104 protein-coding genes (1 of these 104 running past the window's edge) are annotated in these 115,343 nt (G+C 33.8%); 55 read left to right on the forward strand and 49 right to left on the reverse strand.

The genetic code is table 11. The annotated features are described in order from the left end of the window. The 5 genes from KWG70_RS16400 to KWG70_RS16420 all read left to right on the forward strand — a co-directional run. The coding region (locus tag KWG70_RS16400) for a T9SS type A sorting domain-containing protein (protein ID WP_230937127.1) at nt 1-800 on the forward strand (800 nt) is incomplete at its 5' end. A gap of 250 nt (nt 801-1,050) precedes the next feature. Continuing rightward, complete coding sequence (locus KWG70_RS16405; protein ID WP_230937128.1) at nt 1,051-5,709, forward strand: LamG-like jellyroll fold domain-containing protein; 4,659 nt, start codon at nt 1,051-1,053, stop codon at nt 5,707-5,709. A gap of 347 nt (nt 5,710-6,056) precedes the next feature. Next, nucleotides 6,057-7,295, forward strand: a complete 1,239-nt coding sequence (locus tag KWG70_RS16410; protein ID WP_230937129.1) for an ABC transporter permease — start codon at nt 6,057-6,059, stop codon at nt 7,293-7,295. Next, entirely contained in the window at nt 7,288-7,731 is a 444-nt protein-coding gene (locus tag KWG70_RS16415; protein ID WP_230937130.1) for a hypothetical protein, read from the forward strand. Before KWG70_RS16410 ends, KWG70_RS16415 begins: the two co-directional genes overlap by 8 nt. A 93-nt stretch (nt 7,732-7,824) precedes the next feature. Next, nucleotides 7,825-8,730, forward strand: coding sequence for an AraC family transcriptional regulator (locus KWG70_RS16420; RefSeq protein ID WP_230937131.1), 906 nt, complete (start codon nt 7,825-7,827; stop codon nt 8,728-8,730). A gap of 2 nt (nt 8,731-8,732) precedes the next feature. Here the strand turns inward: KWG70_RS16420 and KWG70_RS16425 are convergent, their stop codons facing one another. The 5 genes from KWG70_RS16425 to rpsF form a co-directional block, all read right to left on the reverse strand. Beyond that, nucleotides 8,733-9,206 carry a DUF6495 family protein gene (locus tag KWG70_RS16425; protein WP_230937132.1) on the reverse strand — a complete coding sequence of 158 codons (474 nt, stop codon included), beginning with the start codon at nt 9,204-9,206 and terminating at the stop codon, nt 8,733-8,735. Nucleotides 9,207-9,271: 65 nt separating this feature from the next. Further along, nucleotides 9,272-12,391 carry a TonB-dependent receptor gene (locus KWG70_RS16430; RefSeq protein WP_230937133.1) on the reverse strand — a complete coding sequence of 1,040 codons (3,120 nt, stop codon included), beginning with the start codon at nt 12,389-12,391 and terminating at the stop codon, nt 9,272-9,274. A 102-nt stretch (nt 12,392-12,493) separates the two neighbouring features. Further along, nucleotides 12,494-12,943: a 50S ribosomal protein L9 gene (rplI, locus tag KWG70_RS16435; RefSeq protein WP_230937134.1), complete on the reverse strand. Its 450-nt coding sequence runs from the start codon at nt 12,941-12,943 to the stop codon at nt 12,494-12,496. Between the two features lie 13 nt (nt 12,944-12,956). Next, nucleotides 12,957-13,253 (reverse strand): 30S ribosomal protein S18, encoded by a 297-nt coding sequence (gene rpsR, locus KWG70_RS16440; RefSeq protein WP_028873640.1) that lies wholly within the window; start codon nt 13,251-13,253, stop codon nt 12,957-12,959. Between the two features lie 2 nt (nt 13,254-13,255). Continuing rightward, nucleotides 13,256-13,594 (reverse strand): 30S ribosomal protein S6, encoded by a 339-nt coding sequence (gene rpsF / locus KWG70_RS16445; RefSeq protein WP_230937135.1) that lies wholly within the window; start codon nt 13,592-13,594, stop codon nt 13,256-13,258. Nucleotides 13,595-13,795: 201 nt separating this feature from the next. Here rpsF and KWG70_RS16450 point away from each other — a divergent pair, with 201 nt between their 5' ends. Further along, nucleotides 13,796-14,491, forward strand: a complete 696-nt coding sequence (locus KWG70_RS16450; protein ID WP_230937136.1) for a LytR/AlgR family response regulator transcription factor — start codon at nt 13,796-13,798, stop codon at nt 14,489-14,491. 64 nt (nt 14,492-14,555) lie between these two features. On the opposite strand, the gene priA is transcribed toward KWG70_RS16450, so the two are convergent. Genes priA through nadC form a run of 5 tightly spaced genes read right to left on the reverse strand, consistent with a single transcriptional unit; the run spans nt 14,556 to nt 20,053 of the window. Next, nucleotides 14,556-17,009 carry a replication restart helicase PriA gene (priA, locus tag KWG70_RS16455; protein ID WP_230937283.1) on the reverse strand — a complete coding sequence of 818 codons (2,454 nt, stop codon included), beginning with the start codon at nt 17,007-17,009 and terminating at the stop codon, nt 14,556-14,558. A 1-nt stretch (nt 17,010) separates the two neighbouring features. Further along, complete coding sequence (locus KWG70_RS16460) at nt 17,011-17,814, reverse strand: hypothetical protein (RefSeq protein ID WP_230937137.1); 804 nt, start codon at nt 17,812-17,814, stop codon at nt 17,011-17,013. Between the two features lie 4 nt (nt 17,815-17,818). Next, nucleotides 17,819-18,256: a DUF2147 domain-containing protein gene (locus tag KWG70_RS16465; RefSeq protein WP_317206768.1), complete on the reverse strand. Its 438-nt coding sequence runs from the start codon at nt 18,254-18,256 to the stop codon at nt 17,819-17,821. After that, entirely contained in the window at nt 18,240-19,196 is a 957-nt protein-coding gene (locus KWG70_RS16470) for a YihY/virulence factor BrkB family protein (protein WP_230937138.1), read from the reverse strand. The genes KWG70_RS16465 and KWG70_RS16470 overlap by 17 nt, the downstream gene beginning before the upstream one ends. Further along, the gene (nadC, locus tag KWG70_RS16475) at nt 19,196-20,053 is read right to left on the reverse strand and encodes a carboxylating nicotinate-nucleotide diphosphorylase (protein WP_230937139.1); all 858 of its coding nucleotides are present in this window, start codon (nt 20,051-20,053) and stop codon (nt 19,196-19,198) included. The genes KWG70_RS16470 and nadC overlap by 1 nt, the downstream gene beginning before the upstream one ends. A 69-nt stretch (nt 20,054-20,122) precedes the next feature. Between nadC and rlmH the strand changes: the two genes are divergently transcribed. After that, a complete protein-coding gene (gene rlmH, locus KWG70_RS16480; RefSeq protein ID WP_230937140.1) occupies nt 20,123-20,596 on the forward strand; it encodes a 23S rRNA (pseudouridine(1915)-N(3))-methyltransferase RlmH in 474 nt (157 codons plus the stop codon). Here rlmH and KWG70_RS16485 read toward each other — a convergent pair. From KWG70_RS16485 to KWG70_RS16495, 3 genes are all read right to left on the reverse strand, one after another. Further along, entirely contained in the window at nt 20,559-20,984 is a 426-nt protein-coding gene (locus tag KWG70_RS16485) for an HXXEE domain-containing protein (RefSeq protein WP_230937141.1), read from the reverse strand. The genes rlmH and KWG70_RS16485 overlap by 38 nt on opposite strands. Before the next feature lie 23 nt (nt 20,985-21,007). Next, nucleotides 21,008-21,307 (reverse strand): HPF/RaiA family ribosome-associated protein, encoded by a 300-nt coding sequence (locus tag KWG70_RS16490; protein WP_230937142.1) that lies wholly within the window; start codon nt 21,305-21,307, stop codon nt 21,008-21,010. Between the two features lie 112 nt (nt 21,308-21,419). Next, complete coding sequence (locus KWG70_RS16495) at nt 21,420-21,776, reverse strand: lipocalin-like domain-containing protein (protein ID WP_230937143.1); 357 nt, start codon at nt 21,774-21,776, stop codon at nt 21,420-21,422. 134 nt (nt 21,777-21,910) lie between these two features. Here KWG70_RS16495 and KWG70_RS16500 point away from each other — a divergent pair, with 134 nt between their 5' ends. After that, nucleotides 21,911-22,297: a thiol-disulfide oxidoreductase DCC family protein gene (locus tag KWG70_RS16500; protein ID WP_230937144.1), complete on the forward strand. Its 387-nt coding sequence runs from the start codon at nt 21,911-21,913 to the stop codon at nt 22,295-22,297. A 32-nt stretch (nt 22,298-22,329) separates the two neighbouring features. Here the strand turns inward: KWG70_RS16500 and KWG70_RS16505 are convergent, their stop codons facing one another. Next, nucleotides 22,330-23,727 (reverse strand): short-chain fatty acid transporter, encoded by a 1,398-nt coding sequence (locus tag KWG70_RS16505; protein ID WP_230937145.1) that lies wholly within the window; start codon nt 23,725-23,727, stop codon nt 22,330-22,332. 71 nt (nt 23,728-23,798) lie between these two features. Between KWG70_RS16505 and KWG70_RS16510 the strand changes: the two genes are divergently transcribed. The 4 genes from KWG70_RS16510 (at nt 23,799) to KWG70_RS16525 (ending at nt 28,391) form a co-directional block, all read left to right on the forward strand. After that, entirely contained in the window at nt 23,799-24,374 is a 576-nt protein-coding gene (locus tag KWG70_RS16510) for a non-canonical purine NTP diphosphatase (protein ID WP_230937146.1), read from the forward strand. Between the two features lie 5 nt (nt 24,375-24,379). Further along, complete coding sequence (locus KWG70_RS16515; protein WP_230937147.1) at nt 24,380-25,210, forward strand: alpha/beta hydrolase; 831 nt, start codon at nt 24,380-24,382, stop codon at nt 25,208-25,210. Between the two features lie 306 nt (nt 25,211-25,516). Beyond that, the gene (locus tag KWG70_RS16520) at nt 25,517-27,415 is read left to right on the forward strand and encodes a DEAD/DEAH box helicase (RefSeq protein WP_230937148.1); all 1,899 of its coding nucleotides are present in this window, start codon (nt 25,517-25,519) and stop codon (nt 27,413-27,415) included. 133 nt (nt 27,416-27,548) lie between these two features. Then, nucleotides 27,549-28,391, forward strand: a complete 843-nt coding sequence (locus KWG70_RS16525) for a carboxypeptidase-like regulatory domain-containing protein (RefSeq protein ID WP_230937149.1) — start codon at nt 27,549-27,551, stop codon at nt 28,389-28,391. On the opposite strand, the gene KWG70_RS16530 is transcribed toward KWG70_RS16525, so the two are convergent. From KWG70_RS16530 to KWG70_RS16545, 4 genes are all read right to left on the reverse strand, one after another. Further along, nucleotides 28,362-29,012, reverse strand: a complete 651-nt coding sequence (locus KWG70_RS16530; RefSeq protein ID WP_230937150.1) for a hypothetical protein — start codon at nt 29,010-29,012, stop codon at nt 28,362-28,364. The two genes, KWG70_RS16525 and KWG70_RS16530, sit on opposite strands and share 30 nt — an antisense overlap. A 104-nt stretch (nt 29,013-29,116) precedes the next feature. Beyond that, nucleotides 29,117-29,491 carry a VOC family protein gene (locus KWG70_RS16535; protein ID WP_230937151.1) on the reverse strand — a complete coding sequence of 125 codons (375 nt, stop codon included), beginning with the start codon at nt 29,489-29,491 and terminating at the stop codon, nt 29,117-29,119. 5 nt (nt 29,492-29,496) lie between these two features. Beyond that, a complete protein-coding gene (locus tag KWG70_RS16540; RefSeq protein WP_230937152.1) occupies nt 29,497-30,021 on the reverse strand; it encodes an SRPBCC family protein in 525 nt (174 codons plus the stop codon). 41 nt (nt 30,022-30,062) lie between these two features. After that, nucleotides 30,063-30,716, reverse strand: a complete 654-nt coding sequence (locus KWG70_RS16545) for a TrmH family RNA methyltransferase (RefSeq protein WP_230937153.1) — start codon at nt 30,714-30,716, stop codon at nt 30,063-30,065. A gap of 36 nt (nt 30,717-30,752) precedes the next feature. On the opposite strand from KWG70_RS16545, the gene KWG70_RS16550 reads away from it, so the two are divergent. Both KWG70_RS16550 and KWG70_RS16555 read left to right on the forward strand, forming a co-directional pair. After that, nucleotides 30,753-31,970: a tetratricopeptide repeat protein gene (locus KWG70_RS16550; RefSeq protein WP_230937154.1), complete on the forward strand. Its 1,218-nt coding sequence runs from the start codon at nt 30,753-30,755 to the stop codon at nt 31,968-31,970. 6 nt (nt 31,971-31,976) lie between these two features. Beyond that, nucleotides 31,977-32,660 carry an SIR2 family NAD-dependent protein deacylase gene (locus KWG70_RS16555; RefSeq protein WP_230937155.1) on the forward strand — a complete coding sequence of 228 codons (684 nt, stop codon included), beginning with the start codon at nt 31,977-31,979 and terminating at the stop codon, nt 32,658-32,660. A gap of 26 nt (nt 32,661-32,686) precedes the next feature. Here the strand turns inward: KWG70_RS16555 and KWG70_RS16560 are convergent, their stop codons facing one another. The 6 genes from KWG70_RS16560 to ruvX form a co-directional block, all read right to left on the reverse strand. Next, entirely contained in the window at nt 32,687-32,887 is a 201-nt protein-coding gene (locus KWG70_RS16560; protein ID WP_230937156.1) for a helix-turn-helix transcriptional regulator, read from the reverse strand. Further along, the gene (locus KWG70_RS16565) at nt 32,887-33,336 is read right to left on the reverse strand and encodes a hypothetical protein (protein ID WP_230937157.1); all 450 of its coding nucleotides are present in this window, start codon (nt 33,334-33,336) and stop codon (nt 32,887-32,889) included. The genes KWG70_RS16560 and KWG70_RS16565 overlap by 1 nt, the downstream gene beginning before the upstream one ends. Before the next feature lie 329 nt (nt 33,337-33,665). After that, nucleotides 33,666-34,439, reverse strand: coding sequence for a nucleoside triphosphate pyrophosphohydrolase (mazG, locus tag KWG70_RS16570; protein ID WP_230937158.1), 774 nt, complete (start codon nt 34,437-34,439; stop codon nt 33,666-33,668). 89 nt (nt 34,440-34,528) lie between these two features. Next, a complete protein-coding gene (locus KWG70_RS16575) occupies nt 34,529-34,954 on the reverse strand; it encodes a DUF5606 family protein (RefSeq protein WP_230937159.1) in 426 nt (141 codons plus the stop codon). 17 nt (nt 34,955-34,971) lie between these two features. After that, nucleotides 34,972-35,562: a peptide deformylase gene (gene def / locus KWG70_RS16580; RefSeq protein ID WP_230937160.1), complete on the reverse strand. Its 591-nt coding sequence runs from the start codon at nt 35,560-35,562 to the stop codon at nt 34,972-34,974. Between the two features lie 65 nt (nt 35,563-35,627). Further along, complete coding sequence (ruvX, locus tag KWG70_RS16585; protein ID WP_230937161.1) at nt 35,628-36,041, reverse strand: Holliday junction resolvase RuvX; 414 nt, start codon at nt 36,039-36,041, stop codon at nt 35,628-35,630. A 688-nt stretch (nt 36,042-36,729) separates the two neighbouring features. Between ruvX and KWG70_RS16590 the strand changes: the two genes are divergently transcribed. From KWG70_RS16590 to KWG70_RS16600, 3 genes are read left to right on the forward strand one after another with little or no spacing between them, the layout of a single operon-like run. Further along, nucleotides 36,730-37,545, forward strand: a complete 816-nt coding sequence (locus tag KWG70_RS16590; protein ID WP_230937162.1) for a 2,3,4,5-tetrahydropyridine-2,6-dicarboxylate N-succinyltransferase — start codon at nt 36,730-36,732, stop codon at nt 37,543-37,545. A gap of 14 nt (nt 37,546-37,559) precedes the next feature. Continuing rightward, a complete protein-coding gene (locus KWG70_RS16595; protein WP_230937163.1) occupies nt 37,560-37,955 on the forward strand; it encodes a hypothetical protein in 396 nt (131 codons plus the stop codon). A gap of 10 nt (nt 37,956-37,965) precedes the next feature. Beyond that, nucleotides 37,966-39,024 (forward strand): glycosyltransferase family 9 protein, encoded by a 1,059-nt coding sequence (locus KWG70_RS16600; protein ID WP_230937164.1) that lies wholly within the window; start codon nt 37,966-37,968, stop codon nt 39,022-39,024. On the opposite strand, the gene KWG70_RS16605 is transcribed toward KWG70_RS16600, so the two are convergent. Beyond that, nucleotides 39,021-39,842: a glycosyltransferase family 2 protein gene (locus KWG70_RS16605; protein WP_230937165.1), complete on the reverse strand. Its 822-nt coding sequence runs from the start codon at nt 39,840-39,842 to the stop codon at nt 39,021-39,023. The genes KWG70_RS16600 and KWG70_RS16605 overlap by 4 nt on opposite strands. Nucleotides 39,843-39,884: 42 nt before the next feature. On the opposite strand from KWG70_RS16605, the gene KWG70_RS16610 reads away from it, so the two are divergent. Beyond that, the gene (locus KWG70_RS16610; RefSeq protein WP_230937166.1) at nt 39,885-40,643 is read left to right on the forward strand and encodes a glycosyltransferase family 2 protein; all 759 of its coding nucleotides are present in this window, start codon (nt 39,885-39,887) and stop codon (nt 40,641-40,643) included. Here the strand turns inward: KWG70_RS16610 and KWG70_RS16615 are convergent. Then, a complete protein-coding gene (locus tag KWG70_RS16615) occupies nt 40,640-41,389 on the reverse strand; it encodes a Kdo domain containing protein (RefSeq protein WP_230937167.1) in 750 nt (249 codons plus the stop codon). The two genes, KWG70_RS16610 and KWG70_RS16615, sit on opposite strands and share 4 nt — an antisense overlap. A 78-nt stretch (nt 41,390-41,467) precedes the next feature. Here KWG70_RS16615 and KWG70_RS16620 point away from each other — a divergent pair, with 78 nt between their 5' ends. The 25 genes from KWG70_RS16620 to uvrB all read left to right on the forward strand — a co-directional run bounded on the left by KWG70_RS16620 (nt 41,468) and on the right by uvrB (nt 81,825). After that, on the forward strand, nt 41,468-42,520 hold the full coding sequence (locus KWG70_RS16620; protein WP_230937168.1) for a glycosyltransferase family 4 protein: 1,053 nt from the start codon (nt 41,468-41,470) through the stop codon (nt 42,518-42,520). A 1-nt stretch (nt 42,521) separates the two neighbouring features. Further along, nucleotides 42,522-43,454 (forward strand): glycosyltransferase family 2 protein, encoded by a 933-nt coding sequence (locus KWG70_RS16625; protein ID WP_230937169.1) that lies wholly within the window; start codon nt 42,522-42,524, stop codon nt 43,452-43,454. Nucleotides 43,455-43,512: 58 nt separating this feature from the next. After that, complete coding sequence (locus tag KWG70_RS16630) at nt 43,513-44,157, forward strand: class I SAM-dependent methyltransferase (protein WP_230937170.1); 645 nt, start codon at nt 43,513-43,515, stop codon at nt 44,155-44,157. Nucleotides 44,158-44,168: 11 nt separating this feature from the next. Next, nucleotides 44,169-44,897 (forward strand): glycosyltransferase family 2 protein, encoded by a 729-nt coding sequence (locus tag KWG70_RS16635; protein WP_230937171.1) that lies wholly within the window; start codon nt 44,169-44,171, stop codon nt 44,895-44,897. Nucleotides 44,898-44,942: 45 nt separating this feature from the next. Continuing rightward, on the forward strand, nt 44,943-45,512 hold the full coding sequence (locus KWG70_RS16640) for an L-threonylcarbamoyladenylate synthase (protein ID WP_230937172.1): 570 nt from the start codon (nt 44,943-44,945) through the stop codon (nt 45,510-45,512). A 24-nt stretch (nt 45,513-45,536) separates the two neighbouring features. Further along, nucleotides 45,537-46,961 carry a CCA tRNA nucleotidyltransferase gene (locus KWG70_RS16645; protein ID WP_230937173.1) on the forward strand — a complete coding sequence of 475 codons (1,425 nt, stop codon included), beginning with the start codon at nt 45,537-45,539 and terminating at the stop codon, nt 46,959-46,961. Continuing rightward, the gene (locus tag KWG70_RS16650; protein ID WP_230937174.1) at nt 46,958-47,410 is read left to right on the forward strand and encodes a GNAT family N-acetyltransferase; all 453 of its coding nucleotides are present in this window, start codon (nt 46,958-46,960) and stop codon (nt 47,408-47,410) included. The genes KWG70_RS16645 and KWG70_RS16650 overlap by 4 nt, the downstream gene beginning before the upstream one ends. Next, entirely contained in the window at nt 47,411-48,427 is a 1,017-nt protein-coding gene (locus KWG70_RS16655) for a COX15/CtaA family protein (RefSeq protein WP_230937175.1), read from the forward strand. Between the two features lie 38 nt (nt 48,428-48,465). Then, nucleotides 48,466-48,984 (forward strand): plasmid pRiA4b ORF-3 family protein, encoded by a 519-nt coding sequence (locus tag KWG70_RS16660; RefSeq protein WP_230937176.1) that lies wholly within the window; start codon nt 48,466-48,468, stop codon nt 48,982-48,984. 12 nt (nt 48,985-48,996) lie between these two features. Next, complete coding sequence (locus KWG70_RS16665) at nt 48,997-49,575, forward strand: HupE/UreJ family protein (protein WP_230937177.1); 579 nt, start codon at nt 48,997-48,999, stop codon at nt 49,573-49,575. 114 nt (nt 49,576-49,689) lie between these two features. Further along, nucleotides 49,690-50,586, forward strand: a complete 897-nt coding sequence (locus KWG70_RS16670) for an ABC transporter ATP-binding protein (protein WP_230937178.1) — start codon at nt 49,690-49,692, stop codon at nt 50,584-50,586. A 55-nt stretch (nt 50,587-50,641) separates the two neighbouring features. Beyond that, a complete protein-coding gene (locus KWG70_RS16675) occupies nt 50,642-51,466 on the forward strand; it encodes an ABC transporter permease (protein ID WP_230937179.1) in 825 nt (274 codons plus the stop codon). 129 nt (nt 51,467-51,595) lie between these two features. Continuing rightward, nucleotides 51,596-55,024 carry a T9SS type B sorting domain-containing protein gene (locus KWG70_RS16680; RefSeq protein WP_230937180.1) on the forward strand — a complete coding sequence of 1,143 codons (3,429 nt, stop codon included), beginning with the start codon at nt 51,596-51,598 and terminating at the stop codon, nt 55,022-55,024. A 7-nt stretch (nt 55,025-55,031) separates the two neighbouring features. Further along, nucleotides 55,032-57,860: a T9SS type B sorting domain-containing protein gene (locus KWG70_RS16685; protein ID WP_230937181.1), complete on the forward strand. Its 2,829-nt coding sequence runs from the start codon at nt 55,032-55,034 to the stop codon at nt 57,858-57,860. A 7-nt stretch (nt 57,861-57,867) separates the two neighbouring features. Next, nucleotides 57,868-60,306, forward strand: coding sequence for a T9SS type B sorting domain-containing protein (locus KWG70_RS16690; RefSeq protein WP_230937182.1), 2,439 nt, complete (start codon nt 57,868-57,870; stop codon nt 60,304-60,306). 38 nt (nt 60,307-60,344) lie between these two features. Then, a complete protein-coding gene (locus KWG70_RS16695) occupies nt 60,345-62,186 on the forward strand; it encodes a T9SS type B sorting domain-containing protein (RefSeq protein ID WP_230937183.1) in 1,842 nt (613 codons plus the stop codon). Nucleotides 62,187-62,886: 700 nt separating this feature from the next. Next, nucleotides 62,887-67,728, forward strand: coding sequence for a T9SS type B sorting domain-containing protein (locus tag KWG70_RS16700; RefSeq protein ID WP_230937184.1), 4,842 nt, complete (start codon nt 62,887-62,889; stop codon nt 67,726-67,728). 73 nt (nt 67,729-67,801) lie between these two features. Then, entirely contained in the window at nt 67,802-70,129 is a 2,328-nt protein-coding gene (locus KWG70_RS16705; RefSeq protein WP_230937185.1) for a T9SS type B sorting domain-containing protein, read from the forward strand. A gap of 114 nt (nt 70,130-70,243) precedes the next feature. Next, a complete protein-coding gene (locus KWG70_RS16710) occupies nt 70,244-74,119 on the forward strand; it encodes a two-component regulator propeller domain-containing protein (RefSeq protein WP_230937186.1) in 3,876 nt (1,291 codons plus the stop codon). 373 nt (nt 74,120-74,492) lie between these two features. Further along, nucleotides 74,493-75,470, forward strand: coding sequence for a hypothetical protein (locus KWG70_RS16715; protein ID WP_230937187.1), 978 nt, complete (start codon nt 74,493-74,495; stop codon nt 75,468-75,470). Between the two features lie 32 nt (nt 75,471-75,502). Continuing rightward, on the forward strand, nt 75,503-76,483 hold the full coding sequence (locus tag KWG70_RS16720; protein ID WP_230937188.1) for a hemagglutinin protein: 981 nt from the start codon (nt 75,503-75,505) through the stop codon (nt 76,481-76,483). 5 nt (nt 76,484-76,488) lie between these two features. Then, entirely contained in the window at nt 76,489-77,283 is a 795-nt protein-coding gene (locus tag KWG70_RS16725; protein ID WP_230937189.1) for a T9SS type A sorting domain-containing protein, read from the forward strand. Between the two features lie 5 nt (nt 77,284-77,288). Continuing rightward, nucleotides 77,289-77,702 (forward strand): lipocalin-like domain-containing protein, encoded by a 414-nt coding sequence (locus tag KWG70_RS16730; protein ID WP_230937190.1) that lies wholly within the window; start codon nt 77,289-77,291, stop codon nt 77,700-77,702. Nucleotides 77,703-77,714: 12 nt separating this feature from the next. Continuing rightward, the gene (locus tag KWG70_RS16735; protein WP_230937191.1) at nt 77,715-79,766 is read left to right on the forward strand and encodes a tail fiber domain-containing protein; all 2,052 of its coding nucleotides are present in this window, start codon (nt 77,715-77,717) and stop codon (nt 79,764-79,766) included. Nucleotides 79,767-79,818: 52 nt separating this feature from the next. Further along, nucleotides 79,819-81,825, forward strand: coding sequence for an excinuclease ABC subunit UvrB (gene uvrB, locus KWG70_RS16740; RefSeq protein WP_230937192.1), 2,007 nt, complete (start codon nt 79,819-79,821; stop codon nt 81,823-81,825). On the opposite strand, the gene KWG70_RS16745 is transcribed toward uvrB, so the two are convergent. Next, entirely contained in the window at nt 81,822-82,223 is a 402-nt protein-coding gene (locus KWG70_RS16745) for a TerB family tellurite resistance protein (RefSeq protein ID WP_230937285.1), read from the reverse strand. The two genes, uvrB and KWG70_RS16745, sit on opposite strands and share 4 nt — an antisense overlap. 270 nt (nt 82,224-82,493) lie before the next feature. On the opposite strand from KWG70_RS16745, the gene KWG70_RS16750 reads away from it, so the two are divergent. The 4 genes from KWG70_RS16750 (at nt 82,494) to KWG70_RS16765 (ending at nt 85,009) form a co-directional block, all read left to right on the forward strand. Continuing rightward, a complete protein-coding gene (locus tag KWG70_RS16750) occupies nt 82,494-83,300 on the forward strand; it encodes an alpha/beta hydrolase (RefSeq protein ID WP_230937193.1) in 807 nt (268 codons plus the stop codon). A gap of 11 nt (nt 83,301-83,311) precedes the next feature. Then, complete coding sequence (locus tag KWG70_RS16755; protein WP_230937194.1) at nt 83,312-83,554, forward strand: DUF1456 family protein; 243 nt, start codon at nt 83,312-83,314, stop codon at nt 83,552-83,554. An 81-nt stretch (nt 83,555-83,635) separates the two neighbouring features. Then, nucleotides 83,636-84,337, forward strand: coding sequence for a phosphoadenylyl-sulfate reductase (locus KWG70_RS16760; RefSeq protein ID WP_230937195.1), 702 nt, complete (start codon nt 83,636-83,638; stop codon nt 84,335-84,337). Between the two features lie 6 nt (nt 84,338-84,343). Next, nucleotides 84,344-85,009, forward strand: a complete 666-nt coding sequence (locus KWG70_RS16765; protein WP_230937196.1) for a hypothetical protein — start codon at nt 84,344-84,346, stop codon at nt 85,007-85,009. Nucleotides 85,010-85,058: 49 nt separating this feature from the next. On the opposite strand, the gene KWG70_RS16770 is transcribed toward KWG70_RS16765, so the two are convergent. The 5 genes from KWG70_RS16770 to KWG70_RS16790 form a co-directional block, all read right to left on the reverse strand. Beyond that, nucleotides 85,059-85,400, reverse strand: coding sequence for a hypothetical protein (locus KWG70_RS16770; RefSeq protein ID WP_230937197.1), 342 nt, complete (start codon nt 85,398-85,400; stop codon nt 85,059-85,061). Between the two features lie 168 nt (nt 85,401-85,568). After that, a complete protein-coding gene (locus KWG70_RS16775; protein ID WP_230937198.1) occupies nt 85,569-86,372 on the reverse strand; it encodes a hypothetical protein in 804 nt (267 codons plus the stop codon). Nucleotides 86,373-86,495: 123 nt separating this feature from the next. Continuing rightward, nucleotides 86,496-87,263: a hypothetical protein gene (locus KWG70_RS16780; protein WP_230937199.1), complete on the reverse strand. Its 768-nt coding sequence runs from the start codon at nt 87,261-87,263 to the stop codon at nt 86,496-86,498. Nucleotides 87,264-87,481: 218 nt separating this feature from the next. After that, nucleotides 87,482-88,672, reverse strand: coding sequence for an ADP-forming succinate--CoA ligase subunit beta (gene sucC / locus KWG70_RS16785; protein WP_230937200.1), 1,191 nt, complete (start codon nt 88,670-88,672; stop codon nt 87,482-87,484). A gap of 171 nt (nt 88,673-88,843) precedes the next feature. Then, nucleotides 88,844-89,500, reverse strand: a complete 657-nt coding sequence (locus KWG70_RS16790; protein ID WP_230937201.1) for a hypothetical protein — start codon at nt 89,498-89,500, stop codon at nt 88,844-88,846. Nucleotides 89,501-89,619: 119 nt separating this feature from the next. On the opposite strand from KWG70_RS16790, the gene lysA reads away from it, so the two are divergent. After that, entirely contained in the window at nt 89,620-90,825 is a 1,206-nt protein-coding gene (gene lysA / locus KWG70_RS16795; protein ID WP_230937202.1) for a diaminopimelate decarboxylase, read from the forward strand. A gap of 37 nt (nt 90,826-90,862) precedes the next feature. Here lysA and KWG70_RS16800 read toward each other — a convergent pair whose 3' ends face one another. The 13 genes from KWG70_RS16800 to KWG70_RS16860 form a co-directional block, all read right to left on the reverse strand. Next, entirely contained in the window at nt 90,863-93,244 is a 2,382-nt protein-coding gene (locus KWG70_RS16800; protein WP_230937203.1) for a hypothetical protein, read from the reverse strand. A 4-nt stretch (nt 93,245-93,248) separates the two neighbouring features. Further along, nucleotides 93,249-94,832 (reverse strand): carboxypeptidase-like regulatory domain-containing protein, encoded by a 1,584-nt coding sequence (locus tag KWG70_RS16805; protein ID WP_230937204.1) that lies wholly within the window; start codon nt 94,830-94,832, stop codon nt 93,249-93,251. Further along, a complete protein-coding gene (locus KWG70_RS16810; protein ID WP_230937205.1) occupies nt 94,789-95,166 on the reverse strand; it encodes a VOC family protein in 378 nt (125 codons plus the stop codon). The genes KWG70_RS16805 and KWG70_RS16810 overlap by 44 nt, the downstream gene beginning before the upstream one ends. After that, nucleotides 95,159-95,743 carry a hypothetical protein gene (locus KWG70_RS16815; protein WP_230937206.1) on the reverse strand — a complete coding sequence of 195 codons (585 nt, stop codon included), beginning with the start codon at nt 95,741-95,743 and terminating at the stop codon, nt 95,159-95,161. The genes KWG70_RS16810 and KWG70_RS16815 overlap by 8 nt, the downstream gene beginning before the upstream one ends. 70 nt (nt 95,744-95,813) lie before the next feature. Further along, nucleotides 95,814-97,217: a M20/M25/M40 family metallo-hydrolase gene (locus KWG70_RS16820; RefSeq protein WP_230937207.1), complete on the reverse strand. Its 1,404-nt coding sequence runs from the start codon at nt 97,215-97,217 to the stop codon at nt 95,814-95,816. A 73-nt stretch (nt 97,218-97,290) separates the two neighbouring features. Then, the gene (locus tag KWG70_RS16825) at nt 97,291-98,169 is read right to left on the reverse strand and encodes a PPK2 family polyphosphate kinase (RefSeq protein WP_230937208.1); all 879 of its coding nucleotides are present in this window, start codon (nt 98,167-98,169) and stop codon (nt 97,291-97,293) included. Between the two features lie 7 nt (nt 98,170-98,176). Beyond that, entirely contained in the window at nt 98,177-99,340 is a 1,164-nt protein-coding gene (locus KWG70_RS16830; RefSeq protein ID WP_230937209.1) for a sigma-54-dependent transcriptional regulator, read from the reverse strand. A 2-nt stretch (nt 99,341-99,342) separates the two neighbouring features. Continuing rightward, nucleotides 99,343-100,167 (reverse strand): DUF6268 family outer membrane beta-barrel protein, encoded by an 825-nt coding sequence (locus KWG70_RS16835; protein WP_230937210.1) that lies wholly within the window; start codon nt 100,165-100,167, stop codon nt 99,343-99,345. A 99-nt stretch (nt 100,168-100,266) separates the two neighbouring features. Further along, the gene (locus KWG70_RS16840; protein ID WP_230937211.1) at nt 100,267-101,148 is read right to left on the reverse strand and encodes a mechanosensitive ion channel family protein; all 882 of its coding nucleotides are present in this window, start codon (nt 101,146-101,148) and stop codon (nt 100,267-100,269) included. A gap of 2 nt (nt 101,149-101,150) precedes the next feature. Beyond that, a complete protein-coding gene (locus tag KWG70_RS16845; protein ID WP_230937212.1) occupies nt 101,151-102,467 on the reverse strand; it encodes an ABC transporter permease in 1,317 nt (438 codons plus the stop codon). A 1-nt stretch (nt 102,468) separates the two neighbouring features. Continuing rightward, entirely contained in the window at nt 102,469-103,395 is a 927-nt protein-coding gene (locus KWG70_RS16850; protein ID WP_230937213.1) for an ABC transporter ATP-binding protein, read from the reverse strand. A gap of 240 nt (nt 103,396-103,635) precedes the next feature. After that, entirely contained in the window at nt 103,636-104,763 is a 1,128-nt protein-coding gene (gene dnaJ / locus KWG70_RS16855) for a molecular chaperone DnaJ (protein ID WP_230937214.1), read from the reverse strand. Nucleotides 104,764-104,768: 5 nt separating this feature from the next. Then, nucleotides 104,769-105,314, reverse strand: a complete 546-nt coding sequence (locus KWG70_RS16860) for a nucleotide exchange factor GrpE (protein WP_230937215.1) — start codon at nt 105,312-105,314, stop codon at nt 104,769-104,771. Between the two features lie 155 nt (nt 105,315-105,469). Between KWG70_RS16860 and KWG70_RS16865 the strand changes: the two genes are divergently transcribed. Next, nucleotides 105,470-106,144: a YceI family protein gene (locus KWG70_RS16865; RefSeq protein ID WP_230937216.1), complete on the forward strand. Its 675-nt coding sequence runs from the start codon at nt 105,470-105,472 to the stop codon at nt 106,142-106,144. 81 nt (nt 106,145-106,225) lie between these two features. Here the strand turns inward: KWG70_RS16865 and KWG70_RS16870 are convergent, their stop codons facing one another. Continuing rightward, a complete protein-coding gene (locus KWG70_RS16870) occupies nt 106,226-106,738 on the reverse strand; it encodes a fasciclin domain-containing protein (RefSeq protein ID WP_230937217.1) in 513 nt (170 codons plus the stop codon). A gap of 130 nt (nt 106,739-106,868) precedes the next feature. Here KWG70_RS16870 and KWG70_RS16875 point away from each other — a divergent pair, with 130 nt between their 5' ends. Genes KWG70_RS16875 through KWG70_RS16885 form a run of 3 tightly spaced genes read left to right on the forward strand, consistent with a single transcriptional unit; the run spans nt 106,869 to nt 109,200 of the window. Then, entirely contained in the window at nt 106,869-107,426 is a 558-nt protein-coding gene (locus tag KWG70_RS16875) for an RNA polymerase sigma factor (RefSeq protein WP_230937218.1), read from the forward strand. Continuing rightward, the gene (locus tag KWG70_RS16880; RefSeq protein WP_230937219.1) at nt 107,426-108,202 is read left to right on the forward strand and encodes an anti-sigma factor; all 777 of its coding nucleotides are present in this window, start codon (nt 107,426-107,428) and stop codon (nt 108,200-108,202) included. Before KWG70_RS16875 ends, KWG70_RS16880 begins: the two co-directional genes overlap by 1 nt. A 32-nt stretch (nt 108,203-108,234) precedes the next feature. Beyond that, nucleotides 108,235-109,200 carry a gliding motility protein GldB-related protein gene (locus KWG70_RS16885; protein ID WP_230937220.1) on the forward strand — a complete coding sequence of 322 codons (966 nt, stop codon included), beginning with the start codon at nt 108,235-108,237 and terminating at the stop codon, nt 109,198-109,200. 46 nt (nt 109,201-109,246) lie between these two features. On the opposite strand, the gene KWG70_RS16890 is transcribed toward KWG70_RS16885, so the two are convergent. Both KWG70_RS16890 and KWG70_RS16895 read right to left on the reverse strand, forming a co-directional pair. Beyond that, complete coding sequence (locus tag KWG70_RS16890) at nt 109,247-109,975, reverse strand: energy transducer TonB (RefSeq protein WP_230937221.1); 729 nt, start codon at nt 109,973-109,975, stop codon at nt 109,247-109,249. Nucleotides 109,976-110,061: 86 nt separating this feature from the next. Further along, nucleotides 110,062-112,212, reverse strand: a complete 2,151-nt coding sequence (locus KWG70_RS16895; RefSeq protein WP_230937222.1) for a TonB-dependent receptor — start codon at nt 112,210-112,212, stop codon at nt 110,062-110,064. Nucleotides 112,213-112,353: 141 nt separating this feature from the next. Between KWG70_RS16895 and KWG70_RS16900 the strand changes: the two genes are divergently transcribed. Beyond that, nucleotides 112,354-113,040: a lysoplasmalogenase gene (locus tag KWG70_RS16900; protein WP_230937223.1), complete on the forward strand. Its 687-nt coding sequence runs from the start codon at nt 112,354-112,356 to the stop codon at nt 113,038-113,040. A 90-nt stretch (nt 113,041-113,130) separates the two neighbouring features. Here the strand turns inward: KWG70_RS16900 and KWG70_RS16905 are convergent, their stop codons facing one another. Then, nucleotides 113,131-114,402, reverse strand: coding sequence for an NAD(P)/FAD-dependent oxidoreductase (locus tag KWG70_RS16905; RefSeq protein ID WP_230937224.1), 1,272 nt, complete (start codon nt 114,400-114,402; stop codon nt 113,131-113,133). 136 nt (nt 114,403-114,538) lie between these two features. Between KWG70_RS16905 and KWG70_RS16910 the strand changes: the two genes are divergently transcribed. Beyond that, nucleotides 114,539-115,033 (forward strand): RNA polymerase sigma factor, encoded by a 495-nt coding sequence (locus KWG70_RS16910; protein WP_230937225.1) that lies wholly within the window; start codon nt 114,539-114,541, stop codon nt 115,031-115,033. A gap of 4 nt (nt 115,034-115,037) precedes the next feature. Next, nucleotides 115,038-115,343, forward strand: partial view of a hypothetical protein gene (locus tag KWG70_RS16915; protein ID WP_230937226.1) — the 5' end (the start) only. Its footprint extends 336 nt past the window's final position; 306 of the gene's 642 nt are visible here — the first part of the coding sequence; the start codon lies at nt 115,038-115,040; its stop codon lies beyond the right edge, outside the window.

Raw genomic sequence — 115,343 nt, forward strand, 5'->3', positions numbered from 1 at the left:
CTGCTCCTGTGGTGACTGATGTGACGATTTGTTCTGATGAGTCGTATACGTGGGCTGAGAATGGTATCACTTATGATGGTTCTGGAGGATCTACTTCGGTAACTATTGAAGGTGTAAACTGTGCAGCTGATCAAACACTTAACTTAACAGTAACGCCGGAGCCTGCTCCTGTAGTGACTGATGTAACGATTTGCTCTGATGAGTCGTATACTTGGACTGAGAATGGTATCACTTATGATGGTTCTGGTGGTTCGACCTCTGTAACTATTGAAGGTGTGAACTGTGCTGCCGATCAAATATTAAACTTAACTGTGACTCCAGCAACGGACGTATTCTACGCGGATACTGATGGTGACGGTTTTGGAGATCCAGACAATTCAATCCTTACATGCTCGCAACCAGCTGGATATGTAACTGACAATACAGATTGTGATGACACCAATGATCAGATTTATCCGGGAGCAACCGAAATACCAGATAATGGAATTGATGAAGATTGTGATGGTATGGATGATAATACTCTAGATACTGAAGAGTTTAACAGTAGAGATATTTCGATTAGACCAAACCCATTCACGACAACCATAACTATTAGTTTGCCATTGAGTTTAAATGGAAGTGAATTTGAAATAAACATCTATGACCTAAACGGTAGAGTTGTTTATAAAAAGAGAAAATCTAGTATAGACGGATCTATAATTATCGATGAACTTGACAGGTTGGAGCAAGCTCCATACTTCATCAAGATATCTAATAGAGATAATGGTATAATTGTCACCAAGAAACTAATTAAATATTAGTGATAAATCAATTAAACAAAAAAGCTGAATTGTAATAATTCAGCTTTTTTTTGTAACACACTAAAGCACAGACAATAACACTTAAGACCTAATTAAACCAAAACCCAAAAAATATTAAATTTATAAGTAACTGATAATCAGGTATTAAAAAATTATATATGCATTTCGTCGATTAAATTTGCATTTCACAGAGTATACACATACATTTGTATTATAAATTTATTAGTCCCAAACTAAAATTTAACCGCTTATGAAAATTTCTACTTTTTTTCAGAAAAAGTATGCTCTAATGGTTTTTACAATAATAACCATGAGCATATGTAACGCTCAAACGACTACGACTCTAGGTTTTTATGATTTTGAATCAGGAACTCAAGGATGGACAGGAGGTTCTCTAGCCTATAGAAATAATAGTGCTCCTTTTGCCTATGATGGAACACATTCATTCTGGCTCCGTAATGGTTCAACACCTGCAAACTCTACAATGACCTCTCCTACGTTTAGTCTTTCTGCCTATAACAAGGTTGATGTAAAATTCTTTTTCTCTTCTTATAGTATGGAATGGGGCGAAGATTTTATTATTGAATATTATGATGGATCTACTTGGCAAACCATAGCAACTTATGTTTCAGGTAGTGTAGCCAGTAAAAATGCTGACTTTGAGAGTTCTACTGCTATATATTTTTACAGTAAAACGGCGACTATATTTTCAACAAATTATACTTTTCCTGCGGGATCAACAGCCCAATTTAGGGTTGTTGTAAGAGCAAACAATAATGGAGATTATGTCATGATTGATGCCATAACGGTAACAGGAACAACATTTCAAACACCAACAAATGCGCCTGGTGGTATTACGTCTGACCTTGACCTCTGGTTAAAGGCCGATCAGTTAGATGGATCTGCTGTAGGTTCAGATGGATCATTAGTATCGCAATGGATAGATAATGGAAAAGGAAATCACGCGGAAACCGTAGTTACTGGTCAAGAACCCGTATATAGAAATAACCTTACAAATAATTTTAATTTCAACCCTGTTATAGAGTTTGAAAATGATAATAACACTGCTAATCGAGATATGTCATATATCATTAGTGATGGTAGTAGAGATGTATTAAAAGGTACAGGTGGCTTTAATACTAATGATATGTTCATTGTATTAATGCCAGATCCTACTATTACAACATCTATGATTCCTTTGGATACATTTACGAGTACTGACCCTACAGGTCAAACCTATGATGAAGATGTTACAGGCTTTGGATATGGAGCTTATTCGGCTAGATTTGATAACGAACGACTCACTTACTGTATTGGAGTTACCAATGAAAGCTCTGCTTCTAACCCTGCACCAAGTTATGATGATGGTTATGGACGTGGTGATCTAGGTACAGGAACCGATTATAATCAAATACATATTGTCAATATTAGACAAAACGCAGCGGATACTGATATGGAATTATACTTTAATGCCAATCAAGTAGGTACGCTTACTAATGATATAGCTGCTTATGCTCAAGTAAACAATACGAGATACTGGATTGGTCGTAGTCAATATTGGTCTGGAAGTTATGATGGTCGTATCGCCGAAGTCATTACTTACGATTCTAGAAAAACAGATACCGATCTCACACAAGAACGAAATAGAATTCAATCATATCTCGCTGTTAAATACGGAATCACATTAGGTGTTAATGGAACATCTCAGGATTATGTAAATAGTGATGGTACTGTTATTTGGGATCAATCTAAAGATGCTGGTGCCTATAATTATGATATTGCAGGAATAGGAAGAGATGATGTTTCCGAATTAAATCAAAAACAATCTAGAAGTGTTAATGACGCAGTAGACGGAACTGGAAGAATTGAAGGTATCCTTACGATGGGATTGACTGAAATTTACGATACCAACAGTGATAATATTACTTCTAATGCTACTACTTTTGGAGATAAAGAGTATTTAGTATGGGGAAATAATGGTGCCGACTTAAATTTAGCAGCATCTACAATTTCTGTTAATATGAGTGCTGGTATTTCGCCTGCGCTTACGACTAATGTATCTTTTACTGCGATGCAACGTGTTTGGCGTGTAGAAGAAACTGGTGGTGATATTCCTTCAGTAAAAGTTAGAATACCTCAAGCTGCCATCAGAAATATTACACCTCCTGGTAGTTACTATATGTTTATCTCTAGTACTGGAGTTTTTGACCCTACTGCAGATTATAGAGTAATGACACCAGATGGTAGTGGTAATCTTGAAACTAATTATGATTTTGATGGTACGAAATATATCACCTTTGGTTATGCACCAATGGTTATTGTAGAACGTTCTGTATATTTTGATGGTTCGGTTGATTATGTTGATATGGAAGATGCTTTAGATCTAAACTCATCTGAATATACTATTTCGGCATGGATAAAAAGAGATGCTGCCGATACAGGAACGAAGTCAATTGTATCTAAAAGAGACAATCCGTTTACTACAGGATATGATTTAAGAATTCTTAATGATAACAGAATTCAAATGTGGATAAAAAATGGAACCAATCAAATGCTGACAACTTCAGCAAGCATACCTGATGACGAATGGCACCATGTTGCTGTTATTTATAATGGTACAAGACTCTATATATACATTGATGGTGTTGTAGCCAATCAAGCCAATAGAACGGCTCCTATTGACACCAATGAATCCTTCTATATTGCTGCTGCTGGTAAGAATACACCAACACAACACTTTAGAGGTAATATTGATGAAGTACGCGTCTGGGATGTTGAATTGAGTGTAGATGAATTACGATTTATAATGAATCAGGAAATAGAAGAGAATGCAACATTTGTAGGTGGTAAAGTATTACCAACAACTATTACTAAAAATGATGTAGCTACGATTCCATGGTCTGATCTGGCAGGATATTATCCTATGTCTGTATATACCTATACAAATACTGAAGATGCTTCAGGTAACAGTAATCAAGGTGCTTTAAGAAACTTGGATACTGTAGATAGACAAACCGCACCTTTACCTTTTGAATCTCAAGGAAATGGTGACTGGACAACCGAAGCAACATGGTTAAATAATGCAGAACAACCATTACCAAATGAACTATCTGTAGTTGATGGAACGACACCTATCGATTGGAATATTGTTAGAATTGGTCACAATGTAACTATTGATACTGAAGTTGTCTTAGGAAGAGATCGTCAAGTATTAGGATTATATGTAGACGCTGGAGAATTAACTGTTGATGGTAACAATGCAGATGCTGCTGCTGGAAACGGTTTAACTGTATCACATTATTTAAAAATTGATGGAAAAATCGATCTAGAAGGTCAGTCGCAATTAGTACAAACTGAAGATAGTGATCTTGACCCTACGTCGTCAGGTTCTCTGGAAAAAGATCAACAAGGTACTGCCGATGTACATACGTATAACTATTGGTCGTCTCCTGTTGGTGAAATTAATTCAACAACAAATAACAACTCATATACCGTAACCGATGTTATGTATGACGGTGTTAACCCAATTAACTTTATTAATACAGGATATGACGGGTCAGATGGTGCTACAATTAGCATTGCCGATTACTGGATATGGAAATTTGCCAACCAATTAGACGATGACTATTCTGCATGGCAACATGTGAGACGTAATGGTACATTATTAACTGGTGAAGGATTCACGATGAAAGGTCCTGGATCTGGAACAATAGTAGATCAACAAAACTATGTGTTCCTTGGAAAACCAAATAATGGTGATGTTAACTTAACACTTAACGCTGGAAACGATTACTTAGTAGGTAACCCATACCCTTCTGCAATTGATGCCAATCAATTTATTACAGATAACGGACCAAATATTACTGGTGCTGGTGCCGACCCATTAATTAGTGGTACGCTTTACTTCTGGGAACATTGGGGAGGTGGCACTCACAACCTATTAGATTACCAAGGTGGTTATGCAACGTATAACTTCTCTGGTGGTACGGGAGCACCTTCGTTAGGAACTAATGATCCAGATGTTGGAACAGGCGGAACTCCAACAAAACTTCCAGCACGTTACATCCCAGTAAGTCAAGGATTCTTTGTTGTTGGTGAAAGCACTGGTACAATCAATTTCAATAATGGTCAACGTATTTACCAAAAAGAAGGTACTGGAACATCAGTATTTGTTAGAAATGCTAATCCGAACACCATTGCTGGTGCTGATACTCAAACCGAAGCGGCAGATAATCGTATGAAATTTAGAATTGGTTTCAATTCTATAAATACGATTCACAGACAGTTATTGTTAACTATTGATGAGTCGACTACAACTGGATATGATTGGGGATATGACGCCAAGACTTATGACAATCAAATGGATGATCTATTCTGGATGATAGCTGATGAAAAGTATACGATACAAGGAAGTAATTTAGCTGAATCTGATACGGTATATCCATTAGGTATCAAAACAAATGATGATGGATTAAATACCATTACTATTGATAATCTAGAAAATGTACCTAGTACGATTGATATATTTATCCACGATATAGAAAATGATACGTATCATAATCTTAGAGAAGGGGATTTCCAATTTTTCCTTCCTGCAGGTGAATATTTAAACAGATTTGAATTAACATTTAGTGAAGGAGATTCATTAAGCGTTGACGACAATGAATTGAAAACAGTAGATGTTTTCTATAACAATGAAACAGAAAGCATTGTATTATTGAATCCAAACGCTATTGATGTGAAGTCTATAGAATTATACAACATCATAGGACAAAATATTACAACCATTGAAAATATTTCAGAACTGGACTATTCTGAATACAAAGTTAAGAGCCTAAGCACTGGAACTTACATCATTAAGATAGATACTTTAAGCGGTTTGTTATCTAAGAAAGTTTTGGTGAAATAAAATAGACCCAAATCTACCGTGATCTTAACTTATAAATGGCCTCTCTCCTACTGGATTGAGGCTTTTTTAATCTATCAACTCTCATAGCAGGTTTAACAGCAAAGCTATAGTGAGAGTTTTACTGAATTACTAGATCTCATTTTTTAGAGTCTCATGTACCTTTTGGAATGCCAGGTTTTTATGGCATATTCATTTTCTGAAGAATCGAAAATCGTTTTAGTACACTTAAATCTTTCACAAAAAAATTATAAATTTCAGATGCATTCGAAAGTTATTTCAATTTTATAGTAACTTTATGGGTGTTTAGTAGTCTTACTATAAAATACAACCAACTTTTAACGTATACTATGTTTTCATTAGTTAGAGAAAATATCCGAATTGCATTTGATTCTATTAGAAGTCAATTGCTGCGAACTATTCTTACCGTTTTAATCATAGCCATAGGTATCACTGCTCTTGTAGGGATTTTAAGCGCTGTTTCTGCATTAGAAAACACGATCTCTAGTGATTTTTCATCAATGGGAGCCAACACGTTTAACATCCAACGTTATGAGTTCAACACGCAACGACGTGGCGATGAAGCTCAAAAGATAAATCCGGTTATTAATTACCGACAAGTAAAAGCGTTTGAAGAGGAATACAACTATCCCTATACAAAAACGTCTATAGCCTTTTTAGGTACACGAACTGCTGAAGTCAAGTATGAAAATGAAAAAACTGATCCCGAAGTACAGGTATATGGTGTTAATGAACATTTCATTCAAAATACAGGACTAGAAGTTGAAACTGGACGTGCTTTAAATTATTTTGATGTTGAAAACAGTAATACCGTTTGTGTTATTGGTAGTGATCTCAAAAAAGCACTATTGGATGATGTTAATCCTTTAGGTAAAACCATTAGTATTAGAGGTGCTAAATTTAAAGTTGTTGGCGTACTAAAAGAAAAGGGCGCAACCTTTGGTAATAATCAAGATCTACGTGTGCTTATGCCACTGCAAAAAGCACGTACTATTTTCACTAATGCAAATATCAACTATAATTTGAGCATCAAAGCCGATAAAAAAGACATGCTTGAAGGTGCTCAGGATGAGGCTATTTTATTATTCCGAAATATTAGAGGGTTGAACCCTGTTGAAGAAAACAATTTTGGCATCGAAAAAAGTGATGACCTTATTAATCGTATTGGTTCTATTACAGGTGTACTGTCTACTGCTGCGTGGATTATTAGTATCATTACCATCTTTGGATCTACCATTGCATTGTTAAACATGATGTTGGTGTCTGTAACCGAACGTACTCGTGAAATTGGTGTGCGTAAATCTTTAGGTGCCAAACGTCGCACTATTGCCTTTCAGTTTTTTATTGAAACGATTATTATTGGGCAATTAGGCGGATTGTTAGGTATTTTATTAGGTATCCTGATTGGTTACATTTTTGCAGCCGCAGTCGATTTTAACTTTGTTATTCCTTGGGGAGCGATGATATGGGCAAGTGTCATCACGTTTATAGTTGCTGTAATTTCTGGCTCATATCCTGCAAATAAAGCAGCTAAACTTGACCCTGTGGAGTCGTTGCGTTATGAATAATTCTAGAGCTCAATTACTTTCTGAAATTGAACCTTACAAATCTTTATTAGTTGGCAAAAAGCTAAAAAACGTATTTTTCACTCACCAAGGTGAAGGTACTGTACATCTTGAAGGATTAGGAAGTGCTTACTATTTTTCTACTATTTTAGAAACTGAAGACAAAAAAAAGTATTGTTTTGGTAACGATTGGATTACCAAATGGGATGCTAATGAACATCTTTATGAAGTGACACATGAAAACTGGAGGATACCAAGAAATATCAAGTATAGAAACATTGCAATAATTGATATACTAATAGACGATGATGACGAAATTTATATAAGATTAGAAAATGATGTATTAATCTATCACACTATGGATTATGGAGATAAATTATTTTTTGATGAGTATTCAACATTGTTTGATAAAAATGGAAAATTGCTAAATGAAGAATAACCTAGACAAGACAGAGGTTTAAATCTATCATAAAGGGCAAATTTTTTCACAAAGCTTTTACGTAAATTGTTTTAGTTTATTTTTGTGAATTCAATGACACTTTCCAAAGATCACATCAAAAGCATTAACAAAGCGTTCAATTATATTGAACAGCATCTCGAAAGTGATTTATCCTTAGAGCAAATTTCAAGAGTTGCACATTACTCACCTTATCACTTTCATCGCATATTTAAAACATTCACAAAAGAAACACTTAACAATTATATAGCGAGAAAACGTGTTGAGAAAGCTTCGGCAGATTTACTGCATCGTGAACATATCACCATTTCAGAATTATCGACGCAGTACGGATTTACAAGCAACTCATCTTTTACCAGAGCTTTTAAAAAGTTCTATGGTGTGAGTCCGTCCAATTTCCGAAGACATAGTAAAGGAAAATATAGCAAGATTAGTCAAATGAAAAGCAAGAATGGGCAACCCATTACTACATTTGAAAACTATGTTTGTCATACAAATCAAAACAACGACACAGTTATGACAACAAACATTAAGGTAGAAACAATTGACAACATTCACACGCTAGGTATTACATGTATTGGAAAGCATCAGTTAACACTAACTTTTAACCGATTATTAGATTGGGCTGGTCAACAAGGCTTGTTACGTCATCCTGATTTTAAAATGGGAACACTGTATTACGATAGCTTTAAAATCACTGCACCAGATAAGGTACGAATGACTGCTTGCTTAGTTGTTGATGCACCTATAAAAACTGATGGTGAAGTAATTTCAACTACAATTAATGGTGGACTACACATCACAGCTCATTATGAAATTGGTATTGCCGAATTTCCTACAACTTGGATGAATTTATTTAAATGGATGAATGATAATGGTTATAAAAAGCGTTCGGAACCACCTTTTGAGATTTATCATAATGATTTTAATAAGCATCCTGAAAAGAAGTGCATTGTAGATCTCTACATTCCCGTTGACTAAATTTATTTACTTACTAAATTTTCAAAATATTGATATAAGGCTCCTTTGGTAATGTTGGCTCCTTCTTGTATTAATTTGAACTTATCCTGACCTTTATCATCAGAATAATCCTTTTTTGCTGTGAAGAATTCGATATCATCAGACATCAAATTATCTCTAAACCAAGCATAACCTTCTTTTGTGGTGATATCAACAGCGTCTTTCTTAACTTTTAATGCAATAAGCCGCATGTGCTTGTCTGCACAATGAAACAAATGCATCTGCTGCGGAGACATATGCTCTAGATACTTCACTTTAGAAAGCACACCTTCCCATATAAGATCACTAAAGACGTCTAGTTCTTGTTCGGCTACTTCAGGTCTATTCGTTTTAATAGCTGTCCACTCTTCGGCAGTAATAGATTGTGTCGCTAAAAAGTTGATGAATTCTTGGTGTAATTCTTCAAATTGTTCCTTTGTGAGTCTAGAATATTTCATATACAATGGTAAAAAAAATGCGCTCTTAAAATTAAGAGCGCAAATTTAATGAATTTATCTAGTATTTAGAAGATATATCGTACTCCAAATTGCGCTTGCCATCTTGAAGCTAAACTTGTATCATAACTAAACGTTTCTTGTAAGTCTGCATTGAATGTATAGGTTGGTACATTAGTACCAGGATCTACAACAACACCTAAAGGTTGCACACTAATTGGCTGTTGAATAACACCCCAATCACTATTAATTAAGTTTCCGACATTTAATACATCTACACTTAATTGAATCGTGTTCACCTTATCACCTGAAACTTTAAAGTTAAAGTCTTGAAGCAACTTAAGATCCCAGCGACCTCTCCATGGTGCTAATGCACCATAACGCTCGGCATATTGACCTCTTCTATCATTTAAGTAATCATCTTGTTGTATATAAGACTCGAAAGCTTCTGCTTGTCCAGCTCCAGAGAACTGCATTTGTGATATTTCACTCGCAGTAGGAATGTATAGTAAGTCATTTAAATTTGACCCGTCACCATTAAGATCTCCTCCATACGTATAGTTGAAACGACCACCACGAGCATATTCGAAAAACGTTGAAATAGTCGTTGCCCATTTATCACTACCATAGGTCCATTTCTTACTAGCAACACCAATAATTCGGTGTGTATCTCCATATCTAGAATAACTTAATACATCGTCATTAACATTTCCTAAGGCAGGATTGAAAGCAAAGGCATCTCCAGTAATTTCAGCTTCAATAGAATTCACATCTTTAGCATTTAAATAGCTATAACCTAACATGGTGTATAATCCATTATCAAATGATTTTTGCGCTTTAAATGAAGCATTCCAAATTCTACCTTTATCTGAGTTTGTAAATACGTATGCGTTATTAATAATATCGTTAGACGTATAAATTGCTCTATTATCAACTCCAGCCAAAGTTCCTGAAGGAGGTAATAGTCCCCAGTTTTGTACATGAGCACCATTAATATCTTTTGTATAAGACACATCTCCAGTTAATATCAAACCATTTTCAAACCTATAATCTGTTCCTAAATTAGTACGCCATACCTGCGGAAATTTATAATCTGGATCAACAGCTTGGTAAAAGAATACATTAGGATTACCTATTTGGTTTCCTAACCATACAAATGGGAAACGGCCAGTAAACAATCCTGAACCACCTCTCAACTGCAAGCTTCTATCTCCTTTTACATCATAGTTAAATCCTACTCTTGGTGAGATTAACCAATCATTATTTGGCATTTGTGTATTATCTAGGAAAACAGTTTCTCCAGTATTTGGATTTACATATGGAATATCTGGTGCATAGCAGCAAGCAACATCAATCACATCCTGTGCTTTTTCTGCACTATCAAAAAACAGTGGCTTATCGAAACGTACACCATAAGTTAGTTTAAACTTCTCGGAAACATTCCATTCATCTTGAAGATAAAATGACATCTGACCAACATTAGTTTCAGCTAAAGCAAAACCTCCTGCTTCTCCAACTGGATTAGCTGACAATGATGCGTGTGCTGCAAGTGCTTGATTGTATAAATCTTGTAACTGTCCAGAATCAACTAGATCTTGGAAACCGTCCATAGTCGTGGTTGGAAAGAATACGCCTTGTGCTCCATAGACACCTAAGTTAAATGAGTTATCAAACTGAAACTTCTCAAAAGCAAAACCAATTGTATATGTGTGATCTCCATCAAAGTAATTCATGTTATTTGAAAACTGAAGTACTTTTTGGTCTAATCTATTATTTATTGAGAACGGCTCGTGTCCAGCGATAATATAGTTAGAACCATCTTGGGTTATAGTGATGGTTGGTGCTGGCGTAGACAATGGATCTCTAAAATCATCAAAATGAGTAAATCCAAATTGAAATTTATTAGATACTTGATCAGAGAATGTTGAATTCAATTCTAACTGAACAGATCTGATATTATTATTGATCTCATAACCTGCATTTTCAAACTGTAGTGTATTAGCATTTGGCCCTCTAAACCCTAAAGCAGTAGGATGTGCTGGCTTTTCTTTAGAAGCGTTTAAAAAGTTATAAATTATTGCTAATCGGTTATTATCATTGATATTCCAATCTAATTTTACAATACCTTTATTAGACTCAGCTGCATAAGTAAATCCTTGGTAAGCACCAGGATTATAACCTAAATCTAATAGTGCATTTTGAACTGCAATTAAATCAGACTCCAGTACTCTAGATTCGTTAATAGCACCACTTCCAGTATTTGGAACCCAACCATTACTTCCTAGATCTGTTCGCTCATCCTTTTCGAAATTAGCGAAGAAAAATAGTTTGTTTTTTATGATTGGTCCGCCAATACTAAATCCATACTGATTTTGTTCTAATTTCGGTTTTACAACATCTTCGCCTCTAACCGTTCCACCAGTAAGGTCTTCATTTCTAAAAAACCCATATACAGTACCATGAAATTCATTAGTACCACTCTTTGTTACGGCGTTAACAGCAGCACCAGTAAATCCGGCTTGAGTCACGTCGTAAGGAGCAGTACTTACAGTAATTTGATCTATCGCATCAATTGATATTGGTGTTGATTCTGTTTGCCCACCAGGCTGAGCTGCATCCAAACCAAAAGGATTATTGAAGATAGCACCATCTAGAGAGAAGTTATTAAATTGATCATTACGTCCGCCAAACGATCCAGCACTAGCAGTTGGTTCTAATCTTGTAAAATCGTTAGTCGATCTTGTAATTGTTGGCAATCTTGTTAATTCACGTCTACCAACTGATGTCTCGGCACCTGTTCTATCTGTACTAAATGTTCCTGTGGTTGATCCTGTAATAATCACAGCATCAAGTTGTTCACTATCAGGTGTCATTTGTAAATCAATATTCTCAGTTTTACCTAAAGTTAAGAATACATCATTAAAGACTTGTTCTTTATAGCCTACGTAAGATATGGTAATTGTATAAGGACCACCAACTCTCATATTAATGATATTGTAACGTCCGTCAAAATTTGTAGCGGCTCCATACTTTGTACCAGTTGGTGTATGTACTGCAACTACGTTAGCTCCAGGTAAGGGTTGAGAGCTTTCGTCTAAAATAACACCTTTTAAACTAGAGGTTGTTACCTGAGCAAAAGTCATAGTAACAAATAGTAGCATAAAAGCTGTAAAAAGGTTTTTCTTCATTTGTATTTAGTTTTTGGTTGTTATAGATTAGCCTAAAGTTAATAAAAAAAGGCTGTTCAAATGAACAGCCTTATTATATTTATTAACCTTTGTTGTAAACTACTAAGCCTCAGCAACTACTTCAAATGGTAAATCTACTGATACTTCTCTGTGTAATCTTACTACAGCATCGTATTTTCCTAAACGCTTTACGGTTCCACCAGCAACAGAGATGAATTTTTTGTCAATCTCATGACCAGCTTTTTGTAATTCATTAGCTAAATCAATATTATTTACAGATCCAAATAATTTGTCTCCAGTACCTACTTTAGATGAAATCTTGATTTCTAAATCTTTAATAGCGTCTGCAGTTTTCTGAGCTGCTTCAATAATTGATTTTTCTTTATAAGCTCTTTGCTTTAAAGTTTCTTCTAGGACTTTCTTAGCAGATGATGTTGCCATTACTGCTTGTCCTTGAGGAATTAAAAAGTTTCTACCATAACCGTTCTTAACTGTTACAATATCGTCTTTAAATCCTAAATTTTCAACGTCTTGTTTTAATATAAGTTCCATAGTTATTGGTATTTTATTTTAATAAATCTGCTACGTAAGGCATTAACGCTAAGTGACGCGCTCGTTTTACTGCAACAGATACTTTTCTTTGGTATTTTAAAGATGTTCCTGTTAAACGTCTTGGTAAGATTTTACCTTGCTCGTTAACAAAACCTAACAACCAATCTGCATCTTTGTAATCTACATACTTGATACCAGATTTCTTAAAACGACAATATTTCTTCGTTTTGCTTGTGTCGATGTTTAATGGAGTAAGATATCTGATCTCTCCATCTTTCTTTCCTTTTGCTTGTTGTTCAATTGAAGACATAATTACGCTTTTTGTTTATCTCTGTTTCTTCTCTTTTCTGCCCAAGCAATCGCATGCTTGTCTAATTTTACTGTTAAGTAACGCATAAAACGCTCATCACGTCTAAACTCTACTTCTAATGGATTAATAACTTCTCCATCAACAGTGTACTCAAATAAGTGATAAAAACCACTCTTTTTGTTTTGGATTGGATATGCTAATTTTTTTAAGCCCCAATCTTCTTTGGCTACCATCTTCGCTCCTCTAGAAACAAGAAAATCTTCATATTTCTTTACTGTTTCCTTTATCTGGTCATCAGATAAAACGGGATTTAAGATGAAAACAGTTTCATAATGATTCATAAAAATCTTTTTTATTGTGTTAAAAATGAGTGCAAAAATAACTATAATTTATGTTTCTGGCAACGTTTTTGTATATAAAATTTTAGACATCAAAATAATGTTAATATTTTGTTAAAAACCACACTTTACCGATGTTTTTTGGTTTTTATCCGAATTTTTCGTACTATTGTCGATATCTTAACCTAAAATATAAATAATGTTATGACTTTAAACTGTGTAGTAGTTGATGATTCTGCGATTCAACGTTTATCGATTGTAAAGTTAATAGAGAATCATTCCTCTCTTAACCTTATTGCAGAATATAGTAGCGCATTAGAGACCAAGAACGGACTTAACACTCATAAAGTAGATTTAATCTTCTTAGATATTGAGATGCCTGTATTGAACGGTTTCGAGCTACTTGATGTACTCAACAACAAACCCCAAATTATTTTCGTTACAGGTAAAACTGAATACGCATTTAAAGCTTTTAATTATGATGCAACCGATTATCTTCAAAAACCTATAACTAGGGAACGATTTAATCAATCTGTTGAAAAAGCATTAGAGCAACATAAATTAAAGCTAGATTTCAATGAAACTGATGGCGAACACATCTTTGTCAAAAGTAATCTAAAAAAACGAAAAGTTTACATTAAAGATATCAAATGGATTGAAGCTCTTGGTGATTATGTAAAACTAGTTACCGAAGAAAACAGCTTAGTCGTTTTATCTACTATGAAAGCTTTTGAACATGAATTACCAGAAGGTAAATTTTTAAGAATCCATAAATCATATATCGTAAACCTTGATAAGGTCGATAGATTTAACAGTAAAAATGTTGAAGTTGGTGCTTATGAGATTCCATTAAGTAGAAACAAGAAAACCCAACTTGTTGATGCCTTAAACAATATCTAAAGGCCTTAAGACTAATAATAGTTTGAAGATATAACTTATAACTAACTAACCTAACTAATTAGCTTTAATAATTATCGACATTTAAGATTACTCTTATTGCCCTAAAATCTTTCACGCTTAAGAAGCTGTTATTAATTTTAATGATAGCTTCTTTTGTTTTTGCTAACGATTGTTTCTGAGGAATTTTTACTAAAATATGTTTTAAATATTGGTTTCTAATCCTTGCCACAGGTGGAAACTCTGGACCTAGCACATACTGACTAAAAACGGTTCGAAGCGATTTAGAATACCAATCGGCACCAATATTGACACGATTATAATCTTTATGTTTTAATGTGATTTTAATCATCCTATATATTGGAGGATATTTATAAATGTGACGCTCATCTAATTGTTCTTCAAACATCTGAACATAATTATTCGTAGACACTTGCTGTAATATCTTATGATACGGATTATACGTTTGAATTAACACTTTTCCGCGTTCTTCTGTACGCCCTGCTCTACCAGATACTTGAGCCATTAATTGATAACTTCTTTCGTGAGCTCTAAAATCTGGAAAATTAAGCATATTATCAGCATTCATAATGCCTACAAGTTTCACATTTCTAAAATCCAATCCTTTAGTTAGCATTTGGGTTCCAACCAAGATGTCTATTTCACCTTGCTCTAGCGCTGTTATAATTTTCTCATAACCATATTTACCTCGCGTTGTATCCAAGTCCATACGCGCTACATTATGCTCTGGAAACAATAATTTTGCCTCCTGCTCTACCTGTTCTGTACCAAAACCTTTACTGTCTAATTCTACACTTCCGCAAGCATCACAGGTTTTTGGCATCACAGTATTATAGCCACAATAGTGGCAACGCAGCTGATTTTTATATTGATGAAAAGTTAAACTCACATCACAGTTTGGGCATTGAGGCGAATGACCACAAGTATGACATTCTACAATTGGCGAAAAACCACGTCTGTTCTGAAACAAAATAATTTGATGACCATTCTTCAAGGTTTCGGTCATTTCTTCAATTAATCGGTCACTAAAATGACCTCGCATACGCTTTCGTTTGTGTTTATCCTTAATATCTACCAATTCTATATCTGGCATCAACACATTGTTATAGCGATGATTTAATTCTACCAATCCGTATTTTGATTGCTTTGCATTATAATAACTCTCGAGGCTTGGTGTAGCAGAGCCTAATACTGTTTTACATTGAAAAATACTTGCCAATACAATAGCAGTATCACGTGCATGGTATCGTGGTGCTGGATCAAACTGTTTATACGACGATTCGTGTTCTTCATCTACAATGATTAACCCTAAGTTCTGAAATGGTAATAACACCGAAGAACGGGCTCCTAACACCACCTGAGCTGTTGACGAATTGGAGAGCACATTGTTCCAAACCTCAACGCGCTCATGTGAAGAATACTTACTATGAAATACAGCAACCTTTTCGCCAAAATAATTTTGAAGACGTTCTACCAACTGAGTAGTTAACGCAATTTCTGGCAACAAATACAAGACCTGCTTTTTAACTTTAAGCTGGTCTTCAATAAGCTTAACATAGATTTCCGTTTTTCCAGAAGACGTCACACCATGTAGCAATGTAATATTTTGATTATCAAATGATTCATTGATTTTATTTAAAGCTTTTTCTTGATACTCATTTAATCGCTTTGAGTCTTCATTATCATCTCCTTCATAAGTCACTCGATCGGTTTGTATATGGTATTCTTCGAGAATTCCTTTATTGATCAATGCTTTTACAATGGCACTAGACGTTCCACTTTCCGAAGTAAGATCAGATACCTTTACTGGTTTTTTGGTTTGCGCAGAAATTGAAAACAAAGTCATCACTACATCTCTTTGCTTTGGTGCTCGACTGAGATCTGACAGTAAAACTTGTAAGGCGTCTTCTGAAGTATAAGAGGTACCTAATTTCACATAACGCACTAATTTGGGCTTATACTTTTCATAGATTTCCTCTTGAACCGAAATAGCATTTTTATCAAGTAATCGCTTGATAACTGGCAAAACATTTTTTTTGTCGAGAATAGACATTAAATCCTGAACCTTCAATGACGACTGATGATGCAAAGCTTCATAGATCACAAATTCATCATCTCTAAGATCTGCATCGCTAATTATAGTCGCATCATTTTTAGAAATAATAGTTTCACTCTCCAAAATAAAAGCACTTGGTAAAGCCGCACGCATTACATCTCCTAATGTACACATGTAATAGCTTGCTATCCATTTCCAGTGCTCTAACTGCTTTTGTGTCACAATAGGAACCTCATCTAGTATTTGATGAATGTCTTTAGCCTCATAGGTTAAAGGCGCATTGTTATGAATATCAATAACTAAAGCTGTGTAGATTTTAGTTTTCCCAAATGGAACAGAAACACGTATACCTGGCTTTAGAAAGTTAGCTTCTGCTTTGGTAATTGCATAGGTGAAGCTCTTTTCTAGAGGAATTGGTAATATGACGTTAATGAAATAGTTCAGCTTAATGGAATGGTTTGATGTCTCGATATAAGATTGATAATATCTTTTCAAAGGTAAGGACATCTTCTTTGTTTATCAACCTAAGTGTTTTAATAAATAGATTATCGTTATGAATTTCTATTTCTAACCCATTAAAAGTAACAAGTTTATCTATTATCTGTTTTATTTGAAGCATCTGTCTTGACGTCTTAAAAGTAAAACACTCATAAGTAGCATACTTTAATTCATCATCATTTCTAACTTTATCAAAAAAAGTTTCTGTTTTTGTTTTTTCTCTGAAATAGTAATGCCCATTAATAGAGTCAATTTTGAGCCACATCATTAATTGAGATTCTGTAACCATGCCTACAGAATTAGTTTCTGGTGCAGGTAAGAATATAAGTCCCTCTTCAAATTGGAACACATTAGAATAAGACCAATCATCGTAGTGAGAGAGTGTAATTGTACGCTCTACCACATCAAATTGCTCATCAGAAAACATGTCTTGACGCAAAAAACGTTTACTTCCAATTAAATGATTTAGGCCTCTTTGAGCAGTTTGTTGATCTTTGTATACTAGGTTTTTAATCTCGGCTTCTGGCATTGCTCTAAATTCATCAGCAGAGCCTTCCCAATGTCCAGATTCTGCCTGCTCCAAAGTTAACTTAGCTCCTGTTTCCGGATCAATAATATATGCGTCTTCTAAACTCCTTTTCATTCGTTCATGCTGTTCCTTTTCTGATTTAGTTTCCCAACTAAAGAAAAGGTAAAATATCCATCCTACTCCAATTGTGACTAAAACACCAAATAGAATTTCTAAAAACATAAAACTAATCTTCAGCTCTTACCCAATACTGTGTACGATAAAAGAAAGCTACATAACCACGCACTTGAAGTTTATTGGCATTGTCTTCGTCTAGTTGTAATCGGCAATCATACTGTTTTCCATCTTCTGGGTTTGTGATGGTTCCTTTTTTATAAACATCACCAGCTTTTTCCATATTCTTGATGATTTTCAATCCTAGCACAGGTTTATTATAATCATCACCTTCACAGAATTTACAGGGCAAATCTCGTTTTTTAGGGTCAAAGATTTCAATGATTTTTCCAAACACCTTCCCATTTTCTTTGTAGATCTCAACAATAGACTTCTCCTCTCCTGTTTTGTCATCAATTGTTTTCCATTTCCCAAGAATGCTTTGTCCAGAGACGCTTATGGTCATTAAAAGTATAACTATAACAAGGCCAATTTTATTCATCTTCTCCATTCTTTTTCTTTTTTAAACGTCTAATTGTTGCATTTAGTTCATAACCTAGCAACAATATATTAGCATTTAACCATAAATACAACAATAAAATCAATAGAGCTCCAATAGAACCATAAAGCTTATTATACTGTGAAAAGTTTTCGATATAAATACCAAATAAATATGATGTTAATATGATCAACAAAGTCGTGAACAAAGCGCCAATGGAGAAAAATCTTGACGTACGTCCTTCCTTTGTACCAAAATAATATAGGGTAGCTGTGGCGATGTATACCATAAATACGAAGAATAAATACTTAGCAAAAACAACCCAAAACACATTAGATTGATTGGTCTTAAAATCGATACTATCAAATTGTTCATATAAAGGCTGGATCACATAAATTTGAAAATATCCGAAGAAAGCCACTGTTAAAACGACTAGCAAAGCTAAAATCAAAGCGACTCCTAAAGCATATAAATACTGTTTAAATATATTTCTTGTGAGCTCCTGATGGTATGAGTTTTCAAATCCAGAAAACACTGCATTTACGCCATTAGCCATTAATAAAATGGATACAATAAACACAGAAGATAGTAATCCGCCACGTTCGGTATTCTCAATATTTTCAAAAATATTGGAAAAGAAAAAATCTGAAGTTTGAGGCGGTAAAAATGATGTCAAAAATTGTTGAAAATCAGTTTGAAACCCTTCAATGGGTATATAAGGCATCAAAATAAGCACAAACAATAAAAACGGAAATATGGCTGTAAAAAAACTAAAAGCTATGGCACTAGCTCTGGCAGTAAGTGCTCCTTTAAAAATGCCTATAGCGTAAAGCACCAGTAAATCGTATAGTGTCAAACCTTCAAGAGCAGGTAGTTTTATCTTCCTAAGTAAATCTACAATTCGATTTACAATAGGAATTTTACTCAATATCTCTTTTAATGATTTAGACATTAAACTGCTTTCAGACTTAAATCCATATTATACACAGAGTGTGTCAAAGCTCCAGAAGAAATATAATCTACACCACACTCGGCATACTTTCGTACGGTTTTTTCATTGATTCCTCCAGAAGATTCTGTTAGGCATTGGTTACCAATTAACCGCACTGCTGTTCGTGTATCTTCATAATTAAAATTGTCGATAAGAATGCGATATACGCCTTCAGTCTCTAAAATTTCTTTAATCTCTTCAAGGTTTCTAGCTTCTACTATAATCTTCAAATCACGTTTAGAATCTTTTAAATACTGTTTTGTTTTATTAATGGCTTTGGTAATTCCTCCCGAAAAATCAATGTGGTTATCTTTCAGCATGATCATATCATACAATGCAAATCGATGGTTTTCACCTCCTCCAATTTTTACAGCCCATTTTTCTAAAGCTCTAATTCCTGGTGTTGTTTTTCTCGTATCCAAAATTTTAGTTCCTGTGCCTTCTAATAAATCTACAAACTGCTTTGTCTTTGTTGCAATAGCACTCATACGTTGCATTGCATTAAGTACTAAGCGTTCGGCTTTTAAAATAGATTGTGAAGCGCCCTCTACGTAAAACACAATATCGCCATACTTGACATGACTTCCATCTTCGATTAGTGTTTCGACTTTCATATTTGCATCAACATAAGCAAAAACCTGCTTAGCAAACTCAACACCAGCAATAACGCCTTCATCTTTTACTAAAAGTTTAGCTTTTCCTTGAGCTGAAGCAGGAATACAAGCTAATGAGCTATGATCACCATCACCTACATCTTCTCTAATAGCATTAATAATAATGCCTTCTATTTCCTTATCAAATTGTTCTTTTGAAATCATGTTTTGGATATTTACCGTAAAAATAGCAATTGCAACTTAAAAAAATTCAAAAAAGCATAACTTTGAAATATGACAATTAAACTTCTTGCCATTGGCAAAACAGACAATAGAGATTTGCAATCGTTAATTGATGATTATCAAAAACGATTAGGGTTTTATATCAAATTTGAATTTGAAATCATACCAGATCTCAAAAAAGCAAAACACTTAAGTGAAGCCCAGCAGAAGCAAAAGGAAGGTGACCTTATTTTAAACAAACTTAACGCAACCGACGTTTTAATTTTGTTAGATGAAAACGGAAAGCACTTGGACTCAGTAGCATTTTCTCAGTATTTACAAAAGCATATGAACTCTGGTATTAAACAATTGGTATTTGTAATTGGTGGTCCTTATGGATTTTCTCCTGAAGTTTATCAAAAAGCACAAGGAAAGCTATCTTTATCAAAAATGACTTTTTCCCATCAAATGATTCGATTATTTGTTATTGAGCAGTTGTACAGGGGATTTACGATCTTGAAGAATGAGCCTTACCACCATAGATAAGCGTTATCAAATAAATTGCTGTAATAAGCAATAAAGGCGCTGTAATAACGCCTGGCGTATAACGCTTTTGCATAATCGTCCATATGGGATGGCCAACACCATTCACTAATTCAATAAACAACCAAAATCCAATAACAATCTTGGCAAGCATACGATCTGGTCTCACCAAATAATACCAAGCTGTTATTCCAAAAATAAAGAGTCCGACATTAATAATTAGAAAACCCAAATGACGATCTTCAGAGACCAAACCAGTTAGCCAAGTTGCTGGAGGAAAGTTTTCCCAGAGCTTGCCAATATATTCTTCTATAGAATGTAATGCTTGAACACAAACCAGTAGCAAAAAAACCGTTGAGATTCTATTCGCTTTATGTGTGCGTTCAAGCATTATCATTTTAAAATTTAAACGTATTAATACGTCTTATAAACTTCTTTGCGTTTTTTTAGCTGTCGCACTAAATCACTAATGGTTTCTCTCACAGCAACTTCATATTGCGCTTCATTAGAAGTCGCAAAAATACGTGGTCCAGGCAAACTTAATTCAATATCACAAATCTTACCTTTAGTGTGGTCATTGTCATCTTGTTTGAAGCGTACAGTTGCACCTACTATAAACTCATATCTGTCTGATAATTTGTTTAATTTTTCTTCGGTAAACTCATTAAGGGTCTCACTTCTATCGACACCTACATATCTAATCATAACATTCATAATCGTTCCTTGTTTTTAGGTTAATTTCGTTACTCTAATTTACGAAAATTTGAACGATTAATGATGATAAATCTCATAAAGAATTGATAATATTTTCTTATAGAAATTATAGTTATTTTTTAATCAAAGTTAAAATCTCTTCATTACCTGAGCGACTCATTGTAAAAGACAATGTATCAGCATTGAGTGTATTAATTTCTACTGCTATTTCTAATTTATCCTTTGGTGTAGAGTACAAAATACCATCAGCTATCTTGTAGGTTCCACTGGTTTCTTGAGCACCTACTTTAGATGTGTAGGTCTTGTCTTCTTTAAAACTGAAATACGCATTACTATTACATTTGTCTTTCGCTGTAGCTGTATCAATCCAACTAGCGCATTCCCATTCACCAACAATAGCTTCGGCATATTTAGCATCATTACAAGACACTAGTAATATAATAGCTAACAACATCAATAATTTTCTCATAGTTTATAGTTTAGGTTCATTAGTAATGATAAAGGTAAATAAAGCAATATCAAAATTTGAATACTAAAAAAAATCGAATGCTATTGTAAGCACCTCAAAAATTACTCGTCTACCTAATTAAATATCAACATATTATGAAAAGAGAGTTTACTAAAGATATTATCATTTTTGATGGTGAATGTAATTTGTGTAATGGCGTTGTAGGTTGGCTTTTAAAGTTTGCACCTAAAGACTTATTCCAATTTGTAGCTTTTCAATCACAATATGGACAACAATTACTAGTTGAACATGGTTTCCCTACTGAACGGTTAGACACTGTTATTTTGATCGATGATCATGGCGTAAAAACACATTCTGATGGCTTTTTAAAAATTATTTCTAAAATTCCTAAATGGAAACGTGTTGCTGCTTTATTAGCTTTTATTCCAAGAATGATACGTGATTTTATTTATAAAACTGCCTCGAAAAATAGAGTAAAATGGTTTGGACAATCCAGTAGCTGCACTATTGATTTTAGATAAAAAAAAAAAAAAAAAGACAATAGCTACAAAGTCTATAACGGTACATAAAGAACCATCAACGCTTGAATAATAAAAAATATAATAAAAGGCACTACCAAATAACCCATAATATCTCTAGCCTGTAACTTTACTCCTGCTCCCATTACTGGCAACACCAATAATATAAAGAATGGCTGTAACATATTACTCAAACTTTCTCCATAAGCGACAGATAATGATGCACGAGACACCATAGCTGTTACTTGATCAGGTGGTAATCCTGTTCCAATATCTTTAACCGCCTCAATCATACTAGGACCAACAACAGCAAATTCACCTCCTGCTGACGGAATCGCAAAGTTAACAACGCCTCCTGTGAGATAGGCATAAAACGGATAGGTATCTATAGTCATAACAGATAACAATGCATCTGTGAGTTGCTCACCAACTCCTGTATACATCATAATTCCCATAATACCAGCATAAAACGGATATTGAAATAACACTCCAGAAATATTATTACTCGCACGTTTCATCGCAATACTATAGCGCATAGGTGTTTTGTGCATTAATAGTCCTAACATTAAAAAAATGAATATCATGATATTTAGATTCACATCAAATCCGTTTTCAACAAAATGGACAACGATATAAGCCAAGCCCATAGCAAAAATGAGAATTGATAATAAAAATGAATTATTTAAAGTATCTGAAATAGCCTTTATAGGAAGTTTGAAACTTTCAGCTTCTTCTTCAATAGATTCCTCTTGAGATTCGTAGCCTGGCTTTAATAAGTCTTTTAGCTCTTTGCCTTTTGTGTTTTTCGGAATTAAAAACAAAAACAATACAGGTGGCACAAGAACAAATACTGCGATCATTAACAAGTTTAATGTAGAGCCCAACGTAAAACTTGTAGAAATTACATTAGACAGTACATTTTTCTCAATCAAAAAATTATCATTGGTATTTAGTAATAATGGAATAGAACTTGACAAACCGCTCACCCATCCACCAAATGTAAAATAGGTACACGCAATTAAAAACGGGTAATTAACACCTTTGACGCGTAAAGCTAATTCTCTTGCTAATAAACAAGTAATAACAATCCATCCAAAACTCACAAATGACAATAAAGTTCCAACCACTAAAACAAACATATATACCTGTTTTGGTGTTTTGATATATACTGTCAATTTTTCAATACCTCGTTTTATTTTTGGAGATAATGCGATACTAAAACCAGTAATAATAATCAACACGATCTGCATCCCAAATTTTAGCAACTCGAAAAAACCATTATACCATGATTTAATAATCTTTACTGGTGAGGCATCAGCCCAAAAATAGGCTCCCAAAGCTGCAACTAAAGTTAACAGGATAGCAAATACAAAGGCACTTGGCATATACTTTTGAAAGATATCTGTGAATTTTTCGCCGAGTTTGGTAAGCATGGTTGATCAAGTTAAAATTTAAGTCACAATTTAAGTAAAAATATATACTTTTGATTTAAACTCTTATCCATATGCAACTCGTTTTCGCTACCAACAATTTAAATAAGCTTAAAGAAGTACAAGCACTCATTCCTGATCATATACAACTGCTTAGTTTAAAAGATATTGGTTGTTTTGAAGATGTACCTGAAACGCAAATGACTATTGAAGGTAATGCGATTCAAAAAGCTGTATATATCAAAGATCATTATGGTTATGACTGTTTTGCAGATGACACTGGTTTAGAGGTTGAAGCGCTTAATGGCGAACCTGGTGTTTTTAGCGCACGCTATGCTGGTGAATCACGTGATGCCAATAACAATATGGATCTTTTGCTTAACAACCTTAAAGAAAAGCCTGATAGAACTGCACAATTTAAAACGGTTATTGCTCTAGATCTTAATGGCAAATTAGAAACGTTTACAGGAATCTGTAAAGGCGCGATTACCACAACCAAACAAGGGAACAAAGGGTTTGGCTATGATCCAATTTTTAAAGCAGAAGGTTATGATAAAACCTTTGCCGAAATCTCTTTGGAAGAAAAAAATAAGATTGGACATCGTGGAAAAGCAGTAAGATTACTTGTTAATTTTTTAAATCAACTCTAGCTTATATGACACTCAAAACATTAATAGCCCTTATTATATCAACAATCGCTTGCCAAATACATGCGCAAACTCCAATTAGCGAAACATCTAAGGCCGTATTATCAATTGGTGAAAAAGTGATCTTGGATTCTAAAATTCTGAATGAAAATAGAACATTAAACATCTATCTACCTCATAGTTATGTTCAAGACTCGTTAAAAACCTATCCTGTAATTTATTTATTAGATGGTTCAATCGATGAAGACTTTTTGCATATTTCTGGACTTGTACAGTTTGGATCATTTTCTTGGATTAAAATGCTTCCTGAATCTATTGTTGTTGGTATTTCTAATGTGGATAGAAAACGAGATTTCACTTATCCAACTTCTAATAAAAAGGATAAAGCAGATTTCCCTACGACAGGTAAGTCTGAAGCATTTATAAACTTCTTAGGCACCGAATTACAGCCCTATATCGATCAAAATTACAGAACTAATACAACCAAGACAATTATAGGTCAGTCATTAGGCGGTTTATTAGCTACAGAAATCTTGTTTAAGAAACCTGACCTCTTTGATAATTATATCATTGTGAGTCCGAGTCTGTGGTGGGACGATAATTCATTATTAAAGTCAAAACCAAAAGCCTATACGACGAAAAAAAGCATTTATGTAGGTGTAGGAAAAGAAGGTCCTATTATGGAGAAAGCTGCTACAGACTTATTCAAAACATTAAAATCAAACAAAAAGGAAAACACACAGGTCTATTTTGGTTTTTTTGAAGATTTAGATCATGGTGATACTTTGCATCTAGCAGTTTATGATGCCTTTGAACTCCTATTTAAAACCAAGAAATAGGCTATAGGTAAGTATTTAATCTCTATTTAAAATTTAGTATCAAATAAAGACAAACGATCAAATCTCGCGTTAACGATGGAGCAATTGTTGGAGCTCTTTTGGAAAAAAGCGACTTGTGAGAGCGTGTTAAAACGCCAAAATATTGATTATCCAAATAATAGTCTATCTTTGCACCTTGAAATTCCCGAAGGATCGGGACGCTAAATTCCTCAGAGTGAGGATGTGTTACCTAGAAGTTTAAGTGTTTAGTATGTCGATTCGCTTCTTTTGTAACACCAAAGAACATAATCGAATACAAACAAAAGAATGAGCACATTCCAAGAACTCGGTCTTAACGAAGACCTGCTTGCTGCTATTAATGATCTAGGATTTGAAACACCTAGTGATGTACAAGCAAAAGCCATCCCAATTTTATTAGAAGAAGAATCAGATCTCGTTGCTTTAGCGCAAACAGGTACTGGTAAAACAGCTGCATTTGGTTTTCCAATGCTACAAAAGATCGATATTGATAGTCGTACGACTCAAGGATTGATCTTATCACCAACACGTGAATTGTGTTTACAAATCACAAACGAATTAAAGCTCTACGGAAAGCACTGTAAAGGCTTGAATGTAGTTGCAATTTATGGTGGAGCCAGCATTACAGATCAAGCACGACAAGTAAAGCGTGGTGCACAAATTATTGTTGCTACTCCTGGTCGAATGAAAGATATGATTAGCCGAAATATGGTAGATATTTCTAAAATTGAATATTCGGTTTTAGATGAAGCTGATGAAATGCTAAACATGGGATTCTATGAAGATATTACTGATATCTTATCACATACTCCTGAAGATAAAAACACATGGTTATTCTCTGCGACAATGCCAAAAGAGGTGGCACGAATCGCTAGAGATTTTATGCACGATCCAATTGAGATCACTGTTGGAAACAGAAATGAAAGCACAAGCCAAGTATCTCACGAATTTTACTTAGTAAATGCCAGAGATCGTTACCAAGCTTTAAAGCGTTTAGCAGATGCCAACCCTGATATCTTTTCGGTGATTTTCTGTCGCACAAAACGCGATACTCAAAAAGTAGCTGAAAACTTAATTGAAGATGGTTATAGTGCTGGCGCATTGCATGGTGATTTAAGTCAAAACCAACGAGACCTTGTAATGAAATCATTTAGAAACAAGCAAATACAAATGCTTGTTGCTACAGATGTTGCTGCTCGTGGAATTGATGTAGACGATATTACCCATGTGATCAATTACCAATTACCAGATGAAATAGAAACCTACACACACCGCTCTGGACGTACAGGTCGTGCCGGAAAAACTGGTGTTTCTATGGTTATTGTTTCGAAAAGTGAGGTACGTAAGATTAAAAGTATCGAGCGTATCATCAAAAAGGAATTTGAGAAAAAGGAAATTCCTGATGGTATGGAAATCTGCCAAGTTCAGTTAATGTCTCTTGCTAATAAAGTTCATAATACAGAAGTCAATCATGAAATTGACAAGTATCTTTCGGCGATAAACGAATTATTTGAAGATACTGATAAGGATGAATTGATTAAAAAATTCTTCTCTGTAGAATTCTCTCGATTCTTTAACTATTACCAAAAATCAAAAGATCTAAATGTAGCAAGTTCTTCCAGAGATTCTGAAGGTGAAGGACGTGGATATGGAGGAAGTGGTAACGAAACACGTTACTTTATTAATGTAGGTCGAAAAGATGGTTACGATTGGATGAAGTTGAAAGATTTCTTAAAAGAAGTCTTAGAGCTAGGTCGTGATGATGTATTCAAGGTAGATGTTAAGGATAGTTTCTCTTTCTTTAATACGGAAAAAACGATTCAAGAGAAAGTATTAGCCTTTTTTACCGATTTTAAGCACAACGGACGTTTTGTAAATGTTGAAGTTAGCGAAGACAGAGGAGGTGGACGAAACCGAGGCGGAAGACGACGTGATGGAGGTGGACGACGCAGACGTGATGACAAACCTAGAGGTGAAAGACGTTCTAGACGCAGTGATTCTGGTTCTGGTAACCGAAGCGATAGACGTTCATCAGAAAACTCAGGAAGACGAAGCGACAGGCGCTCTAGTGAAAACTCTGGAAACAGAAAAGATAGACGACGTTCTGAAAGAGAATCTGGTGAATCTAGACGTTCTGATCGTAAACCGGTTTCTGATAGACCAAGACGATCTCGACGCAGAGATTAAATTTTAATACATAAACCTCATGACAACTTCATGAGGTTTTTTTAAACTATGTTGTTAATATTAAGTCAAATTTACGTCTACTTACTTAGTGGTATGCAATTTGTTTAGTACTTTTAACACATATTATAAGTGTATGAAATATTTATTTACAGTATTTTTATTTGCTTTTGCCCTAACTACAGGATTTTCACAAGACGCTAAAAATCAAAACACTAAAGTCAAAGACTCAACAAGTCAAGACTCAACTAGTGTGAAAGTAGCGACTAGTGTGAGAGGTACTATCATTGATTTAAGTACAGATAAACCTATAGATCGTGTAAATATTGTAAACCTTAATCAGGTAATAGGAACTTCAACTGATGACGATGGTAATTTCGAAATTAAGGCTCAAGTAAATGATACACTTCACTTATCGTATTTAGGATATAAATCCATTAAAGTAAGAGTTACAAACGACTGGTTAAAGTTTGGTGAGACCAAAATAGGTATGACAGAATTAGCGCTGGCTTTAGAAGAAGTAGTTGTTAATCAATTAAAGCTAACAGGCTATCTAGAAATAGATGTTAAGCAAGTCCCTATTAAATCTAATTATAGGTATAGTATTTCTGGGTTATCAAACAAAGGTTATGAAGCCGGAAACAAAAGGCCTAATGCGGTTAGCAAAGTTCTTGGTGCTATTTTTAATCCGGCCGATTTCTTGCATAATATGTTTGGTAAAAAGCCTCGAGAACTAAGAAAACTAAAGAAAATGAAGAAGGACGATGAGATTAGAAATCTTTTAGCTTCTCGTTTTGATCGTGAAATGCTAATGGTATTATTAGAAGTCGATCGTTTTGATCTCGACGAAATTGTTAACCAATGTAACTACTCTAAAGACTTTATTCAATCTGCTAATGATCTTCAAATCCTAGACGCCATAAGTGAATGCTATGAAGAATATAAAATCTTAAACAGAAATAAATCTGGAAGATTTTAAGGTCTGATTCTGAAATATTTGTCTACAAGTTCTCGTAAAATAAAATAACCAACTTACAATACCTATAAATTTAGCGCCATCTTCAAGCAATTTTGTAATGTAAGGCGAAGATTCGTAAAAGAAATTGTCTACGAACAAAGAGGTACCAAACCAAAAAAGCGCACACAATAGCAATAAATAATCTGTGAGCAAAAGCACTTTAAAAAAAGTCAAAGCGTACGCTGATATAATGACAAAATAGCTTAAGTAAACTATTTTTTGTGAAATGCCTAGCGATGGTAAAACAGATTCGTGCAACATAAAGACATCATCAAATCCTAGCAACATAGAAATCAAAGCTGAAGAAACCACAAATGCTTTGAGACGTTTATTTTTTACGAGTTGACTGCAAAATAAACATATAGCTGCAGTAGCAGCCCATAAAAAAATGCCAAACTGAGATAACACACCAATATATGCAGGAAGTTGTGCAATTACAGCCGGATCACCTGTAAGAGTCTCTAGTGCAATATTTTTAGAATAATGAACATATAAAACGATGCCTATAACACTAAGTGAAAAGACAAAAACAGAAATAAATGAGGGCAGTAATGATTTTAATTGATTGGTTAAAATAGTCACTTTAATAATAGCTAATTATTAGGACTAATCTAAAGCTATAGCACAAACAAGCAAATTAAATCACGCAAACTACAGAAATATCAGATTATCAGCAGTTTACAATACTATTTATTAGAATGCAATGCAACCCTATTACCTTCAGTATCAATAAAAACTGCCATAAAACCATGTTCTGGAGAAATTTGTGTTTTAGGCTGATATATTTGTCCGCCTGCAGTTTCAATTCGGTCTAATTCATTTTGCACATTACTACTTACAAAATAGACTAAAGTCCCTTCCTGACTAGGAATATAACTCTCTTGCTTAATTAAAGTACCTGTGGCTCCCGGCTTTTTTTCATCAAAAGGAAACCATCCCATAAGTATGCCTCCAAAATCATGAATAGCAATATCTACTTCAAAAACGGCCTCATAAAATGCTTTGGCTCTATCCATATCATGTACTGGAATTTCGAACCATCCTACCATATTGTGTTCCATAACTATTATGTTTCTAATATCTCTTTTAAACTTGCTAAGCCCTCTTCAAAATCTTTACCTACATGCTTATCAACATTGTATAGCATCATAAAAATGTTAGCAGGCACTTTATTAATTCCTGAAAATCCCCATGTCACTTTTGTTTTTCCATCACCAGCATCATCAACTCTAGTCACAGCATCAGATTCAGATTTCCATGGTTTAAAAAAACGTAACCTCGCTTCTACTCTATCATTTTCAACAATATTCATGATTTCCTGCTCACCTGTTCCAACTTCTTTATTTCCGTCCCATTTGACCGTAAAGCCAACTTGTCCATCGGTTCCAATAAATTCTTGAGTCATATCGGGATCTTTCTTTTTCCAAGGTGACCAATGATCTTGATTTTTTATGTGTTTCAAATAATTGAATACCTCGGGAAGTGGTTTATCAATTATTATACTTCTATCAACTTTGTAATGTTTAGGTGCTATTAAAGCGAGAAGAATAATAAGCGCTACTATTCCTCCTAAAATGTAAAGAACTATCATAATTATAGAGTTTTGGTTGTTGTTTTAAAATTACGAAATTATCAGGTTTGATAAAAACGCTCTATAATTTCTTTATGACTTTTTATCGTTTTTTTACACCAATCTAGTCGTTTTTCTAACTGTTCATCTTCAGTTAATTTCCAATTCACATTAGTTTGTTTAAGTTTTGTAGTAACATGTTGAAGAATTATAGCAGCAGATACTGATATATTTAAACTTTCAGTAAAACCTACCATAGGTATTTTCAAAAAACAATCGGCAGCTTCAATCACTTCAGCTGAGAGTCCGCTCATTTCCCTTCCGAAGAAAAAACAAGACGGTTTTGTAACATCAAAATCTTCAAGTAAGCTATCATCCTCATGTGGTGTCGTTGCTACAATTTGGTACCCTTTTCCCTTGAGGTCATTAATCGCCTCTTTCACGGAATGGTAGCGGTTTAAATCTACCCACTTTTGCGCTCCCATGGCTATTTCCCTATCAATGCGTTTTGTATTTCGTTCTTCAATGATATTTACTTCTTGAATCCCAAAAACATCACAACTACGTATCACAGCACTGGTATTATGTAACTGATAAACATCCTCTGTGGCAACTGTAAAATGTTTGGTACGCTGCGCTAATATGTTCGTAAATTTTTCTTTACGTTGGTCTGTTAAATAACTTTCAAGATGTTGTAAAAGTTTGACGTCTATCATGAAAAATGATTTATATTTATGAAAATATAAAACTCAATGGGATATAAAAAACAATTGTACTTTTTTTCAATTGCAATCTTTAGTTGTTCTATTGTTAGTGCGCAAGAGCTAACTAATGACATACGTAAAGATACCGTTTCATACAGTGAAAAAAATACACAAAAAATATTAGAATTTGGAGAATTCATTGCCGCCACTGTACACAACAATGATTCTGAAGCCTTCATCTCTAAACTTAATGATAAAGTCTTTTTTGAACGCATTTTAAGTGTAAACCCATCAATAGATACAGAAGACAGCTACATTAAAGGGTTTTTAATTGGTATGAAGCGCGCCTTGAACTCATTTCCAAATGAAATCATCATGGAAGTCGAAAATGGCGCATATTACGACTTTATAAGTTATCGTTATGATCAAGAAGCTCAAACTTATTACGCATTATTTAGAATGTATTCTTCTGAGTCTGGAATGAATTATCATGATTTCAGAATCCATAAAGAGAATGACGAGATTCAATTTTCTGATATGTATGTGTATTTATCTGGCGAGCATTTCACCGAAACCTTGGGTAGACTAATGACCTATACGCTTCCAGAAAAAAAATTATTCGGACTCTTAGAATCATCGCCAAACGAAGAATCTAAAGACCTTTTTAAAGCCATTATGCATAATAAAAATGGAAACTTTATAAAAGCCTATGAGATTATGGATGGCCTAAAGTCTGAATTGGCAAAAGAGAAGTTCTTACTCATTTTTAAAAGTCTAATTGCTAGCCAGATTGATGACGAGAAGTATTTAAAATCTTTAGAAGATTTGATTAACACATTTCCAGATGATCCAACAATACTACTAAATAAAATCGATTATCATATTTATAAAAGTGAGTACTTTGAAGCAATTCAAGTTATTAATCAATTACAAAACGCCACAGAAGATGATTTTTTAAACTATATAAAAGCCTCTGTGGCTTTTGAAGATCAAAACTATGATCTCGCGTTGAATTATTTTAAGTATACTGCTGAAAACTATCCTGATTTTTTTGAAGGTCAAGCCGGTTACCTCAATACATTAATTATGATGGATGATTACCCAAAAGCTGTAAATTATCTTGATGAGTTAATTGCAGATGGCTATGATAAACCTGCAATTATAGAATATATAGAAGAGGATGACGAGTATGGAGAAAACATTCTTGAAACGTTTTCAAAATCTAAAGATTTTAAAGATTGGAAAAAGAAAAAAGAAAAAAACTAGTACGCTATGAAACATCTTGTCGTTTTAACAGGTGCTGGAATAAGTGCAGAAAGTGGCATAAAGACCTTTAGAGATGCAGATGGCCTATGGGAAGGCCATGATGTTATGGACGTCGCTACACCACAAGGTTTTGCTAAAAACCCAGAACTCGTTCTAGAGTTTTATAATCAACGTCGTAAACAACTATTTGAAGTACAACCGAATAGCGCTCATAGAGATCTAGCAGCTCTAGAGGAAGATTACAAAACCACTGTAATTACACAAAACGTAGATGACTTGCATGAACGTGCTGGAAGCAGTAATGTAGTTCATCTACATGGTGAACTTCTTAAAGTGAGAAGCACAAAAAATTATAACGACATACAATCTTGGACAACTGATTTAAAGCTTGGTGATCTTTGTGCTCAAGGACATCAATTACGGCCTCATATTGTTTGGTTTGGTGAGGACGTACCAATGATAGATAAAGCTATTACTCTTTGTGAAACAGCAGATGTTTTATTAATCATAGGCACCTCTATGCAAGTTTATCCTGCTGCGGGATTAATGAATTATGTAAAACCATCTACACCAAAATTTTTTATAGACCCAAAACCAGCTATTAATAGTCAAACCAATCTTACAGTTATTGCAGATACTGCTACTAAAGGAATGAAAAAGCTTACATCAATATTAAGACAAGGTATATAATCATAGATACTAAAAACAAGCTTATTCTAATCATCTTGGGATAGTTTAAAAAAATCATTAACAGGTTTACTAAACACTTCAGATAGTTTTAGTGCTAAAACAGTTGAAGGTACATATCTATTGGCTTCTATCGAATTTATTGTCTGTCTAGACACACCAATTTTTTTAGCTAAATCATCTTGAGTTAAACTCAAAATTGCGCGTTCTACTTTAATTGTGTTTTCCATTATCTATAACGCTTTAAGTTATGATAAAACAATAATTGTATCATAAGCATGAACAATAAAACCTGAAAGTCTCCTAAGTCTTTAAAGGCTTGCCCTTCAGAGTTCACAACATTAGACACTCCAAATTCAACATAAGGCATCACCAATGCATAAATAACTCCAATCACAAAAGCAATCGCATAGGATTGAGCTCTTAAGCTTATGGTCATTTCATCTTCCTCTTTATCTTTGGACAACGACATAATTAATAAACCAACGAGCATAGTTTTTTGCAAGATGTGTTTTAGCCATAGCGTATCACCATCTAAAGCAAAAGCACGTACAAACATTGCAGTTATCGACAGAAGCACTACGGCAATTCCAATAGGCATAAATCGATGTGATAATCTAAAATTAATAAACTTTTGAAATCGATTACGTTCGCAATCCATCATTTTCTCTTTATTCATAATTGACAAATATATTTTATATTAAGTAAAAATATTTTTACTATATGACAAATATACTTTACATTTTTGAAATACACAACTATTTTCTAAAATTTGACTTTTAGTGAAACTTGCTTACGAAAAAATTATGGAGAGTGTATAAATAATAAAATCCTGTCTGAGAAAACAGACAGGATTTTACCCCTAACTAAACTAAATTTTAAATCTTAATGTGTCCGCTTAACTACTACATTAAGATTACCTACTTATGATTAAGAAACTTTTATAAGTTCCTATCTGATTTATATACGAGTGGTTTGATTGTTTTGGATTACGAAAATTAAAAAAAATTATATTTTTTTTGCTTCTTCCCAAAAAACGTCCATTTGAGCAAGGGTCATCTCAGATAATGGCTGCTCTAAATCTTTAGATTTTTGTTCCAAATATTGGAAACGTTTCATGAATTTTTTATTAGTACGCTCCAGAGCACTTTCAGGATCTATTTTTAAAAACCGTGCATAATTAATCATAGAAAACAACACATCTCCAAATTCGCTTTCAATGTTATCTTGGTCACCTTTGTTTACCTCGTCCTGAAGTTCACCCAACTCCTCTTTTACCTTTTCAAAAACTTGATGCGGCTCTTCCCAATCAAAGCCAACTCCAGCGACTTTATCCTGAATGCGGTTGGCCTTTACCATAGCAGGCAAACTTTTTGGCACACCTTCTAAAACACTTTTTTTTCCTTCTTTGAGCTTTAATTGTTCCCAATTTCGTTTGACGTCCTCTTCATCATTAACCGTTACATCTCCGTAGATATGAGGATGACGCTCAACCAATTTATCACAAATGCTATGACACACATCTGCAATATCAAAAGCATTGGTTTCACTACCAATTTTTGAATAAAACACGATATGAAGCAACACGTCTCCTAATTCTTTCTTGACCTCATCAAGATCATTATCTAGAATGGCATCACCAAGTTCATAAACTTCTTCAATCGTTAAATGACGAAGTGTTTGTAGGGTTTGCTTTTTGTCCCATGGACATTGCTCACGCAACTCATCCATAATGATGAGTAAGCGTTCAAAAGCTTTTAACTGTTGGGTTTTTTTGGACATTTTTTTGACATTAGATTTCAAAAATACGACGCTTTCCCTCAGATAGAAATTCTAAGTATAGTTTAATATGAACAATCTATCAACGACGCCTATTCTTCTTCGTCTGCTGTAACTTCTTCGTCCTCTTCTAAGGCATCCAGCATATCATGTTTTTGAAGTAAATTATACCATTGTACAATTTTTTTGATATCGCTAGCATAAACACGGTCTTCATCATAATCTGGTAATACACCAAAGAAATATTCTTCTAAAGTGTCTTTAGAATCTTTATGACTAATAGATGTCGTCTGTGCATTTTCTTTATCTCTAATTTTTTTAAAAACCTCTCTTAAAGGTAATTCTTCTGTTAAGGTATAAACAGCAATCTCACTTAGCACACTAATGTTATTGTGAATGTTAACTGCCATTTTCTTCTTATCAATTAAAGATTCTGCAACAAAGCCACTACGTGTTTGTGCTACTATTTTATATAATCCTGGTTTTCCTGAAATGGAAAGTATTTTGTCTAAACTCATGGTATTATGTTTCAGTATTAACGCTTCTTTTTCATTAATGGGAAGCGCATTCTGTAATCTACTTTTATTTTTCCTTTGGAAATATTAGTTAATTTCCCTTTAATCAAACGTTTTTTTAGTGATGATAGTTTATCAGTAAATAAAATACCCTCTATATGATCATACTCATGTTGCACTACTCTAGCGATTAACCCATCAAATACTTCGGTGTGCTCCTTAAAATTTTCATCCTGATACTTTATGGTAACTTTAGGCTTTCTAAATACATCTTCTCTAACATCAGGAATACTTAAACATCCTTCATTAAATGCCCACTCATCACCTTCTTCTTCTAAAATTTCGGCATTAATAAATGTACGTTGAAAGTTTTTAAGCTGTTCTTGTTCCTCTTCTGTATAGGTCTCATCTTCAGCAAAAGGCTCAGTATCTACTAAAAACAAACGGATGGGTAAACCAATTTGAGGCGCAGCTAATCCAACACCATAAGCACCATACATAGTATCTTTCATATTCTCGATTAGTGCATCAAGATTAGGATAATCTTTAGTAATAGTCTTCGCTTTTTTTCTTAAGACTGGGTCGCCATAAGCAACAACTGGTAATATCATTATATTGTAATTTTCGGATGCAAAAATACGATTCTTATTATTATTTGAGAACTTTTAAGACGGTTTTAAGACTGGTTATACAAATAACTTTGAAGAATAATCGTCGCGCTAATTTCATCAACCAAGGCCTTATCTTGACGTTGCTTTTTTTTGAGTCCACTATCAATCATTGTTTGAAATGCCATCTTAGAGGTAAATCGCTCATCTACACGCTTAACTGGTAAATGAGGTATTTCTTTTGTAAGTGTCTCTAAAAATTTTGCTATAAAAACCTCACTTTCCGAAGCTTCAAAATTCATTTGCTTAGGTTCTCCTACAATTATCAACTCAACATTCTCTTTAGATATATAAGTCTTTAAAAATGGAATTAATGCTTTAGTCTCTACAGTTGTAAGACCAGAAGCTATAATTTGCAACTCATCTGTAACTGCTATTCCTGTTCGTTTTGTTCCGTAATCTAAAGCTAAAATTCTCGCCATTTTGCAAAGTTAATCTTATAATCTTGTTTATCAATCTTAATGCCATAAAAAAACTCTTCTTTATAAATCAAAGAAGAGTTTTAAAATAATCAACTATTAATAAATCCATGAAACTATTCACCCTCTACCTTAAACAGTTCATGTTTATATAATTAAGACACACCTATTTAAAAAAAGTCACACACCTCTATAAAAAAACCTTTCTTATGTTTAAGAAAGGTTTTTAGTAGCTATTAGTTAGATAGGGTATAGATTAGGGATTATCTATAGTTTTTTCATAAAATTCCACTTCATCAAATCACAACTCTAACGTTTCGCATAAAAAACCTTTCTTGGGGCGAAGAAAGGTTTTTAGTCTTGCTATTATATTAAAAGGGTATATAGGGCTATTGCTATTATTAACTCAAAACCAATTATTTAGACACATCATTTTTTAATAGGTCACATGATTTCAAAAAAAATAGAAAACTCTCCTAAGGGAGAAGGAGAGTTTTCACAAAAATTAGCTATTAATTATTAAAATGTCTAGGCATTAGTTTTAGGGAAAATGCCCGACTAATAATAATTCACATTAATTAAGACACAACACTTTTTAAAAGGTCACATATATTTTATTTTTTTATTAATTCAGAATTTATTCTAATCAATTATACCATTATCTTTGTGCAAATAGCAGATAAATTTCAATATGAAACAACTACAGGATACTATAGAAAAAGCTTGGGATGATCGTTCATTATTGACTAGTGATGATACGATTAAAAGTATACGACAGGTCATTAACTTATTAGATGAAGGAACGCTTAGAGTTGCCGAGCCCACTCCAAATGGATGGCAAGTAAATGAATGGGTAAAAAAAGCAGTTGTGCTTTATTTTCCAATTCAGAAAATGGAAACACTTGAAGCTGGAATTTTTGAATACCATGATAAAATCCCTTTAAAACGTGATTATGAAAAGAAAGGTATTCGTGTTGTCCCCAATGCAGTGGCACGTCATGGTGCTTATATTTCCCCAGGAACTATTTTAATGCCTAGTTATGTAAATATTGGTGCTTATGTTGATGAAGGCACTATGGTAGATACTTGGGCAACAGTTGGTAGTTGTGCTCAAATAGGAAAAAATGTACACTTATCTGGTGGCGTTGGTATTGGTGGTGTATTAGAACCATTGCAAGCAGCACCTGTAATTATAGAAGATGGTGCCTTTATTGGCTCGCGTTGTATTGTGGTTGAAGGCGTTCGTGTTGAGAAAGAAGCTGTTTTAGGTGCTAATGTTGTGCTAACCATGAGCACTAAAATTATTGATGTTACTGGAGATACACCAGTAGAAATGAAAGGTGTTGTTCCAGAACGCTCTGTGGTTATACCTGGCAGTTATACAAAAACGTTTTCGGCAGGAAATTACAATGTACCATGTGCATTAATTATTGGAAAACGTAAAGAAAGCACCAACAAAAAAACATCGCTTAATGATGCATTACGTGAATACGATGTTGCTGTGTAATTAACTCGAACTATATGTTAAAGAGAATCACCGTTTCCTTTTTATTAATTGCAGTCCTATCTTGTCAAAAAAATAGGGTATTAACGTTTCGTGACTTTGTCGCTGTAGATAAAATAGAAAGCGTCCAAATGATTAATAATTCGGGTACTTTCAGTTTAACAGAGGAACAACTTATTCGATTCAAAAAAGAGGTTTCTTCTATGACTTACGAACCAAATATCACAGCAAAGGTTGGTGCTATTAATATGAGTCTAATCATAGAAGGAAAATCGTATGATATGACAACAGCAACTCATGGAGATTTTATTGAAATTGATGCTGCCTTAGTGGTCAAAAACAAATCTAAATTTAAAAATCCTTTTTTTAAGACTAACAACATTAACTTTGATAATTATAAAGAAGACAAATAACTAACTGGATTTGAAAATCTTAATCATACAACAAAAAATGATTGGTGATGTACTCACTACTAGCATTTTGTTTGAAGCGCTTAAAAATGAGCATCCAAATGCAGAATTGCATTATGTGATCAATTCGCATACATTTCCTGTGGTTGAGAACAATCCATTTATTGATAAATTTTTGTTCTATACTCCTGAAATGGAAGAAAGCAAATCAACATTTCTTTCGTTTTTAAAATCGTTAAAAAAAGAAAAGTATGATGCCGTTATAGATGTCTACTCTAAGCTATCTAGTAATTTAATGACAAAATTTTCGGGAGCAAAAATTAAGATTTCAAAACAAAAATGGTACACTTCACATTTCTACACACATACATTTAAAGAGCCCAAAACACCAAAAACAAAAGCTAGTATTGCTATTGAACACCGATTGCAATTACTAAAACCACTTTGCAATTCGATTCCTGAATGTATTAAACCAAAAGTGTATCTCACACCTGAAGAAGCTGAACGATCAAAACAATTTTTGTTAGATTCGAATATCGATTTATCAAAACCAATATTTATGATAAGTGTCTTGGGAAGTGGTGAGAATAAGACCTATCCCCTTCCACACATGGCAGATTTGATTGATACGATTGTTGAGGACACTGGCGGACAAATTTTATTCAATTATATTCCAAAGCAAATAGATGAGGCAAAAACAATCTACAACTTTTGTAAAACCGACACTAAAAAGCACATCTTTTTTGAAGTCTTTGGAAAGAGTTTACGCGAATTTCTTGCCATTACTCATCATTGCACTGCTCTAATTGGTAACGAAGGTGGCGCTGTAAATATGGCTAAAGCTTTGAATATTCCTACGTTTACAGTATTTTCTCCATGGATATCTAAAGACTCTTGGAATATGTTTGAAAATGATTCCTCAAATGTATCGGTTCACTTAAAAGATTTTAAGCCAGAGCTGTATGAAGGTAAAACACTGAAAGAAGCAAAAAACAATGTATTTTCCCTGTACAAAAGCTTCCCACCAGAACTCATCATTCCGAAGTTAAAAAGCTACCTTAAGCAATTTTAAATTGTATCAATTCCAAAGTCCGTTTTAATTATTTTGTCTCGCTTAGTTATTGCACGTATTTGATTATTTTTCTCGATCATATCTGGAGTCACATAACTTCTTTCATGAAATAAGTGCAAACAGATAGCACTATAACGTATTTGCTTAAACCTGATACCGTAATTCATAAGGCGTTCACCAAGTTCACGATCTTCTCCTCCATATTGCATACGCTCATCAAAGCCATTTACAGCTAATATATCGGCTTTCCATGCTGATGCATTCATACCATCAAAAGTGGCTTTGGTTGGTGTTATAAAATTCAAAAAGGCCGCCTTTAATTTTGATGTTGTGAGTTTATTCATCTTAAAGGATTTTGGTTGCCCATTTTTTAATAACCATTCGGAATCAAAACATAGTTGTGATTTTATTTCCGACTGACCAACAATCCTTGACACTTCTTCTGTTAACTTAAAATATCCAGAAGACAAGGCATAACCTTTAGCGCGAAATTTTAAATGCGTTTCAATAAAATCTTTACGAGCAATACAATCACCATCTGTATAAATTAAATAATCACCAAGACTAGCTACTGTTGCTTTATTCAATATCTTAGTTTTCTGAAATCCGTTGTCCTCCTGCCAAATATGTTGAATCGGATAACTCAATTCCTGCCTCATTCCATCAATTAAAGCTTTTGTTTCATCTGTTGAACCATCATCGGCTATAACAACCTCAAAGCTGTTAATCGTTTGTTGATTAAAGCTCCAAAGCACTTTTTGCAAACTTTCTGGCGTATTGTAAGTACTTATAATTACAGAAACATCAATGGTTTTCATTGTTCCAAAAATAGTTATTTTTACCAAATACTTTAAGTACTTATGATTAAGATTTCTGGTGTTATAATAACTTACAACGAAGAACGGAATATAGAAAACTGTATAACGTCTCTAATTGATGTTGTTGATGAAATTTTAGTAGTAGATTCTTATTCTACAGATCGTACTAAAGCGATTTGTGAGCACCATAATGTGAGATTTATAGAACAGGAGTTTTTAGGTTATATCGAGCAAAAAAACTTTGCTTTGGGTCAAGCAGCTTTTGACTATGTTGTGTCTTTGGATGGTGATGAATCTTTATCAGAACAACTTCAAAAATCAATAATCAATTTAAAGACCAATTGGACATTTGATGGTTACTATTGTAATCGTTTTAATAATTTTTGTGGCCAATGGATCAAACATTCCGATTGGTATCCTAATAAAAAATTACGTGTATTTGATCGCAGAAAAGCAGCATGGAAAGGTATTAATCCTCACGACGAAGTTCAACTGCATGAGGCATCTAAGACAGGGCATTTAAAAGGTGACATCCTACACCTTACCTATCAGAGTTATTCAGAGTTTAACCAAAAGACCGAGCATTTTTCAACAATTGCAGCTAAATCTTATTACGATTTAGGAAAGAAAGCACCTGTTTGGAAAATTATGTTTAATCCATTTTGGGCTTTTTTCAAGTCCTATTTTTTAAGATTAGGTTTTTTAGATGGGTTTAATGGTTATGTAATATGCAAGCAAACAGCTAACATCACATTTTTAAAGTATTCTAAATTAAGAGAACTTTACAAAGGGAAAGTTTAGGCCTTTTTTTTACGCCAGAATAGAATTTTATTCTTAATTCTTCGTTTACGATGGTATCTATTTTGAAATTCTTGAGTGAAATTCCACATCATATTAAAAATAGTGTCATAAGATTCTCCAGTACATTTTGCATATTCATCACTCATCGTTTCTATCATGGACCTGTGAATAGTAAGCTTTGCAAAATTCTTGATGCGAGTTTCAAAATCCATGGGTTCAAATTCCATTCGGTTTAAATCCACCAAATAAAAATCATAACCCTCGGCGCTCCTATTGATAAGTGTATTTCCTGGTGAGTGATCTAAAAAGTTAATTTGCTTCTGGTGCAAGCTATATGTAAACCTTGTGAAAGCTCTCAAAATAGCATCGTGGTCAGCAATATCAAAATCAGTCGTCAATTCACGATAGGTCAGTTCATACGACACAAAAGAACTAATATAATAACTTGTTCTGAGTCCGAGCCAATTAAAATTTTCGATGTATTGAATAGGTTTTGGAGTTCCAATACCTAACTCACTTAGTTTTGAAGCATATTCAAAAGAGCGTTTGGCCTTACTTTTCCTAAAGTAACGATACGCGATCTTATTAATTAAATTCGGAATTTTGAATGCTTTAATGACAATTTCGGTACCGTCTTGAAGCGTGTGTTTAGTGACCAGGTTTCTGTCAGACTGTAAGGTCTTCGCTGAATTTTCACTAGCCTGATTGGCTATGATTTTAGCTATTTCATCTTGATATTTATTCAACTTCAACCTCATATTTATTCATCGGGTAAAATTATAAAATTATCCACTACATTTGCAATTAGCTTATCATAAATTATAATGCCACAACAAACGGTTTATATCTTACATAAAAATGGTGCAGATAGTCACTATACAGGATTACAGTTTTTACTTCAAAAAGAAGGTATAAATCTTGAATACAGAGAGTTTTCAGTATTGAGTAAGTTGTTTAAGTCGCTTACTAAATTTGATTTCAAATTATTTAGAAAACAATTGGTGAATGCAGCGTTCATGATAGGTCTTCTTTTTTCGAAAGACAAGAAAGTTGTTTTAGGTATCGCGCCTTTTGACTCTAAATTAGGTGGATTATTGAATTACTTGAAGAAACACCAAGTATATTATCATACCTCATGGACATTTTGGGATAAATCCTTTCATCCAAAAACAAAGAAAAATTCTCCAAAGGTTTTTAATACGTGGAAACAGTTTCTTGAAGAAAAAGTCTCACATATTTTTGCTGTAACGCATCAAAGCAAATTACAGCTACTTGAAAATTATACACTTGAAGATAGAAAAATTAGTGTGGTTTATCATGCGATAGATAAAGCATTCACAACTAAGATAACACCCAAAAGAAAGCGACAAAGTTTTGTGTATTTAGGTAGACTTGTACCGCAAAAAGGAATTGAAGAAATTCTTGATTTTTTTGCCAAAAATGAGAAATGCTCCCTAACTGTCATTGGTAAAGGCCCTCAACAAAACTTAGTTGAAGACCACGCTAGTTCTTATAAAAACATAACGTATTTAAAACATACGTCAAATAAAACGATGCTAGCCGAATTACTAAGCACTCATGAATATGTGCTTCTTAATTCTAAAAGAAATAAAAAATGGGAAGAACTATTTGGACTAATCATCATTGAGAGTATGGCTCAAGGTTTAATTTCTATTGCACCAGATCATTCTGGTCCTAAAGAGATCATTTCAGAAGATATAGGTTATATCTTTAATGAAGGTCATTTAAAGGACACTTTAGACTATGTCACAAGTTTAAATGTATTTGATACGACTATGTCTGAAGCAGCTAAGAAAAAATCTGTATTTTATCTACCAGAAAACATTGCTAAGCATTGGCAAGCTATATTAGAATAATATGATTGATGTAAGTTGTATTTTAATAAACTATAATACGTCTCAATATACTATAGACTGTATCAAGTCGATAATTGACAATACTCAAAACTCGATTAGTTATGAAATTGTGGTCATTGATAATGCCTCTCGTTTTGAAGATTATAGCATATTAAAAACACAAGTGGATGAATTAAATGCCAAGCAAGTAAAGCTTATTAGAAGTAAGCTCAATGTTGGTTTTGGCGCAGGTAACATGTTGGGTGTTCAGTATGCCGAACCTTGTAAATATTATGCATTCATAAACAATGACACGCTACAAGTAAGTGAAAACTGTTTATACCATTTAAAAGCGTTTATGGATCAAACAACTGATGCTGGCGTATGTTCTCCTCAAATGTTGGACGAACACAAAAAGTTTAGAGTAACTATAGATCATTTTTCATCTATTCAGCGTGAAATTTTAAGAAGACCCTTACTAGAAACATTATTTCCATCTACCTATCTCAATCGCAAAAAAACGTACGATAAGCCTACAAAAGTGCATTATGTTCAGGGGTCTTTTATGTTTATAGATGCAAAAGACTTTGATGATATTGGTGGTTTTGACACTAATTTATTTCTGTATTACGAAGAATCTGATGTAAGCAGACGACTTTTAAAACAAAAGAATAAGTTTACCTACTTAATACCTGATCTAGAATACATTCACTACAAAAGTGCTAGTATAAAAAAGAACATACATATAAAAATAGAGCAAAAAATCGCATTGTTGTATTACATAAAAAAGCACTTTGGATGGCTACATCACAAAATTCTAATTGTTTACTATTCTATTCGCTATTTTTTCACATCGATTATAAAACCTAGCTATTGGAAATTATTTTATATTTTTTTAATTGGCGCTCCATTATCAAAATCACTAAAACAGCGACAAAAAATTAATCAGCACTAACTAACTAACTAACTAACTAACTAACTAACTAACTAACTAACCATCAATAAAACATTAAATGGATTATAACAATAAATCGAACACTTACTATAAAAATGAAAGAGAGGAAATGCTTGAGTTTTTCCCTACCGATGCCAAGACGGTTTTAGATATTGGTTGTGGTGAAGGTGCTTTTGCCTCAGTTATCAAGGAGAAGTATCAAATTGAAACTTGGGGAATTGAATACATGAAAGCTCATGGCAAAGAGGCAAAAAAAACTCTAGACAAAGTTTTTATCGGTCCCTGTGAAGACTTTATTGAAGACCTTCCAGAAGACTATTTTGATGTTATTTATTGTAATGATGTTCTTGAACATCTAGTGGATCCATACTGGGTTCTAGAAAAAATACAATCTAAATTGACAGACAAAGGCATCATTATTAGTTCAATACCTAATATGAGATATCACAGTGCATTAAAAAAGCTTGTTGTCAACAAGAGTTGGGAATATGAACGCAGTGGTGTCATGGACAAAACACATTTACGTTTTTTTACTAAAAAAAGTATCAGAAACATGTATGAGCGTTTGGGTTATGAAGTAGTCACTCATAAAGGTATAAACAAAACTGGGTCAATAAAACCTTACTTATATAATATTCCATTATTGTTTACAGCTACAGATATGTTTTATGTACAGTATGCAACTGTAGCAAAAAAAGCATAATTTTATGTGTCATGAGAAAGTTCAAAAATATTTTTGCAAAATTATTTAGGGCATTATTTGGTAAAACGCCAAGTGATTTCAAGAACATTCCTATTTTCATAAATAACTATAATCGATTACCTACAATTCTAAAACTTATTGAAGCTTTAGAAAAAAGAGGCTATACTAACATTCATATTTTAGATAATCAATCTACCTATCCGCCACTTCTTGAATATTACAAGAACACGCCTTATAAAGTACATTTCCTTGAAAAAAACTTTGGCTCTAAAGCGTTTTGGAAAAGTGGATTATGGCTAAAATTCGTAACATCATATTATGTCTATACAGATCCTGATGTTGTTCCAATAGAAGACTGTCCAGATGACTTTTTAGAATACTTCTATTCGTTGTTAAAGAAATACCCTAAAGCTCACAAGGTAGGTTTTTCACTCAAAATAGACGATCTCCCTGATACGTATATCAACAAAGAAAAAGTTATTGAATGGGAAAGTAGATACCATAAAGACACCATAGAGGACAATGTATTTATAGCAGCAATAGATACCACTTTTGCCCTTTATCGTCCTTTTTCTAAGCTTGGACAACGCGATAATAGAACGTTGACATTGAGAACTGGAATTCCGCATCAAGCAAGACACTTACCTTGGTACATTGACAACGAGAATCTTGATGAAGAAGAACTGTTCTATATCAATTCTATCGAAACGAGAACGGGTTGGTCTAGACAAAACAAGTAAATCAAAAAAAATCTCGAAATTTGCATCTTGTAAATTTAAATCATAGTGAGCATATTTGATACCGAAATAGAAAACGCCTTATCAATTCTTAAACAAGGGAAATTGATTCTCTATCCTACAGATACTGTTTGGGGAATTGGTTGTGATGCATCAAATTATGAAGCTGTAAAGAAAGTCTACAAGCTCAAACAAAGAGCAGATTCTAAAGCACTCATATGTCTGGTCAATAACTATTCTATGTTAGAGAAACATGTTGATAATGTACCTCAAATGGCATATAACATTTTAGATATCGCCGTAAAGCCAACCACAATTATTTATGATAATCCGGCTGGTGTTGCAGAAAATCTAATCGCTAATGACAATACTTTGGCTATTAGAGTTGTCAAAGATAAATTTTGCGAACAACTCATTAAACAATTAAAAAAACCTCTGGTCTCAACTTCGGCAAATATTAGCGGTCAGCCTACTCCAAAATCATTCAAAGAAATAAGTGAAGAGATTTTAAAAGGTGTGGACTATGTCGTAAATTTGCAAAGCGAAAAAAGTGATATAAAACCATCGTCAATTATCAAACTAGGAAATGATGGTTCTATAAAAATCATACGAGAATAAAACTTGCGTCGAGCAATTTTAATAATGAATTATAAACAAGCACTAAAACATCCCATTTTTGCGGTTATTAGCAAGTCTGCTCAAGAATTAGGAATCGATAGTTATGTTATTGGTGGTTTTGTTCGTGATTTCATTTTAAATCGTGGTGAACACAAAGATATTGATATTGTTGCCATAGGAAGCGGTATCGCTCTCGCTAAACTAGTGGCTAAAAACTTGCCTTCTCAACCAAAAGTTCAGGTGTTTAAAACCTACGGAACTGCTATGTTAGTGCATGACGGAATGGATATTGAATTTGTTGGAGCACGAAAAGAATCATATTCTAAAAACAGTAGAAATCCAGTTGTTGAAAACGGCACACTACAAGATGACCAAAATAGGCGTGATTTTACAATAAATGCCATGGCCTTAAATTTATCTGAACAGCACTTCGGAAATTTGCTAGATCCTTTTAATGGCATTCAAGACTTAAAAGATAAAATCATACGTACACCTTTAGATCCTGACATTACTTATAGTGACGACCCTCTGAGAATGATGCGTGCAATTAGGTTTGCTACCCAACTCAATTTCACTATTGAATCTAAATCGCTTCAAGCCATATCAAAAAACAACGACCGTATTACCATTATTACTAAAGAACGAATCGTAGTTGAGCTTCATAAAATTCTTGAAAGTGATAAGCCCTCAATAGGATTTTTGCATTTAGAAAAAACAGGGCTATTAGATCACATCATGCCTGAGCTTACAGCGCTTAAAGGTATTGATGAAGTTGAAGGTCAAACACATAAGGACAATTTTTATCACACCTTAGAGGTTGTTGATAATATTGCCAAAACAACTAAGAACTTATGGTTGCGTTGGGCTGCACTACTCCATGATATTGGCAAAGCTCCAACTAAGAAGTTTAGCAAAAAAGTAGGCTGGACGTTTCATGCGCATGAATTTGAAGGGGCCAAAATGGTATACCATTTATTCAAACGTCTAAAAATGCCTTTGAATGACAAAATGAAGTTTGTTCAAAAAATGGTATATATGAGTTCTCGCCCTATTGTTCTTGCTCAAGACATCGTCACAGATTCTGCTGTGAGACGCTTGGTTTTTGATGCTGGAGATTATGTCGAAGACCTAATGACCTTGTGTGAAGCAGATATTACAACTAAGAATCCAAAAAAATTCAATAAGTATCATAACAATTTTAAAATTGTTCGTCAGAAAATTGAAGAAGTAGAAGCTCGTGATCATGTACGTAATTTTCAACCTCCAATTTCAGGAGAAGAAATTATGAAAACCTTTAATTTAAAACCATCAAGAGAAATTGGTCAAATTAAAGAAGTAATCAAAGAAGCCATTTTAGAAGGCGATATTCCTAATGAATATGAGGCCGCATATCAACTTATGCTCAAAGAAGGTGAACGATTAGGACTCAAAGTAAATTCTCAATTATGATTAAAATCATAAGAACAGATTCAAAAAATGAAGATTTTAGCAACCTGATAAAAGAGTTGGATGCCTATCTAAAGGTGACTGATGGGAATGAACATGAATTTTACAATCAATTTAATGGTATTGATGTCTTGAATCACGTGATTCTTGTTTATGACCAAAATGAAGCTGTTGCTTGTGGCGCCTTCAAAGAATTTAACACCTCTAGTGTTGAGATTAAACGCATGTATACTAAACCACAAACGAGAGGTAAAGGTTTAGCCTCGCAAGTGTTAAGCGCTTTAGAAACTTGGGCTCATGAACTAGGCTATACAGCTTGTGTCCTTGAAACAGGAATACGTCAAAAAGAAGCTGTTCAATTCTACAAAAAAAACAATTACACTAATATTCCAAACTATGGTCAATACATAAATATGACCAATAGCTTGTGCTTTGAAAAAAAACTAGTCTAAATGAAAAAGGATAATAAAAAAGTCATCTATTGGTTACTTATTGGCTGCGTTCTAATCTTTATAATGGTTATTGTTGGAGGTATTACCAGATTAACACATTCTGGATTATCTATATCAAATTACAAGCTCATCTCTGGCACTATTCCTCCTATGAATGACGTTGAATGGCAAGAAGCCTTTGATCTTTATAAACAATACCCTGAATATCAAAAATTAAATACGCATTTTGACCTACAAGATTTTAAGGATATTTATTTCTGGGAATGGTTGCATCGCGTCATTGGCAGATTTATAGGACTCGTATTTATTATCCCTTTCTTATATTTTTTAATACGAAAGCAATTAACCAAGCCAACTATCAAAAAAAGTATCGTTTTATTAGCTCTTGGTGCTTTTCAAGGCTTTCTAGGTTGGTATATGGTTAAAAGTGGCTTGGTCGATAATCCCGATGTAAGCCATTATCGTCTTGCCGCTCATTTAACAACGGCGTTTCTAACATTTGCTTTTACATTTTGGGTCGCCTTAGATTTAATCTTTCCACAGAAAAAAGAGGTTGAAAAAAAACTAAGAAACTTCATAAGAATCGCTTTAGTCGTTTTAATATTACAAATTATCTATGGGGCATTTGTAGCTGGTTTAGATGCAGGTTTTATGCATAACCATTGGCCAATGATGAGTGAAGGTAAGTTTATTCATGAAACTGTATATACCGAACACCAACCATTGTATAAAAACTTTATTGAAGGTAGAAGTGGTGTACAGTTTGCTCATAGAACTTTAGCATATATTGTTGTGATTTTTATTGTTGGTATTTGGATAAAAACTAAAAAGCTAGACCTATCAAAATATCAAGCAATCGGTGTTAAACTGCTATTAGCCACCTTAGCTATTCAATTTATTCTAGGTGTTCTTACTATAATATATACTGTTCCTGTTTGGTTAGGGGTGTCGCATCAAGCTGGAGCATTCTTGCTTCTTTCAGCTATGGTATTTACATTACATCGTTTCAGTAAATAATTTAAAAAAAGCATACCTTTGCGCTATAATTAATTACCATGATTTACAGATTTAGAGTCATACTTGATAACGATACTGAAGACGATATTTTTAGAGATATTGAAATCCGAGAAACGGATTCACTTGAAGATTTACATAACACTATCACACAGTCTTTTGGTTTTGACGGATTAGAAATGGCCTCATTTTATGTGAGCAACGATGTTTGGGAACAAGGCGAGGAAATTTCGATGTTTGACGTGAGTGAAGGAGCAAATGCCGTGAGAACCATGAGTGAAACCATTCTTAATGATATTGTACACGAAGCCCAAACAAAATTGATTTATGTGTATGACTTTTTAAACATGTGGACCTTCTTTGTAGAACTTGCTGAAATTGTAGATGAAGCTGAAGGTGCCGACTACCCAAACCTCATGTATGTTCATGGTCAAATTCCTGATACCGCTCCTGAAAAAGCGTTTGAAGCTGAGGATCTTGATGATGATTTCAATGAATTAGATGATGATATTGATGTAGGCGATTATGATAATTTAGATTTTGACGAAAACTGGAATTAATACATTTAGAAAATGAATGAATTTTGGGATTTTTTAGTCGAAGGTGTTAATCATATTCTTGATCCTGAAGGTCTGGATCATTTCTACTTTATTCTCTCATTTTGTATCCTTTATACGTTTAAAGACTGGAAAAAAATTCTGGGACTTGTAACAGCATTTACTGTAGGTCATTGCATTACACTTTTTTTATCAGGTCTTAATATTGTAACCATTAATACAGATGTCATAGAATTTCTAATTCCTATTACCATTTTATTGAGTTGCCTCAATAATTTTTGGATACTTCTAAAAGATAAATCATACAAACCTCAACTGTCTATAACGTACCTTATCTTATTGGTATTCGGACTCATTCACGGACTAGGATTCTCAAATTACATCAGGCGATTTATTTTTGAAGACGAATCTATCGTTTTGCCGCTACTTGGCTTTAATGTTGGTATCGAATTGGCGCAGCTACTCATTGTTGCTGGCTTTCTATCAGTTATATCTATCATTGCTCTTATTGCTAAAAAGCATACGAAGTGGATAAAACTAAGTGTAAATTTAATTATTACCCTATTGGTTTTAAAAATGTTATTTTTAGATTAAGAAGCATAGATTTAGATGCTGCAAATCATTTTTGTAACAAATCTAATTTATAGTCGTCATATTTAAATAATCAACCATTGCAGATCTTTGTGCTGCAAAAAAATCAATCAAATTTTGGAATCAATTTTAACCATTAACAATCTCACCAAGAAATTTGGGTACTTAACTGCTGTTAAAGATTTATCATTTACCATAAACAAAGGTAATGTCTATGGCATCTTAGGACCTAACGGAAGTGGTAAATCAACCACACTTGGAATCGTTTTAAATGTTGTCAATGAAACTGCTGGTGACTTTCACTGGTTTGATGGCAATGTCTCGACTCATGATGCTCTAAAAAAAGTAGGCGCTATTATTGAGCGACCAAATTTCTATCCGTACATGACTGCGCACCAAAACTTAAAGCTAGTTTGTAAGATCAAAGGCGTAGACTACAGTAAAATTCAAGAAAAACTTGAAGTTGTTGGACTTTTAGATAGAAAAGACCATAAGTTCAAAACCTATTCTTTAGGTATGAAACAACGTTTAGCCATCGCTTCTGCTTTACTAAACGACCCAGAAATTTTAATCTTAGACGAACCAACAAATGGTCTCGACCCTCAAGGAATTCATCAAATACGACAAATCATAAAAGATATTGCCAACAACGGTACAACCATACTTTTAGCATCTCACCTTCTCGATGAAGTTGAAAAAGTATGTTCTCATGTTGTGGTCTTGAGAAAAGGAGAAAAACTATACTCTGGACGCGTTGATGAAATGATTTCTAGTCATGGCTTTTTTGAACTCAAAACTGAAAAGCAGGATGAATTAATCCACCTTTTGGAAAATCATAAATCCTTCGGAAATATAAAAGTTGAAGACACTTTAATCACAGCGTTTTTAAATGATCCGATGGATGCAGAAACCTTCAATAAGCTGATGTTTGATAAAGGCATCATTTTATCTCATCTTGTTAAACGTAAAGAAAGCCTAGAAGAGCAGTTCTTACAATTAACAGACAATAACTAATCATCAATCAAAAGCAGTTCTGAAGTCGCTTCAGAAACTATAAAAACCAACCACCATGTTAAGATTATTACAACTAGAACTTCAAAAATTACTGCTCAATAGAGCGAGTAAGGTTCTTATTTTTATATCATTTATTTTACCATTTTTTGTCATTATCCTATCATCACTACGAATTAACTTTTTTGGCTTTTTCGTACTAGAATTAGGTGACTACGGATTGTTCAATTTCCCAATCGTATGGCACATTACCACATTTTTTGCTTCGCAATTCAAATTCTTTTTTGCTATTGTCGTCGTCAGTATGATCGGTAACGAATATAGCAATAAAACACTCAAACAAAACCTCATCGACGGGTTGAGTAAAAAGGAATTTATTCTGTCAAAATTCTATACCATTATATTTTTCTCTGCGGTTGCTACCATTTTAATATTCCTCATTTGCTTATTCATCGGGTTATACTACTCTAGTATCAATGAAGCGCATTTAATTTTTAGAGAAACCGAATTCTTATTTGCTTACTTCTTAAAATTAGTTGGTTTCTTCAGCTTGTGTTTATTCTTAGGAATGCTCGTAAAACGTTCGGCGTTTGCCTTAGCATTCTTATTTGTACTCTATATTCTTGAATGGATTATTTTTGGACTAATAACATGGAAAGCTAATGTTGATATTGCGGAGAAAATTCAAAATTTCTTCCCATTAAAATCAATGTATAAGCTAATTGATCAGCCGTTCCAAAGAATCGCAATTTCTAAAGCGCCTAATGGTCAAGAGTTTTTATACGACTTCGCCGTGCATTGGCATGAGATCGCAATTGTATTAGCTTGGACAGCCTTATTTATCTTTTTATCGTATAGATTATTAAAAAAGCGAGATTTGTAATATCTTTATTGGCTTAGGTGTCTATTATTTTATAGGTTTTGGTTTGATAAGTTTTCCGAAGAAAAAGTAGGAATTCCAAGCTTGAAACTGTTTAATAACTGACACTTCTAGGCTAATTGCAAATATTACATGAAAAAGAAATCCGTTTTAATCCTTATAACGCTACTTTTTGCTACCCTCACATTTGCTCAGCAGGAAGCCACTAACTGGGCTTTTGGCAATAATGCTGGATTAGCTTTCGATCTTGGTAATGGAACTGTAACACCTACAGTAACTGATATAAATACAAATGAAGGGTGTTCTAGTATCTCTGATGAAAATGGAAATTTGTTATTTTATACTGACGGCCGCACCGTTTGGAATAGCAACAATCAAATTATGCCTAATGCTGACTATTTTGGTGGTACTGGTTTATTAGGAGATCCATCTAGTACTTCTTCGGGAGTTATTGTTCCTCATCCAACTAACAACAATCTATATTATATTTTTACGGTTGATGAACCTCACCATAATAATGCTTGGGCTTTTCCAAATCAAGGACCAGCAGATCAAAATGGAAACCCATTAGATGTATATCATGAGACCTACGGTGATTTTCAAACAATTCCTAATGATGATGACGGATTTAATAATGGATTCAATTATTCATTAGTAGATATGACTCTTAATGGTGGATTAGGTGATGTTGTGGATACCGAAAAAAATGTGCATCTAGTTACTTATGATATCACTCAACCAGATCAAGAACTCTATAAATGTGCTGAAAAAATAACAGCAGTACAAGGTTCAGATTGTCAATCAGTTTGGGTCATAACCCATTTTGTAGATACATTCTATGTTTTTAAAATAGATAGTTTTGGTTTTACGAACACAACACCTATGACCTCTCAATTAGCTCCTAATATTACAACACAAGGTTATCGACGTAATGGCATAGGTTATATTAAATCATCTCCAGATGGTACTAAAATTGCTGTTTGCCATGCTCAAGACTCACAGCTCCCGAGTGATGATAATAGTCAACCACAAACAGGGAGTTTTTGGTTATACGATTTTGATAATGCCACAGGTCTTGTTAGTAATCCTGTAAATCTAATATCCAATGTCCAAACTTATGGAACAGAATTTTCTTCCGATTCTAAAAAACTTTATGTAACTACTGGCACTATCGTAAGACAATTTGATCTTGATAATAATAATGCAGAGACCATAGTCCATCAAGGGACGCAGTTTATCTCGTCTATGCAATTAGGACCAAATAATAAAATATATGTAAGCAATTCGGAAAACACTGGAACTCTAGATGTTATTGAAAACCCTGAAGAGCCAGGTACTCTTTGTAATTACAATAGTTTTGCACAACCTCTTGCCTTAGGTACTAGTGTTACTCTAGGTTTACCTCCTTTTATCACTTCTTTCTTTACGGAAAGAATCAACATTATAGATAATAATCCTGATGTGATTTTAACCGAATTATCTCTTTGTAATGACCAGACTTATACCCTAATAGCCGATGACATCTCAGGAGCCACCTATACTTGGACATTAGATGGCAATCCACTATCAGAGACTGATTTTGACCTAGAAATCTCTACACCTGGGTTTTATACTGTACGTATTGATAATATTCCTAATGACTGCAATAGAGAAATATTTGGGGAAGCCAATATTGGCTTTTTCGAAATTCCAGTTGTTAGCAATCAACCGCAAGATATTGTTGTTTGTGATAGCAGCGAAACATCTCAGTTTGATCTCTCGGTTCAAGATGCTGATATTTTAGGTATGCAAGATCCTAATCAATATACTGTGCATTATTATACCTCACAGGATGATGCAGATGCCAATGAAAACGAAATTACAGGTTTGTTTGAAAATACCGAAACACCTCAAATCATTTATGCTCGCGTCGACAACAATGATAACCAAAACTGTTTTGCAACCACCTCTTTTACCCTAAGTGTTTTTATAACACCATCTATCCTCACATTAGATGATATTATGGTTTGTGACACCGATTTTAATGGTAATAATATGGATGGATTTACCAACACTAATCTTCAAGATTTAAATGTAGGTATTTTGGGTCCGCAAGATGAGACACTCTATACTATTTCATACTATCCTTCACAGCAAGATGCCGATGATAACACCAATGCTCACTCAAGTATATATACCAATACAACACCTAATGTAGAAGAGATTTTCGTACGTATTGAAAACAATGCCAATACCGATTGTTACAGTACAGATTCGTTTATTCTTACAGTGAACAACTCTCCTGATGCCATTGACGCTACGCTCATCCAATGTGATGAAGATGGGATTCCTGAAGGCTTTACCATTTTTGACCTTAATCAAGCTTTTGATGATATTACTGGCGGTGTTCCCGATAGAACGATTAACTTCTATGTATCGCTTTCAGATTTGGAAAATGATGAAGATGAACTCAATGCTGATGCCTTTGAAAATTATTTCAATCCGCAAACTATCTATGCGTTAGTAACCGATACATCGACTGGCTGTATTAATATTGCCGAACTCACTTTGGAGACCAGTTCTACAGCCTCTAATAATGCTGTTTTGGAAGTCTGTGATGATGATGGTACCGAAGATGGATTTTATAATTTCAACCTCTCTAATGCGCTTGATGATATTCTCTTTGGATTACCTGCCGATCTAGAGGTGACCTTCTATGAAACCTATGAAGAGGCACTAATCGAAGACAATCCTTTAGGTAATAACTTTACCAACACAACTCCTTATGCTCAAACCATTTATGCACGTGTTGAGAATATGAATGCTTGCTTTGGAATTAGTGACATTCAACTTACCGTATTTGAACTCCCTAATATTGTCATTCAAGAAGAAGTCTTTTACTGTCTTAATAATTTCCCTGAAACCATTACCTTAACTGGTGGTCTTATTGATGACACACCTAATAATTATTATTACGACTGGTCTACTGGTGAAGATGAATTTGAAATTCAGGTCAATGAACCTGGCATCTATACGGTTAGAGTAACCTCTACAGATGGTTGCTTTAAAGATAGAACCATTACAGTATCGCCTTCTGATATTGCTACATTTACCAGTATTGAAGTGACCGATGCCACATCCAATAATTCCATTTCTGTTTTTGTGTCTGGTGACGGCATTTATGAATATGCGCTAGACGATCCTAGTGGACCATACCAAGAGAGCAACGTCTTTGAAAATGTAAGCTTTGGATTTCACACAGTGTATGTTCGTGATATTGAAAATGATTGTGGCATTGTTGATGAGATAGTTTCCGTAATTGGATTCCCGAAATTTTTCACGCCTAATGGAGATACCTATAATCAATTTTGGCAGGTCAAGGGAATTTCAGCAGATTTTCAACCCAACTCACAAATATTAATCTTTGATCGTTTTGGTAAACTACTCAAAGAACTCGATCCGCTAGGTCCTGGTTGGGATGGCACTTTTAATGGCTTTAATATGCCATCTAGCGACTATTGGTTTGTAGTGACCTTAGAAGATGGTCGCGTATTTAAAAGTCATTTTGCATTGAAACGTTAACATAAATATGAAATTTAAACTCCAATATTTAATCCTTCTCATCGGCTTTATCAGTTATGGTCAGAGCGAAGGTTCGTATTGGTTTTTTAATGAAAATGCTGGTGTCAATTTTAATTTTTGTGACGACAATGTGGTTACAGATACCAATGGAATGGTTCAAGGTGATGAAGTTGGATTTGAACGCTATCCTTCAGTGATTTCTGATAAATATGGAAATCTGTTGTTCTACTCAGATAGTAGAACCATCTGGAACAGAAATCATCAGCAATTCCCAAACGCTAGTTTGCTTAATGGTACTGACTTAAAAGGGTTTAAAAACTCAATTATTCTTCCAAAACCTAATAATCCTGGACACTACTATATTTTTACCATAGATTTCAAAGGCGCAAACAATCTCTTTGATGATGGGATTAATAGCGGTTTGAATTATTCTGAAATTGACATGTCGTTGGACAATGGATTAGGCGATGTCATACCAAGTCAAAAAGATATTGAGCTTATTACCTATAACCCACAATCAACTAACGAAACCATTATAAAAACAAGTTGGATGCTAACTGCTGTTAGAGGTTCAGACTGTAATTCCTATTGGATAATCACTCATTTTCAATCCAATTTTTATGCCTTTAAAATGGACGAAAACGGTGTAAATCCAAACCCAGTGATTTCTACAGTAGCGCCTTTACAAGAAATTGGAATTCTTGCCAGTACAGGTAATCCTTTTTATTATGGATCTGGACAATTAAAATCTTCTCCTGATGGTACAAAATTAGCAATTGCGCATAGTGCTTTTCCAACAGAAATTGAAGGAGAATACTCAACTCCAGGCAGTATTCATTTATATGACTTTGATAATACTTCAGGAGTTATAGATAACAGAAAAAACATTTTTATAGGTCAAAATGATAATGACTACCCAAGAGCAATTGAGTTTTCTTCTCAAGGAAATTGGCTCTATGGAATAACGGCTGAAGGTGGATTGATAGATCTAGATGTACCGAAACGGTTCTTACGATGGGATTTAAATGCAGACAGTATTCAAAACTCGATAGAAATTATAGAAGAGCAAGGTTTTGCCACAAGTGATGCACTACAGCTTGGCAATGACAATAAAATTTATAGAACTAATATTATTTTTGACAATAATAACAATGACTATCTGCGTTATATGAGCGTCATTACAAACCCTGATGTCAATAACTTAGACGACATCAATTATATTGAATTTAGTTTTTTGGTCGATATCAACGATGACTTTCAAAATACGGTGAGAATGACTTTACCACAAATTAACAGACAATGGTTTAATCGACGAATTGATATTGTAAATAACGGCCTAAGTCGATGCGAACTGTTTTTATGTGGCGGGCAAAGCAAAAATTTAGTTGCCATGAATATTGAAGGCGCGACATATACATGGTTTCAAGATGGTCAAGTTCTCAATGGTGAAACAGGATTTATTTTAGAGGTGACTACGCCAGGTTTCTATGAAGTATTCATCGAGCCCAACGATGGTCGCTGCCCTATTGAAGGCAACGCTACTGTTTTAATTTCTACAGAGGATATTCCAGTGGCTAATGATGCCTCAATACTTCAATGTGATGACGATACCGACAATGTTACCGTTTTTAACTTGAGTGAAGTCACTGAGGTTGTTTCCAATGCAGCAGATGGCGTTCAGGTTAAATTTTATGAAACCTTCAGTAATGCGCAAAATGAGATTGCTCCAATATCTGTTAATTATACAAACACGTCTAATCCGCAAATTATTTATGCAGTAGTAAAAAACACTGATAATGGTTGTATAAATATTTCCGAAGTGACCTTAGAAGTAAGTAGTACAACTGCAAATAATGCAATCTTAGAAGACTGTGATATGGGAGAAAACGACGGGTTAACAACATTTAATCTTTCTGATGCTAATGATGCCATAACAGCTGGTTTACCCGATGGATTAACCATTTCTTATTATCCAACCTATGAAGATGCTTTATTGGAGAGTTTCCCTCTAGCTACAAATTTTTCTAATACAATCCCTTATGCGCAAACCGTATATGCAAGAGTAGAAAATGATAATGCGTGTTATGGTATTAGTGAGATTCAATTGAGTGTTTATGAACTCCCAGATGTTGAACCAGAAGAAACACTATATTATTGTCTAAATACTGCTCCAGATACAATTACACTAACTGGAGGCGTTATTGGTGATTTGCCTAACAACTACTCTTACGAATGGTCTACTGGTGCTACAACTACAGAAATTGATGTTAACGAACCAGGAATTTATACGGTAAGGGTAAGTAATACTAACGGCTGTTTTGTTGACAGAACCATAACTGTAATCGCTTCTAATATTGCTACCATTACTAACATACAAGTGACAGATGCTACATTCAACAACTCTATATCTGTATTTGTAACTGGTGAAGGCATTTATGAATTTGCATTGGATAATCCTATTGGTCCCTATCAAGAAAGCCCTTTATTTGAAAATGTAAGTTTTGGTTTCCATACTGTGTATGTTAGAGATATTAAAAACGACTGTGGAATAGTTGAACAATTGGTTTCAGTGATTGGAGTTCCAAAATTCTTTACGCCAAACGGAGATACACATAATGTATTTTGGAATGTCAAAGGTATTTCAGCAGATTTTCAACCCAATACTCAAGTTTTGATTTTTGATCGCTATGGTAAATTACTGATAGAGGTTGATCCGCTTGGTTCTGGTTGGGACGGTACTTTTAATGGTTTTGATATGCCAACTAATGATTATTGGTATGTTATTACGCTAGAAGACGGACGAATATTAAAAGGACATTTTACTTTAAAACGTTAAATTTTACATGAATAGAACCCCAAAATTATCAGTATTAATTACTCTTTTATTATACATTAACCTTATTCAAGCGCAAACGCCTAATGACTGCTCGGATGCGATTCAAATCTGCGGTAATTCTAGTGTAGATCTAGATGTAAGTGGCACAGGAAACATTGATACGTTTTCTAATGCTTGCGGTATGGTTGAAAATAATACCATCTGGTTTAGACTCACTTTTGAGCAAGGAGGAACTTTAGGCTTTGTACTCACACCAAATAGTAGTGCGATTACAGAAGATTACGATTTTTCAGTATTTGGCCCAACAAATTCTTGTGCTAACTTAGGTCAAGCCATTAGATGTTCTACAACAAACCCAGCCGCTGCAAATCAAGGTAATAATTTAACTGGAATGAGTGACCCTGAAACTGATGTTTCTGAAGGTCCGGGAGCAGATGGAAATAGTTTTGTTAGTTGGATTACGGTTCAAGCAGGAGAAACATACTACCTCTTAATTGATAGACCTATTGGTAATAGTCCATTTAGTTTAGAATGGACTGGAACAGCTCAATTCCCCGAGTCTCCAGAACCACAAGTGCCAAATGACGATGCTGCACTTTCTTTTGACAGATGTGATAATCTGGCGCCTTTTGATGATGGAGTTGCCTCTTTTAATTTAGAAGAAAACACACCTATTATATTAGGTGGACAAACCAATACTGTTGTGACTTATCATACAACTGAAGAAGATGCTATACTTGGTAATAATCCTATTGCTAGCCCTTACATGAATACAAACAGCAACGAAATTATTTATTCAAGAATAGAAAACACCGTATCGGGTTGTTTTGTCACCACTCAATTTAATCTGAATGTAAGGAGCATCAATGCGAATGCGCCCAGTGATTTGATTATTTGTGATAATGATAATGATGGCGATATTACCAACGGAATAGCTGAGTTTGATTTAGAAGAGACTATATCTGAAGTTTTAAGTGGACAAGATCCTGATAATTTTACAGTCACATTTCATACTACAGAGAATGATGCAGAAAATGATACTAATCCAATAGCAACCATGTTTGAAAATACTATGCCTGATACTCAGCAAGTATTTATTCGTATTGAAGAAATTGCAAATGATTGTATTGGTGTTTTTCCTTTAAACTTAACTGTTAATCCAATTCCTGAGGCCAATGACACTACACTTATTCAATGTGATGAAGATGGGATTCCTGAAGGCTTTACCATTTTTGACCTTAATCAAGCTTTTGATGATATTACTGGCGGTGTTCCCGATAGAACGATTAACTTCTATGTATCGCTTTCAGATTTGGAAAATGATGAAGATGAACTCAATGCTGATGCCTTTGAAAATTATTTCAATCCGCAAACTATCTATGCGTTGGTAACCAACACTACTGTAGGTTGCACTAATATTGCTCAACTAACCTTAGAAACCAGCTCTACAGCTTCTAATAATGCTGTTTTGGAAGTCTGTGATGATGATGGTACCGAAGATGGATTTTATAATTTCAACCTCTCTAATGCGCTTGATGATATTCTCTTTGGATTACCTGCCGATTTAGATGTTACTTTCTATGAAACCTATGAAGAGGCACTAATCGAAGACAACCCTTTAAATAATAACTTTACCAACACAACTCCTTATTCTCAAACCATTTATGCACGTGTTGAGAACATGAACGCTTGCTTTGGAATTAGTGACATTCAGCTTACCGTATTTGAACTCCCAAATATTGTCATTCAAGAAGAAGTCTTTTACTGTCTTAATAATTTCCCTGAAACGATTACCTTAACTGGTGGCCTTATTGATGATATTCCTAATAATTATTATTACGACTGGTCTACTGGTGAAGATGAATTTGAAATTCAGGTCAATGAACCTGGCATCTATACGGTTAGAGTAACCTCTACAGATGGTTGCTTTAAAGATAGAGCCATTACAGTATCGCCTTCTGATATTGCTACATTTACCAGTATTGAAGTGACCGATGCCACAACTAATAATTCCATTTCTGTTTTTGTGTCTGGTGACGGCATCTATGAATATGCGCTAGACGATCCTAGTGGACCATACCAAGAGAGCAACGTCTTTGAAAATGTAAGCTTTGGATTTCATACCGTGTATGTTCGTGATATTGAAAATGATTGTGGTATTGTTGAAGAGTTGGTCTCTGTGATTGGATTCCCGAAATTTTTCACGCCTAATGGAGATACGTATAATCAACATTGGCAGGTCAAGGGAATTTCAGCAGATTTTCAACCTAACTCACAAATATTGATCTTTGATCGCTTTGGAAAGCTACTTAAAGAACTCGATCCGCTTGACGTTGGTTGGGATGGCACCTTTGATGGCTTTAATATGCCTGCAAGTGATTATTGGTTTGTAGTGACTTTAGAAGATGGTCGCACACTTAAAGGACATTTTGCATTAAAGCGCTAACTAAAATTTGTGTAAATTGAATATCTAAAAATCGTTAAATGAGGTTCTTAAAACACATAATAGTTATTGTAGCCTTTGTTTTTACAATTCCCTCATTTGCGCAAGACATTGAACTTTTCCAGCAATTCAACGGTAGGTATGACTACACAGCTATTGGCAATACACTCAATCCGTTTGAGAATAATTTAGATGATAGTTTTTGTTTTCCTTTAGAGTCTTCTAGCGCGACACTTAACTTGTCGTCATCTGCTACTGTAGTCGCCGCTTATTTATATTGGGCAGGTTCTGGTACTGGAGACACAAATGTCACACTTAACGGACTTTCAATAGACGCTGCAGACACGTATACAGTGGATTATTCAGAGCCTTTAGCGGATACGCTTACTTATTTTTCATGCTATGCAGATATTACCGATTTTATAATTTCCGAGGGAAACACGCTCTATGAACTATCTGATCTAGATTTAACGGATACATTAACCAATACACCTGGATTCTGTAACAATCGAACCAACTTTGCTGGCTGGAGTATCTATATCATTTTTGAAGATAGTACACTCCCATTAAATCAATTAAATCTATATCAAGGCTTAGAGATTATTAATAGAAATAATCAAGAAAAAACCATTACAATAGATAACCTTAATGTGATTGATAATGAAGGTGCAAAAATTGGATTTTTAGCTTGGGAAGGCGATAACAACCTAAACTTCGGTGAAAGCTTATCTATTAACGATAATATCTTATCAAACCCACCACTAAATTTAAGTGACAATGCGTTTAATGGTACTAATAGTTTTACAAATTCGAGTACATTTTATAATGCAGACTTAGACGTTTATGATATTCAAGATAACATCAACATTGGTGATACAAGCGCTATCATAAAAATGACTACTGGTGATTTTGATGAGTTTGGTGTTTTTAGAGCAGACCTCATAATTATAAATAATATAGTTACTGTTTTAAATAGTCAATTACCAGATGCAACAATCGTACTTGATGATTATATTATCAATTGTGGTGATCGCAGTCTTACTGTTGATTACACTGTTTTTAATACCAATAGTACAGATCCTTTGCCTGCAAACACACCTTTAGCATTGTATGCTGATGGTATTCTTGTGGGACAAACACAAACACAAAGCGACATCTTAATAGATGCTTCAGAAAGTGGTACGATTACAATAACATTACCAGATACTATAGACGATATATTCTTGTTGACCTTAATTATTGATGATGATGGCACTGGAAATGGAATTGTTACTGAAATCAATGAAAATAACAATATTGATGATGAACTTATTGAGCTTTTAGTTATTCCTCCTATTCAAATACTACCTGATGAAATAGCGTGTAATGAAGGCTTTAATAGTGCAGTTTTTAATTTAGTAGAACTTTTTGAAAACGCCATAACGACTGAATTAGAAGTTGAATTCTACGAAACCATAGACGATTTAGAATCTAATATAAATGCTATTTCAAGCCCTGAAGCCTATTCGAATACAAGTAACCCAAAAACTATATATATCAAAGTATACAATCCACCTTGCTATGATTTGTACCAGTTTGACCTTTCAGTAGAAAATTGTCCACCTTATGTACCTGAAGGGTTTTCACCAAATGACGATGGCACAAATGATTGGTTTAATATTCAAGGGCTCTACGATATTTTTGAAGATCATAAACTTAAAATCTTTAACCGTTATGGCACATTAATTTTTGAGGGCGATAATAACAAAAAATGGTATGGCTTGATTAACAGAGGTTTAAATAATCATGGTAAACGTGTACCAGTTGGTACGTACTTCTATGTTCTTGATCTTAATGATGTAAACTATCGACCACTGGTAGGCTGGGTGTACGTAAATTACTAGAAATGTTAAAATTTGATGTAATTCATCTTATTTTTTTGTGCTTTAACTTATTTAATCCTAGTTTTCTATTGAAATCAATCTGATGTTCACAATCGCTCCCTCCTATTTTTCCGAATTGTGACTATCAACCAACCAACAATCATGAAACAATTTTCGTCAAGATGATTACAATACTTTAAAATCACACAATTACCTACTTACAAATTTTAAGCAGGAACCTACCTTGGTACTACAACGACGTATTCTTCCCAGGAGAAACAGCTCCAAATCTTAACGTTAGTCAATCGGGAAAATCATACCGTTGTAGTCCAATTTCCTGTGTTAGTAAACACATCACTAATAATTATAACGACGAAGCACAATTAAATGTGTTTCGTCGCTTTATATATTAAATATTTTGGCGAGAGAATTTGTTTCAATATGGACTTATTAAATGAAAATTCGAGATTAAACATCATTCAAATCAATGAATAAAAGAGAAAGACTTCAATGATGATTTCGTTATCGAAAACTGCAATAATTTAACAATTTGGACCTTAATGGACATTTAAGAGATCATAAGTGTTAAAATTTCATGTTATTCGTCGTCTTTTTTTGTATTTCATCTAAATTACATCTACTTTTCCATCCAACAGAATATCTATAATCAAACAAGTCCCAAACTAACTAGGTTGTGATATTATAACTTAACCGCTTACAAATGACATTTTTGAAACAATCCCTCTTCATTATTGCATGTCTTATGTGCTGCACAATTGGTGCCCAGCAAATTAGTATCAATAACTCATTTACAGAACAAGAACTTATAGAAAACAATCTTATTCAAGGTTGTGTTGAAACGTCTAATATTCAATCCCAAGTTAATGGTCAAATTAACGGATTTAATAGTTTTGCCTATTTCGAGCGAGCTGGTTCTAATTTTCCCTTTGAAAACGGAATCATGTTATCTACAGGTAATGCTGCATCTGGAGGAAATACAGTAAATACAGCTGTTTTAAATGAAGGAGAGTCCAATTGGACAACTGATTCAGATTTAGAAACCGCTCTTGGAATCACTGGAACACTAAATGCTACGTCGATAGAGTTCGACTTTGTATCGGTTGCAAACCAAATCCAGTTTAATTATATCCTAGCATCTGAAGAATATTTTGGAAACTTCCCTTGTGAATACTCTGATGGTTTTGCTTTTCTTATTAAAGAAGCAGGTACCAATGACCCATATGTTAATATTGCAGTAATTCCTGGAACAACCACTCCCGTAAATACAAACACCATTCATGATGAAATTGTTGGCTTTTGTAGTGCCTCAAACGACCAATTCTTTGAAGGTTACAATCTAAGCGACACTAATTATAATGGTCGTACAACTGTAATGACAGCAACAGCAAGTATACAGCCTAACGTTCAGTATCATATCAAATTAATAATAGCCGATCAAACCGATAAAAATTATGATTCAGCTGTATTCATTGAAGGAAATAGTTTTAATTCTACAGTAAATTTAGGTCCAAATATTCAAACCTGTGCAGACCTAGTAACTTTAGATGGAGATATTGAAAATCCGTTAGCTACATACTCTTGGTTTTTAAATAACAACAGCATTCCTGGCGAAACACAATCAACTTTAGATGTGACTCAATCTGGAGATTACCGAGTGGAAATTGAAATTCCTTTAGCTGGTTCTACTTGTCTGATAGAAGATAGCGTATCTGTAATTTTAAGTTCAACACAATCAGCTGGACCAATTTCAGATTATGAATTATGTGATGATGCTGGTGCTGACCAAACAGAAACTTTTGATTTATCTACAAAAGACGCTGAAGCTATAGCAGCTGTTCCTGCTTCAAATTATACAGTAAGCTATCATCTTACAGCCAATGATGCTCAAAATGCTGCAAATGCAGTATCAGGGTCTTTTCAAAACTCCTCAAACCCACAAACGATATTTGTAAGAATAGAAGATACAACTACTGGATGTTTGGCATTTCAAAGTTTTAATCTAGTCGTTAACCCCTTACCTATTATTACACAACCAACAACTTTAATGGTTTGTGATGATGCTACAGCTGATGGTTTTACAACCATAGATTTATCTCAAAAAGATGATGAGATTACAAATGGGAATTTCGATTTAAGTGTCACCTATCATTTCACACAAAATGATGCTGATAATGGTATAAATGCCATTCCGTTGCCTTATGTGAATACGAATGCAAATGAAACACTTTTTGTTAATGTCACAAATATAAACACGGGATGTTCTACAACAACAACCTTAGATATTGAGGTTTTGAATAATCCTGTTATTAATACAGATGATTATTATATCGAAGCCTGTGACTCCGATCATGATGGTTTTGCCAACTTTGATCTCACCGCTGCAATTGATGATATTTTAGAAGGATTAACTGGTGTTAATGTCACCTTTCATGAAACTCAAGAAGATGCTGATCTAGGTGTAAATGCTATTGCAAATGAGACCAATTACACAAATATAAATACTGATGAACAAATCATTTTTGTTCGAGTAGAAGATGCTAATACAGGTTGTGCAACTACTACACCTATTGAAATTCATACAAATCTATTACTAACTGCAACAGATATTAGAAATTTTGTTCTATGTGATGTAAATAATGATGGTATTGAAGAGTTTGATTTAATAAGTATTAGCGAAACTATAATTAATGACGTTGAGGAAGTAATGGAATATGATGTTTCAGTAGCTTTTTATTTGACCGAAGAAGATAGAATCAATGAGGCAAATCCTATGGATACAAACACTCCTTTTATTCCAACTTCAAATCCTCAAACACTTTACATAACAATTACAAGTCCTGAATGTCAAGAATTTGCCGAAATTGAATTAATAATTTACCCAATTATTGAATTTGATCCTGTAGACAATCAATTGGTTTGTGATACAGACCAAGATGGATTTACAACTATAGATTTGAGTCAATATGATAATTTAATTACAAACGGTCTACCAGATTTTACTGTTTTTTATTACGCTTCAGAAGCTGATGCTAATGCAGGCATAAATGCGCTATCAACACAATATACGAATACGTCTAACCCTCAGACATTATTCGTTAGAATTAGGTCTGACGCTACATTTTGTGCAGATATTAACCCACTAGTGATCGAAGTTTTACCTGCTCCTTTATCAATCCAGCCTACAGATATTATTATTTGTGATGACGATCAGGACGGTGTATCTATTATTGATTTGAATAGTAAAATTTCAGAGTTGGTGAGCGACACTACTGATAGAAGTATCACATTTTACAATACTCAAAGTGATGCAGATTCGGCAACTAATGTAATTGCGACAGCAACATCATATGCTGCTAGCACAGAGACTGTTTTTGCTAGAATAGAAAACACGATTACTGGATGTCATTCTACCGAAAGCATAGAAATCATCGTTAACACACTTCCTAATTTTACCGCAATTTCAAACTATAAGATTTGCGAAGACCAAAGTGATAATGTAGGTGATTTTATCTTTTCTACTAAAGATGCTGAAATATTAAACGGCCAAACAGGAAAAGAAACGCTATACTTTTTAAATCAATCCGATGCAGATAATAACACGAATCCAATTGATAAAGCTATAGCATATCAAAATACATCAAACCCTCAAACCATCTTTGTGAGAGTTCAAAATATTACAGATACCGATTGCTACGGAACAGCTTCTTTTATTATTGAAGTAGGTACAAATCCTGTATTTAATACTCCAACAGATTGGTTTGTTTGTGATGACATCTCAAATGATGGAAGTGAAACTTTTGACTTAAACACTAAAGTCCAAGAAATTTCACAAGGTATTAATGACACCTTAGATATTACATTCTATACCTCATTGTCTAATGCTGAAAACGACATCGATGCACTACCTCTAAACTATACAAACACTCTAAATCCACAACAAATTTTTGTGGTTATCGATAATGGAACTATTTGTAATTCGATTACAAGTTTTGAATTAAATATCATTCAATCACCCGAAGCTAATCCAGCATTGCCTATATCGATGTGTGATGAAGATTACGATGGCATTGTAACCTTTGATCTTACTCAAGCGGAATTTGATATTCTCGATGTAAGGCAAGATGACATTACGGTGACCTATTTCGAAACTATGGAAGATCTGGAAGCGAATACAAATGCTATTCAGAATCCGAGCAATTATACCAACCTCACGAATCCGCAAACTGTTTTCATTCGAGTGACGAATACCATTTCAAATTGCTTCGTATCTATTCCTTTAGAGTTAGACGTTAACCTTCCTCCTGCGATTAATGATTTTGGAGCTTATCAAATTTGTGATAATGAAAATGACCTATTCGATTTATCTGAAATTGATGCAACATTACTAGATCAGACGGCAAACGTCCTAGTGAGTTATTATGCTTCTGAACCAGATGCACGTAACCAAGAAAATCCTTTAGCTAACGACTATAACTATCAAACCAATAATGATACACTATTTGCTCGTGTAGAATTTTCTACAACGCATTGTTTTACAATCTATGAGTTCAACCTACAGGTAAATTCGTTACCTATAGCTAATCAGCCCAATGATTTAGAAGCTTGTGATGATAATTTTGATGGGTTTTTAGTAGTTGACTTAACACAACAGAATGCTCAAATTCTGGGCGGTCAAAATCCTAACGCATTCACAGTTACCTACTATAATGATATACTATTAGCTAATCAAGGTACAAATGACTTAGGAGATAGTTATGATGCGATAACAAATGAAACTATTTATGTTCGTGTCGAGAATAACGCAACTGGCTGTTATAGCACAACTCAATTTATGACTATTGTTTTTGAAAAACCAGTCATTGATTTAGATGATCAAGTCATCTGTTTAGACAACTTACCACTTATTGTTAGTGCAAACACAAACAATGTTGGTGATACATATGTATGGTCAACTAACGAAACAACGCCTGAAATTGAAATTACAGATATTGGAACTTATTCCGTGACAGTAACTACACCAAACGGTTGTGAAACAACACGAGTATTCTCTGTATCTGAGTCTGAAGCCGCGACCATCGAAATCACTGAAACTGTAGATTTCTCCGATCCAAACAATATTACAGTAACCATTAGTGGTATTGGAAATTATTTGTATCAATTAGATGACAATCCACCACAAGATACAGGCTTTTTCCAAAATGTAAGTCTTGGATATCATACCATAACTATTATTGATTTAAACGGATGTTCAGAAACAACAAAAGAGATCGTTGTCATCGATGCTCCGAAATTCTTTACACCTAATAATGATGGTTATTTTGATACCTGGCATATTACTGGTGTAGAAACCTTAACTGGTACAGTTGTATACATCTATGATCGTTATGGAAAAATGCTAACCACCCTAGATTCTAACTCTAGAGGATGGGATGGTTTGTACAATGGTAATCTTATGCCTGCAAATGATTATTGGTTTGTTGCCAATGTTAAAAAAGATAATATTTCCTTTCAGGTCAAAGGACATTTTTCATTGCGTTTGTAATAGACTAATCTTAACATTTTTTAAGGCTTAACAAGCTATTCAATGTGTATCTTTGCAATCGGAAAAATTGCAAATGAAATTCGCTATAAAAATTCTATGTTGTTTATTTTCGCTCGGTGTTTTTGGGCAAAACATTACTGTAGACTCACAAACGTTTACGCCACAACAACTCATTGAAGACATTCTTATTGATAGTGAGTGTATTGATAATGTTGTCGTTACAAATGTGGTTGGCGGAAATTTTAATGACTCAGACGAAAGCTACGGATTTTTTGATGCAACTGGAACCACATTTCCTTTCGAAACAGGACTTGTTATGAGCACTGGACGCTTATCTAATGTTCCTGGTCCAAATACAACGCTTAGTGATGATACGGCTTCAAATTGGTCTGGAGATAATGATCTTGAAACTATTCTTAATGAAACCAATACGACTAATGCGACCATTCTAGAATTTGATTTTACCTCTATTGCTACTCAAATTAGCTTTAGATATATTTTTGCTTCTGAAGAATATCAAGAAGGGAATCCAAATACATGTCAGTTCTCTGATTTATTTGGTTTTTTAATTCGCCCAATAGGAGAGCAACAATACACCAACATAGCCTTAGTACCAGGAACACAAACTCCAGTAAAAGTGACCACAGTTCATCCAGATCTTCCCGGATGTGATGCGGAAAACGAAGCCTACTTTGCAGGCTTTAATGGCGCTGTATCTCCTACAAACTTTAATGGACAAACCAGCATATTAACAGCGACGGCCAATGTTATTCCTAATCAAACTTATCATGTTAAATTAGTAATTGCAGATGAACAAAACTTTAGATTTGACTCCGCTGTTTTTCTTGAAGCTGGAAGCTTTAGATTGTCCACAGATTTAGGTCCAGACCGTTTAATTGCTAATGGAAATGCCATTTGTGGTGACGATACATTTACCATCCAAACCAATGAACCTGGAACGACAAATACCTATAAATGGTTTAAAGATGACGTAGAATTATTGGGTGAAACTAATGCATCTTTAGAGGTTGACGACGTTGGTTTATATAACGTTGAAATTACGAAAGGTACCTGCCTCCTATTTGGCGAGATTAATATAGAATATGCAGAAAACCCTGTAGTCTTTGATTCGGTGTTGATTGAATGTGACCAGAATCAAGATGGACTGACCTTTTATAATTTGTTTGATGTAGAAACTTTAGTTACGAACAGTGATTCTTCAATTTTTATCAGCGATTTTTTTCTTACTGAAAATGATGCCGAACAAAATATGAATGCCATTGTAGGTGCTAATAATTTTGAAAACACCACTCCTTTTCAAACCGTATATGCTAGAGTGGTCAATCAAGCCAATTGTTATAGTATTGCCGAAGTAGAGTTGCAAATTTCAAATAATATCGTTGTTATTCCTCCACTTGAAGCTTGTGACAATGATCCTGTCGATGGATTTACGAATTTCAATCTAAATGATATTAGAACGTCTATCGAACCTCAAATTCCGATGGACGCTTCAGTAAATTTTTATGAAACTGAAATTGATGCATTTTTAGACACCAATGCACTACCAAATACGTATCAAAACACATCAGCAAATACACAGACTATTTTTGTAAAAGTTGAAAGCAATAACCAGTGCTATTCGATATCGACCGCAGAGCTGGTTGTGTTATACACACCTGTTTTATTAGATAATGAAACTTTCATTTATTGCCTAAATAGCTTTCCTGAAACTATTACTTTGGTTGGAGGTGTCTTAAATGATGAACCTAACAATTATTACTACGAATGGCTGTTTAATGGTAGTACAACAGCTGTCAACACAACCTTTAATGATATTAACGAGCCTGGAAATTACACAGTCATTGTTACAGATCCTAACGGTTGCTCGTCTAGTAGAACCATTACAGTGTTGGCCTCTAATGTCGCCACCATAGATAATGTTATTGTTACCGAAGGATCAAGTAATAATACCGTTACAATAGAAGTGTCAGGCGAAGGTGATTACGAATTTGCATTGGATGATCCCGATGGTAATTATCAAGCTGATAATACATTTACCAATGTGACTCCTGGATTTCATACCGTATTTGTTCGCGATATGAATGGTTGTGGCATTACCGAAGAAACGATTTCTGTACTAGGCTTTCCAAAATTCTTTACACCAAATGGTGATCCTTATAATGAACGTTGGCAAGTATATGGTGTCAATTCACAATTTAATCAAGGTACTGATATCAAGATTTTTAATCGCTATGGTAAACTATTGACGCAGTTTGACAATGAAAGTGCTGGTTGGGATGGCACGCTTAATGGACAAGCACTACCAAGTGACGATTACTGGTTTACAGTGACGTTAATTGACGGAAGAACATTTACGGGTCACTTTGCCTTGAAGCGTTAACACATAGTATAGCCAAAAATATCGGTTAAAAGATAAACAATCAAATAGTTATCTCCATTTTAGAATATCAATTCACTATTATTACTTAACTTTAAGTTTAAATATTAGCTATTGATGATTCGTAGTATTGCTGTCATTCTTCTTTTAGTAAGTTGTAATTGCTTTGCTCAAAGCTCAAAGCAAATATCGTTTCGTGAATTAACTGTAGCCCAAGGTTTATCACAAAATAGCGTTGTTAGTATCGCTCAAGATTCTACAGGTTATATGTGGTTTGCTACACAAGACGGCCTCAACAAATACGATGGAAGATCTTTTACCTTTTTCAACAAACACTTTGAAGATGTCACCAGACCAACTTATAGCAAGCTAGGTAAATTATATATTGATAGACGTGATGATCTCTGGATTATTAGCAACTCAGGGATTCTTGAAAAATTTGACAAGAACACTCAACGTTTCAATCCCATACAATCCATAAAAAATGTAAGTGTCATTTTTCAGAACACAAAAAAAGAATATTATATCGGTTCCTACGGAAATGGGCTTTTTAAAATTGATTCTGAAACAAACGACACACTAAATGTTTTTAAACCTCAATTAAAAGGTCTCAATACATATGATATTATTGAATTAGATGGCGATAGTTATGTCGCTACATCCAAACACATATTTCAATTAAGTGATAAGTATATAAAGGCAGTAGAGGTTGAAAACAATGAAACAAACTTTAGTTCAATTACAGTTTCAGAAGAGAAAACAATATGGTTAGGCAGTTTTGAGAATGGATTGTATTATAAATCTCTAAAATCAAATAGATTTGAAAAGTTTAAGCATCCTGATCTGCCTTCAAAATTAAATATTCAAGATTTACTTATTGACAACAATAATAATGTATGGATAGCAACTTATGGAGATGGTTTATACATTCTTGAGTATAAAAAAAATAACGTAGCTCATTTTACCGAAAATAAGAACAATCCATACGCATTGCAATATAATGATGTACTATGCTTATATCAAGATTACACTGGTACAGTGTGGCTAGGAACAGATGGTGCTGGCTTGAGTTATTATGACGAACACCTAACAAAATTCAATGTCATTACTAATAAACAAACACCTAAAAACATACCTGTAGATGTCACTAGAGCTATAGTCTACGATACTAATAAAACGATGTGGTTGGGAACATCAGGAAAAGGTTTAACGTCTATCAATTTAGATGAAAACAACTACAAAAGTTACACCACGCAAAACTCAGCAATTAATAGCAATCGAATCATGAGCTTGTTGTTTGATGGTGGTGCGTTATGGATTGGTCATCAAGGAAAAGGGTTACAAATATTAGACAACTCTGGTACGTTTAAAACTATTGAACCATTGAAGAATGAAACTATCTGGAAAATTTATAAACACAGTAAGAATCAATTTTGGCTATGTACAAGAGATAGTGGTATTATTTTATATGAAAAAGGCAAAGGTATTATTCATAAATTTTCTACTGATAATTCAGGTTTAACTTCAAATAACATTAGAACCATCGAAAAAGGGAAAGCAAACGATATTTGGATTGGAACCGAGAACAATGGACTCTTTTTATTACATGCTCAAACTAAAATAATTGAACCAATCCAAAACATTACAGATAAAATTAAGTCGTTATATTTTAGAGACTCTATTCTATGGATTGGTACAAATGGAAATGGTATAAAAGAATACAACACTATACGTAAGGACATTAAAACTTATGCTCTTGAATATGGTTTATCTAATAATGTTATTTATGCAATCTTACCAGATGAAAACGGAAATTTATGGTTGAGTTCTAACAAAGGAATCACCCGATTTAACCCACAAGACGAGCAAAAGCGACGTGCTGAAAATTATTCAGAAAACAGTGGACTACAATCTTTTGAATTTAACACTGGAGCGTATTTTAAAGCTAATGATGGTACACTGTTCTTTGGCGGACTAGAAGGCGTTAATTGGTTCTCTCCAAGTGATTTAACTACTAATCAAGTGAAGCCTAAAACTGTTATTTCAAAATTTGAAATATTTAATAAGAAACAAGAAATGGCATCATCTGAAACATTTCGTCATGATCAAAATACCTTAACCTTTACCTTTGCTAGTTTACACTTTTCTGAGCCATCAAAAAATCTCTATCGCTACAAACTTATTAATCATGATGAAGACTGGTCTATACCTAATTACAACAATGTTGCGCATTATACAAATTTGCCTCCCAATACATATACGTTTCTAGTCACATCAAGTAATTATGAAGGTGTTTGGAACAAAACGCCTAAAACCTATTCATTTGAGATATTAAAACCTTGGTATAAAACAAACTTAGCTTATAGTATGTATGTGCTGCTAATTGGTTTAGGGGTTTTTGCCATTTTTAGTTATTTTAAATTTAAGTGGAAATTAGAAACTCAAGTACGCTTAGAACATGCAGAAACTGAACGTCTCAAACAATTAGATGAATTTAAAACCAAATTATACACCAATATTTCTCATGAGTTTAGAACGCCTTTAACACTTATTTCGGGTCCGATTGACCAACAACTATCTAGAAAAGCTTTAGACCCAAAAGATCGTAAAGAACTTAACTTGGTTAAGCAAAATGCAAACAGATTACTTAATCTGGTTAATCAAATGTTAGATCTTTCACTTATAGATTCAGGTCAATTACGATTACAGGTTGAGAAAGGAAATCTAAATGTCCTTTTAAAACAGATTATTGCTGCTTTTCAATACAAGGCAAACAACAAACATATTCATATTAATAGTCGTATCGAAAACCTTACTACAGCATGGTACGATGTTGATTTAATCGAAAAAATAGCATCCAACTTATTATCAAATGCCATTAAATATGCACCAGAGCATACAGAAATAATAATAGATGCTAATGCCTTAGACACTTCGTTAGTCTTATCAATAATCAACGTTAACACTAGTATTTCTAAAAAAGACTTTGAAAAATTATTTCAACGATTCTATCAAGATAATGAGGCTTCTGATGGTGTTGGAGTCGGTTTAGCACTCGTTAAAGAATTAGTTAATTTATCAAAAGGAAATATTACAGCCAATACAGTAGATCAAAATAAAGTGCAATTTACAGTTACACTTCCTATTTCTAAAGATGCCTTTACATCTTCAGAAATTAAAACTGAAACTAGAAATCAAATAGCTTTAGATGTATTAGATAACAACATAAATAAAAACCATGATGATCCACTTTTATTAATTGTTGAAGATGATAAAGACATAAGAGCATTTGTATCTTCAATTTTTAAGAATAGTTATCAAGTTATTGAAGCAGAAAACGGAAAAACTGGAATAGAGATGGCGTTACAACATATTCCAGATATCATCATTAGTGATATTATGATGCCAATTCAAGATGGTATTGCGTTATGTAACACTCTAAAATACAATGAACTCACAAGTCATGTACCAATTATTTTACTAACAGCCAAGGTTGGTGAAGAGAATGAGATTGAAGGCCTAAAAACTGGAGCTGATGCCTATATTACCAAACCATTTAATAGCGAAAAACTTCAGCTTAGAGTAAAAAAACTTATAGAAAACAGACAACAACTTCAAAAGCATTTTAGTAAAGATTTCACTATAAATCCTGAGATATCTATTACCTCTACTGAAGCTGAGTTTCTAAAACGATTAAAATTAGTATTAGATGAAAAAATAACTAATACAGATTTTACTAGTGAAGCATTTTCAGAAGCCATGCATATGAGTAGGACACAACTACATAGAAAACTAAAGGCTATTGTTAATATGAGTACATCAGAATTTATTAGAGCACAGCGTTTAAAACTGTCTATAGATCTACTTAAAAAGTCAGATGCTACCGTTTCCGAAATAGCCTACCAAATAGGTTTTAATACACCTTCATACTTTATTAAGTGCTTTAAAGACACTTATAACTGCACACCCAACGCGTATTTATCTAAAAAATGAAATGTGTTTTAAATTATTGATTTTCAATAGTTTAAAACACAATTTAAATACATGTTACATATGTTTCATACTTTGAAACATATCTTCCACTCCCTCCTGTGTCTTCATTATAATTTTACATCAATAAAGAATTCAATAGCTAAAGTTTAAGATGGATAACAATCCAAAAGAAAAAGAAGATGAAAAGATATACCTAAGTATCGATCATCTAAAAAAAGGGACTTATAAACTCAATATCCTTTTGAAAAATGAGATTATCAAAACAATAAAATTTTATAAACAATATTAAAGACGCTATTAATCAATTGAGAAAAGGGAGTAACAAAAAAACGTAGCGTAAACGTTATTCCCTTTTTTATTTAAAATTCAAATCATGAAAGTAAAATTAACACTACTTATTTTATGCTTAACCTATTTAAGTTATGCTCAAAATGGAATCAATTACAAAGCTCTTATCAAAGATGATAACGGAAATGCTATAGTTAATCAATCTGTAAGCATTCAGCTATCTATTCAAGAAAATTCAGATACGATTTATCAAGAAACTCATGTTGAAACAACAAGCAACAACGGATTTATAGTCTTAAATATTGGAGAAGGCACCTCATCATTGGGAAACTTCTCTAATATAGACTGGAGTAGCAATCCGCATTTTTTGAAAGTAGAAATTGATACTGGAAACGGATTAGTAGACATGGGGTCGTCACAATTCAAAACAGTGCCTTATGCGCTTAGTTCTGCTGATTCTTCCTGGGAAAAATCTGGAAATGATATTTATCGAGATTCAGGAAATATAGCTGTAGGAAGCTCTAGTGCTGAACAAAAACTAGATGTTAATGGTAAAATTAAAATTGCCGATGACAACACAGCTCCAACAGAAGGCACCATGCGCTACAATAGTGTAACTAAAAATTTTGAGGGTTATGATGGTACTAAATGGGTCATTCTTAATAATAACCCCTCATTTAATGTAACCACAATTACTGCACCAGATAATGATACTCCAAACTATACTGATTTCATATTTATCTCTGGTAGTCGCATCTCATTTTCTATTGACTTTAGTGCTCCTATGAATATATCTTCTGCAGTGATTGGCAGTTCAATACTTATTGGAGATGATGGTACTGGCACTGGAACTATGAATTGGTCTAATGGTGATACTCGATTGACCATTACAACTGATCAAAGTTATTTTGACCTTTCTGAAAATTGCTTTAGTGGTGTACCTGTAATTCTAAAAGGGAATGGTATCAATCAACTTCTTGATGCTAATAATCTTACCATTGATGGCGATGATGATGGCATTGCTGGTGGTGATTTCATTGTCATTTTTGTGACGATTTGCTAGATCGAATTTCAATTATCTAAACGTACAAACAAATGAAAAATAGAATATTTTACAACTGTATGTTACTTGTATTAAGCAGTATCTACATAAATGCGCAAACTATTGAAAAATTCAGTATTGATAATGGAGGTGCTTCAGTAAGTTCTGGAGACATACAAATACTATATACTATTGGTGAAACTAGCATACAAGAGTTAAGTGCTTCAGGTGTTAGTATTTCCGAAGGCTTTATCAATGCAGATTTCAGAATTCTCATAGACCCAATTGTATTATTACAAGGGCCTTCATTAAATCCAATAACTAATGGATTAATGAATGATACGCTCAGGGAAAATGACTTATTACCAACAACAAGTCCGTATGAAGATAATGCCACTTGCAATGCCGCTGTATTTAATACTACAGGTACCAATGCTATAGTAGATTGGATATGGCTAGAATTAAGAGCCGCTAATGACAATCAACGTCTTATTAATGCGCGCTCTGCTTTAGTACAACGCGATGGTGATGTTGTTGATTTTGACGGTACATCATCTGTAATTATGCAAGCGGCTCCAACAAATTACTATGTTGTTATAAAACACAGAAACCATCTAGGTGCCATGAGTTCTGCTACAATCAATTTATCAGAAAGCACTACAACCATTATAGATTTTACAACCAGTAGTTTTTTAACTTTTGGAAATAACGCTCAGACTATTTTAAATTCGGGTGATACAGCACTTTGGGCTGGAGATACTAATACTGATGATAGTATCATATTTTCTGGAAGTAATAATGATGTTAATGCCATTAAAGATTATATCCTAGCAGACCCAAGTAATATTCTAAATTTTATCACATATGCGTCTTCTGGATATCTCCTTCAGGATATTGATTTAAATAGCGTTGCGCGCTTTTCTGGATCTCCAAATGATAGTAATATTATCAAAGATAATATTCTTAATCATCCAGCAAATTTCTTAAGCCTACCAACATTTACAATAAGTACAACCGTTCCGCCAAAAAATTAGAAACCATGAAAAACTTTTACACAATAGTATTTACTATCGCTTTTACATTCTCTGGACTATCACAAGGGTATCAATTTGGAATTCAACATAATTCTGGCTACAATTTTTCTATTGTTGCGATACCAGATTTTGACGCAACAGATACCGATGTTTCCGATATCGGATTTACACTTATGCTACCAGCAGGCGATACCGATATTATAAATATTTCACAATTTAATGGTCGTCCATGGGCGGCCAATCAATTTACTGCTGCACAATTATCTGGAGCAGGATTTGGTGATGGTACGCGTGATGCTTTTGTTATTAATTTGCCTCCAGGGCAGAGCATTGTATCTCATACAACAGGTACACCATTTGTAATTTTTACATTCGATATTAGCAATTCTCCAACTCAAGGTTTTATAGAGTTATTGCCAAACTCAGATCCTATTGCAATGGGTCTTGGTGGAGCTCTAGATAGTTTTTTTAATTCAAATATTGATAATACAAATACACAAGATTATTTTTCTGGAATAGCTTCAGGTCAAGGAAGTTTTATGTTTGAAACTTTAGACATTGATGACATTGAACTTGAAAATTATAGCATTGCTGTATATCCAAATCCAGCTCTAGATATGCTTCATGTATCAACGCCTCTCGAAGTTCAGAAACTCATACTTTATGACATCTTAGGAAAACAAATCATGTCACTAAAAGACTCTAAATCCATGATAGTTGAACACTTACGCTCTGGTGCCTATTTCTTGAAAATTGAAACTGAAACAACTACCATCACCAAAAAAATTATTAAAAAATAAAATATATGAAAACTTACAAACAACTCAGCATTCTATTAGTCATACTATCGTTCTTTGGATGTAGTAATGATGATGACAACAATGGGAATGGTAATCAACCAACAAATCGTGAATTATTAACCTCTGGAAAATGGTATAATGAATCTGTAACTCCTGGTAGTTACAATGATTGCGAAAAAACAGGTTATATCCAATTTTCTGATAATGGCACTTTTACGATAGAATCTTTTGACCTAAATGCTGGTAATTGCGAATCATTTGGCATCGAAACAGGAACATTCACACTTTCTAATGATATCAACATTAGCGTATTGTTTGAGGGTGAAACCATTACAGCAGTAATTGTTACAATTACCGAAAATTCACTCACTATTACTACAGATGAAGAAACAATAATTTTTGATAAAACAGAAGGATAAAACCCTAATATTATGAACTCTTCGAAGAAAATTCACTCACTCAAAAAAAACAATAGAACTGTCGTGAGTAAAACAAAACTCACAATTATGGCATGTTTGATGGCGCTAGTATCTATTGCTCAAACAGGTATCAACTATAAAGCATTAATTAAAGATGCTAATGGAAATGTAGTTAGCAATTCTATTATTGAGGTACAATTTACATTACTACAAGGTTTCTCAATGAATACTGTCTACACAGAAACACATATGCCAACGACAAATGATAATGGTATAGTGATTTTAACTATTGGGCAAGGTACATCGACAGGAGATATTAGAGATGTAGAGTGGATCCTTGGTGAGGTATTGATAAATGTACAAATTGACACAGGCAGTGGTCTAATAGATTTTGGTACAACAGAATTTCAATATGTACCATTTGCCTATGCTGCTGAAATAGCAGCCGAAGCAAAAAATGTCACTGGACTAGAAGCTATTAATGAAAGTAATGGTATAGGCTGGAGATTGATAGGGTCTAATCCAGATAACCATGGTAATATTGGGGAAAAAGCACTTGACTTTTCAGAATCGCAATTTCCTTCAGAATCACTGGGAGCTATAGGAGAACTTTCAGTGGCATTTGGGCGCAATTCTAGTTCTATAGGTTATTCGTCTTTTGCTATGGGAGATATTGCTACAGCTGGTGGCGAGCAATCATTTGCTTTTGGTGAACAGAGCTCTTCTCCAGGTGATTTTTCCACAGCTATGGGCTTTAACAACCTCTCTTCTGGAGACTATTCCAATGCTTTTGGACGTAGTAATTTAGTATTTGGTGATCATTCATTTGGATCTGGACAAAGCAACCAAATATCAGCAGAATATGCTTTTGCACACGGTCGTTCTAATCTGGTATCTTCTACCTACGGTATTGCAATGGGAGATGATAATACGGTCGAAGGTTATGCTGCAATAGCACTAGGGAGTGGAAATGAATCACAAGCTAGCTATTCTACAACTCTAGGATTCAACAACCTTGTTTCTGGCTTTGCGGCGCTTGCTACAGGAACATCAACTATTGCCTCAGCGAATTATGCTACGGCATTAGGGATTAGTACAATCGCTTCCGGTATATCATCATTTGCTGCAGGAAACAATAGTGAGGCGAGTGGTGATAACTCAATAGCTTTAGGATATTTTAATGAATCAACTGGAAGCAGATCTGTTGCCATTGGAAGAAATTCAATTTCGTCAGGTGCAAATTCAGTAGTTATAGGAGAGGATTCAGTGGCAAGTGGTATTAACTCTATAGCCATAGGAGAATTGCTAGAGTCTCGTGCTGCAAATGAGGTCGTTGTAGGATTTGGTAATACACTTTACAATCCTGATAGCCCTTCAAGTAATAGGGTGTTTACTGTTGCTAACGGCTCATTTACCTTTAATGGAACTAATATAACATTGAACAGACGAAATGCCTTAACGGTATTAAGAAACGGCAACACAGGAATAGGAACAGATACTCCTCAAGAACGACTTCATATAACAGATGGCAGATTACGTATAGGAACAGAAACCATTGAAGATGGAGGCAGTAATATTTTGCGGTTTAATGCCAGTTTAATTCCTGATCAAAATAACGTTATGAGTCTGGGGAATTCATCCTTGCGTTGGACTGGCCTTTGGGCTACTGACGGCACCATTAATACGTCTGATAGACGTGAAAAGAAAGATATTAAAACATTAAACTATGGCTTGAATGAAGTATTACAAATGAATCCCGTAAGTTTCAAATGGAAGGATAGAATAGATCAAGACACCAAACTTGGATTAATTGCTCAGGATGTATTAGAACTTATTCCTGAAGTGGTCAAAACCCATACCTGGGAACCTATTTCAGAAGAGAACGACACGTTACAAAAAGTAAAACTCGACAGACTTGGTGTGTATTATTCTGATTTAATTCCTGTACTTATCAATGCCATAAAAGAACAAAATAAAGAAATTGAAGCCCTAAAAAAGGCACTTAAAACACAAAAATCCTTAGAAGATAGAATCTCAAGTCTAGAGCAGAAAATTAGTCACTAGAATTGAACACACTTAGGTTTAAAATATGAACGCATTATTGTAACTTTGTTAGATGCGTTTCAAAGTACAATCCGAATTCAAACCCACAGGAGATCAACCTGAGGCAATAAAACAATTGGTTAACGGTATCGAATCTAACGAAACCTATCAAACCTTGTTAGGTGTCACAGGATCTGGTAAAACCTTTACAGTGGCTAATGTGATTCAAGAAGTACAGCGACCAACCTTAGTATTAGCCCACAATAAAACTCTGGCTGCACAATTGTATTCAGAGTTTAAACAGTTTTTTCCAGACAATGCTGTTGAGTACTTTGTCTCCTATTATGATTACTATCAACCTGAGGCCTATATTCCAGTGTCTGGTGTATATATCGAAAAAGATTTATCGATTAATGAGGAAATTGAGAAGATGCGTTTAAGTACAACGTCTTCCCTATTGTCTGGTCGGCGTGATGTGATCGTCGTAGCATCGGTATCCTGTTTGTATGGTATTGGAAATCCGGTTGAATTTCAGAAAAACGTTATCTCACTAGAAGTCGATCAGGAAATTTCTAGAACCGAACTCTTACATAAATTGGTGCAAAGTCTGTACTCAAGAACAGAAGCAGATTTTAATCATGGAAATTTTAGAATAAAAGGTGATACCGTTGATGTATTTCCAAGTTATGCAGATGATGCCTTTCGAATCCATTTCTTTGGTGATGAGATTGAAGATATTGAGCAGTTTAATATTCAAACTAATGAGGTGATTGAACATTATGACCGATTGAATATTTATCCTGCCAATATGTTTGTGACCTCTCCTGATATTTTACAAAATGCTATTAAAGATATTCAGGATGATTTGGTCAAACAGCACGATTATTTCAAGGAGATAGGAAAACATTTAGAGGCAAAACGTTTAAAAGAGCGTACCGAATTTGATTTGGAAATGATTCGCGAGTTAGGCTATTGCTCTGGGATTGAAAACTATTCAAGATACTTAGATGGTCGTGAGCCTGGCACAAGACCATTCTGCTTATTAGATTATTTTCCAGACGATTATTTGATGGTTGTAGATGAAAGTCACGTGACCATTTCTCAAGTACATGCTATGTATGGTGGTGACCGAAGCCGGAAAGAGAATTTGGTGGAATACGGATTTAGATTACCTGCAGCTATGGATAATCGACCTTTAAAATTTGAAGAGTTCGAGGCTTTGCAAAATCAAGTCATTTATGTGAGTGCAACACCTGCAGATTATGAGCTTCAGAAAACAGATGGCGTTTATGTGGAGCAGGTCATTAGACCAACAGGATTATTAGATCCGGTAATCGAAGTGCGCCCAAGCTTAAATCAGATCGATGACCTTATAGAGGAAATACAACAGCGTGTTGAAAAGGATGAACGTACTTTGGTAACCACATTGACCAAACGTATGGCTGAGGAACTTACTAAATATCTAGATCGTATTCAGATTAGATGTCGCTATATTCATAGTGATGTTGATACTTTAGAACGTGTAGAGATTATGCAAGACCTTAGAAAAGGATTGTTTGATGTCTTAGTTGGTGTGAATTTACTTCGTGAAGGTTTAGATCTACCTGAAGTATCATTGGTCGCTATTTTAGATGCCGATAAAGAAGGTTTTTTACGTTCGACACGTTCATTGACACAAACTGTAGGTAGAGCTGCGAGAAACTTAAATGGTAAAGCAATCATGTATGCTGACAAGATTACTAGAAGTATGCAAAAGACCATAGATGAGACCGAATACAGGCGTGAAAAGCAAATTGCGTATAATACTAAACACAAGATCACACCTAAAGCCTTAAATAAGAGTTTAGATAATGCCTTATCTAAAAATTCTGTAAGTACCTATAGCTATGAATTAGAAGCAGCTAGAGCTGCAGAGCCTGAAAGCGAATATTTAACTAAAAGTCAGTTAGAAAAGAAAATACGTGAAAAGCGTAAATTAATGGAACAAGCTGCAAAAGCCCTCGACTTTATTATTGCTGCACAGTTACGGGATGATATTAAAGGGTATCAAGAAAAATTAGAAAAGCTTAAAGTCTCTTAATTATACTGAACTTTAAAGATATCAATTAAAAAGTCTGGTGGTACAATTTTATTTGGAAAACTGTCCATAAGATCTAAAACACGATTAATCGACTCATGACTTAATCCCATTCGCAATCCGAAATTATGAAGTTTCACTAATTCTTTATTAGAAATTTGACTGTCTAGGTTCATTAATAAGACCAATCTATGGAATTGAACAATGCGTTCGCTATGCGATTTTAGATGTACATAGGTTACAGGATGATCAAAAAGGTAATCGAAGTCTTCTTTAGAGATTTCCAATTGTTTAGCAATGCTTGCAAGAAATTTATATTCGATTGCTTTTATATTTTCGTCTGTCTGTGCAAAGGCTATCATCTCCGATAGCAAACTTAATTTCTCAACACGATTTATCATAGCAGAGGGATTCATGATTTTTACTTTTATAAATTTAAAAGGTTTGTTTAGGTTATAATCCTGCATATTTTGTAAGTCATCGAAAAATAAAGTGTAATTCGTCGTTCTTTTCCTACTTTCATACGCAAAAAGAATGTAAATAATTGATTGTCAGAAAGTTAAAAACAACGTGCAGTTCATCGATTTTTTCACTTTCAAAACATATTATCGATGAACGGTATGGTCGCTATTTCTCAAATTTTGTGTACATTCGTTTTATTCAATCAAGACATGAAAAAGACCGCCTTAATTTTATTTTTTCTGCTACATATTAGTCTGATTTGTAGTGCTCAAAGTACGGCTTCAAAACAAGTCTCTACATTTAGTATTGAAGCGCCTCAATTAAAAACACATAAAACCATTTGGGTCTATACACCAAAATCATATTCGGATTCTGAAAAAAAATATCCAGTACTATATATGTTTGATGCTCAGAATTTATTTGATGCTGAGACTTCTTATGTTGGCGAATGGAAAATTGATGAGTACTTAGACACTTTAAATGATAAAGAGGTTATTATAGTGGGTATCGAACATGGTAACGAAAAACGTTTAGAAGAATTAACACCGTATCCTCATGAAGACTATGGTGGTGGAAAAGGAGACACTTTTATACAGTTTATCATCAATACGGTAAAACCACATATAGATGTCACCTATAGAACAAAACCAGATGTCAAGAACACAGGAATTTTTGGTGCGTCTCTAGGAGGATTAATGGCATTTTATGCTACTATAAAATATCCTGAAACATTTAGTATGGCTGGTGTGTTCTCACCGTCGTTTTGGGTGAGTGACAAGATCTACGAATTAGCTAACACAACAGAAATTTCTAGTAACTCTAAATTTTTCTTTTTGGTAGGAGACAAAGAAGGAGACTCTATGGTACCAGACCAAGAAAAAATGGTGGCACTCCTTTTAAATAAAGGTGTAAAAACAGAACAAATTCAGAATAAAATAATTGAAGGAGGTGAGCATAATGAAGCGCTATGGAGTTCTAATTTCCCTGAGGCATTTCAATGGTTAACTAATGATTAATAGCTATTACTATGACTAATAACGATATATTTAAAAAACTAAGAGTCGCTCATAAGTTACGTGATGATGACATTATTAAAATTTTAGAGCTGGTAGATTTTAGAGTTTCAAAAAGTGAACTTAATGCTCTTTTTAGACGAGAAGATCATCCAAACTATATGGAATGTGGTGACCAAATTCTAAGAAACTTCCTCAATGGATTAATTATTCATTTGCGTGGTCCAATGCCAAAACCGCAAAAAAAGAAGCCTTAAATTATCATTATCGTAAAAATGATTAAAGTCAGTTAATTCTTCAGAATTGTATACTAACTTGCCTATCTCTAATGTCCTATTATGTTTGAAATTTCTTCAGTAAAAAAAGTGCTTCCGAATATTTCAGAAGCAGAAATTAAAGCCCTCAATACAAAGTATAAACCGCTTTCTGCCACAGAGCGCATTCAGCAATTATACAAAGATTTTGATATTTCGGAAGTGATGCTAACAAGTTCATTTGCAGCAACATCAGCATTTCTACTTAAGTTGTTTTCAGAAGTTAATAAGAAACAAGAGGTTTTCTTTATAGATACTGGTTATCACTTTGAAGATACCTTAAGGTACAAAGAAGAACTAACCAAGCGTTATGGGTTGAATGTCTCATCTATAAGTGCTTTAAAAGAAGAACATGAATTCACTTCTAAAGACAAAACCTGGACCAAGAATCCAGATTTTTGTTGTTCAATAAATAAAGTTAAGCCTTTAGATGTTATCAAGAATAAATATAAGGTTTGGGTATCTGGTTTAATGGAATGGCAAAGTGATCATCGAGCGAGTTTAGATATTTTTGAGCTACGTGGTGAGATTCTAAAGTTTTATCCGTTACTTGATATCTCTAAAGACAAGCGTGATGCTTACATTAAGGAACATGATTTACCATTTCATCCATTGGTAGCCAAAGGGTATCACTCCATTGGATGTAAACATTGTACGGTTCCTGGCGAAGATCGTAATGGTCGTTGGAACAATAATCCAAAAACGGAATGCGGATTGCATTTATAATTAATAATGAATTCCAAACACGTCTATATTATACTCGCTCTACTCGTTTCTTTTATAACTAGTGCACAAATTACAGTTATAGATTGTGACAATTCTAAGCTAACGTATGATAAAGCACATGTTAAATTACTACATACCTTGATGGATAGTGCTAAAATATCTAAAGGTGGTGTTAAGATAACCTTGGAACAACAGTTCTTTTGTGTAATGCCTAACTCTTTTGATAAGATGTTAGATTTATTATTTCTAGACTCAACAATAATTCATAACAAAGTTAAAGAAAGTGGCGGTCCTCCTCCAAAGTTTCATTTAGATCATCCTTGGGTGAGTTTTTTGAGTGAGATTAATTGTATTGAATCTAACCAATACTACAACAAATACATCGATATGTGTATTGATGGCTTTTATGGCGCCGATGATATTAGAAACGGGTTTGTGATCTACAAACGCTTTGAAACGGATACAGAAGCCTTTTGCAAAGCCTTAGCAAAAAGAAATGATAGTGAGATAAAAAGTGTTTTTTGGTTTATATTTGATAGCTCACATCCTGAAAATGAGTTTAATCAGGAACTTTATGACAAGATATATCCACTGATTTATAAAGAAAATAAAAAACTCGCTCTGCTCATGAAGTCAACACTTGAGCGCTTAATAAAAGAAAAAAGGCATTAAAAAAAAGCGTCCAAATCTTGAACGCTTTTACATAAACTAAAATCTCTAGTTATCTTTTCTTTGTAAGTGTTACAGGAAATTTAAACCTTCGTTGATAACTAATAACTTCCTTAGATAATTTTTTGTAATTCAAACGGTTTTTAATAAAACTATCAAAAGCTTTATTTTTTGTGTCTACAGATAAGACAACCATTTCGTTGTTCTCGTTAATCGTGATTTCTACATCGGCAGTTAAGCCTTCAGGAAATTCAAACGATGGATTTTTCAATAATTTACTGATTGTTTCTTCAACTGGATTTGGTTCGACAGTCTTGATAGGATCTGTGCTTGCAGAAAGCGCACTACTAAACGTAATTGCTACGACTAGTACTAACATTTTTAATGTTTTCATGATTAATTGTTTTTTAGATTGATACTTAAAAGACTGATGAAATGATAAGATGTTACAAGAAAGCAGTAAGAATTAACAGTGTTTAACGTTGATTGGCAGTTTATTAACATTAATTCATAAAAAAGGCCCTCAAACTTGAGAGCCCTTTATTCTAACATCTAGAACTGTTTAGTTAGATGCTAACATCGTTTTATCTATAGAGTTAAGATTTAAGCTAGTAATATAATTAGCTAATAGTTTTAAATGATCTTTCTTATCTTTTTTAAGTTTATTCTTCTTAATAAATGCTAGTATCAGTTTGGCATTCTCAGGAAAATCTTTTTTAATCGTTTTCTTTTTTGTACTCAAAGCTACTAGTTTATCATCATGCATAATATAAAATTGCTCTGACTTCTTAAGCTTTATTTTATTTTTAGAGCGCTTATTAATGATATGTGTATACACATCTCGCTTCAATAGTTCATAACCATTAACATCTGTATCTAGTAAAAAATAATTTAGTGCTTCATAGCCTTTATCATCTGTATAAGATTTAACAATATAGGTTTGGTTTGTATCTAAAAAAGTGATTTCTACATTCTCAGTTTTAATCAAGTTATAGATGTTGTCTTGGTCTTTTATTTCTACCTTATCAAAAATTGGATTGTATCGCGCCGAGAAGATATTTGGTAATCCATTTATAAATATTCTAGCTCTTCGCCATCTGGCATCTAAAGAACGGTCTAAACTAAAATTACGATGATCTATTGCTCTGAAGTTCCTACCATAGCCATTATATATTGTATTGAGACCAAACAGATCTCCTAATGACTGATAACTTGGTGATAACCCAATTCCAGTAATTCTTGCTATAGGACCAGCATTAGGGTTATCATTATTAACTCTAAAAACTGTCGAACCACCTCCATCTAACTGTGCTACACTAATGTTTACTGTAAACATACAAAGTGCTAAAATTGTAATTTTTTTCATACCCTTATATTTTAATGTTAATAAGAAATTAACAATCAAATTTTATGCCAGAATTCTCTTACTAAAGATACAAAAAAAGCTCTCAAATTTGAGAGCTTTTTATAGCAATCGATTCTGTTTTATTTATTTTGAAGCGACTAACGTGCCGTCACTCGTATTGTCCTGAATGCTAGCAACATAATTAGCCAACACCTTTAAGTTAGTTTCCTTATTACCTTTAATTTTATTGTCTTTTATAAAAGCTAAAATCAGTTCTGATTGCCTAGGAAAATCTTTCTTAATATCTTTTTTCTTGGTAGACAAGCTGACTAGACTTCTATAATTATTTAGGATATAGTAGTTTTCAACCTTTTTTAATTTAGCAGGTTTATCTGCACCGTATGCACTTGAAGCTACTTTAGCTTTCGTATACTTATAGTCTACTTTTTTAAGTAATTTACTATCATTAGAGTTCCCGTTAAAAACGAAATAATCAATAACAGTGTCACCATTAGTATCAATATGTGAAATTGCTCGATAGGTTTGGTTAGTTGCTATAAAAGTCAACTTTAAATTATCTGTTTTCACGATATTATAAATCTTTTCACCATTCTTTATTTGTAATGCATTAGTCATTGGGTTGTAACGAGCTAAAACAATAGTTGGTGCGGCATTGATTGAAATTCTAGCATTTTGAAATGATGCTTGAGGAATATGGCTTAAATTTTCAAAGCTTTGATTTGGCAAGTACCCTCTAATGTTTTGGATTTCCAATTTGACATCGGTAGGATTAGCACTGGTAATATCTCGAGTATTAATACCGCCACGTATACATTCGACACCTTCTGCTGCTTGTCCAGTACTTAGATTTACAGTGAACACACAAATGATAAGAAGAAAAAGATTTTTCATAATAGTTGATTTTTAGATTAATAACCTCATCAAGTTATTAAAATTTTGTTAAAACGAAAAGTCTTACTCTCTGAAAATTAAATATTTAACACTTAACTATTTTAGAAAATTGAAAACATTACAACCTAAAAATCAACTACATTTAATTCAAATGATAGCATAAAAAAACTCCTATGTGATTATCACATAGGAGTTTTATATGGTATTTATAAATTGTTTTAAGCTAGAACAGTCTGAACTTTATCTGCTGCTTCTTGAAATTCTGTAGCACTCATCACATCTAGACCAGAATTATCAATTAATTCTTTCGCGATGTCTGCATTAGTTCCTTGCAAACGCACAATGATTGGTACATTGATTGTTCCCATATTTTTATAAGCATCAATAACACCTTGAGCAACACGATCACAACGAACGATACCTCCAAAGATGTTAATTAAGATCGCTTTTACTGCTGGGTCTTTCAAAATAATTTGGAACGCAGCTTCAACACGAGCAGCATCTGCTGTACCACCAACATCTAAGAAGTTTGCTGGCTCTCCTCCTGCTTGTTTAATTAAATCCATAGTGGCCATTGCCAATCCTGCTCCATTTACCATACAACCTACATTTCCGTCAAGATCAACATAGTTTAGACCTTTCTCTCCCGCTTCAACCTCTATTGGATTCTCTTCACGTAAATCACGTAGTGCAGCTAAATCTTTATGTCTAAATAAAGCATTATCATCTAAAGACACTTTAGCATCTACCGCCATAATTTTATCATCACTAGTTTTTAAAACTGGGTTGATTTCGAATAAAGAAGAATCAGATTTCACATAAGCCGTATATAAGGCTGTAACGAATTTTGTCATATCCTTGAAAGCTGCACCAGATAATCCTAAGTTAAATGCCACTTTACGTGCCTGAAATGGTAAAATTCCAGTTGCTGGGTCAATCTCTTCTGTAAATATCAAGTGTGGTGTTTCTTCTGCAACAGTTTCAATATCCATTCCACCTTCTGTAGAATACATAATCATGTTACGTCCGTTACTACGATTTAATAACACAGACATGTAATACTCTTCAGGTTCTGAATCTCCAGGATAGTATACGTCTTCAGCAACTAATACTTGATGTACATGTTTTCCTTCAGCAGATGTTTGAGGTGTCACCAAATCCATTCCAATAATTTGACCAGCTATAGTTTTAACATCATCTAAGCTTTTAGCCAATTTAACGCCTCCACCTTTTCCACGACCACCTGCGTGAACTTGTGCTTTAATTACGTGCCAACCTGTACCAGTTTCTTCAGTTAATTTCTTAGCTGCTTCAACTGCTTCATCAGCATTTTGTGCTACAATACCACGTTGAATACGTACGCCAAAACTGCTTAATAATTCTTTTCCTTGATATTCGTGTAAATTCATTTGGTTTAGAAATTTATGGTTTGTCTTCGTTTCATTTTCGAAGTCATTTTTTACGACCACAAAAGTAAACATACTAAAAGTTTTTACCAATAGTTTTTAATATTGATTTATGAGCTTACTAATTCAATAAATAGCACGTCTTCATTATCAATTTTATTTTATTTAATTATTTTAATCTTTTAAACGCTTAATTACAGAAAATGCTTTATCAACCAAATGATCTTCAACTACAATGGTAAACTCATTAGTTGTAGAAACGACCTCATATAAAGTAATATTCTCCCACGCTAAATGCTTAAAGATTTGATAATACAATCCTGCAATTTTCGAATTACCTTTTGGTAAATAAATACTAATTGCTGATAATTTATCTTGCAACCCAATTTGCACTTCATTTTTAAAGGTTTTTAAAATACTTTCCTTTTCGGAAGTTGATATGATGATATTACTTTCTAAAACACCACGCGTAAACGCATAGAAAATATGATGATTTACACTAATTTTTTCTAAAATTTGCGAATGACTATGAATTAAAGTTTTTGAATTTTGGAATGTAAAATCACTCAAATTTGAGCGCACTGTGATATCTCCTAAGTTTTTAAAAATCTTCTTTAAACGAATAGAGTTTTCTAGATTAAAAGGTTGTTGGTAACGTCGCAATGCCATCATTATCGCACCATCTTTTACCGGTTTACGCAACATCTCAGAAATAGGTTTATTTAGCTCTTTAGCTAAAGCTGAAAAATTAATGATTTGTCGTGATAAGCCTTCTTCTAAAAAAGGGCTCGATACAATGATATCTTGTACACAAGAAGCTATAGTTTTCAATTTGTTAACTATTTAACATTTTGTGTAAAATTAGCAATATTTTTTTATTTATATGTTTTAACTAAGGATTACATCTATTTTTGATCCTTCAAGCACATTGATTATAAGATTTAAAACGAATGAAACACAACACTTTATTACTGATTGCAAAGGACTTTGGAAGTCCGGTTTACGTATATGATGCCGAGAAAATAAAGTCTCAGTATAAACGATTAACATCAGCTTTTGGTAAAGTCAAACAGTTAAAGTTAAACTATGCGGTTAAAGCGCTATCTAATGTCTCGGTTTTAAAATTATTTAATCAATTAGGCTCAGGATTGGATACTGTTTCTATCCAAGAAGTACAGTTAGGACTTAAAGCTGGGTTTCAACCAGAGCAGATTATTTTCACTCCTAATGGTGTATCACTTGCTGAAATAGAAAAAGCGGCAAGTCTTGGTGTACAAATTAATATTGATAACCTTTCGGTATTGGAACAATTTGGAACTAAGCATCCCAAAATACCTGTTTGCATTCGTATCAATCCGCATGTGATGGCAGGTGGAAACACGAACATTTCCGTAGGACATATTGATAGTAAGTTTGGCATTTCTATTCATCAAATTCCTCATTTACTAAGAATTGTTGAAAATACTCAAATGACCATTAATGGCATTCATATGCACACTGGAAGTGACATTCTAGATATTGATGTCTTTTTGTATGCCAGTGAAATTTTATTTGATACTGCAAAAAACTTTAAAAATCTTGACTTTATCGATTTTGGATCTGGATTTAAAGTCCCATATAAAACAGGTGATATAGAGACTAATGTAGAAGAGCTCGGAGAAAAGTTATCTAAGCGTTTTAATCAATTTTGTAAAAACTATGGTAAGCAGCTTACTTTGGCTTTTGAACCTGGCAAATTCTTAGTGAGTGAAGCTGGTTATTTTTTAACACGAGTAAATGTAGTTAAGCAAACTACATCAACTGTTTTTGCCCAAGTCGACTCTGGTTTTAACCATTTAATACGACCTATGCTTTATGGGTCTCAGCATGAGATTATTAATATTTCTAATCCAAATGGTCGGGAACGCTTTTATTCGGTTGTAGGTTATATTTGTGAAACAGATACTTTTGCCAATAACAGACGTATAAATGAAATTACTGAAGATGATATCCTAGCCTTTAAAAATGCTGGAGCGTATTGCTATTCTATGGCATCAAATTACAACTCTAGATATCGTCCGGCTGAAGTTTTATGGTATAACAAAAAAGCACATTTAATTAGAAAGCGGGAAACCTTTGATGATATTTTACAAAATCAAGTCGCCATAGACTTATAATACTTAGCGCAGGGGATTTGTCTTGCGCTTTTATAGTTTAATTAGTAACTTCTATTTGTTGCGATATTAGATCTTGACTATTTACAATTCCCTCAATATATAATGTCATAGGGGTTTTAGTATTTAGAACTTTAAAAGACAGCTCTCCATTAGCATCAAATCTAGCATTAGGAATCCAATCGATCACGCCATATTCTTTAAAAAATTTAGAATCAAACAAGCTATACTTTGGCACATAGAAACGTTTAGGTGTAGTATAGGTTAACGGAATATTGTATTGCGTAAAAGACACCTTAGTCTTTACTTTAAATTTCTTAAACGGATCTGTATATATTTTTATAATACCTGCAGCACCTCTAATACCTCCACCGATGCCTCCTTTATTGACTTCTACATAATCAACAACTTCCATACTAAACTTATATAGAACATCTAAATCTACTAAAATAACATCGTCTAAGTATATTAATGGAACATCTGTTGCATTTATTGAAGGTCTATTTAAGGCCGTAATTCTGAATCTAGAAGACTCTTGAGTACTTTCATTTACAAACATAGTTTCATCTACCAGAAAACCACGTTCACTAATAAACTGAGCAAAAGTTTTATAAAACTGTCTTTCATGTTCTCCAAAATCTATCACTTTTCCCAAGGTTTGATTTTGCAATTTTTCAATCCTTGTGTATTTCTTTTTTGCATAGAGTTTTACCTCATCTAAGGCTTCTATATCGTCAAACTTGAAGTCACTGGTACCTGAAGTTGCATATTGATTAGCTCTAAGTGTAGTTTTTGGTTGATATGCCGTTTGGAAATCAATAATCTTAGACGGTGAAAATTGTAAGACTACATTTGACCGACCAACATTTCCATTACGTTTCGTTTCGCCTATTCTAATAGTTTCATCATCTAACGGAAAAAAGCCTCGCTTTTCAAATGATTTTTGACCTTCTGATAAGGACAATATCTCCGAACCAGTATTAATATTAGGGTAAATTAATAAACTCTTACCACTGCTCGTATTAGCATTAATTGTATAGCTGATACCAACTTCAAAATCATAAACGGGCTCTGGAGGTGCATTGAAAATGGTCGTCCAATCATAACTACTCCATCCTTGAGTAAGTAGTAGGTTATCTAATTCGTATTTCTTCTTCTCCGTAATATCTGTAAAATAGTAGGACGCTTGTTCTACCGCACTTTTTAAATATGGCTGAAGATAGGTAGCTGATATGATATTTTGATGATGTGCATAGCTTCTAGTTTCTGAAGGTAATACTGAAATGCTCAAATTTTGAAATAACTGCGTATCTATAGTTGGTAGCTTAAGTGTAATTTCTAAGCTATCATTTTGTATCTGATTTACCGATGCTTTTGTAACTGCATTTAAAGGTAATCCTTCAAAATTAAAATACAAGCGTTCTGCTATAGGCCTATCGTCTTCATCAAAAAGTGTGAATATATTCACACCTTTATACAGGTAATTTAAGTCTACAGCAGTTATGGACTCTTTGGCTCCGTTGAGACTTAATATCGCTTCAGTAGCATTTGCACCATTGTGGATAACAAGTTTAAAGTTTTTATTTCCAAAGTTTTCTAATCCGATATCATTTGTTTTAAGGGCCACACCTATACTGTTAGGCGTTGTAATATCTTTAATAGAAAGCAAGATTCCTGTTCTTTCAGGTTGTTCTAATTTAGAAACTACTTTACTATCATTATAAAAATATTCCAAACTATAATCCTCACCTTCAGTAGGAAATAATAAAAACTGACCTATCCCAAATTTATTCAATGTTGTAGACGTTAACACATCGCCATTCTTATTAAGAATATCAATTTTTAAATTAGGCACTCCTAAACCTAATTTATCTTTGGCGATTACACCCACAACATTCAAAGTCTCAGATAATAAATGACCACTTTCAGGAAGCACTTGTATATCAATGGTCTTATCTACATCTATTGGTTTGTCATTAACTTTATCTTCTGGGTTTATCACGTTAAATTTTTCTAAGAAATACGTATGCTCATTGTTAAAGTTTCTTGACCAATTGGTATACGCTTTAAATTGATATTCTCCACTAGCAAATGTACTATCTATCATAAAATCACCTCTAGACACACCTTGATTCATCATAACAAGTTTCTCACGAAGTACCTTATCGTTTTTATCTAAAATTTGGCAATATAAATTTGCTGTATTTGTTGAAGGTTGCTTGATATCCTTGAGAAATACATAAGCATTAAAGCCCAACATCTCTCCTGTGATGTAGATCGTCTTATTAAAATGCACATAGATCTGCTCCCTTGAAAGATCGGCAAAATCTTCATAGGCATCTATAATCTCACTGGTATCTTGAGAAAAGCCAATGTTACAAGACAGAAATAGAAATAATAATAGGTGGATATTAGTCTTCATCTTATCAATTATTGGTGTTTTTTAGAGGTGTATTCATCCAATAGTCATCATTAGATTCTAACGAATTTACTTCTGCTTCAGATAAGGGTTTATATTTCATAATAAACTTCAAATTTTTAGGCTTGATCTTATTTTCAAAGACATCCTGAGCAAAAAACTCTCTAAATTGATACGCTTCAATTTTTGGTGATCTCAGTATTCTTCTATTAGCGACATCGTAAATATTTTTAACACGATAATCAAATTCACTCATATTGGTATTTTCATCAATTGTCTCAGGCAGGCTCCAATCGGCTATTGTAATCTTGACAGTTTGCTGATCGACAATTTCGGCTTTCTTTACCAGTAATTTTCGCTTCTGGTATTTGAATCTAAAATCTTTCCTATCTACTGTAGTCGTATCTAACTTATTATTAAACTTCATATAGAAAGCCTGTTCATATACATTAAAATCTATACTTTGCACATCAAATACAAACTTATTACTTACAATGAATCGGTTATTGAAAGTGATATAATTTAAATACATAAAATCACCTTTGGGTTTGTACTCAATAACCACTTCAAAAAGAGGATTTACATTATTAGTTTCAAGAACCCTATACTCTAATTTATGAATTGCAAAATTATCTTTTGCAATAAAAATCTTCCCGCTTGCTCTATGACCGCTACCTACCAAACCACTTTTAGCCTTAAAAGAAATTTCATAAATAATATCATCATTAAGATAAACTTTATGCAAAGTTTCAAATTCGTGATTCTCTAAAAATTTACGCTTAAAAACATAAACAAAAGAAAAACTAAGGTGTTCAAAATTTCGTATTGGATTATGAACATTTAATATCCCCAATTCGTTACCTCCTTGACCAGACAAGGTTGTATTTTTGATATATTTTGAATCACCATCATAGGCAATTAATAAAGAAGAATCTCTAGAGAACTCTTTATTTTCTTTGTAACTTAATATAGCACTCTCATTGTACGCATTCATCATTATATCTGTTTGAAAACCGGCGTCGTATGATTCTATAATAGCTTCATTTAAATTATAATAATCACCACGAACAATCTGGTAATCTCTGTAATAACCTACGGAAGAATATGGCTTAGTTGGATAGTTAAGTGTTATACTAGCTATAGCTTTCTTTACTAAGGTGTAGGCATCTAAATCACTGCTTGACGTTTTCTTTCCTTGTATGACGACTTGACCTAGGGCTTCAATTTTCGGATTAAGATATATAGTATTAATACTTTTATCTTTTAACAAAGTTGCCTCTATAATTTTAGTTTCATACCCTAAACAAGAAATAATTAAAGTGTCTTTAATTGCTTTGTATCGATAAGGAATTCTAAAATCACCATCGACATTTGCCACAATACCTTTACCACTACTTTTAAACTGGATGGTAGCATATGGTACAGTATAATTGGTTTTTGTTTCAACAAGTTTGCAGAAAATTTCTTCAACACCTTGTGAAAAACAAAGCGAAGAAGCAAATAGAAGAATGCTTAATATCGTGAACTTTCTTATCAAATTCATAGGCTTATAAATCTCTATAAAAAACCAAACCATTTTTGTTTTCGTCATAAATACCAAATTCACGAGTTCCCCAAGTTGTATCGCTCAAGTTCGTATTTTGATGGAAAACGGCTGTAGTTTTGTATTCTTCAAATAAAGCATCAACCTCATCAACATAAATTCTCAATAATACACTATCCATTCCTTCTGTCCAATCATTTTCATCATGCCATTGTAAATGTATTTCGATGCCATCTCTTATAACACCTGCATAACCAGGATGGTCTCCAACATCTTTAAAAGCCAGTTTAAATCCGAGTTTATTTACATAATAATTTACGGCGTCCATAACATGTCGCACCGGAAGTACAGGATGAATTTGTTTTAAAAAGGCCTTACTCATCAGTCTTTTTTACTTTACCTGTAAAATGATTTATTTTTGGGTTTATTGGATTTCCTGTGACTCTTCTAAACGAAGCTAATTGTCCACAATGCCATATGGCATCAGCTATCGGACCATTAACTTGATTCCAAAACGGAATTTCATTTTCTCCAAATATGATCTTATACTGAGAAATATCATCACTATCTCTAAGGATATCGGCAGCTGTTTTTAAATTGATTAGGGTTTGTTTGCGTTTATCTTCATAACTCATTGCCGATTTATCGACTCTACTATTTGGTTTTTTTAATGTAGAGTTAACTACGATATACGATAGGTCTAAAATATGATCTATAGTTTCTTCAGAAGAACGCACCTCTTCACTTGGTCGGTAAGTTAAATCTTTTTCTGTAAGACCTTCACTAGACCAATAAAACCTAAATCCAAGTCCGTCAATCATTCTTGCGGCCATAGTTCCTGCCGTAAATTCTTTAGAATATTCCGGAACTTCATAGTATGGTAATTTTTCTTCTGAAGTATCTTGAGCATAACTGATAGAACTCAAAATTAATGCGATAAAAAGTATCGTGTTTTTCATGTATACATATATTTGGTTGAATAATAAGATCTGTTATTAAAATTAAGATAATCTATTTAGATAGAAAAGCTTAATCTCTTAACTCTTCTGTATTAGAAATAGTTTGAGTGCCATATTTATCAATGAGATAAATCAACGCGGTCATAGACGCTGCGCCTAACTCTAACTCTCTTTTGTTCACATGCTCAAAGGTATCATTACTAGCATGATGATGGTCAAAATAGCGTTGAGAATCTGGTCGTAATCCAGCTAAAACTATGGTGTCATCTTTTAGAGGGCTAATATCTGCGCCACTGTAACCCTCTTCGAAGTAATGAATTAAATAGGGCTTAAAAAGCGATCGCCATCCCTGTATTTTGGCTAACATCGCTTCATTACATTGAAAGCTAAAACCTCTTGGTGTAAATCCTCCAGAATCACTTTCTAAAGCAAATACATGATTTTCATTTTTTTGTTTTGCAACCTCAGCATATTTTCTTCCTCCGCGTAATCCATTTTCTTCATTCATAAACAATACAGCTCGAATTGTACGTTTTGGGCGAATACCACTTTCTTTTAATAAGCGTAAAACATCCATAGATTGAACTACACCAGCACCATCATCATGAGAACCATCTCCTAAATCCCAAGAATCTAGATGACCACCAACAACGATGATTTCATTTGGGAACTCACTACCTGTAATTTCACCGATAACGTTATACGATTGTACATCAGGTAATTGCTTACAGTTTTGACTAAAAAAGAAATTAAGATTTTTATTAAGTGCCAACATTCCACTTAGTAACTCGGCATCGTTTGTACTAATAGCTGCAGATGGAATTCGTTGACTTAAAGGAAGATCACCATAGCCCATGCTTCCAGTATGTGGATAATCATCCAATCTTAGATTCAGTGAGCGAACAATAGTTCCAACCGCTCCATATTTGGCCGCTTCAGCAGCTCCAGCGTAACGTTCTACAGAGCAACCACCATAAGCTTCGAATGTATTAATTAAATCGGCCTGCATTGGTCTGTTGATGAAAACAATCTTACCTCTTATCTTTTCCACGCCTAGAGCCTCTAGGTCTTTATAAGTTTTGACTTCAATTATTTTAGCCTTCACACCTCCATTTGGCGTTGCAACAGATCCTCCAAGCGCACAAATATTGACATTTGTAGTTACTCCAGGTGAAGTTTCAATATAAGCGAATTCTGGAGCTCCTCTCACCCAGCGTGGTACCATAACAGGTTGTAACCAAACTTTATCTAAGCCTAATTTTTCAAATTCTTCCTTTGTATACTGAACCGCTTTTTCGGCATTTAATGACCCCGAAAGACGGCCTCCTATTTGATTAGATAAATGGTCTAACCACTGGTAACTCATTCCGTTAGTTAAAGAATTAGAATAGATTTTTTTTAAGTTTTCAGCATCAGTTTGCGCTGAAATTTGAAAAGCAACAAAAAGTAAGAGAATAGTAATAAATCGCTTCATGTGATGGTGTTTTACATTGAAGCTTAAATATACTATTTTAAATAATGACCATTAAAAAAGAAATCATAAAAAACTACTCATTTTTCAACTCATCGATATAGGTGTCTAGATTTGCTTTTATTTTGGCATCTAGCTCAGGTTCAATTATATCCTTATACTGAATTAGAGTGTCATATAGAATTCTTGCAACAATATAGCGCGCTATTGGCTTATCATCGGCTGGAATGGTATACCAAGGTGCATGATCATTAGATGTTCTATTTAAAGCATCCTCATAACATCTCTGATAATCATCCCAGAGCTTGCGTTCTCTAAGATCACCTGGTGAAAACTTCCAATGTTTATCCGCTTTACGTAAACGACGTAATAGTCTGTTTTTTTGTTCATCTTTAGAAAGATGTAGGAAGAATTTAAAAATTATAGTACCGTTGTCTGCAATGTGTTTTTCAAAATCATTAATTTGATCAAATCGCTTATCCCAAAAGGCATCATTAACATCATCAATAGAATGCACATCAGGTAAGTTCTCTCCTAAAATATATCCCGGATGAACTCTAGTTACCAACACATTTTCATAATGTGTTCTATTAAAGATGCCAAACTTTCCACGAGCTGGAAGTGCGATATAATGTCGCCATAAATAGTCATGATTTAATTCTAATTCGGTAGGAACCTTAAAACTATGGACCACAATTCCTCTTGTATTAAAATCTTTAAACACCTCTCTAATCATACTATCTTTACCAGCGGTGTCCATACCTTGAATACAAATCAAAACAGCATATTTACCATGTGCATAAATGGTGTTTTGAAAATCGCCAAGTTTTTCTCTAACCTCTTCTAATTCGCTTTCAATTGTCTTCTTATCTGCCTTAAGATCAAACTGAGTGGAGGTATCTTTTAATTGAATTTTTTCGGTAACTTTAAATTGATTTATGTCAATCTTTTTCATTGTAATACTATTTAGATGCAAATAATTTTACATCGTTCTCACTTACTTCCTTTTCTCCAAGAATAATCAAACGTTCTACAACATTGCGCAATTCACGAATGTTACCAGTCCAATCATACTCTTGAAGACGTTTAATTGCTTTATCTGAAAATTCTTTTTTTGCAGTTCCTTGTTCCTCGGCAATCTTTGATGAAAAATGGTTTACAAGTAATGGAATATCCTCTCGTCTATCATTGAGTGCTGGTACTTTGATTAAAATCACAGCTAACCTATGGTATAAATCTTCTCGAAATCTACCTTCGGAAATTTCAGTTTTTAAATTTTTATTTGTGGCAGCTACAACACGTACATCAACCTTAATATCTTTATCATTACCTACACGTTGAATCTTGTTTTCTTGCAAAGCACGTAATACTTTTGCTTGTGCAGAAAGACTCATGTCTCCAATTTCATCTAAGAAGATGGTGCCACCATTTGCAGCTTCAAACTTTCCTGCTCTATCCTTTACAGCACTTGTAAAAGCACCTTTAACATGTCCAAACAGCTCACTCTCTATCAATTCTGAAGGAATTGCAGCACAATTCACCTCAATTAATGGTCCTTTAGAACGGTCACTCTTTTGGTGCAACCAGTGTGCTACAAGTTCTTTACCAGTTCCATTCGGACCAGTAATTAACACTCTAGCATCTGTTGCAGACACCTTCTCTATCATTTCTTTAATATGAGAAATAGCCTCACTCTCACCTATCATTTCATACTTCTTGCTCACCTTCTTTTTGAGCATTTTATTTTCAACAACAAGTTCTTTTCTGTCTAAAGCGATACGCACTGTATTGAGCAATCGATTTAAATCAGGCGGTTTAGAAATGTAATCAAAAGCTCCCAAACGCATCGTATTTACAGCTGTATCTAAGTCACCATGTCCAGAGATCATAACCATAGGTGTTTCTGGTTTTATCTTTTTAACTGCCTCTAATACTTCAACACCATCCATTTTAGGCATTTTTATATCACAGAGTACCAGATCATAATCCTCTTTTTTTATTTTTTCGATACCAACTAGTCCATCTTCGGCTTCATCCACCTCATAAGTATCGCTTTCTTCAGAGAGTATTTTGACCAATACTCTTCTAATTGCTGCTTCATCTTCTATTACTAAAATCTTTGCCATTTTTATATTTTAAATTTTATTCCAGTTCTTAAATAAAATGCATTTACATCATCTAATTTAAAAACTTCATTTCTATTATTATCACGTAATACATTATTTAATCTAAATGTATATCCTGCATAGCCATAAGCTACTAAATTTTTAGTAAAGCAATATTCATACCCAAGTCCACCAACTGCTACAGATAATGAAATATTATCAACTTGTCTATCATTTATAGTAAGTGGTCTTTGCAAGTGCGCGAAATAACCATCTAAACTCACAAAAGCTTGAAGTATATTACTATCTGTAAAATAATACTTAACATTTGATTTTGGAACTCCTGCAGAAAACGACCAATGGTAATTAATTCTTCTGTAGTAACTTACAAAAGGTAGCGGAAATGGCACACCAGTTGTGGCATTATACGTTAATCCAAAAATTAAACGAAAAGGACGTTTAACACTCTCATCTTCTCGCCTATCATTTATCGCAAAAACGCCTCCATTAAAAAAGACATCTTCAAATGTCATCTTATCTATTAATGTTGATGCAACTCTTGGATTAGCCTTAAATGCAAGTCTCCAATTTTCACTTGTCTTAAATGTATAGCCTATATTTAAATCGATAACATTTATAGTTTCTATCAGTGACCTATCAAAAGGATAAGTATCTTCTAAATTAAGTATGATTCGATTATATTCTGCACCAACTACCAGATAACAATCTTCGCTTGTTTTTATAGGATAATTTACTAAAGCTCGAACTCTGGTATATTGATCTTCGGATTTACTTTTTGGTATAAATGAATATTCTAATCGTGCAATATCTGTAAGTTGTGCTAGCACAGATTGTGTGAAGCAACAAAAAAATAATACAGAAAGAAATTTACACGATTTTATGTTCATAAATGATTTTTAAGGTTCTTAAATTTTAAAACAAAAGAACTATTCAGGTTTTTGAATAATATGAATGTCTCTTTGAGGGAACGGAATAGAAATATTATGCGCTCTAAACAGTTTATCGATTTCAAAACGTATATCACTCTTCGGAAATTGTGCTTTAAAGCTATCTGCTAGTGTAAATACCAATTTAAAATCTAATGAACTATCTCCAAAATTAGTAAATATTACTGTTGGTTCTGGGCTACTAATCACATCTGGATGCGTACTAGCAGCTTGTAATAATAGCTTTTTCACGAGTTGCACATCACTTCCGTAAGCGACTCCAACCGAAACACTTTCTCTAGTTAATGTACCATTTTGCGTCCAATTGTATAAACTGTTCGTTAAATATAAGTGATTAGGAATTACTAATACTTTATTGTCGATAGTGACTGCACGAGTTGTTCTTAATTTAATTTCTTCAACACGGCCAACTTTTCCTTCTATTTCAATAATATCACCCACATGAACCGATTGATCAATTAAGATAAACACTCCAGAAATAATATCTTGAAAGAAAGTTTGAAGCGCAAGTCCAATACCTATTAAAAGTGCTGCTGAAGCTGCAAAAACCGCTGTCACATTTACACCAACAGAATGTAAGGTTATCAATAAGATGATTATATAGATCAACCATCTAAAATAGCCATATATGACATTAAACTTTCCTTTATCCTCTTTAGGTAAGTTTCTAGTAATAATCTTTAGAACCAGTCTAAGAACCAAGGTTGTAATAAAGATAACTGTAATTACAACTAGAACATCTAAAATTGAAATACTAATATCCTTACCGAAATCAATATGCTGTCCCAGAAATTCCTTAGTCTTTTCCCAAGCAGAACTTTCGGTTATGGTATCTTCTATTTTAGATAGGTCCTGAAACATCATTAATATTTAATCCATTTATACAATTCTTTATAGCTTGGTTTTTTACCGTACATCAAGATACCAACTCTATAAATTTTCGCGGCAAACCACACTGTAAACACAAATGTTCCTGCTAAGATACCAAAAGACAGTACTTGTTGCCATATCGGCACTCCAAATGGTATTCTCATAAGCATCACTACTGGTGATGTAAAAGGTATAAATGAAAATACCGTAGATACAGTTCCATGCGGATCTTCTATTACAGTAAAAATACCAACATAAACAGCTAAGATCAATGGCATGATGATAGGCATCATAAACTGTTGTGTATCTGTTTCGTTATCTACTGCTGCGCCAACAGCAGCATACAATGAACTATATAATAAATAGCCTCCAATAAAGAAAAACATAAAGGCAATAACCAAATTAGCTAATGGTAAATTAAAAAAAGATTGCATTGCCAATTGCATTTCATTTGCCATGTCTGGGTTTTGCAAGGCTTGATTCATGATTTCCTGTTGAGGTGTTTGCAATTCGGCCATACTAAGTCCAAATATCGCTGTAAGTGCAAATACTAAAATACTACCTAAAATTGTCCATATAGCAAACTGAGTGATTCCAGCCAAAGACGTTCCAATGATCTTACCCATCATTAATTGAATTGGCTTAACAGACGATATAATAACTTCAATAATTCTACTGGTTTTCTCTTCTATTACACTACGCATAATCATATTCCCATAGATAATTATGAACATAAACAATAAATAACCTGCTGCGCCACCAAAGGCCAATTTTAAATAACTATCAATTTTTGAAGTTTTCTCTCCTGTAAATGTTTCTTGAGCAATAGTAATATTCGTTTCAGAAGCTTCAATTTTTTTAACATCTACCCCTCCTCTTCTAAGCTTTTCATCTCCAAGTTTCTTTTCTATTTTATCTTCCAAACTAGACATGATAGATAATGAAGGAGATTCATCTGAAAAAAACTTAACACTTGAGTAAATGCTTGAGGTATCACTACTTTTTTCTATGTACAATAAACCAAAATCTTCTTTTGACTTTACCAGCTCTTTCGCAGTTTCAAGATTAGTATCTGCAGTAAGCATTATATATTTGGTATGATCAGTATTTTCAAATACATCACTTAAAACTCCTGTTTCATCTAAAACCGAAATAGTTCTATCCTTATCATTATTTAATTGCGATAGGTAGGCAACTACCGCTATAAGAGCAACCATAATCAACGGACTCACAAATGTCATAATAATAAACGATCTGTTTTTAACCTTAGTGAGATACTCTCGCTTTATTATCAATGGTAAATGGTTCATTCTAGTTATTTTTTACAGTTTGAATAAAGATATCGTTGGCACTAGGTATCACCTCAACAAAATGATGCACTTCAGCCTTAGACGTTAAAAAAGACAACAGATCATTAGAGTTATCTTGTGCATTTAATTTAACATTAAGTTTTACATCATCATTAAGATTTCTAAATGTCGCCGGCAATACTTCAAATTTCTCTTTTATCGCATTGGTTACACTTTCTATGGCACTAGTTTGTAATCCAACTTCAAATGTGTTGGTCTTAAATTGACGTTTAATATCTGTTAATTTTCCATCTAAAACCTTATTAGACTTATGAATTAAAGCAATGTGGTCGCAGAGTTCTTCGACAGATTCCATACGATGTGTTGAAAAAATCACAGTAGCTCCCTCATCTCTAAGTTGAAGGATTTCGTCTTTAATTAAATTAGCATTTATGGGATCAAAACCTGAAAAAGGCTCATCAAAAATAAGGAGTTTAGGTTGATGCAAAACCGTAACTATAAACTGAATTTTTTGTGCTTGACCTTTACTAAGTTCCTGAATTTTTTTGTTCCACCAATCACCAATTTCCAGTTTCTCAAACCAGTATTTCAATCGCTTTTTAGCCTCCTGCTTTGTTAAGCCTTTGAGTTGCGCAAGATACAGAGCCTGTTCTCCAACTTTCATTGATTTATATAAACCGCGTTCTTCAGGTAAATAACCTATATTTTGAATATGCTCTGGTCGTAATGGCTCTCCATCTAAAAACACCTCACCAGTATCTGGCATAGTGATTTGATTGATAATCCTAATAAGCGTCGTTTTTCCAGCGCCATTAGGGCCTAATAGACCAAAAATACTTCCCTTTGGAACAGCAATAGAAACGTCATTAAGTGCTCTAAATTCTCCGAAATTTTTAGATACGGAATCAGCGACTAAGAGGTTATTCATAAACAAGGTTTAGATTGGTTGAATTTAATAATGGTAAAGATAAAAATGTTAATGATGTAATGAAGCTAATCGGCTTCTTTTTTTAATGTTTACAGCGGTTTCAATGAAATATATAAAAAACAAAACCCACCCTTAAAACAAATTAAGGATGGGAAAAAATTGCTATGAAAAAGAAAAATTACCACTAATAGATATTAGTGATAATTCAAATATAGTGTTTTTTATTAAAAAAGGGGATTGTTATGAAAACATATCTTTAACTTTTTCAAAAAACGATTTATCGCCACTTTCTGGCTTTGGCTCGAAGTGCTCATCATTTCTCATATTTTCAAAGAATTCTTTCTGTTGTTTATTTAATGTTTTAGGTGTCCAAACGTTAACATGAACCAATAAATCACCACTTCCATAACCATTAATACTAGGAATTCCTTTTCCACGTAAACGCAAAATTTTACCCGATTGTACACCAGCCTCTACTTTGATTCTTACTTTGCCAGTAACAGTATCAATTTCTTTTGAAGTTCCTAAAACGGCATCGGGTAAACTCACATACATATCATAATGTAAATTATCACCTTCTCGTTTTAAAGTGTCATGTTCTTGTTCTTCGATAACAACAAGTAAATCTCCTGAAATTCCATTTCCAGGAGCTTCATTTCCTTTTCCTGTTACTTTGAGTTGCATAGAATCTACAACACCAGCTGGAATTTTAACAGATACCGTTTCCTCTTGTACTTTTAGTCCTTGCGCGTCAGCATCATTAGGTTTCTTATCTATACTCTGTCCAGCTCCGCCACAAGTAGGACAAGCCGAAGCGGTTTGCATACGACCCAAAATAGTATTTGTAACTCGAGTCACTTGACCAGCTCCATTACAAGTACTACAAGTTTTATAGGTTGTACCAGGCGCTTGAACTTTACGTTTTACTTTAATTTTTTTCTCAACACCTTTAGCGATTTCTTCGAGTGTTAACGCGACTCTAATTCTTAAGTTACTTCCCTTAACACGTCGTTGTCCACCTCCAAAGCCGCCTCCAAAACCAGAGAAACCTCCTCCGCCTCCAAAAGCTCCGCCAAAGATATCACCAAACTGACTGAATATGTCATCCATATTCATGCCACCACCACCAAAACCACCAGCGCCTTCAAAAGCTTGATGTCCAAATTGATCATAACGTGATTTTTTATTGTCATCGCTTAATACCTCATAGGCTTCAGCTGCTTCTTTGAATTTTGCCTCTGCTTCTTTATCATCTGGATTTTTATCTGGATGATATTTTATAGCCATCTTACGATATGCCTTTTTTATTTCAGCAGCAGATGCACTTTTATTGATTCCTAATATTTCGTAATAATCTCTCTTTGCCATGTCTTTTATTGTCCAATTACAACTTTAGGAAAACGTATTACCTTATCTCCTAATTTATATCCTTTTTCAATAACATCAATAATTTTCCCTTTCAAGTCGTCGCTTGGAGCAGGAATTTGAGTTATTGCCTCATGATCATCTGCATTAAATGCATCACCTTGAGCTACTTCTATTTTTGATAGTCCTTTTTTCTCTAATGTCGATAACAGTTTATTATAGATTAGCAATACGCCCTTGCGTAATTCTTCAGCTTCCTTATCATCTTCGATATGCAATAATGCACGTTCAAAGTCGTCAAGCACTGGCAACATTGATACCATAACATCTTCGCTTGCTGTTTTAAATAAATCGATACGCTCTTTTGTTGTACGCTTCTTATAGTTTTCAAACTCTGCAAACAAGCGCATAAATTTGTCTTTCTCTTTAGCTAAATCATCTTGCAATTGTTCTTCCAACGTTAACTCTTCTGTTTGTGTTTCTTCGTTGTTATCTACTATTTCTTCTTGCATTTGCGGTTCTTCTATAGTCTGGTTTTTATCTTTCTTACTCATATTCTGGATTATTTTATAAATCTTCGATTTAAAGATGGCAAAAGTACTGCCATTATTATTAAAATGTCAAAATGTCACCAAAATATTTTCTTCGGAATTGGAGAAGCTCATAGCAATCTGTATTTTTGTAGAACACAAACACTAAAAAATATAATATGAAAGCTAAATTTTTAAAATTTTCAATGATTCTTGCCATTGCCATTGCATTTGTAGACTGTAAAGATAAAGCCGATGAAGCCAATACGAGTGATGCTGAAGCCGCTGCTGTTAGTGAAAGTACTTCGAAAAAATATACGGTAAATGTAGCCGAATCAACGATTCATTGGAAAGGTTTTAAGCCAACAGGGACGCATACTGGAACCATCAACATAGACAATGGAACGTTTAATACGAATGACGGACAGTTACAAAGTGGGACGTTTTCAATTGACATGAAATCTATCAATGTTACAGATTTAGAATCTGGAGATGGTAAAGAAAATTTAGAAGCGCATTTAATGGGAACCGTTGAAGGAAAGGAAGGTGATTTTTTCAATGTTACTAAATTTCCTACTGCTGCTTTTGAAATTACTGGCACCAAAGCCTTAGAAGGAAATAAAACAAGATTATCTGGCAATTTAACTATCAAAGGTCAGAAACATAATATTGCATTTCCTGTCACAATTACCAATACTGATGACATGATGACCATAGAAAGCGATGCATTTACTATAGACAGAACAACTTGGGGTGTTAATTATGGCTCAAAGTCTATATTTGATAATTTAGGTGACAAATTTATTAATGACGATATGGAATTAAAGATTGTAGTCAAAGCTAAAAAAGTTTAAACGGCTTCATTTTTTAGTCCTAACATAAAAAAGCATTCACAATTGTGAATGCTTTTTCTTTTCATAGCAATTATTCCAAACTTATTTTGGCATTACTACTGTGTTAATTACATGGATTACACCATTACTTCCCATGACATCCGTCGCAGTAATCTCACTGTAATTTCCTTTTTGATCTTTCAACCATATTTTCCCATCTTTTTGCATCACAGTCAAGGTTTGACCATTAAGCGCTTTTAATTCGACTTTTCCTTTGCCCTTTTTTAAAGCCGATACAACATCTTTAGCTGTTAACTTTCCAGATACAACATGATACGTTAAAATGTTAGCTAATGTTTTCTGGTTTTCCTTTTCTAATAAAGACCCTAATGTTTTTGAATCAATCTTAGCAAAAGCGTCATTGGTTGGGGCAAATACAGTAAATGGCCCATCACCTTGAAGTGCTGTGACTAAATCTCCTGCTTTTAATGCTGTTACTAATGTTGAAAAATTATCATTCCCGACAGCAACATCTACAATAGTGCCCTGTGCTTTTACGTTTTGACTTAACACTAATGCTGCTACTGTAGTTAAAATTAATACTAACTTTTTCATAATTTTTAAATTTATTGGTTAAACTATTTAGTGTACTTTGTTTTCGTTTTGAAGTACTTTCATTTATATTTACACAGCAATGTTCTCGGTGGATGAGCAACAGATTTATTTTGTGAAATCTTTAACATTAATGAGCGACGAAAAAAATCTTATTTTTAAACTTCAGCAAAAGGATGAAACAGCGCTAGGTCTCATTTATGACAAATATTCAAGTGCTCTGTATGGCGTTATTATAAGAATATGTAAAGATGAAGATGTCGCAAAAAACCTATTACAAGATACATTTATGACCATTTGGGAAAAATCTGAAAGCTATGATGTGAACAAAGGACGGTTTTATACTTGGGCCTACAGAATTGCCAAAAACAAAACGTTAAATTTTCTAAGAAAATCAGATCAACTCATCCAAGTAGAAGATTTAAGTGTATATAAAGATAGAACAGAAGAAGAAACTGACAAACTAGATTATTTAAAACTAAATGGTACGATAAAACGCTTAGAACCTCACCACCAGAAAGCTATAGAGTTGGTGTATTTTAATGGGCTTACACATCGAGAAGCACATGAGGTGATGGATGTTCCGTTAGGAACGTTTAAATCTTACATAAAACAAGCAATAAAACAATTGCAGCAATCGTACTTAAAAATGGTAACGTTTTTGATGATCTTAATTGAAGTAATGAGATGATGGAAAAGACTTACATATTAGATAACGGATTATTAGAACTCTATGTGTTAGGAGAACTGAATGCTAATGAAAAAGCTCAGTTAGAATCTGCAATAATTCAATACCCTGAGCTAAAATTACAATTAGATACTATTGAAGCCAATTTTGAAAAAATGGCTATAGAAAATGCTATAGATGCGCCAAAGGAGGTTAAATCTAATATATTGAATACTATTTCTAAATCGTCAACTAAAACTGTTTCTATAGCACCACAAAAGTCACTAAGACCTTATTTAAATATTGCCGCCAGTGTAGCTGCTTTGCTTTTTATTGGTTCTATTTATATGTTTAGTCAATTAAATAACACAAAAAAACAGTTGCAGCTTGTAGAACAAGAAAACAAAAAACTTAACAGTAACATTGAGAATCTTAATAACTACCTCATGGAAACTAACAAATGGTATGTTGCAATTAATGATCCCGATGTTCAAAAGTATGTCTTAACTGGAAATGCATTAATGCCAGAAGCTACAGTAATAAGTTATGTTAACAATGAAAAAAAATCGGTTGTCATAAACACAAAATATTTGCCTAAGCTTGATGATGAACATGATTATCAAATGTGGGCCGATGTTGAAGGCGAAATGATAAATATGGGTGTCATTGATAAAAACAAGGACATGCTTGCTATGAATTACATTGATAATGCTGAATCTTTGAATATTACCATAGAACCTGCAGGAGGAAATGATCATCCAACTGTATCACAACTCATCACAAATATTTATCTCAATTAAAAGCTTCAACTAGAAACCTTCCCAAACTAACTATGACCAGAGTTACTAAAGCTGTATTTTATCTTTTTATGATGTTATGTTTTATCAATTGCAGCAACTCTGCTGTAAAAAACAGTGCGACTTTAACATTGCATTTTGAAGATATTGATAACTTTTGGAAGGCCTATGACAAAGCAAAGTGCTTTAAAAGTCATGCTGATCGTGCCGAAGTATTACAGGAAGAATACATAGACAAAGGAAGTAAAGGATTACAATTGTTGATTAAAAAAGATCAACTTACTGCTGGAGATTTTGCAACATTCATCAAGGACACTATCTTTTACAATTCTATTAGATCTGTGACACTAAATGCAAAAAATGACAGCGAAAAAATCAGAAAACATTTAAAATCTTTTGAACGCACCTACCCTAAAGCTCAATTTAATGACATTTACTTTGTAGTTGGTCAATTTAAGCGTGCTGGAACTGTTATAGAAAATACGATGATTATAGAAATTGAGAAAAATGCAGTTAGTTCTATGACTAATTCTGAATTTCTATTCAACAAAGATCAATTAAAAAGTCTTAATGATTATGCATCTCTTGTTCCTCTTATTGTTCATGAACAAGTGCATGTAAATCAAAAAAATATAAATACTAAAAATTTATTATCTAAGTCTATCTGTGAGGGCTCAGCAGATTTTTTAATGTACTTGCAAACAGGGAAATTCCCGCTTACCTTACAAGAAACTTATAGCTATGGTGAATCAAATGAAGCTGAATTATGGATAAAATTCCAAACAGATCTCGATCGTAATTTTAAGCATATAAAAACCAATTGGTTTTACAATTATGACAGAGATGACATTCCACCAGATCTAGGATATTTTATGGGGTTTAAAATTTGTGAAACTTATTATAATAAGTCCGAAAACAAAGAAAAAGCTATAGAATTTATGCTAGACATTAACAATAGTGAAAAACTCTTAGAATTAAGTGGGTATAAAGGAGGGTTGTGATAAAAAGCACAGATATGACATATCTGTACTTTTTATACTTTAATTTTTATTCTTCCAACACAAAGCTAATCGGAATACTATAAGGAACCTTTACTGCCATACCTCGTTGCTTACCTGGTGTCATTTTTGGCAGAAGACTAATAATACGCTCTGCTTCAGTTTCTAATATTTTATCTGGACCTCTAGATTTGATTCCAGTCACCTTTCCTGTTTTATCAATCATAAAAAGCACATGTACTCTACCGTGCATTCCTAAATCCACAGCAGTTTGAGGGTAGTTAAAGTGCTTTTTGATATGTTCTTGAATAGATCTTTGGAAGCATGCCTTTTTTTCTGCTTTGGTTCCATTTTCACAACCAGGATAAACAGGAATGTCTTCAATAACAGCAAAAGGAACTTCTATATCTTCTTCTACTTCTTCTACCTCAACTTCGTCTTCTGATGCTATATACTCTACGATGTCTGTTTGACTCACTTCACTACTTTCAATAATTGTTTCTTCAATTTCAACAACGTCCTCAACGATTTTAATTTCTTGAGGAACCATTGCTGGTGGTGGCGGTGGTGGCGGTGGAGGCACATTGAGGTTGACTATTGAAATATCTTCATCAATAAAATTGTCTACTTGAACAATATCTTTTAATTGTACATCTCTCTTATAAGATTTATGTTCAAATAAAAGATACGTTGATAACAGCATTAAATTTAAGCCTATGGCGAAATAGAGACTGCTATTTCTACCGATATCAACTTTTGGATTTTTCTTGGCTTTCATGATACTAGTGTTTTACCTAAGTAAATTACATCAATACTTGCACAAAAAGAATGACAAATGTCATGTTTGAAAAGCCCTATATCATTTTATAAATTGTCCAATTGGTTATCACTTCCATCTTCACTAATAGTCCAAAAGAAGCCTACAAAAAAGAATTGATCTTGCGCAGGACGTAAGGCGCGTCTATTAAAAACACCATTCATATTTGGTGTATTCGCATATTGATAACCATTAATATTTTTAAATCCGAAAACATTATTTATAGAAAAGTATAGAATTTTCTGTTGACTCAAAAGATAAGCCCAGTTCAAGCTTACACTATTAAAACTTTTAGTTTTTTCACCTAAAAACTCATTAGTATTTGGATTAGTATAAGGTCTACCAGAACCAAAAGTATAGCTAAAGCCTACCTGACTTTTCCAATCCTCGATCCAGTATTTTGCTACGGCCGAAAAATTGTGTGTGTTTGCAAAATTTGGTTGCGCTTTAGTTGGATAATTGCGATAATTACGTTCTGTATCCAAGTAAGAATAGCTTAACCAATAATCGGTGTTCTTGATGCTTTTATTATCTCTCCAAAAAATATCTAAGCCTTGCGCAAAACCTGAGCCAGAATTATTAAAGTTAGAATCGAAACCTTCAAATTCGGTATCAAATTTTACAAGATTGTCATATTCCTTTCTATAGGCTTCTGCTCTAAATATTCGTCCATCATTGACAAACTGATAATTCATAATATAATGTTTGGTGTTCTGTGTCTCCACTTCTGAATTGAACTTCAAAATTTCATTATTAGCATTTTGATAGAAACTTCCATAGGCCACAGATAGCTGCCCGTTTTCTGATGTCTTATAAGCAATTGAAGCTCTAGGTGCTATTTTGAATTCATCAGACAGTGCATAACGATCTGCTCGCACACCAATTTTCATTGCGAAATTCTTACTAAAGATGATATCCGATTCTGTAAAAGCAGCTGTGTTATTATTGTTGAATCCGTAAGATCCATTAAAAGTTTCGTCATTAAAGGTTTCATCAAAATCTGTAGTAAAATGCTCTACTCCAAAGTTTAATTTAAATCTACTATTAAAGCGCTTTTTGAGTTTTAACTTAAAGTGTGCTGAGTTTTCATCATCTTCAATATCGCTATCCATAACCGTAATATCTGTTTTAGCGATGGTATAACTTAAGCCAGAAAGTAATGACCAACCATTACCTAATACACCTTGATACGATGTATTGGCATAGAAATTTCTATTGTTTAGTTTAAAACGCAAACCTTCACTTAAATTTATATCTTCCTGAGTCAAGTCGAAATTTGAGGTATCAAAAGCTGCATAAAATTTTAACATACCACTGTTGAACTTTTGGCGAAATACGGCTTCCCCTTGAGCTCCTTCATATGGTTTCTCCCAATCGTTACGATCATCAAACAAGGCTATATAAGGTGCCAAATTAATGTACGATACATTAACACTCAATGAAGTTTTATCCCATTTTTTGGTATGACCAAGGCTTCCTCCAACACTCATGATACCAATATCTGTTTTCTGTTGATCGGGTTCGTCAATTGTATTTAATAAGAGTACACTTGATAGTGCATTTCCATATTCGGCAGAATAACCACCTGTTGAAAAAGTAATACCATCAAATAAAAATGGAGAGTAACGACCACGAGTTGGTGTATTATTTGCTGTTGGCGTATAAGGTGTAAACACACGAATACCATCTATGAAAATTTGTGTTTCGTTAGCATCACCTCCTCTTACAAACAAACGTCCATCTTCGGCAACTGTTGATGTACCTGGAAGCGTTTGTAATGCACCAACAAAATCACCTAGAGCACTTGCTGTGGTTACAACATCTAATGAATTAAGTACAGATACCTTACTATTATCACTAGCTTCAAATGTTCCTGCTGAAATTACCACAGCATCCAAGGCTTCCATATCTTCTTTAAGTTTAATTTGCAGGTTCTTAAGTGTTGACACATCACCAATTATTGTTTTAGTTTCGTAGGATAAAAAAGAAATGATTAAGGTTTGTGAACCTGTCTCATCTGAAGTAAAACTAAAATTACCTTTATCGTCGGTGGTGTCTCCATCGTAGGTGCCGTCAAGATAGACATTAGCTCCTGTAATGGGTTGACTTTTAGAGTCGGTTACTTTTCCACTGATTGTTGTTTGTGCACATAGGACTGATGAGAATAGGATGGTTAAAAGTGTTACTAAATTCTTCATTGGTTGATGATTTTAACTGTTTGTTTTTGATTGATAGGTCAAAGATGTAAAAGAAGACCTTCAGCAAAAATTCTATTTGACCGAATTGTTAAAAATCATTACTGAATTGCATATTTTTGAAATCTGATCAATTCAACACACATGTTTGCACTTTCAAAGTCTGAGAAAATTTTTAGTGTCATTTTTGCCCTTATTGTTATTGCCGAATTAATTACAGGCAATTCTGAAGCCTATATAAAATGGCATTACTTCTTCAAACCTGCAATTGTTATATCACTATTGGTTTTCTTTTGGAAAGAGAGCAAAGGTCTTCAAACTAAGCTTAGGTATTTTGTAGCATTAGCATTAGTCTGTTCGCTTATTGGTGATGTACTACTCATGTTTGTTGAGCAATCTCCCAACTATTTTTTATTTGGATTAGTATCGTTCTTAATAGCTCATATTATGTATGTCATCGTTTTTTTGCATCACAGGAATGAAACATTGAAACCTTTAGGATTTGTCTCTGTATTGTTGCTATATGCCATTGGTTTATTCTATGTATTGAAAGACGGTTTGAATGACATGTTAATCCCTGTAGTTGTTTACATGTTGATAATTTTAAGTATGTCTACTGCTGCTTTTTTGCGCCAAAAAAAGGCACCACGCATTAGTTTTATATTTGTACTTATAGGAGCGCTACTATTTATGATCTCTGATAGTCTTTTAGCATTAAACAAGTTTTATACACCTCTAGCATATTCGAATATAAGTATCATACTTACCTATGCCTTGGCACAATATTGTATAGTTTTTGGGCTATTGAAATTATCACAAACTTCGCGTTAAGGATGGAAACGGCATCCTTTTGTTTACAAAAGATATAGTGTACAGCCTGACCGACTGTAGCCTAAGCGAAAGTTGGTAACGCCCTAACTATTACTTTTTAAATGGTCGTATGATAAGCCTTGCTGCCTTATCAAAATTAATGTAGTTGTATGTCCAATTAAAAAATACAATCACGCGGTTTCTAAAACCTACTAAGGACATCAGGTGAATGAACATCCAAATAAACCAAGCAAAAAAGCCGCCAAACTTAAAATGCTTGAGATCAACAACTGCTTTATTTCTCCCTATGGTAGCCATAGAACCTTTATCATTGTATGTAAACGGTTTTAGCTCTTTATTATGTATTAATTTGAGAAGGTTTTTACCCAATAGTTTTCCTTGTTGTATGGCTGGTTGTGCAACTTGCGGATGACCGCTTGGGTAGTTTTCGGTGGTCATAAATGCAATATCTCCTAATGCAAAAACATTTTGATAGCCTTCTATTTGATTAAAACGATTCACTTTATATCTGTTCGCTCGTTCTAATACTGATGACGCGTTGAGTCCAAATACTGGGGCTCCAGTAACACCTGCCGCCCAAATTAAGGTTTCGGTATGTAAAACCAAATCAGAGTTGGTGGTTACTGTTTTCCCATCGTAATCTTTAACGAATGTATTGGTGTGTACATCAACCCCTAAACTCTTAAGAAACGTTTCTGATTTTTTCGAAGCATGCTCGCTCATTGGCGGTAAAACCCTATTAGCGCCTTCCAATAGATGAATTTGCATATCATTACTATTCAAATCGCGATAATCTCTAGGAAGAATATGATTTTTTAATTCGGCAATAGCACCTGCCAATTCTACTCCAGTTGGGCCTCCACCTACAATTACAAAGTTTAAGAATGCATTGCGCTCTTCTTTAGTATTAGCAATAGCAGCTTTCTCTAAATTTTGCAAGATCAAACTTCTAATATTTAGTGCTTGAGGTACACTTTTCATTGGCATACTATTGGTTTCAATAGATGTATTTCCAAAATAATTAGTTTTAGTTCCAGTAGCAATAACAAGATAATCATAACCAAGCATACCAATACTTGTTTCTATCTCATTTTTTTCGGCATAAATATGCTTTACCTCTGCAAGTCTAAAAAAAGAATTTTTATGTTTTTTTATTATTTTTCTTAATGGGTAAGCTATAGAGTCTGGTTCTAAACCAGAACTAGAAACCTGGTATAACAGAGGTTGAAATGTGTGATAATTGTGTTTGTCCAGTAATACAACCTGAACATCTTTATTGGCCAAGGTTTTAGCTAAATTAACGCCAGCAAAACCGCCTCCAATAATAACCACTCGTGGTAGTTTTGAATTGGGAATATTCATAAGAAATGGCTCTTAAAATAATAGTTACAAAGGTACGATATAACGGTGTTAAAAACTTATTTTTGAATTAATGTTTAACACAGTTGTAACAATTTAAATTTTATGACTACATATAGTTAACTAACTAATTAATAATTTGAATAAAGAACTCGAACATAGTTTTGTTGAATTACTTGAGAAGCATCAAAACATTGTGCATAAAGTATGTCGATTATATACAAATAATCAAGACGCTCACAATGATTTGTTTCAAGAGATTACCATACAGTTATGGAAAGCATATCCAAAATTTCGAGGTGATGCTAAGTTCAGTACGTGGATGTATCGCGTGGGATTAAATACAGCAATTACTTTATATAGAAAATCAAAACGCAGTATAGCTACTCAAGGATTTGAGTCGGTTTCTTTTAAAATAAAATCGGAAGATTATGATGACACCGAAGAACAACAACTCAAATTATTGTACAAAGCAGTACACCAATTAAATGATATTGAAAAAGCATTGGTCTTTTTATATTTAGAAGACAAAAATTATAGTGAGATAAGTGAAACCCTAGGTATAACTGAAGTTAATGCACGTGTGAAAATGAATAGGGTGAAGAAAAAATTAAAAACAATATTAAATCCGTAACATTATGGATGAATTAGATCTATTAAAAAAGGATTGGCAGAAACAAGAGTCTGCTTACCCAAAGTTAACCTATAATGAACTCTATAAGATGATCCTTAAAAAGTCATCTTCCATTGTAAAATGGATTTTCATTATAAGCATACTAGAGTTTGTATTTTGGCTATTTATGGCTATTGGATTAAAAGCTTCTGGTATTAATAAAGATTACGAAGGTCTGCAATCTGATACTGGCTTTATTATTCTTAGCATTATTTCTTACGCCATTCTGGCCTATTTCTTCTATCGTTTTTACATGAACTACAAAACGATA

Source organism: Psychroserpens luteolus, assembly GCF_021032705.1.
GTDB lineage: Bacteria > Bacteroidota > Bacteroidia > Flavobacteriales > Flavobacteriaceae > Psychroserpens > Psychroserpens luteolus.

Coding starts and splice junctions, on each gene's coding strand:
- KWG70_RS16405 (WP_230937128.1), top strand. CDS start 1,051: ATGAAAATTTCTACTTTTTTTCAGAAAAAGTATGCTCTAATGGTTTTT.
- KWG70_RS16410 (WP_230937129.1), top strand. CDS start 6,057: ATGTTTTCATTAGTTAGAGAAAATATCCGAATTGCATTTGATTCTATT.
- KWG70_RS16415 (WP_230937130.1), top strand. CDS start 7,288: ATGAATAATTCTAGAGCTCAATTACTTTCTGAAATTGAACCTTACAAA.
- KWG70_RS16420 (WP_230937131.1), top strand. CDS start 7,825: ATGACACTTTCCAAAGATCACATCAAAAGCATTAACAAAGCGTTCAAT.
- KWG70_RS16425 (WP_230937132.1), bottom strand. CDS start 9,206: ATGAAATATTCTAGACTCACAAAGGAACAATTTGAAGAATTACACCAA.
- KWG70_RS16430 (WP_230937133.1), bottom strand. CDS start 12,391: ATGAAGAAAAACCTTTTTACAGCTTTTATGCTACTATTTGTTACTATG.
- rplI (WP_230937134.1), bottom strand. CDS start 12,943: ATGGAACTTATATTAAAACAAGACGTTGAAAATTTAGGATTTAAAGAC.
- rpsR (WP_028873640.1), bottom strand. CDS start 13,253: ATGTCTTCAATTGAACAACAAGCAAAAGGAAAGAAAGATGGAGAGATC.
- rpsF (WP_230937135.1), bottom strand. CDS start 13,594: ATGAATCATTATGAAACTGTTTTCATCTTAAATCCCGTTTTATCTGAT.
- KWG70_RS16450 (WP_230937136.1), top strand. CDS start 13,796: ATGACTTTAAACTGTGTAGTAGTTGATGATTCTGCGATTCAACGTTTA.
- KWG70_RS16460 (WP_230937137.1), bottom strand. CDS start 17,814: ATGTTTTTAGAAATTCTATTTGGTGTTTTAGTCACAATTGGAGTAGGA.
- KWG70_RS16465 (WP_317206768.1), bottom strand. CDS start 18,256: ATGGAGAAGATGAATAAAATTGGCCTTGTTATAGTTATACTTTTAATG.
- KWG70_RS16470 (WP_230937138.1), bottom strand. CDS start 19,196: ATGTCTAAATCATTAAAAGAGATATTGAGTAAAATTCCTATTGTAAAT.
- nadC (WP_230937139.1), bottom strand. CDS start 20,053: ATGATTTCAAAAGAACAATTTGATAAGGAAATAGAAGGCATTATTATT.
- rlmH (WP_230937140.1), top strand. CDS start 20,123: ATGACAATTAAACTTCTTGCCATTGGCAAAACAGACAATAGAGATTTG.
- KWG70_RS16485 (WP_230937141.1), bottom strand. CDS start 20,984: ATGCTTGAACGCACACATAAAGCGAATAGAATCTCAACGGTTTTTTTG.
- KWG70_RS16490 (WP_230937142.1), bottom strand. CDS start 21,307: ATGAATGTTATGATTAGATATGTAGGTGTCGATAGAAGTGAGACCCTT.
- KWG70_RS16495 (WP_230937143.1), bottom strand. CDS start 21,776: ATGAGAAAATTATTGATGTTGTTAGCTATTATATTACTAGTGTCTTGT.
- KWG70_RS16500 (WP_230937144.1), top strand. CDS start 21,911: ATGAAAAGAGAGTTTACTAAAGATATTATCATTTTTGATGGTGAATGT.
- KWG70_RS16505 (WP_230937145.1), bottom strand. CDS start 23,727: ATGCTTACCAAACTCGGCGAAAAATTCACAGATATCTTTCAAAAGTAT.
- KWG70_RS16510 (WP_230937146.1), top strand. CDS start 23,799: ATGCAACTCGTTTTCGCTACCAACAATTTAAATAAGCTTAAAGAAGTA.
- KWG70_RS16515 (WP_230937147.1), top strand. CDS start 24,380: ATGACACTCAAAACATTAATAGCCCTTATTATATCAACAATCGCTTGC.
- KWG70_RS16520 (WP_230937148.1), top strand. CDS start 25,517: ATGAGCACATTCCAAGAACTCGGTCTTAACGAAGACCTGCTTGCTGCT.
- KWG70_RS16525 (WP_230937149.1), top strand. CDS start 27,549: ATGAAATATTTATTTACAGTATTTTTATTTGCTTTTGCCCTAACTACA.
- KWG70_RS16535 (WP_230937151.1), bottom strand. CDS start 29,491: ATGGAACACAATATGGTAGGATGGTTCGAAATTCCAGTACATGATATG.
- KWG70_RS16540 (WP_230937152.1), bottom strand. CDS start 30,021: ATGATAGTTCTTTACATTTTAGGAGGAATAGTAGCGCTTATTATTCTT.
- KWG70_RS16545 (WP_230937153.1), bottom strand. CDS start 30,716: ATGATAGACGTCAAACTTTTACAACATCTTGAAAGTTATTTAACAGAC.
- KWG70_RS16550 (WP_230937154.1), top strand. CDS start 30,753: ATGGGATATAAAAAACAATTGTACTTTTTTTCAATTGCAATCTTTAGT.
- KWG70_RS16555 (WP_230937155.1), top strand. CDS start 31,977: ATGAAACATCTTGTCGTTTTAACAGGTGCTGGAATAAGTGCAGAAAGT.
- KWG70_RS16560 (WP_230937156.1), bottom strand. CDS start 32,887: ATGGAAAACACAATTAAAGTAGAACGCGCAATTTTGAGTTTAACTCAA.
- KWG70_RS16565 (WP_230937157.1), bottom strand. CDS start 33,336: ATGAATAAAGAGAAAATGATGGATTGCGAACGTAATCGATTTCAAAAG.
- mazG (WP_230937158.1), bottom strand. CDS start 34,439: ATGTCCAAAAAAACCCAACAGTTAAAAGCTTTTGAACGCTTACTCATC.
- KWG70_RS16575 (WP_230937159.1), bottom strand. CDS start 34,954: ATGAGTTTAGACAAAATACTTTCCATTTCAGGAAAACCAGGATTATAT.
- def (WP_230937160.1), bottom strand. CDS start 35,562: ATGATATTACCAGTTGTTGCTTATGGCGACCCAGTCTTAAGAAAAAAA.
- ruvX (WP_230937161.1), bottom strand. CDS start 36,041: ATGGCGAGAATTTTAGCTTTAGATTACGGAACAAAACGAACAGGAATA.
- KWG70_RS16590 (WP_230937162.1), top strand. CDS start 36,730: ATGAAACAACTACAGGATACTATAGAAAAAGCTTGGGATGATCGTTCA.
- KWG70_RS16595 (WP_230937163.1), top strand. CDS start 37,560: ATGTTAAAGAGAATCACCGTTTCCTTTTTATTAATTGCAGTCCTATCT.
- KWG70_RS16605 (WP_230937165.1), bottom strand. CDS start 39,842: ATGAAAACCATTGATGTTTCTGTAATTATAAGTACTTACAATACGCCA.
- KWG70_RS16610 (WP_230937166.1), top strand. CDS start 39,885: ATGATTAAGATTTCTGGTGTTATAATAACTTACAACGAAGAACGGAAT.
- KWG70_RS16620 (WP_230937168.1), top strand. CDS start 41,468: ATGCCACAACAAACGGTTTATATCTTACATAAAAATGGTGCAGATAGT.
- KWG70_RS16625 (WP_230937169.1), top strand. CDS start 42,522: ATGATTGATGTAAGTTGTATTTTAATAAACTATAATACGTCTCAATAT.
- KWG70_RS16630 (WP_230937170.1), top strand. CDS start 43,513: ATGGATTATAACAATAAATCGAACACTTACTATAAAAATGAAAGAGAG.
- KWG70_RS16635 (WP_230937171.1), top strand. CDS start 44,169: ATGAGAAAGTTCAAAAATATTTTTGCAAAATTATTTAGGGCATTATTT.
- KWG70_RS16645 (WP_230937173.1), top strand. CDS start 45,537: ATGAATTATAAACAAGCACTAAAACATCCCATTTTTGCGGTTATTAGC.
- KWG70_RS16650 (WP_230937174.1), top strand. CDS start 46,958: ATGATTAAAATCATAAGAACAGATTCAAAAAATGAAGATTTTAGCAAC.
- KWG70_RS16655 (WP_230937175.1), top strand. CDS start 47,411: ATGAAAAAGGATAATAAAAAAGTCATCTATTGGTTACTTATTGGCTGC.
- KWG70_RS16660 (WP_230937176.1), top strand. CDS start 48,466: ATGATTTACAGATTTAGAGTCATACTTGATAACGATACTGAAGACGAT.
- KWG70_RS16665 (WP_230937177.1), top strand. CDS start 48,997: ATGAATGAATTTTGGGATTTTTTAGTCGAAGGTGTTAATCATATTCTT.
- KWG70_RS16675 (WP_230937179.1), top strand. CDS start 50,642: ATGTTAAGATTATTACAACTAGAACTTCAAAAATTACTGCTCAATAGA.
- KWG70_RS16680 (WP_230937180.1), top strand. CDS start 51,596: ATGAAAAAGAAATCCGTTTTAATCCTTATAACGCTACTTTTTGCTACC.
- KWG70_RS16685 (WP_230937181.1), top strand. CDS start 55,032: ATGAAATTTAAACTCCAATATTTAATCCTTCTCATCGGCTTTATCAGT.
- KWG70_RS16690 (WP_230937182.1), top strand. CDS start 57,868: ATGAATAGAACCCCAAAATTATCAGTATTAATTACTCTTTTATTATAC.
- KWG70_RS16695 (WP_230937183.1), top strand. CDS start 60,345: ATGAGGTTCTTAAAACACATAATAGTTATTGTAGCCTTTGTTTTTACA.
- KWG70_RS16700 (WP_230937184.1), top strand. CDS start 62,887: ATGACATTTTTGAAACAATCCCTCTTCATTATTGCATGTCTTATGTGC.
- KWG70_RS16705 (WP_230937185.1), top strand. CDS start 67,802: ATGAAATTCGCTATAAAAATTCTATGTTGTTTATTTTCGCTCGGTGTT.
- KWG70_RS16710 (WP_230937186.1), top strand. CDS start 70,244: ATGATTCGTAGTATTGCTGTCATTCTTCTTTTAGTAAGTTGTAATTGC.
- KWG70_RS16715 (WP_230937187.1), top strand. CDS start 74,493: ATGAAAGTAAAATTAACACTACTTATTTTATGCTTAACCTATTTAAGT.
- KWG70_RS16720 (WP_230937188.1), top strand. CDS start 75,503: ATGAAAAATAGAATATTTTACAACTGTATGTTACTTGTATTAAGCAGT.
- KWG70_RS16725 (WP_230937189.1), top strand. CDS start 76,489: ATGAAAAACTTTTACACAATAGTATTTACTATCGCTTTTACATTCTCT.
- KWG70_RS16730 (WP_230937190.1), top strand. CDS start 77,289: ATGAAAACTTACAAACAACTCAGCATTCTATTAGTCATACTATCGTTC.
- KWG70_RS16735 (WP_230937191.1), top strand. CDS start 77,715: ATGAACTCTTCGAAGAAAATTCACTCACTCAAAAAAAACAATAGAACT.
- uvrB (WP_230937192.1), top strand. CDS start 79,819: ATGCGTTTCAAAGTACAATCCGAATTCAAACCCACAGGAGATCAACCT.
- KWG70_RS16745 (WP_230937285.1), bottom strand. CDS start 82,223: ATGATAAATCGTGTTGAGAAATTAAGTTTGCTATCGGAGATGATAGCC.
- KWG70_RS16750 (WP_230937193.1), top strand. CDS start 82,494: ATGAAAAAGACCGCCTTAATTTTATTTTTTCTGCTACATATTAGTCTG.
- KWG70_RS16755 (WP_230937194.1), top strand. CDS start 83,312: ATGACTAATAACGATATATTTAAAAAACTAAGAGTCGCTCATAAGTTA.
- KWG70_RS16760 (WP_230937195.1), top strand. CDS start 83,636: ATGTTTGAAATTTCTTCAGTAAAAAAAGTGCTTCCGAATATTTCAGAA.
- KWG70_RS16765 (WP_230937196.1), top strand. CDS start 84,344: ATGAATTCCAAACACGTCTATATTATACTCGCTCTACTCGTTTCTTTT.
- KWG70_RS16770 (WP_230937197.1), bottom strand. CDS start 85,400: ATGAAAACATTAAAAATGTTAGTACTAGTCGTAGCAATTACGTTTAGT.
- KWG70_RS16775 (WP_230937198.1), bottom strand. CDS start 86,372: ATGAAAAAAATTACAATTTTAGCACTTTGTATGTTTACAGTAAACATT.
- KWG70_RS16780 (WP_230937199.1), bottom strand. CDS start 87,263: ATGAAAAATCTTTTTCTTCTTATCATTTGTGTGTTCACTGTAAATCTA.
- sucC (WP_230937200.1), bottom strand. CDS start 88,672: ATGAATTTACACGAATATCAAGGAAAAGAATTATTAAGCAGTTTTGGC.
- lysA (WP_230937202.1), top strand. CDS start 89,620: ATGAAACACAACACTTTATTACTGATTGCAAAGGACTTTGGAAGTCCG.
- KWG70_RS16800 (WP_230937203.1), bottom strand. CDS start 93,244: ATGAAGACTAATATCCACCTATTATTATTTCTATTTCTGTCTTGTAAC.
- KWG70_RS16805 (WP_230937204.1), bottom strand. CDS start 94,832: ATGACGAAAACAAAAATGGTTTGGTTTTTTATAGAGATTTATAAGCCT.
- KWG70_RS16810 (WP_230937205.1), bottom strand. CDS start 95,166: ATGAGTAAGGCCTTTTTAAAACAAATTCATCCTGTACTTCCGGTGCGA.
- KWG70_RS16815 (WP_230937206.1), bottom strand. CDS start 95,743: ATGAAAAACACGATACTTTTTATCGCATTAATTTTGAGTTCTATCAGT.
- KWG70_RS16820 (WP_230937207.1), bottom strand. CDS start 97,217: ATGAAGCGATTTATTACTATTCTCTTACTTTTTGTTGCTTTTCAAATT.
- KWG70_RS16825 (WP_230937208.1), bottom strand. CDS start 98,169: ATGAAAAAGATTGACATAAATCAATTTAAAGTTACCGAAAAAATTCAA.
- KWG70_RS16830 (WP_230937209.1), bottom strand. CDS start 99,340: ATGGCAAAGATTTTAGTAATAGAAGATGAAGCAGCAATTAGAAGAGTA.
- KWG70_RS16840 (WP_230937211.1), bottom strand. CDS start 101,148: ATGTTTCAGGACCTATCTAAAATAGAAGATACCATAACCGAAAGTTCT.
- KWG70_RS16845 (WP_230937212.1), bottom strand. CDS start 102,467: ATGAACCATTTACCATTGATAATAAAGCGAGAGTATCTCACTAAGGTT.
- KWG70_RS16850 (WP_230937213.1), bottom strand. CDS start 103,395: ATGAATAACCTCTTAGTCGCTGATTCCGTATCTAAAAATTTCGGAGAA.
- dnaJ (WP_230937214.1), bottom strand. CDS start 104,763: ATGGCAAAGAGAGATTATTACGAAATATTAGGAATCAATAAAAGTGCA.
- KWG70_RS16860 (WP_230937215.1), bottom strand. CDS start 105,314: ATGAGTAAGAAAGATAAAAACCAGACTATAGAAGAACCGCAAATGCAA.
- KWG70_RS16865 (WP_230937216.1), top strand. CDS start 105,470: ATGAAAGCTAAATTTTTAAAATTTTCAATGATTCTTGCCATTGCCATT.
- KWG70_RS16870 (WP_230937217.1), bottom strand. CDS start 106,738: ATGAAAAAGTTAGTATTAATTTTAACTACAGTAGCAGCATTAGTGTTA.
- KWG70_RS16875 (WP_230937218.1), top strand. CDS start 106,869: ATGAGCGACGAAAAAAATCTTATTTTTAAACTTCAGCAAAAGGATGAA.
- KWG70_RS16880 (WP_230937219.1), top strand. CDS start 107,426: ATGGAAAAGACTTACATATTAGATAACGGATTATTAGAACTCTATGTG.
- KWG70_RS16885 (WP_230937220.1), top strand. CDS start 108,235: ATGACCAGAGTTACTAAAGCTGTATTTTATCTTTTTATGATGTTATGT.
- KWG70_RS16890 (WP_230937221.1), bottom strand. CDS start 109,975: ATGAAAGCCAAGAAAAATCCAAAAGTTGATATCGGTAGAAATAGCAGT.
- KWG70_RS16895 (WP_230937222.1), bottom strand. CDS start 112,212: ATGAAGAATTTAGTAACACTTTTAACCATCCTATTCTCATCAGTCCTA.
- KWG70_RS16900 (WP_230937223.1), top strand. CDS start 112,354: ATGTTTGCACTTTCAAAGTCTGAGAAAATTTTTAGTGTCATTTTTGCC.
- KWG70_RS16905 (WP_230937224.1), bottom strand. CDS start 114,402: ATGAATATTCCCAATTCAAAACTACCACGAGTGGTTATTATTGGAGGC.